General features: G+C 61.7%; 108 protein-coding genes and 1 pseudogene (2 of these 109 cut by a window edge). 53 read left to right on the top strand and 56 right to left on the bottom strand.

The annotated features are described in order from the left end of the window. The 5 genes from lptG to rsmA form a co-directional block, all read left to right on the top strand. On the top strand, positions 1 to 442 hold the 3' end of the coding sequence (gene lptG / locus NT26_RS05470; RefSeq protein ID WP_052637795.1) for an LPS export ABC transporter permease LptG. Its footprint begins 647 nt before the window's first position; only the last 442 of its 1089 coding nucleotides appear in the window; its start codon lies off the left edge, out of view; its stop codon occupies positions 440 to 442. Next, positions 442 to 2781, top strand: coding sequence for an LPS-assembly protein LptD (locus tag NT26_RS05465; RefSeq protein ID WP_052637794.1), 2340 nt, complete (start codon positions 442 to 444; stop codon positions 2779 to 2781). The genes lptG and NT26_RS05465 overlap by 1 nt, the downstream gene beginning before the upstream one ends. Before the next feature lie 116 nt (positions 2782 to 2897). Continuing rightward, positions 2898 to 3824, top strand: coding sequence for a SurA N-terminal domain-containing protein (locus NT26_RS05460; RefSeq protein ID WP_052641899.1), 927 nt, complete (start codon positions 2898 to 2900; stop codon positions 3822 to 3824). A 15-nt stretch (positions 3825 to 3839) separates the two neighbouring features. After that, on the top strand, positions 3840 to 4862 hold the full coding sequence (gene pdxA / locus NT26_RS05455; RefSeq protein WP_052637793.1) for a 4-hydroxythreonine-4-phosphate dehydrogenase PdxA: 1023 nt from the start codon (positions 3840 to 3842) through the stop codon (positions 4860 to 4862). Beyond that, on the top strand, positions 4862 to 5689 hold the full coding sequence (rsmA, locus tag NT26_RS05450) for a 16S rRNA (adenine(1518)-N(6)/adenine(1519)-N(6))-dimethyltransferase RsmA (RefSeq protein ID WP_052637792.1): 828 nt from the start codon (positions 4862 to 4864) through the stop codon (positions 5687 to 5689). The genes pdxA and rsmA overlap by 1 nt, the downstream gene beginning before the upstream one ends. A gap of 50 nt (positions 5690 to 5739) precedes the next feature. On the opposite strand, the gene gmk is transcribed toward rsmA, so the two are convergent. The 7 genes from gmk to fabD all read right to left on the bottom strand — a co-directional run bounded on the left by gmk (position 5740) and on the right by fabD (position 12216). Continuing rightward, positions 5740 to 6402 carry a guanylate kinase gene (gene gmk / locus NT26_RS05445; protein ID WP_052637791.1) on the bottom strand — a complete coding sequence of 221 codons (663 nt, stop codon included), beginning with the start codon at positions 6400 to 6402 and terminating at the stop codon, positions 5740 to 5742. A 3-nt stretch (positions 6403 to 6405) separates the two neighbouring features. Beyond that, entirely contained in the window at positions 6406 to 7296 is an 891-nt protein-coding gene (locus NT26_RS05440) for a YicC/YloC family endoribonuclease (protein WP_052637790.1), read from the bottom strand. Between the two features lie 23 nt (positions 7297 to 7319). After that, entirely contained in the window at positions 7320 to 8501 is a 1182-nt protein-coding gene (gene mltG / locus NT26_RS05435; protein WP_052637789.1) for an endolytic transglycosylase MltG, read from the bottom strand. Between the two features lie 128 nt (positions 8502 to 8629). Next, positions 8630 to 9892 (bottom strand): beta-ketoacyl-ACP synthase II, encoded by a 1263-nt coding sequence (gene fabF, locus NT26_RS05430; RefSeq protein WP_052637788.1) that lies wholly within the window; start codon positions 9890 to 9892, stop codon positions 8630 to 8632. A gap of 105 nt (positions 9893 to 9997) precedes the next feature. Continuing rightward, positions 9998 to 10234, bottom strand: a complete 237-nt coding sequence (locus NT26_RS05425; protein WP_029618457.1) for an acyl carrier protein — start codon at positions 10232 to 10234, stop codon at positions 9998 to 10000. A gap of 276 nt (positions 10235 to 10510) precedes the next feature. Continuing rightward, positions 10511 to 11248: a 3-oxoacyl-[acyl-carrier-protein] reductase gene (fabG, locus tag NT26_RS05420; protein WP_052637787.1), complete on the bottom strand. Its 738-nt coding sequence runs from the start codon at positions 11246 to 11248 to the stop codon at positions 10511 to 10513. A 23-nt stretch (positions 11249 to 11271) separates the two neighbouring features. After that, positions 11272 to 12216, bottom strand: a complete 945-nt coding sequence (fabD, locus tag NT26_RS05415; RefSeq protein ID WP_052637786.1) for an ACP S-malonyltransferase — start codon at positions 12214 to 12216, stop codon at positions 11272 to 11274. A 177-nt stretch (positions 12217 to 12393) separates the two neighbouring features. Between fabD and NT26_RS05410 the strand changes: the two genes are divergently transcribed. The 6 genes from NT26_RS05410 to rplI all read left to right on the top strand — a co-directional run bounded on the left by NT26_RS05410 (position 12394) and on the right by rplI (position 16658). Beyond that, positions 12394 to 13437: an aldo/keto reductase gene (locus NT26_RS05410; protein ID WP_052637785.1), complete on the top strand. Its 1044-nt coding sequence runs from the start codon at positions 12394 to 12396 to the stop codon at positions 13435 to 13437. 199 nt (positions 13438 to 13636) lie between these two features. Then, positions 13637 to 13906 carry a hypothetical protein gene (locus NT26_RS05405; protein ID WP_052637784.1) on the top strand — a complete coding sequence of 90 codons (270 nt, stop codon included), beginning with the start codon at positions 13637 to 13639 and terminating at the stop codon, positions 13904 to 13906. Positions 13907 to 14203: 297 nt separating this feature from the next. Further along, positions 14204 to 14665 (top strand): 30S ribosomal protein S6, encoded by a 462-nt coding sequence (gene rpsF / locus NT26_RS05400; RefSeq protein WP_052637783.1) that lies wholly within the window; start codon positions 14204 to 14206, stop codon positions 14663 to 14665. Between the two features lie 22 nt (positions 14666 to 14687). Continuing rightward, positions 14688 to 14936, top strand: coding sequence for a 30S ribosomal protein S18 (gene rpsR / locus NT26_RS05395; RefSeq protein ID WP_052637782.1), 249 nt, complete (start codon positions 14688 to 14690; stop codon positions 14934 to 14936). Between the two features lie 154 nt (positions 14937 to 15090). Next, positions 15091 to 16059: a DUF2232 domain-containing protein gene (locus tag NT26_RS05390; RefSeq protein WP_425287726.1), complete on the top strand. Its 969-nt coding sequence runs from the start codon at positions 15091 to 15093 to the stop codon at positions 16057 to 16059. A 23-nt stretch (positions 16060 to 16082) separates the two neighbouring features. After that, on the top strand, positions 16083 to 16658 hold the full coding sequence (gene rplI / locus NT26_RS05385; protein WP_052637780.1) for a 50S ribosomal protein L9: 576 nt from the start codon (positions 16083 to 16085) through the stop codon (positions 16656 to 16658). A gap of 85 nt (positions 16659 to 16743) precedes the next feature. On the opposite strand, the gene NT26_RS05380 is transcribed toward rplI, so the two are convergent. From NT26_RS05380 to ugpB, 4 genes are all read right to left on the bottom strand, one after another. Continuing rightward, the gene (locus tag NT26_RS05380; protein WP_052637779.1) at positions 16744 to 17796 is read right to left on the bottom strand and encodes a sn-glycerol-3-phosphate import ATP-binding protein UgpC; all 1053 of its coding nucleotides are present in this window, start codon (positions 17794 to 17796) and stop codon (positions 16744 to 16746) included. Further along, on the bottom strand, positions 17796 to 18644 hold the full coding sequence (gene ugpE, locus NT26_RS05375) for a sn-glycerol-3-phosphate ABC transporter permease UgpE (RefSeq protein ID WP_052637778.1): 849 nt from the start codon (positions 18642 to 18644) through the stop codon (positions 17796 to 17798). The genes NT26_RS05380 and ugpE overlap by 1 nt, the downstream gene beginning before the upstream one ends. A gap of 9 nt (positions 18645 to 18653) precedes the next feature. Continuing rightward, positions 18654 to 19535: a sn-glycerol-3-phosphate ABC transporter permease UgpA gene (gene ugpA / locus NT26_RS05370; protein WP_052637777.1), complete on the bottom strand. Its 882-nt coding sequence runs from the start codon at positions 19533 to 19535 to the stop codon at positions 18654 to 18656. Between the two features lie 68 nt (positions 19536 to 19603). Beyond that, on the bottom strand, positions 19604 to 20914 hold the full coding sequence (gene ugpB / locus NT26_RS05365; RefSeq protein ID WP_052637776.1) for a sn-glycerol-3-phosphate ABC transporter substrate-binding protein UgpB: 1311 nt from the start codon (positions 20912 to 20914) through the stop codon (positions 19604 to 19606). Positions 20915 to 21202: 288 nt separating this feature from the next. On the opposite strand from ugpB, the gene NT26_RS05360 reads away from it, so the two are divergent. The 3 genes from NT26_RS05360 to NT26_RS05350 all read left to right on the top strand — a co-directional run bounded on the left by NT26_RS05360 (position 21203) and on the right by NT26_RS05350 (position 26030). Next, on the top strand, positions 21203 to 22177 hold the full coding sequence (locus NT26_RS05360) for a TAXI family TRAP transporter solute-binding subunit (protein WP_052637775.1): 975 nt from the start codon (positions 21203 to 21205) through the stop codon (positions 22175 to 22177). An 86-nt stretch (positions 22178 to 22263) separates the two neighbouring features. Then, positions 22264 to 24312: a TRAP transporter permease gene (locus NT26_RS05355; protein WP_052637774.1), complete on the top strand. Its 2049-nt coding sequence runs from the start codon at positions 22264 to 22266 to the stop codon at positions 24310 to 24312. Between the two features lie 215 nt (positions 24313 to 24527). Then, positions 24528 to 26030 (top strand): replicative DNA helicase, encoded by a 1503-nt coding sequence (locus tag NT26_RS05350; RefSeq protein WP_052641897.1) that lies wholly within the window; start codon positions 24528 to 24530, stop codon positions 26028 to 26030. Between the two features lie 19 nt (positions 26031 to 26049). On the opposite strand, the gene NT26_RS05345 is transcribed toward NT26_RS05350, so the two are convergent. From NT26_RS05345 to NT26_RS05335, 3 genes are all read right to left on the bottom strand, one after another. After that, positions 26050 to 26352 (bottom strand): AzlD family protein, encoded by a 303-nt coding sequence (locus tag NT26_RS05345; protein WP_052637773.1) that lies wholly within the window; start codon positions 26350 to 26352, stop codon positions 26050 to 26052. Continuing rightward, complete coding sequence (locus NT26_RS05340) at positions 26349 to 27056, bottom strand: AzlC family ABC transporter permease (protein WP_052637772.1); 708 nt, start codon at positions 27054 to 27056, stop codon at positions 26349 to 26351. Before NT26_RS05340 ends, NT26_RS05345 begins: the two co-directional genes overlap by 4 nt. A 71-nt stretch (positions 27057 to 27127) precedes the next feature. After that, entirely contained in the window at positions 27128 to 27985 is an 858-nt protein-coding gene (locus tag NT26_RS05335) for an AraC family transcriptional regulator (protein ID WP_052641895.1), read from the bottom strand. A gap of 100 nt (positions 27986 to 28085) precedes the next feature. On the opposite strand from NT26_RS05335, the gene alr reads away from it, so the two are divergent. The 10 genes from alr to cimA all read left to right on the top strand — a co-directional run bounded on the left by alr (position 28086) and on the right by cimA (position 39791). Next, entirely contained in the window at positions 28086 to 29246 is a 1161-nt protein-coding gene (alr, locus tag NT26_RS05330) for an alanine racemase (RefSeq protein ID WP_052637771.1), read from the top strand. An 84-nt stretch (positions 29247 to 29330) separates the two neighbouring features. Further along, the gene (radA, locus tag NT26_RS05325) at positions 29331 to 30734 is read left to right on the top strand and encodes a DNA repair protein RadA (RefSeq protein WP_052637770.1); all 1404 of its coding nucleotides are present in this window, start codon (positions 29331 to 29333) and stop codon (positions 30732 to 30734) included. A gap of 85 nt (positions 30735 to 30819) precedes the next feature. Continuing rightward, positions 30820 to 31422 (top strand): CvpA family protein, encoded by a 603-nt coding sequence (locus NT26_RS05320; RefSeq protein ID WP_052637769.1) that lies wholly within the window; start codon positions 30820 to 30822, stop codon positions 31420 to 31422. A 135-nt stretch (positions 31423 to 31557) separates the two neighbouring features. Beyond that, entirely contained in the window at positions 31558 to 33060 is a 1503-nt protein-coding gene (purF, locus tag NT26_RS05315) for an amidophosphoribosyltransferase (protein WP_052637768.1), read from the top strand. A 98-nt stretch (positions 33061 to 33158) separates the two neighbouring features. Beyond that, a complete protein-coding gene (locus NT26_RS05310) occupies positions 33159 to 33899 on the top strand; it encodes an SDR family NAD(P)-dependent oxidoreductase (protein WP_052637767.1) in 741 nt (246 codons plus the stop codon). Positions 33900 to 34114: 215 nt separating this feature from the next. Then, the gene (gene cysS / locus NT26_RS05305; protein WP_082077642.1) at positions 34115 to 35758 is read left to right on the top strand and encodes a cysteine--tRNA ligase; all 1644 of its coding nucleotides are present in this window, start codon (positions 34115 to 34117) and stop codon (positions 35756 to 35758) included. Next, a complete protein-coding gene (locus tag NT26_RS05300) occupies positions 35755 to 36234 on the top strand; it encodes a GFA family protein (protein ID WP_052637766.1) in 480 nt (159 codons plus the stop codon). Before cysS ends, NT26_RS05300 begins: the two co-directional genes overlap by 4 nt. Before the next feature lie 236 nt (positions 36235 to 36470). Beyond that, a complete protein-coding gene (locus tag NT26_RS05295) occupies positions 36471 to 37157 on the top strand; it encodes a hypothetical protein (RefSeq protein WP_052637765.1) in 687 nt (228 codons plus the stop codon). Positions 37158 to 37163: 6 nt separating this feature from the next. Further along, positions 37164 to 38138, top strand: coding sequence for a prolyl aminopeptidase (gene pip, locus NT26_RS05290; protein WP_425287725.1), 975 nt, complete (start codon positions 37164 to 37166; stop codon positions 38136 to 38138). Positions 38139 to 38174: 36 nt separating this feature from the next. Continuing rightward, positions 38175 to 39791 (top strand): citramalate synthase, encoded by a 1617-nt coding sequence (cimA, locus tag NT26_RS05285; protein ID WP_052637764.1) that lies wholly within the window; start codon positions 38175 to 38177, stop codon positions 39789 to 39791. Here the strand turns inward: cimA and NT26_RS05280 are convergent, their stop codons facing one another. Continuing rightward, positions 39792 to 40667, bottom strand: a complete 876-nt coding sequence (locus NT26_RS05280; RefSeq protein ID WP_052637763.1) for a protein-L-isoaspartate O-methyltransferase family protein — start codon at positions 40665 to 40667, stop codon at positions 39792 to 39794. 137 nt (positions 40668 to 40804) lie between these two features. Here NT26_RS05280 and rarD point away from each other — a divergent pair, with 137 nt between their 5' ends. Further along, positions 40805 to 41716 carry an EamA family transporter RarD gene (gene rarD, locus NT26_RS05275; RefSeq protein WP_052637762.1) on the top strand — a complete coding sequence of 304 codons (912 nt, stop codon included), beginning with the start codon at positions 40805 to 40807 and terminating at the stop codon, positions 41714 to 41716. A gap of 27 nt (positions 41717 to 41743) precedes the next feature. Here the strand turns inward: rarD and NT26_RS05270 are convergent, their stop codons facing one another. After that, positions 41744 to 42349 (bottom strand): LOG family protein, encoded by a 606-nt coding sequence (locus NT26_RS05270; protein WP_172974124.1) that lies wholly within the window; start codon positions 42347 to 42349, stop codon positions 41744 to 41746. Between the two features lie 159 nt (positions 42350 to 42508). Between NT26_RS05270 and NT26_RS05265 the strand changes: the two genes are divergently transcribed. From NT26_RS05265 to NT26_RS23265, 6 genes are all read left to right on the top strand, one after another. Continuing rightward, on the top strand, positions 42509 to 44266 hold the full coding sequence (locus NT26_RS05265; RefSeq protein ID WP_052637761.1) for an Ig-like domain-containing protein: 1758 nt from the start codon (positions 42509 to 42511) through the stop codon (positions 44264 to 44266). 139 nt (positions 44267 to 44405) lie between these two features. Beyond that, the gene (locus NT26_RS05260) at positions 44406 to 46295 is read left to right on the top strand and encodes an ABCB family ABC transporter ATP-binding protein/permease (RefSeq protein ID WP_052637760.1); all 1890 of its coding nucleotides are present in this window, start codon (positions 44406 to 44408) and stop codon (positions 46293 to 46295) included. Positions 46296 to 46308: 13 nt separating this feature from the next. Next, positions 46309 to 46437: a hypothetical protein gene (locus NT26_RS23270; RefSeq protein ID WP_268877001.1), complete on the top strand. Its 129-nt coding sequence runs from the start codon at positions 46309 to 46311 to the stop codon at positions 46435 to 46437. 122 nt (positions 46438 to 46559) lie between these two features. Then, positions 46560 to 47258, top strand: coding sequence for a phosphatidylserine decarboxylase (locus NT26_RS05255; protein ID WP_052641889.1), 699 nt, complete (start codon positions 46560 to 46562; stop codon positions 47256 to 47258). Between the two features lie 16 nt (positions 47259 to 47274). Next, positions 47275 to 48096, top strand: a complete 822-nt coding sequence (gene pssA / locus NT26_RS05250) for a CDP-diacylglycerol--serine O-phosphatidyltransferase (protein WP_052637759.1) — start codon at positions 47275 to 47277, stop codon at positions 48094 to 48096. A gap of 148 nt (positions 48097 to 48244) precedes the next feature. Further along, entirely contained in the window at positions 48245 to 48373 is a 129-nt protein-coding gene (locus tag NT26_RS23265; protein ID WP_280136226.1) for a hypothetical protein, read from the top strand. Positions 48374 to 48379: 6 nt separating this feature from the next. Here the strand turns inward: NT26_RS23265 and NT26_RS05245 are convergent, their stop codons facing one another. Beyond that, positions 48380 to 48991, bottom strand: coding sequence for a LysE/ArgO family amino acid transporter (locus tag NT26_RS05245; protein WP_052637758.1), 612 nt, complete (start codon positions 48989 to 48991; stop codon positions 48380 to 48382). Between the two features lie 27 nt (positions 48992 to 49018). Then, entirely contained in the window at positions 49019 to 49774 is a 756-nt protein-coding gene (locus tag NT26_RS05240; RefSeq protein ID WP_052637757.1) for an SOS response-associated peptidase, read from the bottom strand. Between the two features lie 181 nt (positions 49775 to 49955). On the opposite strand from NT26_RS05240, the gene NT26_RS05235 reads away from it, so the two are divergent. From NT26_RS05235 to NT26_RS05200, 8 genes are all read left to right on the top strand, one after another. Then, the gene (locus NT26_RS05235) at positions 49956 to 50384 is read left to right on the top strand and encodes an NUDIX hydrolase (protein WP_052637756.1); all 429 of its coding nucleotides are present in this window, start codon (positions 49956 to 49958) and stop codon (positions 50382 to 50384) included. A gap of 23 nt (positions 50385 to 50407) precedes the next feature. Beyond that, positions 50408 to 50845, top strand: coding sequence for a TIGR02301 family protein (locus NT26_RS05230; protein WP_052637755.1), 438 nt, complete (start codon positions 50408 to 50410; stop codon positions 50843 to 50845). A gap of 101 nt (positions 50846 to 50946) precedes the next feature. Beyond that, positions 50947 to 51204, top strand: a complete 258-nt coding sequence (locus NT26_RS05225; protein WP_052637754.1) for a hypothetical protein — start codon at positions 50947 to 50949, stop codon at positions 51202 to 51204. 16 nt (positions 51205 to 51220) lie between these two features. Next, positions 51221 to 51949, top strand: coding sequence for a hypothetical protein (locus tag NT26_RS05220; protein ID WP_052637753.1), 729 nt, complete (start codon positions 51221 to 51223; stop codon positions 51947 to 51949). A 75-nt stretch (positions 51950 to 52024) separates the two neighbouring features. Next, complete coding sequence (ygfZ, locus tag NT26_RS05215; RefSeq protein ID WP_052637752.1) at positions 52025 to 52870, top strand: CAF17-like 4Fe-4S cluster assembly/insertion protein YgfZ; 846 nt, start codon at positions 52025 to 52027, stop codon at positions 52868 to 52870. A 32-nt stretch (positions 52871 to 52902) separates the two neighbouring features. Further along, the gene (locus NT26_RS05210) at positions 52903 to 53481 is read left to right on the top strand and encodes a YfbR-like 5'-deoxynucleotidase (protein WP_052637751.1); all 579 of its coding nucleotides are present in this window, start codon (positions 52903 to 52905) and stop codon (positions 53479 to 53481) included. Next, positions 53478 to 53996, top strand: coding sequence for a tyrosine phosphatase family protein (locus NT26_RS05205; protein WP_052637750.1), 519 nt, complete (start codon positions 53478 to 53480; stop codon positions 53994 to 53996). The genes NT26_RS05210 and NT26_RS05205 overlap by 4 nt, the downstream gene beginning before the upstream one ends. 84 nt (positions 53997 to 54080) lie before the next feature. Continuing rightward, a complete protein-coding gene (locus NT26_RS05200) occupies positions 54081 to 54974 on the top strand; it encodes a mechanosensitive ion channel family protein (RefSeq protein ID WP_052637749.1) in 894 nt (297 codons plus the stop codon). A 42-nt stretch (positions 54975 to 55016) separates the two neighbouring features. On the opposite strand, the gene NT26_RS05195 is transcribed toward NT26_RS05200, so the two are convergent. The 3 genes from NT26_RS05195 to NT26_RS05185 form a co-directional block, all read right to left on the bottom strand. Continuing rightward, on the bottom strand, positions 55017 to 55835 hold the full coding sequence (locus NT26_RS05195) for an ABC transporter permease (RefSeq protein ID WP_052637748.1): 819 nt from the start codon (positions 55833 to 55835) through the stop codon (positions 55017 to 55019). Next, positions 55832 to 56620, bottom strand: coding sequence for an ABC transporter ATP-binding protein (locus NT26_RS05190; protein ID WP_052637747.1), 789 nt, complete (start codon positions 56618 to 56620; stop codon positions 55832 to 55834). Before NT26_RS05190 ends, NT26_RS05195 begins: the two co-directional genes overlap by 4 nt. Positions 56621 to 56730: 110 nt before the next feature. Beyond that, positions 56731 to 57762, bottom strand: coding sequence for an ABC transporter substrate-binding protein (locus NT26_RS05185; protein WP_052637746.1), 1032 nt, complete (start codon positions 57760 to 57762; stop codon positions 56731 to 56733). Between the two features lie 251 nt (positions 57763 to 58013). Between NT26_RS05185 and NT26_RS05180 the strand changes: the two genes are divergently transcribed. From NT26_RS05180 to NT26_RS05160, 5 genes are all read left to right on the top strand, one after another. Further along, positions 58014 to 60716 (top strand): DUF2339 domain-containing protein, encoded by a 2703-nt coding sequence (locus NT26_RS05180; RefSeq protein WP_052637745.1) that lies wholly within the window; start codon positions 58014 to 58016, stop codon positions 60714 to 60716. After that, a complete protein-coding gene (locus NT26_RS05175) occupies positions 60713 to 61363 on the top strand; it encodes an HD domain-containing protein (RefSeq protein ID WP_052637744.1) in 651 nt (216 codons plus the stop codon). The genes NT26_RS05180 and NT26_RS05175 overlap by 4 nt, the downstream gene beginning before the upstream one ends. Positions 61364 to 61372: 9 nt before the next feature. Further along, entirely contained in the window at positions 61373 to 62221 is an 849-nt protein-coding gene (locus NT26_RS05170; RefSeq protein ID WP_052637743.1) for an MOSC domain-containing protein, read from the top strand. A gap of 126 nt (positions 62222 to 62347) precedes the next feature. Then, positions 62348 to 63244, top strand: a complete 897-nt coding sequence (locus tag NT26_RS05165) for a DMT family transporter (protein ID WP_152338578.1) — start codon at positions 62348 to 62350, stop codon at positions 63242 to 63244. A gap of 105 nt (positions 63245 to 63349) precedes the next feature. After that, positions 63350 to 64582, top strand: a complete 1233-nt coding sequence (locus NT26_RS05160) for an MFS transporter (RefSeq protein WP_052637742.1) — start codon at positions 63350 to 63352, stop codon at positions 64580 to 64582. Here NT26_RS05160 and recO read toward each other — a convergent pair whose 3' ends face one another. Then, complete coding sequence (gene recO / locus NT26_RS05155; RefSeq protein WP_052637741.1) at positions 64583 to 65335, bottom strand: DNA repair protein RecO; 753 nt, start codon at positions 65333 to 65335, stop codon at positions 64583 to 64585. Between the two features lie 151 nt (positions 65336 to 65486). On the opposite strand from recO, the gene NT26_RS05150 reads away from it, so the two are divergent. Beyond that, positions 65487 to 65852 (top strand): hypothetical protein, encoded by a 366-nt coding sequence (locus NT26_RS05150; protein WP_052637740.1) that lies wholly within the window; start codon positions 65487 to 65489, stop codon positions 65850 to 65852. A 6-nt stretch (positions 65853 to 65858) separates the two neighbouring features. On the opposite strand, the gene era is transcribed toward NT26_RS05150, so the two are convergent. The 7 genes from era to rpoZ all read right to left on the bottom strand — a co-directional run bounded on the left by era (position 65859) and on the right by rpoZ (position 71902). Beyond that, positions 65859 to 66797: a GTPase Era gene (gene era, locus NT26_RS05145; RefSeq protein ID WP_052637739.1), complete on the bottom strand. Its 939-nt coding sequence runs from the start codon at positions 66795 to 66797 to the stop codon at positions 65859 to 65861. 8 nt (positions 66798 to 66805) lie between these two features. Further along, positions 66806 to 67522 carry a ribonuclease III gene (rnc, locus tag NT26_RS05140; protein WP_052637738.1) on the bottom strand — a complete coding sequence of 239 codons (717 nt, stop codon included), beginning with the start codon at positions 67520 to 67522 and terminating at the stop codon, positions 66806 to 66808. Beyond that, the gene (gene lepB, locus NT26_RS05135; protein ID WP_052637737.1) at positions 67523 to 68269 is read right to left on the bottom strand and encodes a signal peptidase I; all 747 of its coding nucleotides are present in this window, start codon (positions 68267 to 68269) and stop codon (positions 67523 to 67525) included. Between the two features lie 76 nt (positions 68270 to 68345). After that, a complete protein-coding gene (acpS, locus tag NT26_RS05130) occupies positions 68346 to 68750 on the bottom strand; it encodes a holo-ACP synthase (RefSeq protein WP_052637736.1) in 405 nt (134 codons plus the stop codon). Positions 68751 to 68893: 143 nt separating this feature from the next. Then, positions 68894 to 69046, bottom strand: a complete 153-nt coding sequence (locus tag NT26_RS22145) for a DUF3563 domain-containing protein (RefSeq protein ID WP_065814515.1) — start codon at positions 69044 to 69046, stop codon at positions 68894 to 68896. A 121-nt stretch (positions 69047 to 69167) separates the two neighbouring features. Further along, positions 69168 to 71381, bottom strand: a complete 2214-nt coding sequence (locus NT26_RS05125) for a RelA/SpoT family protein (protein ID WP_052637735.1) — start codon at positions 71379 to 71381, stop codon at positions 69168 to 69170. A 107-nt stretch (positions 71382 to 71488) separates the two neighbouring features. Next, positions 71489 to 71902, bottom strand: coding sequence for a DNA-directed RNA polymerase subunit omega (gene rpoZ, locus NT26_RS05120; RefSeq protein ID WP_052637734.1), 414 nt, complete (start codon positions 71900 to 71902; stop codon positions 71489 to 71491). Positions 71903 to 72185: 283 nt separating this feature from the next. Here rpoZ and NT26_RS05115 point away from each other — a divergent pair, with 283 nt between their 5' ends. Beyond that, positions 72186 to 72761: a LabA-like NYN domain-containing protein gene (locus tag NT26_RS05115; RefSeq protein ID WP_052637733.1), complete on the top strand. Its 576-nt coding sequence runs from the start codon at positions 72186 to 72188 to the stop codon at positions 72759 to 72761. Positions 72762 to 72776: 15 nt separating this feature from the next. Here NT26_RS05115 and NT26_RS05110 read toward each other — a convergent pair whose 3' ends face one another. Next, positions 72777 to 73730, bottom strand: a complete 954-nt coding sequence (locus NT26_RS05110) for a lysylphosphatidylglycerol synthase transmembrane domain-containing protein (RefSeq protein WP_052641885.1) — start codon at positions 73728 to 73730, stop codon at positions 72777 to 72779. 397 nt (positions 73731 to 74127) lie between these two features. On the opposite strand from NT26_RS05110, the gene NT26_RS05105 reads away from it, so the two are divergent. Further along, the gene (locus NT26_RS05105; protein ID WP_052637732.1) at positions 74128 to 76230 is read left to right on the top strand and encodes a methyl-accepting chemotaxis protein; all 2103 of its coding nucleotides are present in this window, start codon (positions 74128 to 74130) and stop codon (positions 76228 to 76230) included. A gap of 240 nt (positions 76231 to 76470) precedes the next feature. Here the strand turns inward: NT26_RS05105 and smpB are convergent, their stop codons facing one another. Next, the gene (gene smpB, locus NT26_RS05100; RefSeq protein WP_052637731.1) at positions 76471 to 76947 is read right to left on the bottom strand and encodes an SsrA-binding protein SmpB; all 477 of its coding nucleotides are present in this window, start codon (positions 76945 to 76947) and stop codon (positions 76471 to 76473) included. Between the two features lie 105 nt (positions 76948 to 77052). Beyond that, positions 77053 to 77937, bottom strand: a complete 885-nt coding sequence (gene dapA / locus NT26_RS05095; protein WP_052637730.1) for a 4-hydroxy-tetrahydrodipicolinate synthase — start codon at positions 77935 to 77937, stop codon at positions 77053 to 77055. A gap of 226 nt (positions 77938 to 78163) precedes the next feature. Between dapA and NT26_RS05090 the strand changes: the two genes are divergently transcribed. Beyond that, entirely contained in the window at positions 78164 to 80269 is a 2106-nt protein-coding gene (locus NT26_RS05090) for a lytic transglycosylase domain-containing protein (protein ID WP_052637729.1), read from the top strand. Positions 80270 to 80360: 91 nt separating this feature from the next. On the opposite strand, the gene NT26_RS05085 is transcribed toward NT26_RS05090, so the two are convergent. Beyond that, complete coding sequence (locus tag NT26_RS05085) at positions 80361 to 81404, bottom strand: porin (protein ID WP_052637728.1); 1044 nt, start codon at positions 81402 to 81404, stop codon at positions 80361 to 80363. Between the two features lie 168 nt (positions 81405 to 81572). Then, the gene (locus NT26_RS05080; protein ID WP_052637727.1) at positions 81573 to 82607 is read right to left on the bottom strand and encodes a porin; all 1035 of its coding nucleotides are present in this window, start codon (positions 82605 to 82607) and stop codon (positions 81573 to 81575) included. Between the two features lie 538 nt (positions 82608 to 83145). On the opposite strand from NT26_RS05080, the gene NT26_RS05075 reads away from it, so the two are divergent. Beyond that, positions 83146 to 83601: a hypothetical protein gene (locus NT26_RS05075; protein ID WP_052637726.1), complete on the top strand. Its 456-nt coding sequence runs from the start codon at positions 83146 to 83148 to the stop codon at positions 83599 to 83601. 397 nt (positions 83602 to 83998) lie between these two features. Beyond that, positions 83999 to 85186 carry an O-antigen ligase family protein gene (locus NT26_RS05070; RefSeq protein ID WP_162197777.1) on the top strand — a complete coding sequence of 396 codons (1188 nt, stop codon included), beginning with the start codon at positions 83999 to 84001 and terminating at the stop codon, positions 85184 to 85186. A gap of 600 nt (positions 85187 to 85786) precedes the next feature. On the opposite strand, the gene murJ is transcribed toward NT26_RS05070, so the two are convergent. The 8 genes from murJ to NT26_RS05025 form a co-directional block, all read right to left on the bottom strand. Continuing rightward, positions 85787 to 87316 carry a murein biosynthesis integral membrane protein MurJ gene (murJ, locus tag NT26_RS05060; RefSeq protein WP_052637723.1) on the bottom strand — a complete coding sequence of 510 codons (1530 nt, stop codon included), beginning with the start codon at positions 87314 to 87316 and terminating at the stop codon, positions 85787 to 85789. Positions 87317 to 87447: 131 nt separating this feature from the next. After that, positions 87448 to 88539: a hypothetical protein gene (locus NT26_RS05055; RefSeq protein ID WP_052637722.1), complete on the bottom strand. Its 1092-nt coding sequence runs from the start codon at positions 88537 to 88539 to the stop codon at positions 87448 to 87450. 28 nt (positions 88540 to 88567) lie between these two features. After that, positions 88568 to 89302: a glycosyltransferase family 4 protein gene (locus tag NT26_RS05050; RefSeq protein WP_162197776.1), complete on the bottom strand. Its 735-nt coding sequence runs from the start codon at positions 89300 to 89302 to the stop codon at positions 88568 to 88570. 121 nt (positions 89303 to 89423) lie between these two features. Next, a complete protein-coding gene (locus tag NT26_RS05045) occupies positions 89424 to 90428 on the bottom strand; it encodes a dTMP kinase (protein WP_052637720.1) in 1005 nt (334 codons plus the stop codon). Between the two features lie 3 nt (positions 90429 to 90431). Further along, positions 90432 to 91400 carry a glycosyltransferase gene (locus NT26_RS05040; RefSeq protein WP_052637719.1) on the bottom strand — a complete coding sequence of 323 codons (969 nt, stop codon included), beginning with the start codon at positions 91398 to 91400 and terminating at the stop codon, positions 90432 to 90434. Positions 91401 to 91408: 8 nt separating this feature from the next. Then, a complete protein-coding gene (locus NT26_RS05035) occupies positions 91409 to 92353 on the bottom strand; it encodes an HAD family hydrolase (protein WP_052637718.1) in 945 nt (314 codons plus the stop codon). Continuing rightward, the gene (locus NT26_RS05030) at positions 92354 to 92968 is read right to left on the bottom strand and encodes a phosphoribosyltransferase family protein (RefSeq protein WP_052637717.1); all 615 of its coding nucleotides are present in this window, start codon (positions 92966 to 92968) and stop codon (positions 92354 to 92356) included. Between the two features lie 225 nt (positions 92969 to 93193). Next, complete coding sequence (locus tag NT26_RS05025) at positions 93194 to 94582, bottom strand: O-antigen polymerase (protein ID WP_152338577.1); 1389 nt, start codon at positions 94580 to 94582, stop codon at positions 93194 to 93196. Positions 94583 to 94858: 276 nt separating this feature from the next. On the opposite strand from NT26_RS05025, the gene NT26_RS05020 reads away from it, so the two are divergent. Beyond that, positions 94859 to 97162, top strand: a complete 2304-nt coding sequence (locus NT26_RS05020; RefSeq protein ID WP_082077641.1) for a tetratricopeptide repeat protein — start codon at positions 94859 to 94861, stop codon at positions 97160 to 97162. Between the two features lie 98 nt (positions 97163 to 97260). On the opposite strand, the gene NT26_RS05015 is transcribed toward NT26_RS05020, so the two are convergent. Beyond that, entirely contained in the window at positions 97261 to 98232 is a 972-nt protein-coding gene (locus NT26_RS05015) for an NAD-dependent epimerase/dehydratase family protein (protein ID WP_052637714.1), read from the bottom strand. Positions 98233 to 98734: 502 nt separating this feature from the next. Here NT26_RS05015 and NT26_RS05010 point away from each other — a divergent pair. After that, entirely contained in the window at positions 98735 to 99010 is a 276-nt protein-coding gene (locus NT26_RS05010) for a hypothetical protein (protein ID WP_052637713.1), read from the top strand. 254 nt (positions 99011 to 99264) lie between these two features. On the opposite strand, the gene NT26_RS05005 is transcribed toward NT26_RS05010, so the two are convergent. From NT26_RS05005 to NT26_RS04950, 12 genes are all read right to left on the bottom strand, one after another. Beyond that, a complete protein-coding gene (locus tag NT26_RS05005; protein WP_052637712.1) occupies positions 99265 to 99591 on the bottom strand; it encodes a DUF4387 domain-containing protein in 327 nt (108 codons plus the stop codon). Then, complete coding sequence (locus NT26_RS05000; protein WP_052637711.1) at positions 99588 to 100970, bottom strand: acyclic terpene utilization AtuA family protein; 1383 nt, start codon at positions 100968 to 100970, stop codon at positions 99588 to 99590. The genes NT26_RS05005 and NT26_RS05000 overlap by 4 nt, the downstream gene beginning before the upstream one ends. 171 nt (positions 100971 to 101141) lie before the next feature. Next, positions 101142 to 102140 (bottom strand): sigma-54 interaction domain-containing protein, encoded by a 999-nt coding sequence (locus tag NT26_RS04995; RefSeq protein ID WP_052641883.1) that lies wholly within the window; start codon positions 102138 to 102140, stop codon positions 101142 to 101144. Between the two features lie 26 nt (positions 102141 to 102166). Continuing rightward, positions 102167 to 103270, bottom strand: coding sequence for a C45 family autoproteolytic acyltransferase/hydrolase (locus tag NT26_RS04990; protein ID WP_162197775.1), 1104 nt, complete (start codon positions 103268 to 103270; stop codon positions 102167 to 102169). A gap of 5 nt (positions 103271 to 103275) precedes the next feature. After that, a complete protein-coding gene (locus tag NT26_RS04985; protein ID WP_052637709.1) occupies positions 103276 to 104292 on the bottom strand; it encodes an ABC transporter ATP-binding protein in 1017 nt (338 codons plus the stop codon). Further along, entirely contained in the window at positions 104289 to 105293 is a 1005-nt protein-coding gene (locus NT26_RS04980; protein WP_052637708.1) for an ABC transporter ATP-binding protein, read from the bottom strand. Before NT26_RS04980 ends, NT26_RS04985 begins: the two co-directional genes overlap by 4 nt. Beyond that, positions 105290 to 106183: an ABC transporter permease gene (locus NT26_RS04975; protein WP_052637707.1), complete on the bottom strand. Its 894-nt coding sequence runs from the start codon at positions 106181 to 106183 to the stop codon at positions 105290 to 105292. The genes NT26_RS04980 and NT26_RS04975 overlap by 4 nt, the downstream gene beginning before the upstream one ends. Further along, entirely contained in the window at positions 106180 to 107187 is a 1008-nt protein-coding gene (locus NT26_RS04970) for an ABC transporter permease (RefSeq protein ID WP_052637706.1), read from the bottom strand. Before NT26_RS04970 ends, NT26_RS04975 begins: the two co-directional genes overlap by 4 nt. Before the next feature lie 13 nt (positions 107188 to 107200). After that, a complete protein-coding gene (locus tag NT26_RS04965; RefSeq protein WP_052637705.1) occupies positions 107201 to 108733 on the bottom strand; it encodes an ABC transporter substrate-binding protein in 1533 nt (510 codons plus the stop codon). 301 nt (positions 108734 to 109034) lie between these two features. Continuing rightward, entirely contained in the window at positions 109035 to 110249 is a 1215-nt protein-coding gene (locus tag NT26_RS04960; protein WP_052637704.1) for an efflux RND transporter periplasmic adaptor subunit, read from the bottom strand. Between the two features lie 4 nt (positions 110250 to 110253). Beyond that, complete coding sequence (locus tag NT26_RS04955; RefSeq protein ID WP_052637703.1) at positions 110254 to 112605, bottom strand: ABC transporter permease; 2352 nt, start codon at positions 112603 to 112605, stop codon at positions 110254 to 110256. Positions 112606 to 112607: 2 nt separating this feature from the next. Continuing rightward, on the bottom strand, positions 112608 to 113324 hold the full coding sequence (locus NT26_RS04950) for an ABC transporter ATP-binding protein (protein ID WP_052637702.1): 717 nt from the start codon (positions 113322 to 113324) through the stop codon (positions 112608 to 112610). Between the two features lie 129 nt (positions 113325 to 113453). Between NT26_RS04950 and NT26_RS22305 the strand changes: the two are divergent. Next, a pseudogene (locus NT26_RS22305) lies at positions 113454 to 113925 on the top strand (3'-5' exonuclease); the annotation flags it as partial. Between the two features lie 144 nt (positions 113926 to 114069). Here NT26_RS22305 and NT26_RS04940 read toward each other — a convergent pair. Beyond that, positions 114070 to 114100, bottom strand: partial view of an FAD-dependent monooxygenase gene (locus tag NT26_RS04940; protein WP_082077639.1) — the 3' portion only. It continues 1592 nt past the right edge of the window; the window shows 31 of its 1623 coding nt (coding positions 1593-1623); its start codon lies off the right edge, out of view; the stop codon is at positions 114070 to 114072.

Here is a 114100-nt window from a genome sequence, read left to right as displayed (position 1 = left end):
TCGTCCCGGCGAAATTCCGAGCCATGTCGAAAGCACGCGACTCAGTACCAATCTGAGACAGGACTATCTGAAGGAAAGCCTTTCCCAGCCTGAAACCGTTGCATTTTATGATCTTTTGCGAAAGATCGACGTCGGTCGCTCGTTTGGCATTTCCACGAAGGCGCTCGAGACGCAGTTCCACTCGCTACTTTCTCTGCCCGTACTGCTCGTGGCGATGACGCTCATCGCGGCCACAGTATCTTTGAAATTCAGTCGCTTCGCACAATCACGCTCGGTGATTCTGGGTGGAATCGTTTCCGGCTTCGTGCTTTATGTCGTGACGGTTCTCGTAAAAGCATTCGGGAGCAGCGGCGCCGTCCCGCCTTTCGTGGCGGTTTGGGTGCCAGTAATCGTTGCGACTGCTCTCGGCGCGACGATTCTGCTCCACCAGGAGGATGGCTAGTGGCGGTAAACGACCGCGGAAATATCAGACGGCGCCTTGCGGTCCTGCTGGCGAGTGTCGCTGTGTGCGTGAATGGCGTGCATCCCCTTCCCGTGCGTGCGCAGGAAAGCAGTATGGGGCTGTCGGCCGTTGCAGACGACGACGCCAAGATGCTGCTGCGTGCCAATGAACTCGTCTATAATCGCGACGTCGAGAAGGTCACCGCCTCCGGCGGCGTTCAGATCTACTACAACCGCTATCGCATGGTGGCGCAACGGGTCGAGTACGACCAGCAATCCGGCCGTGTGATCGCACGGGGCAACATCGAGCTGATCGAGCCGGACGGCAACCGGATCTACGCGGATGAACTCGACATCACCGATGACTTCGGTGAGGGCTTCCTGAACGCTCTTCGTGTAGAAACAACCGACAATACACGCATTGCTGCGGAAAGCGCCGAGCGTCTCCCCGGAGACTTGATGGTTCTCAACAACGGCGTCTATACCGCCTGCCTTCCCTGCGCGAAGAAACCTGGTCGCGCACCCCTCTGGCAGGTCAAGGCGGAGCGGGTCATCCAGAACGGCCAGACCCATACCGTCCGACTGGAGAACGCTCGCTTCGAACTGTTCGGGATGCCGATCGGCTTCCTGCCGTTCATCGAGGTGCCCGACCACACCGTGGAACGGAAGTCAGGCTTCCTCTTCCCCACCATGAGCTTGGATGACAAGCTCGGTTTCGGACTAACGATCCCATACTATCATGTGTTCGCACCGCACATGGACGCGACACTGAGCCCGACCTACTACACCGGACAGGGTGTGCTGCTGCAGGGTGAGGTCCGCAACCGATTCGAGACCGGTGAGCACAAGTTCAGATTTGCCGGCATCGATCAGCGCGATCCGGGCGCATTCGATACGGGAACAAGTGACTACAATGCCGAGACGCGGCTGATGGCTGCGTCGGAAGGCCGCTTCGAGATCAATCCGCGCTGGGCCTTCGGCTGGGACGTCATGGTCCAGAGCGACAACAACTTCTCGAAGACTTATTCGCTTGATGGCGTCAGTGACGACGTCTTCCGCAACGAGGCCTACCTGACCGGCTTCGGCAAGCGCAACTACTTCGACGTGCGCGCCTTCTACTTCAACGTTCAGGATACGGCAGAGGACAATCTCCTCGAGCGCCGTCAGGCGATCGTATATCCGTCGTTGGACTACCAGTACATCTCGCCGGAGCCGCTGGCCGGTGGTGAGTTCTCGATCACGACCAACTTCACGAACCTCTCCCGCCGGGAAGACGACTTCTATTATGCGGGGACGACCGCCCGCTACCCGGGACTCGACGGGAACTACACCCGCTTCTCGACCGAAGCGGAATGGAAGCGCACCTTTACCACGTCGGGGGGCCTTCTGCTGACACCGATCCTCGCCGCGAGGGGTGACGCCCTGCGACACAGTTCCGGTACTCCGAACCTAACGTGGGGCAGCGATACCTATAGCTACAATGCTCTGGAGGACTCCGGTGCCTATGGCCGCTATATGGTTACCGCTGGCCTGGAGGCACGCTATCCCTTCCTGATCAGCAGCGACAGCAGCAGCCATATCATCGAGCCGATCGCCCAGGTCTTCGTTCGACCAGACGAGCCGCTGGCCGGTGGACTGCCGAATGAGGACGCGCAGAGCTTTGTCTTCGATGCGACGACACTTTTCGAACGCGACAAGTTCTCGGGCTACGACCGTATCGAAGGCGGGACGCGCGCCAATGTCGGCATTCGTTATACGGGCTCGTTCGACAATGGGGTCGGGCTTCACGGGATCTTCGGTCAAAGTTATCACCTTGCCGGCCTGAACTCCTTCGATACCGACGATCTCGTCAATGCCGGGGCAAACTCGGGGCTGGAGACCGACCGGTCAGACTATGTGGGAATGGCCGGGATCAGCCTCCCCTTCGGTGTCTCCATTGAAGCGGGGGCCAGGTTCGACCAGCAATCGTTTGACCTCGAGCGCACCGATACATCCGTTTCCTACACCTCCGCAAGGCTGAGCAGTTCGTTGATCTATACGCAGATCGAAGCCCAGCCGGAATACGGGTCGAGCGAAGATACGGATCTCCTGCAATCGTCGAGCAGCTTCCGCATCAACGAGAACTGGTCTGTAAACGGTTCAGCGATCTGGGATCTGAACGAACAGGAAGTCATCCGGCGCGGCATCGGGCTCTCCTATGCGGACGAGTGCACGATCTTCACACTTGCCTACGCGGACGAAGGCCCCAGCAGCACCAATGCGACCGACTGGACTATCAGCGCACGCATTACATTCCGGACCCTCGGCGACATTGAGCTTGGCTCGGGCAGCCTTGAATAGCGTACGGGCGTCATTGTTTCGCCGCAAGATTTGTGCAACCGGTGCCAGATAGGTAGACAGGGGAGCGCGACAGGCCGGGTGGAGCGGTCGCGCAGAAGGACGTGATCATGTTGGCAATGAATGCAACACGCAGGCTTCTCCTCGCCGTGGCGGCTCTTGCCGCCGCCGTGGTGATCGAACCAGCTCATCACCAGGCCGTTGCGGCCACCGAAGTGGTCGCCGTCGTCAATGGCCTGCCGATCACCAGCAGCGACGTCAGCCGTCGTGCCGCCTTCCTCCGGCTTCAGCGACAGAAGAGCGACGCCAAGACCGCGCGTGACCAACTCGTCGAAGAGGCCCTCAAGCGGGAAGAGATCGCACGGGTGAAGATGTCCGTCAGCACCGACGACGTCGACAAGGCATTTGCCCGCTTCGCCGCAAGCAACAAGCTGTCTCCCGAGCAACTGACGAAAATCCTCGGACAGGCAGGTGTGGGCGCCGAGCACTTCAAGGAATACATCGCCGTACAGATGAGCTGGCCGCGTCTCGTCAATGCCCGCTACGGCAGCCGGGGCCGGATGTCGTCGCAGGAACTCGTCACGCGAATGATGGAAAACAAGGAGAAGCCGGTGACCACCGAGTACTTCCTCCAGCAAATCATCTTCGTGGTGCCGGACTCCAAGCGCAATGCCATCCTCGGCAAGCGGAAGGCTGAGGCAGAAGCCTCCCGCGGCAAGTTCCCCGGGTGCGAACAGTCGAAGCGGTTTGCTGCGACGATGCTCGATGTTTCCGTCCGCAGCCTCGGACGCGTGCTTGCTCCGGAACTGCCGGAGGAATGGAAGCCGCTTATAGAAAAGGCCTCGGGTGGAACGACTGGAACGCGGGTTACCGAGCGCGGGGTGGAATTCCTTGCGATCTGCAACCAGCGGCAGGTGTCAGACGATTTCGCTGCGGAAGTGGTGTTCCGTGCGGAGGATCTGGGCAAGCAGAAGAGCGGCACGAACCCGAACGAGGAAAAGTACCTCGAAGAACTGCGCAACAAGGCGCAGATCGACCTCCGCTGACTTTTGAGGACCAGCATGCCACTTGATCGCCCGCTTGCTCTTACCCAGGGCGATCCAGCCGGCATAGGTCCGGATCTCGCACTCGCTGCGTGGTTCAATCGGCGGGAATATGGGCTGGCACCCTTCCTCTACATCGGAGACCCCGAGGTCCTCTCTGCACGCGCCCGGCTCCTTGAGCTGGATGTTCCAATCTCCCAAACCGACGCCGCCGGTGCGCTGGCATCGTTCGAAACAAGCCTGCCAATCTATCCCGTCGCTGCGGGTGCGCTCGTCGCACCGGGGGAACCCCATAGTGCGACGGCAGGAGGGACCATCGCTGCGATAGAGAAGGCCGTTGCATTTGCCCTCGAAGGTACAGTGGCCGCAGTCGTCACCAACCCGATCGCCAAGTCAGTCCTCTATGCCTCGGGCTTCGGATTTCCGGGGCACACTGAGTTCCTCGCCGAACTTGCCTACCGCGCGACGGGAGAGAAGGTGACGCCGGTGATGATGCTTGCCGGCCCTAAGCTCAGGGCAATCCCGGTCACTATCCATATCCCGCTTAAGGATGTGCCGGCGGTCCTGACGGAGGACCTGATTGTCGAGACCTGCCAGATTGCGGATCGGGACCTCAGGAGCCGCTTCGGGATCAGCCAGCCGCGCCTCGCGATCGCGGGGCTCAACCCCCACGCGGGCGAAGACGGTACGATCGGCAGGGAAGATGCAGAAATCATCCATCCGGCGATCACGCGCCTCCGCCGGGAAGGAATCAATGCCTTCGGCCCGCTGCCTGCAGACACGATGTTCCACGACGAGGCCCGCAGCCGCTACGACGTGGCTGTCTGCATGTATCACGACCAGGCGCTTATCCCGGCCAAGGCTCTCGGCTTTGACACTTCGGTAAACGTGACGCTCGGCCTGCCCTTCATTCGCACCTCCCCCGATCACGGCACCGCCTTCGGGATTGCCGGACAGGGCGTGGCCCGCGAAAGCAGTCTGGTAGAAGCGCTCAGGCTTGCGGCCGAGCTCGCGGAGAAATCCGCAAAGGTCACAGCATAATGGCGACATTGGATGGGCTGCCGCCGCTGCGAGAGGTCATCCAGCGGCACGGGCTGGATGCGAAGAAGGCGCTCGGCCAGAATTTCCTGCTCGACCTCAACCTGACACAAAAGATAGCGCGTAGCGCCGGTCCGCTGGAGGATGCCACCGTCATCGAGGTCGGACCAGGCCCCGGCGGACTGACCCGTGCAATCCTGTCTCTCGGCGCAAGAAAACTGATTGCGATCGAACGGGATTCCCGCTGCCTGCCAGCCCTTGCGGAGATTGCCGAGCATTATCCGGGACGTTTAGAGGTGATTGAGGGAGATGCGCTGAAGGTCGACTTCGATGCGCTTGCCGCAGACGGTCCGATCAAGATCATCGCGAACCTGCCCTACAATGTCGGCACGCAGTTGTTGCTCAACTGGCTTCTCCCCCGCTCCTGGCCGCCGTTTTGGGATTCGCTGACGCTGATGTTCCAGAAGGAAGTCGGGCTGCGGATCGTCGCGCGGGAAAATGATGACCATTATGGGCGCCTCGGCGTTCTTGCCGGCTGGCGGACGGAGGCACGGATGGTGTTCGACGTGCCGCCGCAGGCGTTTACGCCGCCGCCCAAGGTTACGTCAAGTGTCGTGCATCTGACGCCGCGGCAGGCGCCCCTGCCCTGTGACGTCAAGAAGCTGGAAACGGTGACGCAGGCAGCCTTCGGACAGAGGCGCAAGATGCTGCGCCAGAGCCTGAAGGCGCTGGGTGGCGAGGCGCTTTTATCGAAGGCGGGCATCGACCCGGTCCGGCGAGCCGAAACTCTGTCTGTCGAGGAATTCGTTACCCTCGCCAACGCGCTCTAGAGCAGATCGGTCAGTAAGCCAGCTTCCCCTTTTGGAGCACTTGCTTCCGGCTAGAGTGCAGGCTCTTCCGTGAGCAGTCCCTGAACGAAGTCGAAGAGACCGTGCCGACGGTCGCGGCGGATCCGTTCTGCCTTCACGATACAACTGACATAGCCGAAGGCTTCATCGAGATCATCGTTGACGATCACGTAGTCATACTCCCGCCAGTGCTCGATCTCTGCCCGCGAGTTCAGAAGGCGCGTACGGATGACTTCCTCGGTGTCCTCAGCGCGCCGGTGCAGACGTGACTGGAGCTCGGTCATCGAAGGCGGAAGGACGAAGATGGAGACGACATCCGCCTTCATCTTCTCCTGCAGTTGCAGGGCACCCTGCCAGTCGATGTCGAAGAGCATGTCGCGGCCTTCGGCCATGGCCTGCTCGACCGGCTCGCGGGGGGTGCCGTAGTAGTTGCCATGAACCTCCGCCCATTCCAGGAGGTCGCCCGCGTCCCGCATCCGCTCGAACTGCGGCACCGTGATGAAATGGTAGTGCTTTCCAGCGATCTCGCTCGGCCGCTTCTGGCGCGTCGTCACGCTGACCGAGATCTCCAGTGAGTGGTCGTCATCCAGCAGGTTGCGGGCGATCGTCGACTTACCCGCCCCGGATGGCGATGACAGCACCAGCATCAGGCCGCGGCGCGCAATCTTGGACGGGCTGGATGCTGCAGGTCTCATGTATCACTCCAGATTCTGGACCTGTTCACGGAACTGGTCGATGACGACTTTCAGTTCGACACCCGCGGCGGTGACTGCGCTCGAGTTCGATTTGGAACAGATGGTATTCGATTCGCGGTTGAATTCCTGCGCCAGAAAATCAAGCCGGCGTCCCACCGGACCACCCTTCCCCAGGAGATCACGCGTGGCGGTAACGTGAGCCTTCAACCGGTCGATCTCTTCGCGGAGATCAGCCTTGGTCGCCAGAAGCGCGACCTCCGAATGAAGACGAACCGGGTCGAGCGACTGGCTGTTATCCTGGAGGAGTGCTGCCACCTGTTGCTGAAGGCGACGGCCGATCTCCTCGGCAGACCGGGATGGATCCTTTTCCACGGCCAGGGCGAGTTCCTCGATCCTATCGATCTGGCGCGCCATCACATCGGCAAGCGCGGCACCCTCCTGCTCGCGCATCTGCCTCAGATGAGCGAGTGCGCGCACCAGGCAATCCAGGATTTCAGTGTCCCGGGCATCTGCCTCTTCAGGGCTTTCATCCGCCTCGCGAATGTCGACAATACCGCGGATGCCGAGAAGCGTGTCGAGCCGCAACGGTGCGGGATCGATAACATCGCCGAGCTCCGCGCGAAGCGACAGCACAGCATCCAGCGCCTCGCGATTGAGCACCGCTTCCAGCTTCGTCTCCGAGGCGACAAACGTCAGCGAAGCCTGGATGTTGCCTCTGGTCACCTGTTCCCCGACCAGTCGCCGGACGTCGGGCTCAAGCCTTTCGAGACCGGGAGGAAAGCGCAATCTGAGATCCAACCCTTTTCCATTGACGGAGCGCAGTTCCCAGACGATGCGGTAACGCCCAAAACTGCTTTCGTCACGAGCAAAACCGGTCATGGACTGCAAGGTCATCGGGGTCTCCAGAGGGCTGTGCGTCAGTTGCTCGGCTTTTCTGCCTCGTCGCCGCCCGGCTGTCCGTCGCCCAACTGGGCTTCGGCACTGTCGGCGCGCTCTGCCTCCAGCTTGCGCCAACGGCGGACATTGGCGTTGTGCTCTTCGAGCGTCTCGGCAAAGGCATGGCCGCCTGTGCCGTCGGCGACGAAATAGAGATCCTTCGTCCGCCACGGGTTCGCTACGGCCTCCAGCGCGGCACGGCCGGGATTGGCGATCGGGGTCGGCGGCAGGCCCTTGATGACATAGGTATTGTAAGGCGTTTCCTTCTGCAGGTCCGACTTGTAGATTGGCCGGTCGGACGGCTTGCCGTCACCGCCGAACAGCCCGTAGATGATGGTCGGATCCGACTGCAATCGCATGCCCTTCTGCAGGCGGTTGAGGAAGACGGAGGCGACGCGCGCGCGTTCATCATCGACGCCCGTCTCCTTCTCCACGATCGAGGCCAGCGTGACGAACTCCTCCTTCGTCTCGATCGGAAGGTCAGGATCCCGCTTCTCCCAGATCTGGTTGATCAGCCTTTCCTGAGCCACGCGCATCTGCTGGACGATCTCGGCACGCTTGGTGCCGCGGGAGAATTTATAGGTATCGGGGCGAAGGCTTCCTTCAGGAGGCAGTTCTGCCGGCAGCTCCCCTTCCAGGACAGGATCTTCCGCGAGCCGAAGCATCATCTGGCGGACCGTCAGGCCTTCGGGCAGCACGACGGAATAGAGGATGGACTTGCCGGACTCCAGGAGTTCCATGATCTCCTTCATCGATGCTCCGGCCTTGATGTCGTACTCGCCGGCTTTCAGCGTGCCGCCATCGCGCAGATAGGTGGCACTGACATAGCGGAAGATGCGGGCATCGGAGATGATGCCGTTGCGCTCGAGGTTGTTGGCGATCTCCGCGAGACCGTTACCCGCGCGGACCATGAAATGGGTATTGGCTTCAAGCGGGCCGGGCTTCTGGAAGCTGGAGATCATGTAGTAGAAGCCGGCGACAGCGACGACGCAGACGATCATCACCATGGTCATGACGAAGTTCAGGAAGATCACCAGCTGGCTGCGCGCCTTGCGCGACCGCCGCGGTGGCTCCGGCACGCGCTCCGGCTTCAGAGCCTCGTTGGGAGACTTCGGAATGATCGGCCCGTGACCGCCGCCGTGGTTGTGCGGCGTATCGGCCATATGACTGTCGTTGTTCACTGTGCCCCCCTAGAATGCACGGTCGTTACCGCTTATTGGCCAAGCAATACGGCAAAAACAGGTTCGTTGACAGGTGGCCGGGCATGCATGATGCCCCAGCCCGGGCAGCGTCAGGCGTCGTAGCGGCGGAGAACGAGAGATGCGTTCGTGCCACCGAACCCGAAGGAGTTCGACAGGGCAACGTTGATGTCGCGCGACCGCGCCTTGTGCGGAACGAGGTCAATGGCCGTCTCGACGTCCGGATTATCCAGGTTCAGCGTCGGCGGCGCGATGTTGTCGCGGATTGCGAGCGCAGAGAAGATCGCCTCGACCGCTCCGGCGGCTCCGAGCAGGTGGCCGATCGCGGACTTGGTCGACGACATGGAGATCTTCGAGGCGGCATTGCCCACAAGGCGCTCCACCGCACCAAGTTCGATGGTGTCAGCCATCGTCGAGGTGCCATGGGCGTTGATGTAGTCGACATCGGCAGGGGAAAGGCCGGCGCGCTTCAGCGCCATGGTCATGCAGCGGAACGCGCCGTCGCCGTCCTCGGACGGAGCGGTGATGTGGAAGGCATCGCCCGAGAGGCCGTAGCCGACAACCTCGGCATAGATCTTCGCACCGCGGGCCTTCGCGTGTTCCAGCTCTTCCAGAACCACGATGCCGGCGCCCTCGCCCATGACGAAGCCGTCACGGTCACGGTCGTAGGGGCGCGAAGCCTTCTGCGGCTCTTCATTGTGCTGCGTGGAGAGTGCCTTGCAGGCGGCAAACCCGGCAAGGGCAATGCGTGAGATCGGCGATTCTGCGCCGCCGGCGACCATCACATCGGCATCTCCGAGTGCGATCAGGCGCGCTGCGTCGCCGATCGCATGGGCGCCGGTAGAGCAGGCCGTCACCACGGAATGGTTGGGGCCGCGAAGCTTATGGCGGATGGAGACCTGGCCGGAGACCAGGTTGATGAGGCGACCGGGAATGAAGAAGGGCGAAATGCGGCGCGGCCCCTTTTCCTTCAGCGTATAGCCCGCCTCCACGATGCCTTCGAGACCCCCGATGCCGGATCCGATCAGCACGCCAGTGGCGATCTGGTCCTCATCCGTCTGCGGATGCCAGTCGGCATCGTTGAGCGCCATGTCGGCCGCAGCCATGCCGTAAACAATGAAAGGATCCACCTTGCGCTGGTCCTTCTGCTCCATCCAGTCATCCGGATTGAAGCTGCCATCGGAGCCGTCGCCGGTGGGGATGCGGCAGGCGATCTTGGCCGGAAGGTCCTCGACCTCGAACTCCGTCACCTTTCTCGCCGCGTTCTGGCCGGCCAGCAGCCTCTGCCAGCTGACATCTGTTCCGCATCCGAGAGGAGATACCATGCCGGTACCGGTGATAACGACACGTCTCATCGCCAGCGTCCCACCCTAGTCGTCTTGTTCTAGTTAATGAAACGGCCCGAACGAGCGGGCCGCCAAAGGAACCGAGAGATCAGTTCCGCAACAGTGTCGAGATGATTAGGCCTGCGCCTTCTCGATGAACTTGATGGCGTCGCCAACCGTCAGGATGGAGTCGGCCGCGTCGTCAGGGATTTCGACGCCGAATTCTTCTTCGAAGGCCATGACAAGTTCGACAGTGTCGAGCGAGTCCGCGCCGAGATCGTCGATGAAGCTTGCGCCTTCGACAACCTTGTCGGCATCAACGCCGAGGTGATCAATAACAATTTTCTTAACGCGTTCTGCGATATCGCTCATGTCGGTTTCCTCGACCTTTATCTTCTCGAATGCCGCGATGGCATCCGCACCCTGTTGAAAACCTGCGCCGGCCTCCGAAAAGCAGGCTACGCGGGCAAACCCGTTCAACCCTCTGCAGGTTCCGATCACGGCAGCGAAAGCGCAATGATCCCCTGCGTTTCGGGGCGACTGTCCACAGTCATGGCCCGCTTAACATGCTTTCCATGTTCCGCAAAGCCAGAATTTGTTCCCGCTGAAGGCACCCACAGGCGAGTGTCTTCAGCGGGAACAGCGTTCTCAGATCATCGCCATGCCACCGTTGACGTGCAGCGTCTGGCCGGTGACATAGCCAGCTTCATTGGAGGCGAGATAGAGCACTGCAGCCGCAATGTCAGCCCCTGCCCCCATGCGTTTCATGGGAATGGCACCGAGGATGGCGTCCTTCTGCTTGTCGTTCAGCTTGCCAGTCATCGCACTTTCGATAAAGCCGGGCGCCACGCAGTTGACCGTGACATTGCGGGTGGCAATCTCCTGCGCCAGCGACTTCGAAAAGCCGATCATGCCGGCCTTCGACGCGCAGTAGTTCGCCTGCCCCGGATTGCCGGTCACGGCAACGACCGAGGTAATATTGATGATGCGGCCGAAGCGGCGACGCATCATCGGATGCGTGAGTTCGCGCGTCAGGCGGAACATGGAGGTCAGGTTGACCTCCAGAACATTGTCCCAGTCCTCGTCGCTCATGCGAACAAAGAGGCCATCCTTGGTGATCCCAGCATTGTTGACGAGGATGTCCACGCCTTCGAGCTCTGCTTCGGCCTTCTCGCCCAGCGCCTTGACCTCGTTCCGATCGGAGAGGTTCGCCGGGAAGACCTTCACGCGGTCGCCCAGTTCCGACGCCAGCGCCTCGAGCTTTTCGACGCGCGTGCCGTGCAGGCCGACGGTCGCGCCCTGCTTGTGGAGAAGACGGGCGATCTCTTCGCCCAGTCCGCCGGTCGCGCCGGTCACCAGTGCCTTTCGGCCGGTCAGGTCAAACATGGTCCTATCCCCTTTGGAGTTGGTCAGCCGAGAATGGCGGCAAGTGCAGTCTCGATATCGGCGGGCGTATTTATCGCGGTGCCGGATACGGTCTTGTCGATGCGGCGAGCAAGCCCGGTCAGCACCTTGCCCGAGCCTACCTCGTAGAGATCGGTGACGCCGTTGGCGGCAAACCACTCAACCGTCTCGCGCCAGCGGACCTGGCCGGTCACCTGGCTGACCAGCAGGTCAACGATCTCGCTCGCATCGGTGACCGGTGCGGCACGGACATTGGCGATCAAGGGCACGACCGGAGCACGCTTGTCCACCTGGGCCAGCGCATGCCGCATGGCATCTGCTGCCGGTGACATGAGGGCGGAATGGAACGGAGCCGATACCGGCAGCATGATCGCGCGCTTGGCGCCCTTCTCCGTTGCCAAAGCGGCAGCTTTCTCGACCGCAGCCTTCGAACCGGAGATGACAAGCTGGCCACCGCCATTGTCGTTTGCGATCTGGCAGACACCAGCGCCAGAGGCGTCACGGCAGACTGTCTCCACGTCCCCATGCTCAAGTCCGATGATCGCGGCCATGGCACCTTCCCCGACCGGGACAGCCGATTGCATGGCATTGCCGCGGATGCGCAGGAGTCGCGCCGTGTCGACGAGCGAGAATGTGCCGGCCGCACAGAGAGCGGAGTATTCTCCGAGCGAATGACCGGCGACATAGGAAACCGTGTCGGCCAGCTTCAATCCACGTGCTTCCATGACGCGGATTGCTGCAATGGATACGGCCATCAGCGCCGGCTGGGCGTTCGCCGTCAGCGTCAGCTTCTCCTCCGGGCCATTCCACATGATCTCGGAGAGCTTCTGGTCGAGCGCATCGTCGACTTCCTGGAAGACTGCGCGGGCTTCTGGAAAGGCTTCGGCAAGGTCCTTGCCCATGCCGACCGTCTGGCTTCCCTGACCCGGGAACGTGAACGCTATGCTCATGGGATGATTTCCTTCCCTTGTCATTTTTGCCTTCCCATTCACGTTCCCGTGGCATGAGTCAAGGTAAAGAGCACAAAGGGAGAGTGTCGGGGCGGTGCACCGCCGGCCGCCATGCCGCCTTGCGAAAGCGCAAATCCTGCTTAAACTCCCGCCACCTTCCAAGACAGGACTGACTTCATGAAATTCAACAGATTGGGACGCACGGACATCTCCGTGTCGGAAATTTGCCTCGGCACGATGACCTGGGGCTCGCAAAACAGCGAGACCGAAGCACACGCACAGATGGACCATGCCATCGATGCCGGCATTAATTTCTTCGACACGGCAGAACTCTACCCGACCACGCCGGTGAGCGCGGAGACCTACGGGCGGACCGAGGAATACATCGGTAGCTGGCTCAAGAAGAGCGGCCGGCGGAATGATGTCGTGCTCGCCACGAAGGTCGCCGGAAGCGGCCGCCCGCACATCCGGGACGGCCGCGATCTGGACGGCCAGAGCGTCCGCGAGGCGCTCGAGGCAAGCCTGCGCCGCCTGCAGACGGACCACGTCGATCTCTACCAGATCCACTGGCCGAACCGTGGCAGCTATCACTTCCGCCAGTGCTGGAGCTTCGATGCGTCGAAGCAGGATCGCGCCAAGGCTGCGGAGGAGATCGACGCTGTGCTCTCCACCCTCGGGGACCTGGTGAACGAGGGCAAGGTGCGAGCCGTCGGCCTCTCGAACGAAAGCGCCTGGGGCACGCTCAAGTATCTGCGGCTTGCCGAGGACAAGAGCCTGCCGCGCGTCGCCTCCATTCAGAACGAATACAACCTCCTCTATCGCCAGTTCGACCTCGATCTCGCGGAGGTGGCGCATCACGAGGACGTCGGGCTGCTTGCCTATTCGCCACTGGCTGCCGGCCTGCTAACCGCCAAGTATCTCGACGGGGCCCGCCCCGAGGGATCCCGCGCGACGATCAACAGCGATCTCGGCGGCCGCCTGCAGCCACACCAGGAGCCTGCGGTCAAGGCGTACAAGGAAATCGCCGGAAAGCATTGCCTGGATCTGACGCAGATGTCTCTCGCCTTCTGCCTCACTCGTCCCTTCATGGCTTCTGTGATCATCGGGGCTACGAGCATGGAACAGCTCCAGACTGCGATCGGGGCAAAGGATATCAAGTTGAGCGACGACGTACTGAAGGACATCGCAAAGGCGCACCGGCAGTATCCGATGCCGATGTGACAAGAGCCTCCGTCCGGTCACCTGCTCGGGTGCCGGACGGACCGCTTTGGCGCTGCTTCTACTCCAGACCAGGTATTAACCATCCGGAGCCGGCGAATGATAGGCGACGCAAGCTGAAAACGGGGATGTTAACCTTACCCCGCAACCCTGTTTCCGGGTTTCAGTTGCCAACCCGACGGTGATGCGGCTTCCTTGTGCCATGACACAGGAAATTAACGAAAATCAGCCGCCCGCCACCATCCCGGCGGGCGATCGCGCGCTGGAATTCGACTTCAGCGTACGAGCGCCGTTGCGGGCCCACATCGCCAGGTGTGTCAATGCGGGCTGGAAACCAGAAGAAATCGTGCTGGCGCTGGCCGAGATGGCAAGCGAACTCGTGGAAGACGGCGACCTGCTTGGCAAACTTCAACACGCTGCGCGTCCCGGGCTTTTGGAGGAATGGGACGAACCATCCTCCGCCAGCGGCTGATGAAGCCGATTGGCTCGCATCACGGAAAAGACGTCTGACGACCTTGCTTTCCCGCCAGATTGCCGTATAAGCGCGCCTGTTCGAAACACCCGGTCTCTCTGGCTGGTGGCTGAACGGAGGGCAGGCCCGAGTAACCGGGCTGCATGAACCACAGGGTTCAGGCCTCCCGTGTCTCCGCTCTCGACCGTCTCGATCAAACAACTTTTCTTGCTTGGCGTAACGCCTCTCAGGAGCAGTCGTTGAGGCTTAGCCGCCGAGGTCCGGGTGAACACAACCGCAAGAAAAGGCAAAGCTTACATGGCTCTTTACGAACACGTATTCCTTGCCCGGCAGGATGTTTCCGCTCAGCAGGTTGATGCCCTCGTCGAACAGTACAAGGGCGTCATCGAAGCTAACGGCGGCAAAGTCGGGCGCATCGAGAACTGGGGCCTCAAGTCCCTTACCTACCGCATCAACAAGAACCGCAAGGCTCACTACGCCCTGATGGACATCGACGCGCCGGCTGCAGCCGTGCACGAGATGGAACGCCAGATGCGCATCAACGAAGACATTCTTCGCTACATGACGATTGCCGTCGAGAAGCACGAAGAAGGTCCGTCCGCGATGATGCAGAAGCGCGACCGCGACGACCGTCCGCGTGGCGACCGTCCCGGCTTCGGTGACCGCGATCGTGGCCCCCGTCCGGACCGTGGTCCTCGCGAAGATCGTGGCCCGCGTGAAGGCGGCTTCGAGCGTCGTCCGCGCGAAGACCGCGCGTAATCGAGCTTAAGGAGAAAACACAATGGCTGAAGCATCCTCTGCTCCCGCACGCCGCCCGTTCCACCGCCGTCGCAAGACCTGCCCCTTCTCGGGCGCCAACGCACCGCGGATCGACTACAAGGACGTCCGTCTCCTGCAGCGCTACATTTCCGAGCGCGGCAAGATCGTACCGTCCCGCATCACGGCCGTCTCCCAGAAGAAGCAGCGCGAACTGGCCAAGGCCATCAAGCGCGCCCGCTTCCTCGGCCTGCTGCCCTACGTCGTAGCCTAATTGACTTCGAGCTCCGCCGTCGCTTCGGCGGATCTCCTCCCTTCCGCGATGGGTGCGGATCGGAATAATCGAAATCCCATGTTGGGGATGAAGGACCTGAGAGATCGATTCAGGCCAGTCCCCTAACTGCTTGATGTGGCAGGACAGCGAGACCGTGAAGACTTCGAACCAGACAGTACTGCCAGTCGGCATCCTCGCCGGCGTCGTTGCTACCCTGCTTGCGCTCGGTGCGATGGCACAGCTGTCCTTTGCCGTCGTCATCTATGCCGCATCGGCCCTGCCGATCCTGATTGCCGGCCTCGGCTGGGGTAATCGCGCCGCCATCACGGCAATCATCACGGCCGGTGCCCTCGGGGCTCTTATGGTCTCCCCTCCCTTTGCGGCAACCATGGCCGTCTTCACCCTCGTTCCCGCAGGCTGGCTGTCGCACCTGGCAAATCTTGCCCGCCCTGCTTCGGAAATCGGTGGCCCCGACCGGCTGCTCGCCTGGTATCCGCTGTCGGACATCCTGCTGCATCTGTGCGGGCTGGTCACATTGGGGATGATCGCGCTCGGCGTCGTCATCGGCTACGGCCCGGATCTGACCAATGAGCTGGTCGACATGATGACCACGGCTTTCCAGGCGCAAGATCCATCCTTCGCCCCGGACCCGGAAAGTCTTGCGCAAACCAAGCAGATGTTCGTGCTGATGCTTCCCATGGTCCAGGCGGGCCTCTGGGTGCTGATGCTGTTTGCGGCCTTCTACATTGCCATTCGCGTCGTTTCTCGCTCCGCCCGCGCCCTTCGTCCACGCGAGGACATGCCGTCGGCGCTCAGGATGAACCGCAATGCGCTTTTCGTGCTCCTTGGAGGCATCCTCCTGACGTTCCTAGGCGGCGTGCCGGCCATGATCGGCGCCACCGTCTTCGGCGCATTCGCTGGCGGCTTCCTAATGGCCGGCTTCGCATCCCTGCATTTCCGGAGCAAGGGCAAGGACTGGCGCCTGCCGGTGCTGGTGCTCGCCTACATCTCCTCGCTGCTGGTCCTGCCGGCATTCCTCATCCTCGTGCTCGGCCTGGCCGATACCCGGCGGGCGGTTGCGCTCACGCCGGCACGCGACGATCAACCCGAAAATCCAAGCTAACTGAAACTCGAAAGGACAAACCCATGGATGTCATTCTCCTTGAACGGATTGCCCGGCTCGGCCAGATGGGCGAGACTGTAAAGGTCCGCGACGGCTACGCCCGCAACTACCTCCTGCCGCAGGGCAAGGCGCTGCGCGCCAACGACGCCAACAAGAAGCGCTTCGAAGCAGAACGTGCAACCCTCGAAGCCCGCAACCTCGAGCGCCGTTCGGAAGCCCAGAAGGTTGCCGACGCGCTTGAAGGCAAGACCTTCGTCATGGTCCGTTCCGCCGGCGAAACCGGTCAGCTCTACGGCTCCGTCGCTGCTCGCGACATCATCGAGGCGCTGGCTGCCGAAGGCTTCAACATCGGCCGCAACCAGGTCGACCTCAGCCTGCCGATCAAGACAATCGGCCTGCACAAGGTGACGCTCCTGCTGCACGCGGAAGTCGAGATTGAGATCGAGATCAACGTCGCCCGTACTGTCGAAGAAGCCGAGCGCCAGGCGAAGGGCGAGACCCTCACCTCTGCTGATGCCATCTACGGTGTCGACGAAGACGCACTTCGTCCGGAAGACTTCTTCGATCCGGACGCCGATCGCGAAGGCGACGAAGAATAATCTTCAGAGCGACGTAAAGAAAAAGCCCTCGGCGGAGACACCGCCGGGGGCTTTGTCATTCCAGTTCCGAAGGGCCGGGAGTTGCCTAGGCGAGGCGCTTTCCGGCTTCGTCGAACAGGTGGATGTCGGCCTGTGCCGCGGCGATGCGGATCGTCTCACCGATGCCGATCTGGGAACGACCGGCGACGCGGAACACGATGGGGCTGCCGTCGGCGAGCGAGGCATGCACGTAGCTCTCGGCGCCCACCAGCTCGACCGCATCCACCTTCACCTCGCCCACGAAATCCGAGGGCGCATTCTCGTCGGCGATGACGATGTCTTCGGGGCGGATACCCACGGTATCCACGTTCACCGCCACGCCCGAACCGCTGGAGAGCGACCAGCCACTCCCTTCAACCGCCTTGCGCTTCAGGAGGTTCATCGACGGCGAGCCGATGAAGGTCGCGACGAAGGTGGAGGCCGGGCGCTCATAGAGCTCGATTGGCGTGCCGACCTGCTCGATCTTTCCGCCGTTCAAGACAACGAGCCGATCGGCAAGCGTCATCGCCTCCATCTGGTCGTGGGTCACGTAGACGCTGGTCGTCGCGAGAGAGCGTTGGAGGCGACGGATCTCGACACGCATCTGGACGCGCAGCTTGGCGTCGAGGTTCGACAGCGGCTCGTCGAACAGGAAGGCCGCAGGCTTACGGACGATCGCCCGCCCCATGGCCACGCGCTGCCGCTGGCCACCCGACAGCTGGCGCGGCTTGCGCTCGAGGAATTGCTCGATCTCCAGCGCCTTCGCGGCCTCGGTGATGCGGCGGTCGATCTCCTCCTTCGGCGTGTTGCGGTTCTTTAGGCCGTAGGCGAGGTTTTGCCGCACCGTCATGTGCGGGTAGAGCGCGTAGTTCTGGAAGACCATTGCGATGTCGCGCTGCGACGGTTCCAACTGGTTGACGACCCTGTCACCGATAACGATCTCGCCGCCGGAGATGCTCTCCAGGCCGGCGATCATGCGCAAGAGCGTTGACTTACCACATCCGGACGGGCCGACCAGGACGATCATCTCGCCGTCCTCGATCTTCAGCGACACGCCCTTGATCGCCTCGATATTGCCGCCATAGACCTTGCGGACATCCTTCAGTTCAATTCCGGCCATTACTTTTCAGTCTCCACAAGACCCTTGACGAACCAGCGCTGCATCAGAACCACCACCAGCACAGGCGGGATGATGGCGAGCACCGCGGTTACCATGACGTAGTTCCACGGGGTGGAAGCGTCGGTGAAATCGACCATGCGCCGCAGCCCGATGATGATCGTGTTCATCTTCGCGTCGTTGGTGACGAGGAGCGGCCAGAGATACTGCGTCCAGCCGTAGATGAAGAGGATCACGAAGAGCGCTGCGATATTGGTCTTCGACAGCGGCAGCAGGATATCCTTCATGAAGCGGAAGGGCCCTGCGTTGTCGATGCGCGCCGCCTCGACCATTTCCCCCGGGATCGTCAGGAAGAACTGCCGGAACAGGAAAGTGGCCGTCGCGGATGCCATCAGCGGCAGCGTCAGGCCTGCATAAGTATCCAGCAACCCGAGATCGACGATCACCTTGTAGGTCGGCAGGATGCGAACCTCCACCGGCAGCATCAGGGTGATGAAGATCATCCAGAAGAAGCCCATCCGGAACGGAAAGCGGAAGAAGACGATCGCAAACGCTGACAGGAAGGAGATGATGATCTTGCCGATCGCGATCGCCATCGCCACCACGAAGGTGTTGAACAGCAGCCGCTCAAGGCTGACGCCGACGACCTGCTCCAGCCCTCCGGACATGGCGCCCGTATAATTCTCCACCAGATGGTCGCCTGGCAGCAGCGACATCGGCGGGCGGATGATCTCTACGGACGTCATCGTCGAGGCGACGAAGGTGTAATAGATCGGAAACGCGACGATGATGATGCCGATGACGAGCATCAGATGGGCCATCAGCCTCGCGACGGGGCGGTTCTCGATCATGCGCGGGCCTCAACCATAATGTACTTTCTTCTCGACGAAGCGGAACTGGAAGGCCGTGAGCGCGATCACGATCACCATCAGAACGACTGATTGTGCAGCCGACGAGCCGAGATTCAGGTTCACGAAGCCATCATTATAGACCTTGTAGACGAGCGTCTCGGTGGCCTTGGCGGGGCCGCCGCCCGTCACTGCATGGATGATGCCGAAGGTATCGAAGAAGGCATAGACCGTGTTGACAACCAGCAGGAAGAACGTGGTCGGGGCAAGCAGCGGAAAGATGATGGTCCAGAAGCGCCGGGTGCCGCGCGCGCCATCGATTGCCGCCGCCTCGAGCAACGACTTCGGGATCGCCTGCAGACCCGCGACGAAGAACAGGAAATTGTAGCTGATCTGCTTCCACGCCGCCGCGACGACGACGAGCAGCATTGCCTGGTTGCCGTCGAGCAGCGGATCCCACATCACGCCATTGCGGCGGAGGAGATAGGCGAAGGTGCCCATGGCCGGGTTGAACATGAAAAGCCACAGCATGCCGGCGACCGCCGGAGCGACCGCATAGGGAACGATCATGAAGGTGCGGTAGAAGCCGCGGCCCCGCACGACCAGATCGGCAGCCGTTGCCAGCAGAAGCGCGGTCCCCATCGCCAACAGGGCTGTCAGGAGGCTGAACACCACCGTGACCTGCAGCGAGTGCAGGTAGTTGGGGTCGTTGAAGATCGCCGTGAAGTTGGCAAGGCCGACGAAGGTGCTCCGCAAGCCGAAGGGATCCTCGCGCATGGCGGACTGGTAGAGTGCCTGGCTAGCGGGCCAGAAGAAGAACACGACCGTCAGGATGATCTGCGGAGCGACCAGGAAATACGGCAGTATCTTGTTGGGGAAGACGACGTTCTGCAAAAGCGCGGCCCTTCAGAAAACAGAAGTGCCGTCCGGACAGCCTGTCCGGACGGCATGTAATGGCGGGCTTAGTTGCCGAGTGCCTGCTGGATGGCGGCGTTGCCGCGCTCAACTGCCTTGTCGAGTGCTGCCTGCGCATCCTGCTGGCCCGCAAGCATTGCTTCGAACTCCTCGTTGAGGATGTCACGCACTTGCGGCAGGTTGACGAGACGAACGCCCTTGGAGTTTTCCGTCGGCTCCTTGCCCATCATCTGCTGGATCGGCGTCTCGCGGCCCGGGTTCTTTTCGTAGAAGCCCGAGTCCTTCGTGGCGTTATAGGCTTCCATCGTCACGGGGAGATAACCCGAAACCTGGTGTAGGCGGGCCTGGATATCCGGCTGCGACAGGAAGTTGAAGAATTCGGCAATGCCCTTGTACTCTTCATCCGTCTTGCCGCCGAAGACCCAGAGGCTCGCACCGCCCGGGATCGTGTTCTGCGGACGGCCTTCGCCCTCGTAATAGGGAAGCTGGCCGATGCCGTAGTTCATGCCGCTCTTGACGATGTCGCCGAGACCGCCCGAGGATTCCGTCAGGATCGCGCATTCACCTGACAGGAAGAGCTGCTTTGCTTCTGATGTGCGTCCGCCATAGCGGAAGACGCCTTCCTTGGCGAGGTCGGCAATCGACTGGAAATGCTCGACGAAGACCGGCTCATTGATCTTCAACTCGACGTCTGTCGCTGCGAGACCGTTCTCTTCCGTAGCATAAGGTACATTGTTCCAGGCAGCGAAGTTCTCTGTCTGGATCCAGGTGAGCCATGTCGAGGTATAGCCGCATTCTGCAGCGCCGCTGGTCTTGATCTTTCGGGCGGCCTCCCAGACTTCAGGCCAGGTCTTCGGCGGGTTATCGACGTCGAGGCCGGCTTTCTCGAAGATGTCCTTGTTGTAGTAGAGGATCGGCGAGGACGAGTTGTAGGGGAAGGACAGCATCGTGCCATCAGGCTTCGAATAGTAAGCGACGATGCCCGGCAGGTACTTCGACTTATCGAAGGTATAGCCACCCTTTTCGAGGACCTCAGCAACCGGAACAACGGCGCCTTCAGCGCCCATCATGACGCCCGTACCGACGTCGAAGACCTGGATGATTGCCGGCGCGTTCTTGGCCCGGAAAGCGGCGATGCCGGCGTTCAGCGTTTCCGGATAGGTGCCCTTGAACACGGGAACGATCTTGTAGTCGCTCTGCTTCTCGTTGAATTCCTTCGCGAGCGTATCAACCACTTCGTTGTTGGCGCCCGTCATGGCATGCCACCATTGCAGTTCCGTCACGGCCAGCGCGCTGGATGCCCAAAGCAGCGCAAGGCTCGCAGTAGCTGCCGAGGCAGCGATCTTCGTGGTTTTCATTGTCTTCCTCCCTTTCGATGACTGACTAGCTTCTCCCGGCACGGCCCGTTTTCACCTCTTGCCACGCCGCAATCGTTCAAACCTAAATCAGCTAACTCAAAAACGCGCGCTTTGACAATGGGATAATCGCCCGGGACTTTCGATTCCCTTTCGTTTCTTTTTCGAACGGGCTCGTGTTTACCCTCTTCGCACCTATAAAGCTGGACAAGAACGGCAGTCAGGCCCTGGCAGTTGACATCCGGGCGTGACCTTATCCATGGTGGCGGAAACAGGAGAAAGGGAACCCCAATGAGACTGAAGAAGAGTTTTCTCGCCATCGCCGGCCTAGTCGCCATCGGCGCCAGTGTCGCGCTCGCGCAATCGCCCGCCTTCTTCCGCATCGGCACCGGCGGCACTGCGGGAACCTACTATCCGATCGGCGGCCTGATCGCCAACGCGATCTCCGGCGCCGAGGGCAAGGGCGTCGAAGGGCTGGTCGCAACGGCGGTCGCTTCGAACGGCTCCGTCGCCAACATCAACGCCATCCAGGGCGGCTCGATGGAGTCCGGCTTTACCCAGTCCGACGTCGCCTACTGGGCCCACACGGGAACGGGCCTCTACGAAGGCAAGGGCAAGGTCGAGGATCTTCGTCTAATCGCGACGCTCTATCCGGAGACGATCCATGTGGTCGCCCGCAAGGATGCCGGCATCAACTCGATCGCTGACCTGAAGGGCAAGCGCGTGTCGATCGACGAACCCGGCTCCGGCACGATCGTCGACGCCCGCATTGTTCTCGGCGCCTACGGTCTCACCGAAGACGACATCCAGGCCGAGCACCTGAAGCCTGGCCCCGCCGGCGACCTGCTGCGCGACGGCGGCCTCGACGCCTACTTCTTCGTCGGCGGCTATCCGACCGGCGCGGTTTCCGAACTCGCCACCTCGGCAGGCATCTCGCTGGTGCCGATCAGCGGCCCCGAAGTCGACAAGCTGCTGGAAGAGTACAGCTTCTTCTCGAAGGACACAGTACCGGCCGAAACCTACAGCGGCGTCGGCGAAACGCAGACGATCTCGGTTGCCGCGCAGTGGGTAACCAGCGCCAAGCAGTCGGACGATCTCGTTTACAACATCACCAAGACGCTGTGGAACGAGAACTCCCGCAAGGAACTCGATGCCGGTCATGCCAAGGGCAAGATGATCACCCTGGAAAATGCCACGACCAGCCTCGGCATCCCGCTGCATCCGGGTGCAGAGCGCTTCTACAAGGAAGCGGGCGTCCTGAAGTAAGCGCATCGCGCTTGACAGAAACAGCGGCGGTCTGCCCAGAGCTGACCGCCGCTTTCCGTTGAAAGACAAGAACCGGGGGAAGACCGATGGCCGACGGCGACAAGATCGCTCCGATGGAGCTGGACGAAGCGAAAGCGCGCGAGCTGGAAGAACAGTTCGATTCGGAGATCCGCTTCCGGCCGCTTGCTCCCCTCGCCGCACGGCTCGTCGGCGCGCTGCTCGTCGCCCTTTCCATCTTCCATTACTATACCGCCGGCTTCGGCCTGCTGTCGGAGGTCTTCCACCGAGGGATACACCTCTCCTTCGTCCTCGGCCTGATCTTCCTCGTCTTCCCCTTCGCGAAGAAGGGCTACCACGAACCTGCGAGATCGACCCTCGTTCGTCCCCTCGGCATACCGATCTTCGACTGGGCGCTTGCCGTCGGCGCCGTCGTGGCCGTGCTGCATGTGCCGTTCATCCCGCTGGACGATCTCGCCTTCCGGGTCGGCAACCCGACGACCACGGACGTGGTTCTCGGTGGAATCCTTATCCTGGTTCTTCTGGAGGCGACCCGCCGGTCCGTCGGCTGGCCGCTGCCGATCATCGCGGTCCTGTTCATGGCCTACTCGCTGTACGGGCCATCCATGCCGGGTATCCTCGTTCACCCGGGAGCAAGCTTCTCGCAGCTCGTCAACCATCTCTACCTGACGAGCCAGGGCATTTACGGAATCGCGCTCGGCGTCGTCGCAACCTACGTCTTCCACTTCGTGCTGTTCGGCGTATTCGCGACCCGGATCGGTCTCGGGCAGCTGTTCCTGGACTGCGCGGCCTGGGTCGCGGGACGCTTTGCCGGTGGACCGGCGAAGGTGTCGATCTTCGGTTCGGCGCTGTTCGGCATGATTTCCGGCTCGTCCGTCGCCAACACCGTGACCGTCGGCTCCCTCACCATTCCTGCAATGATCCGGCTTGGCTACAAGCGGCAGTTCGCGGCAGCGGTCGAGGCAGCCTCCTCGACCGGCGGACAGATCACGCCACCGATCATGGGCGCTGCCGCCTTCCTGATGATCGAATTCCTCAACCTGCCCTATACGACGATCATCCTGGCGGCCATCATACCCGCCTTCATGCATTTCTTCGGCGTGCTGATCCAAGTTCACTTCGAGGCCAAGCGTACCGGCCTTCGCGGGATGACCAGGGAAGAGATGCCGGACCTCACCGAAGCCTTCAAGCGTGACTGGCCGACCGTCATCCCGCTGGTCGTGCTGATCGGGGTCCTGCTGTCGGGCTATACACCCTATCTCGCCGCCTTCTGGGGAATCACGCTCTGCGTGCTCGTCGGGCTCATCAATCCGCGCCGGCGGATGTCGCTGAAGGAAGTCTACGAAGGCCTGCGCGACGGGGCAAAATATGCGCTCGCCGTGGGCGCGGCTGCGGCAACGGTCGGCATCATCGTCGGTGTCGTCACCCTGACCGGCGTCGGCTTCAAGATTTCCTACATCGTCACGACGACGGCCGCGCAGATGGCCGCATTCGTCGGCACGATCCTGCCCGTCGACCTGTTCGGGCCGCAGGCGCTGACGTTGCTGTTCACCCTGATCATGACGGGGATCGTCTGCATCCTGATGGGCTGCGGAATTCCGACGACGGCGAATTACATCATCATGGCGACCATCGCGGCCCCGACCCTCGGGATGCTGGGCGTCGAGCCTATCGTCGCGCATTTCTTCGTCTTCTATTACGGAGTGCTGGCCGACATTACCCCGCCGGTCGCACTGGCGGCCTATGCGGCGGCCGGCATGGCCGGTGCCGATCCCTTCAGAACGGGCAACACGGCCTTCCGCCTCGGTCTCGGCAAGGTCCTTGTGCCGTTCGTGTTCGTCTTTTCGCCCTCGCTGCTGCTGGTGACCGCGGACTTCACCTGGGGCAATTTCCTGGTGGCCTTCATCGGCTGCACGCTCGGCATAACCTGCCTCGGCGCCGCCCTCTCCGGCTTCATGCTGGTCCGAACAAAGGCCTGGGAGAACGTGCTGCTGATCGTTGCCGCCATCCTCCTCGTCGCGCCGGAACTGACGTCTTCGCTCATTGGGGTGGCGCTGATCATGCCGGTGCTGCTCCGGCAAATCTCCGGTTATCGAACCGGAGCAGTCGCCTTGTAGCAGATCAACCAGCGACGTATCATCTGTAGCGCGTGGTAGACGTCGACCGATCTGCCACGGTCAAATCATCTTGTTAGGTTCGGCGCGTTATTTTTCCACAGGCGGACGCAGGCTGTGGAGATCGGCTATGGCGTTGATTAGTTCGCCGGCCGCCCCTTGCTCCGCCGCAATCTTCTGTATGATCGCGCCGAACCCGAAGACATTGAATGGATGCCATGCAGGACGCAGCACGCAAGCTGACGGCGCTCAGCAACAAGGACGCCGAGCCCCACTACCGGGAAGCTCCCAACAATATCGAGGCGGAGCAGGCGCTGCTTGGCGCCATCCTCGTCAACAACGATGCCTATTACCGGGTGTCCGACTTCCTGAAGCCGGTGCATCTCTATGAGCCGCTGCACCGGAAGATCTTCGAGGTTGCCGGCGACATCATCCGCATGGGCAAGACGGCGAACCCCGTCACCATCAAGACCTTCCTGCCGGCCGACGAGCGGGTCGGCGACCTGACGGTGGCTCAGTACCTCGCCCGTCTGGCGGCCGAGGCCGTATCGATCATCAACGCCGAGGATTATGGCCGCGCGATCTACGATCTGGCGCTTCGCCGCGCGCTGATCACCATCGGCGAGGACATGGTCAACATCGCCTATGACGCGCCGCTCGACATGCCGCCGCAGACACAGATCGAGGATACGGAGCGGCGGCTGTTCGAATTGGCCGAAACGGGCCGCTACGACGGCGGTTTCCAGTCCTTCAACGACGCCGTCGCCCAGGCGATCGACATGGCAGGCGCCGCCTTCGAACGCGACGGGCATCTTTCGGGTATCTCGACCGGCATCATGTCGCTGGACGGGAAGATGGGCGGCCTGCAGCGGTCCGACTTGATCGTGCTTGCCGGACGTCCGGGCATGGGCAAGACCTCGCTAGCCACCAATATCGCCTACAACATCGCCGCCGCCTACGAGCCGGAGGTGCAGGCCGACGGCAGCTTCAAGGCGAGGAATGGCGGCGTCGTCGGCTTCTATTCGCTCGAAATGTCCGCCGAACAGCTGGCGACCCGTATCATCTCGGAGCAGACGGAAGTCTCCTCCTCCAAGATCCGCCGCGGCGACATCACCGAAGCTGACTTCGAGAAGCTCGTTGCCTGCAGCCAGATGATGCAAAAGGTCCCCCTCTTCATCGACCAGACGGGTGGTATCTCGATCGCCCAGCTTTCCGCTCGTGCGCGTCGCCTGAAGCGGCAGCGCGGCCTCGACTGCCTGGTGGTCGACTATATCCAGCTCATGACCGGCTCCGGCAAGGGCGGCGACAACCGCGTGCAGGAGATCACCCAGATCACCACGGGCCTCAAGGCACTCGGCAAGGAATTGAACGTGCCGATCATCGCGCTCTCGCAGCTGTCTCGTCAGGTGGAAAGCCGCGAGGACAAGCGCCCGCAGCTCTCGGACCTTCGCGAATCGGGCTCGATCGAGCAGGACGCCGACGTGGTGCTCTTCGTGTTCCGCGAGGAATACTACGTCAAGAACATGGAGCCGCGGGATCCGCACGATCCCAAATATCCGGAATGGGAAGCGCATATGGACAAGGTGAAGGGCACGGCTGACGTGATCATCGCCAAGCAGCGCCATGGTCCCACCGGCACCGTCAAGCTCGCCTTCCAGTCGGAATATACGCGCTTCGCGGATCTCGCCGACCCGAGCTTCACCCAGTACGAAGAGCACTGACGTCTTGCTTGCGGCGGGATCAGAGCCCCGCCGCACGCAAGACCGCCACGCCGGCCATCCCGATCAGGACGCTCGGCAGCAGCGACAGGCGAAGTGCCGCCAGAATGGTCACGGCGCAACCGGCTGTTTCGGCAATGCCGGTCGCGAGAGCGGTCGGGACGACCACCGCGGTCAGCACAGCTGGCGGGATCGCCTCCAGCATCCGCTTCGCCCTGCCCTGCGGCGTTACGAACCGGACAAGAACGAGGCCGCCGTACCTCGTCAGGAGTGTCGCAACAGCCATTGCGACGATGACCGCGAAGGTGGGGGCCGCGATGGTCATTCAGGGACCCTCTCCTTGGCACCGGCAAATGCCGCGCAGAGAAGTCCGGCTGTGGCGCCGGCCAGGATGTACCAGACACCTTCGGTCGCTTGTCTTGTGAGAAGTGCCGCTATGGCGCTTGCTATGATGACGGCAGCGGTGCTGGGGCCCTTCCAGAATCCAAGAATGAGAACGAGAAAGACGGCAGGAAACGCGAAATCCAGACCCACGACGGCGGGATCCCCCACAACGCTGCCAAGAACGGCGCCTGCGAGCGTCGAGACGATCCAGGCCGCGTAAAAGGGCGCGACGATCCCCGCGTACCACGCCGGCGTCAGGCCTTCCGACGTTGTGGCCCGCATCTCCGAGATCGCCCAGAGCTCGTCCGCAAGAAAGGGCATTGCCGCTGCGGTCTGGAGACGGGTGAACCGCCGCATCTTGCCTGCGAGGGACGCCCCCATCAGCACGTGACGGAGATTGACCAGGAGGGCTGCAGAACTGATTCCGGTCCAGCTCGCTGGATGGGTCCAGATGTCCATGGCGACGAACTGCGACCCACCGGCGAAGACCATGGCGCTCATCAGGACCGCCTCGGCGACGGTCAATCCCTTGGTTACCGCCGCCGCGCCGAACACGGCACCGACCGGGACAACGGCGACCAGGAGGGGAAGGATGGCGCGCGCCCCGGCAAAGAACTCTGCCCGCCTGCCCGTGACGGTTTCCATTTCAGACCTCGCGACATTTCATGTCCGGACATCCTAAGGATCATGTCGAGACTGGTCTTGAAGGAAAGTGATCAGGCGGCCCGATACTGGCCGGGTGTCACGCCGGTGCGCGCCTTGAAGTGGCGCGTGAAGTGCGCTTGGTCGGCGAAGCCGCACTCCATTGCGATTGTCGCAGGCGGTGCACCGGCACGCAGCAGGCGCCGCGCCTGGCGGATGCGTACATCGGTCAGGAAGGCATGCGGCGTGATGTGGAATTCCTTGCGAAAGGCCCGGATAAGATGCGCCCGGCTCAGCCCCGCAATCCGCGCCAGTTCCTCGAGCCCGATATCGCATTCGTAGTTCTCGGCGAGGTAGTCGCGCGCATGCCGAACCGCGCTCTGCTCGCGGGTCTCGGGCGGCAGGACAATCGTCTCACCGTGGCGGCGAAAAAGGCCGACCAACACCGAGAACATGGTTTCGTCCGCCTCCAGCAGCCCCACATTCGCCTCAAGGCGGCGGTGGGCGATCTGGAAGGTCCGCGCCATCTCCGGGTCCACCGGCAAGTGCGTGCGGAATGCAGGGGTGCCGTTGACGGCACGACCGGTGACATCCTCCAGAACACTGCGCATCAGGGTAGCGTCGGGATAGATCATCCGGTAGCGATAGCCGCTGCCGGCGGGCGCCCCGTCGTGCACTTCACCGGGGTTGATAAGGTAGAGGCTGCCCGGCCCGGTGCTTTCCCGTGATCCCTTGATGGTCGAGATCTGTGCGCCATGCTCGATCGCGCCGATGCTGTAGGTGTCATGAGCGTGCGGCGCATATTCATGGGTCAGGAAGGTTGCGCTCAGGCATTCCATCCCGCCAAAGCGCTCTTCACGCCAGAACCGCGTGGATTCGGCTTCGGCGATCGGCATGGCATTCAGGGCATGTTCCTGCGAAACGCTGTGCATAGCGCCATAATAGCCTGGGGAAGCGTTCCGGTATTGAACAAAAGTGATAGGTTCGCCCTCGCGTAAGATGCGCAGCCGATATGTGAATTGCAGGAATGCCATGATTGACCAAAACGAGTTTCCGAGTGACGCCGACCCGTTCGATATCGCCCCGGTGCGGCTGACGGTTGATCTTGGCGCCCTTGCCGAAAACTGGCGGGACATGGCGCGGCGGTCGGGTAGTGCGCGCACTGCCGCCGTGGTCAAGGCAGATGCCTATGGCCTGGGGCTGGAGGACTGCGGGGAGACGCTTTACGAGGCGGGCGCTCGCGATTTCTTCGTCGCGGTCGTGCAGGAAGGCGTAACGCTGCGCGCATACGCACCCGAGGCCCGCATCTTCGTGCTCTCGGGCATATGGCCCGGGCAGGAGCGGATGTTCTTCGAGAACGACCTGGTCCCGGTGATTGCGTCGGAAGAGCAGCTCGCCTTCTGGATGAGTGTGCTTGTCGAGTTTGGCGACTATCCGTGCGCGCTGCAGGTGGACACCGGTTTCAATCGTCTCGGCCTGCCGATGCAGGACGCGCTGGCGCTGGCGGAAGATGTGTCGCGTCCAGCCAGCTTCTCGCCCGTGCTGGTCCTGTCGCACCTTCACAGCGGCGATACGCCATCGGCCGCCAGCAGCAAGGCACAGCTTGAATCTTTCCGGCAGGTTAGCGCCGCATTCGAAGGTATCGAATCAAGCCTTTCGGCGTCGGCCGGGATCTTCCTCGGCCCCGAATACCATTTCGACTTGACCCGGCCCGGCATCGCGCTCTACGGCGGCGAGGCCGTGAACGGCATGAAGCCGTTGCGGCCGGTGGCGACAGCGGAAGCGAGGATCGTACAGATCCGAGAGGCAGCAGTCGGAAGTACCGTCAGCTACGGCGCCACCCATCAGTTGGAACGCGCCAGCCGGCTCGCGATCGCGTCCGTGGGCTATGCGGACGGCTATCTCCGCTCGTTGTCCGGATCCGGCATCCCCCTTCGCACCGGCGGGACAGGAGGCGGCTTCGGCTTCATTGGTGGTTATCGCGTGCCGGTCATCGGACGCATCACCATGGACCTGACGATCTTCGACGTGACCGATGTCCCAGACGGCGCTGTGCGCAGTGGCGACTATATCGAATTGTTCGGCCCGAACATGCCGGTCGATGAGGTCGCCCGCGCCGCGGGAACAATTGGCTACGAAATGCTGACGAGCCTCGGCCTGCGCCACGAGCGCCGTTACCTCGAAGCGGAATGACGGCGGTCTTGCCAAGGCCAGCCTGCTACGCTACAGCCTTTGTTCCTTTTTTGTTCCTTTCGTAAGCTGAGCGGCGACAGATCCATGGCCAAGCCCAAGACCCAATTCGTGTGCCAGAACTGCGGCACCGTCCACTCGCGCTGGGCCGGGAAATGCGACGGCTGCGGCGAATGGAACACCATCGTCGAGGAAGACCCGATGGGGGGGATCGGCGGCGGCCCATCGCGGGCACCCAAGAAGGGCCGACCTGTTGCGCTCACCACGCTTTCCGGCGAGACGGAGGAAGCTCCTCGCATCCATTCCGGCATATCCGAACTCGACCGCGTCACCGGTAGCGGCTTCGTCCGTGGCTCGGCGGTGCTGGTCGGCGGCGATCCCGGAATCGGCAAGTCGACGCTGCTGATGCAGGCCGCGGCTGCCCTGTCGCGACGAGGCCATCGCGTCATCTATGTCTCGGGTGAAGAAGCCGTTGCACAGGTGCGGCTGCGGGCACAGCGGCTCGGTGCAGCCGACACGGAGGTACTGCTCGCGGCGGAGACCAACGTGGAGGACATCCTCGCGACGCTCGCCGAGGGCAAACGTCCCGACCTCGTCATCATCGATTCTATCCAGACGCTGTGGAGCGACACAGCCGATTCCGCTCCCGGCACCGTCACGCAGGTTCGCACCGGCGTGCAGGCGATGATCCGCTTCGCCAAGCAGACGGGTGCTGCCATGGTGCTCGTCGGCCATGTCACCAAGGAAGGCCAGATCGCTGGCCCCCGCGTTGTCGAGCATATGGTCGATGCCGTCCTCTACTTCGAGGGTGACCGTGGCCACCACTACCGCATCCTGCGCACCGTCAAGAACCGCTTCGGCCCTACGGACGAGATCGGCGTATTCGAAATGTCGGACATCGGGCTTCGCGAGGTCACCAACCCGTCCGAACTCTTCCTCGGGGAGCGGAACGCAAAGTCTCCGGGTGCTGCCGTCTTCGCCGGGATGGAGGGAACGCGTCCGGTGCTGGTCGAGGTTCAGGCGCTGGTGGCGCCCACATCGCTCGGAACGCCACGACGCGCGGTCGTGGGCTGGGATTCGTCGCGGCTGGCGATGATTCTCGCCGTGCTCGAGGCACATTGCGGCGTGCGGCTCGGCCAGCATGACGTCTACCTCAATGTCGCTGGCGGGTACCGGATCACCGAGCCGGCAGCAGACATTGCAGTGGCATCAGCACTGGTTTCGTCGCTCGCCGGGACCGCCCTCCCCTCCGACTGCGTCTATTTCGGCGAGATCAGCCTCTCAGGAGCCGTCCGGCCGGTCTCCCAGACCGCGCAGCGCCTGAAGGAGGCGGAGAAACTCGGCTTCGCAGGTGCCCTATTGCCGGCAAGCTCTGCCGAACTTCCGAAGTCCTCTGCCAGCCGCTGGACGGAAATCGAGGACCTGCCCGACCTCGTAAGCCGCATTGCCGGCTCCGCAGCCCGGCTTGCGAAAACGCAAGAAGATGATTGATCTTCCGTTACCCGCACCACTGTTGTAAGAGACAGCCGGAACGCGGGGGGCCGTGGCCACGGCCAAGTCTTGGAGTACATCTTATATGCCCATCACGATCTTTGACGGCATCGTCATCGGCGTCACGCTGTTTTCTGCCGTGCTTGCCATGGTTCGCGGCTTTTCCCGCGAGGTGCTGTCGATCGCAAGCTGGGTCGGCTCCGTGGCGGCCGCCTACTACCTCTATCCATTGCTCGTGCCCTACGCGCAGAACTACACGACGGATGATCGTATCGCCATCGCCGGGTCTGCCGGCATCATCTTCCTCGTCGCGCTGATCATCATCTCCTTCATCACGTCCCGGATTGCCGACTTCATCATCGACAGCCGCATCGGCGCGCTGGATCGTACCCTGGGCTTCCTGTTCGGTGCCGCGCGCGGCATCCTGCTGCTGGTCGTCGCCGTCGCCTTCTGGAACTGGCTGGTCGATGTCCGCTCACAGCCGGAATGGGTGAGCCAGTCGAAGTCGAAGCCCTTCCTCGACACGCTGGTTGGGCGGCTGCAGGCCGTTCTGCCGGAAGATATCGAGCCGCAGATCCGTGCCCGCATCACCGGTCAGGAGGAGGTACCGACCGATGGCGCACCTGCCCAGGGCCAACCGCCGGCGGAGACCGCTCCGGCCGAAGACGCCCCTGCGACAAATAATTGACGTTTTCTCGCGCTTGATGCGCGGCCAGGCATCACCACTTGTGCTAGTATTGATGAATACACTGGACCGAGCTGGCATCGGGGGGCCTCCTCCCCGGCCGGCTCTTCCGTTTTTCCGAGAGGCAAGGGCCAGCAGATGAACGAGCCGGTTTCGCAGACGACCGCAGATGACCTTCGTGGTGATCTCGACGGTGACACGCTTCACGAGGAATGCGGCGTCTTCGGCATTCTCGGCCATCCCGAAGCAGCGACACTGACGGCACTTGGCCTGCACGCCCTGCAGCACCGCGGCCAGGAAGCAGCCGGCATCGTCTCCTTCGACGGCCAGCGCTTTCACTCGGAACGCCGCATGGGCCTCGTCGGCGACCACTACACCGACCCGGTGACCCTCGCGAAACTGCCCGGCACCATCGCCATCGGCCATGTCCGCTATTCGACCACCGGCGAAGTGGCGCTGCGCAATGTCCAGCCGCTGTTCGCCGAACTCGAGGTGGGCGGCATTGCGATTGCCCATAACGGCAACTTCACCAACGGCCTGACGCTACGTCGCCAGTTGATTGCCGGCGGCGCCATCTGCCAGTCGACCTCCGACACGGAGGTGGTCCTGCACCTGATCGCCCGCTCGCGATACACCTCGACGGCCGACCGCTTCATCGACGCGATCCGGCAGATGGAGGGCGGCTATTCGATGGTCGCGATGACCCGGACCAAGCTGATCGCCGCCCGCGACCCGACCGGTATCCGGCCGCTCGTCATGGGCGAGCTGGACGGCAAACCGATCTTCTGCTCCGAGACCTGTGCGCTCGACATCATCGGCGCGAAGTACATCCGGGACGTGGAAAACGGCGAGGTCATCATCTGCGAAGTCCAGCCGGACGGCTCGATCGAGATCGACGCGCGCAAGGCGGGCAACCAGCAGCCGGAACGACTCTGCCTGTTCGAATATGTCTACTTCGCACGGCCGGACTCAGTGGTCGGCGGACGCAGCGTCTATGTGGCGCGCAAGAACATGGGGATGAACCTCGCCAAGGAAGCACCGGTGGAGGCCGATGTCGTCGTCCCCGTGCCCGATGGCGGCACGCCGGCGGCGCTGGGTTTTGCCCAGGAGAGCGGCATCCCGTTCGAATACGGCATCATCCGCAACCACTATGTCGGCCGCACCTTCATCGAACCGACGCAGCAGATTCGCGCCTTCGGAGTGAAACTAAAGCACTCCGCCAACCGGGCGATGATCGAGGGCAAGCGTGTCGTGCTGGTGGACGATTCGATCGTGCGGGGAACCACCTCGCTGAAGATCGTCCAGATGATCCGAGATGCCGGTGCGAAGGAAGTGCATATCCGGGTTGCCAGCCCGATGATCTACTATCCCGACTTCTACGGCATCGACACGCCGGATGCCGACAAGCTGCTCGCCAACCAGTACGATAGCCTGCAGGCGATGTGCGAATACATCCGCGCAGATTCGCTGCAGTTCCTGTCGATCGACGGCCTTTACCGCGCAGTCGGCGGCGAGCCGCGCAATCCGGCCCGTCCGCAGTTCACCGACCACTACTTTACCGGGGACTACCCCACCCGGCTCCTCGACAAGAACGGCGAAGCCATGGGCAACAAGGTCTCCATGCTCGCCAGCAACGGCTGAACCGCGGCAACTCGCCTGTTTCCATCAGGGCCCAAAGGCACTAGAAGGCTGCGGCAACGCGGCCTTTTTCTTTGCCGCTGCAGGAAACGGGACAGCACATGACGATCAACCTGAAGGACAGGATCGCTCTGGTGACCGGCGCTTCGCGCGGCATCGGCTATTTCACCGCACTAGAACTGGCAAAGGCGGGTGCGCATGTCATTGCCTGCGCCCGCAGCGTCGGCGGACTGGAAGAGTTGGACGATGCGATCAAGGCCGAAGGCGGATCCGCCACGCTCGTACCGTTCGACCTGACCGACATGCAGGCCATCGACCAGCTCGGCGGGTCGATCTTCGAACGCTGGGGCAAGCTCGACATCCTCGTCGCCAATGCCGGCATCCTGGGCGTGATCTCGCCGATCGGGCACATCGAAGCGAAAGTGTTCGAGAAGGTGATGCTGACCAATGTCACCGCCACCTGGCGGCTGATCCGCTCCGTCGAGCCGCTGCTCCTGAAATCGGACGCCGGACGGGCGCTGATCCTCTCCTCCGGCGCGGCCCACAAGTGCCGTCCCTTCTGGGGCGCCTATTCCGCGTCCAAGGCGGCTGTCGAGGCACTGGCCCGCACCTGGGCTGCCGAACAGCAGCGCACGGCGCTGCGCGTCAATTTGATCGACCCCGGCGCGACGCGGACCGCCATGCGCGCCCAGGCCATGCCCGGCGAGGACCCGAACACGCTGCCGCATCCGGCCGAGGTTGCCGCGGCCATCCTGCCGCTCGCCTCTCCCGAGATGAAGGATACGGGACGTCTTTTCGTCGTGCGCGAAAACAAGTTCGTCGACTACCGCATGCCGGAGTGATCATTGCGGCCGAGACCGGTCAAGCGCAATAGTTGTTCCCGTCCCGCTTGACCACGGCCCGGCCCCGCGCCATAACAGCCGCATGAAAACGGCGATTTCCATTTGCGGGATCATTATTCGCTAGTGCACTGCGCTGGCCCGGCCGTTTTCGTCTCTCGAAAAGCCTGAAGACAAACGACCCGGTCCCGCCGGTGGCTTGCTGTCAGGAGAATTCGATGAGCGTTGAGCTCAAGCTCTACAATACGCTGACTCGCGAGAAGGCTGAGTTCCGGCCGATCGATCCGAACAACGTGCGTATGTATGTCTGCGGTCCGACGGTCTACGACTATGCCCATATCGGCAATGCGCGGCCGGTGATCGTCTTCGACGTGCTCTACCGCTTGCTGCGTCATGTCTATGGTGCCGATCATGTCACCTATGCCCGCAACATCACAGACGTGGACGACAAGATCAACGCACGGGCGCTGCGCGACCATCCCGGCCTGCCGCTGAACGAGGCGATCCGGCTCGTGACGGAAAAGACCGAGACGCAATTTCACGAGGACGTAAAGGCGCTGGGCTGCCTGGAGCCGAATGTCGAGCCGCGGGCAACCGACAACATTCCACAGATGATAGAGATCATCGAGCGGCTGGTCGCAAAGGGTCATGCCTATGTGGCGGCCGGCGAGGTTCTGTTCGACACGAAGTCGATGAGCGATTACGGCCAGCTTTCGAAACGCCCTCTCGACGAGCAGCAGGCCGGTGCCCGTATCACCGTCGATGCGCACAAGAAGAACCCGGGCGACTTCGTGCTCTGGAAGCTCTCTTCGCACAATGAGCCGGGCTGGGAGAGCCCCTGGGGCCGCGGTCGGCCCGGTTGGCATATCGAGTGCTCCGCCATGAGCGGCCGCTATCTCGGCGAGGTCTTCGACATCCATGGCGGCGGGCTGGACCTGATCTTTCCGCACCACGAGAACGAGATCGCCCAGTCGCGCTGCGCCCATGGCACGCATGCGATGGCGAATGTCTGGATGCACAATGGCTTCGTGCAGGTCGAAGGCCGCAAGATGTCGAAGTCAGAGGGCAACTTCGTCACAATCCACGATCTCCTGCACACGGACAAGTTCGGCGGTCGGCCTTGGCATGGCGGTGTGCTTCGCCTGGCAATGCTTAAAACCCACTACCGTCAGCCGATCGACTGGACGGTAGAAAAACTTCACCAGGCACGCGACGAAGTCTTCGGCTTCTTGGCAAGTTGTGATGCAGAGATCGTGGCCGGCCGTATCGCAGCGAAGAGGCTTCGCGGAAGACCAGTCCTGCAGGATTCTAACTTTCTCGCTGCGCTAGCCGACGACCTAAACACACCCAAAGCTCTCTCGACCCTGTTCTCGCTCCGCGAGAAAGCATCATCGGATGAGGGGGCCGCTGAAAAACTGCTCCTTGGACTCGAATTCCTTGGGATTGTTCCACTGAGGAAATGGTCACTCTACGACAAAGTGCACGTTTTCGATCTCCGTGTTCGCGATCAACTACTCGGCCATGACGAATCCGATCGCTTGGAGCGTCTGCGCGTCGCAATGGCGAATGGAAACAAGGAGCGCGAAGAGCAGCTAATCAAGGAGGTTGAGTCATGGGGGGTAAGGGTCGCAATCGATCGTAAGCGCGGCAGAATTGCCCTCGAAGTCAAAGCTGACAGTCAAAATCCCTTGGCCTCCGCCGTCGATGCCCTCGTCGAGATGCGACTCGAAATGCTGAAGGCGAAGAACTTTGCGGAGGCGGACAAGATCCGCGATGATCTCTCGTCCAAGGGCATCCAGCTCAAGGACGGGAAGGACCCGGCCACCGGCGAGCGGGTGACGACCTGGGAGGTGAAGAGATGACGCAGATCCATACCGGCGGCTGCCAGTGCGGCGCGGTCCGTTTCCGCGTGAGCGGCGACCTGAAGGATAGTTCCATTTGCCATTGCCGCATGTGCCAGAAGGCCTTCGGCGCATTCTATGCGCCCTTGGTTTCCACCCGGGATGCGGAGCTGCAGTGGACCCGCGGTAGCGTCAAGCACTTCCGCTCGTCTAACCACGTCCTGCGCGGGTTTTGCGAGAATTGCGGCACGCCCCTCACCTACGAGGCTGCAGACGGGATCGCCATCGCAACCGGCGCTTTCGACGATCCGGCGGCGGTGCCCCCGATCATCCAGTTCGGTGTTGAGCGCAAGCTCCCCTTCGTAGACCACCTCCACGAACTGCCCGTCCGGCAGACCATGGACGATGTGGAGGCAGCGCCCTTCCTCGCCGACATCATCTCCTACCAGCATCCCGACCACGATACCGAGGCCTGGCCCGAAGGCGACAGGCCATGACCGACAACCCGAACAAGATGCCGAAATGGCTTCTCTACAGCCTGATCGGAAAAGGCCTGCTGGTGACGCTGATCACTGCTGCCATCATTGCTTACGCCTTTCTCGCATGACGAACTTCACACGCATCCAGATTTGCAGATAGGGATTTTTCTTATGAATGAACCACTTTCCGTTGCAGTCGGTAGCACCGGTCCGACTCGGGCAACCGTTCCGGCCGGGATGTTGGTGGTCAATCCATGACCGATGACAGACGCGACCACGCCTCAAGCGCCGGCCACCCCTGGCACCTGATCATCTGGGCTCTGGCAGGTGCCAGCTTCCTGATTGCAGTGGATATCTGGACCACGGGGTTCGGGCCTGGCCTTGTCCGCGAGACAGGCGGCATCGAGATCGCCTCGGCGTTGCTTTATGCCTATGCAGCTATTGCATGGCTGTGGACGCGCTCCGGTGATAACTGGAAGACCTCATGGCAGGTGCCGGCCGTCATGCTCCTGATGATGGGGCGGGAATTCGATCTCGACAAGAAGCTCACGAGCATAGGTGTGCTTCGGAGCGACCTCTACCTGACGGACATGGCGCCGGTCTTGGATCGGATTCTTGGTCTGATCGCCCTCGCCTTCGTTGCCACCGTTGCGATCCGTCTCGTCAAAATGGGTGCAAAGGAGTTTGTCACCGGGTTGCGGATGAGGACGCTCTGGGCTTGGAGCATCGTCGGCGCCCTAGCCTTCGCCATCCTTTCCAAATCGGTTGATGGCATCGGGCGTAAGCTTGCGCCCTTCGGGATTACACTGGAGTCGAGTACAAGCCTGCAAATGGTGATCCTGGAGGAATTGCTCGAGCTCGGCATTCCGCTGATGCTCCTCGTGGCGGTGATCTCATCGACGACCCGCGCTACCAGATCCTCGCGAACATCCTTGAAGTGAGAGTTGATGATGTCCTCCTCCACTGAAATCCTTCGCACCCTTTACCCGGAAATCGAGCCCTACGAGACAGGCCATCTCGATGTCGGCGATGGCCATTCGATCTACTGGGAGCGCGTCGGCACGCGAGGCGCCAAGCCTGCCGTATTTGTGCATGGCGGCCCCGGTGGCGGCTTCGGGCCGGGCAACCGGCGTCTCTTCGATCCGGCACTCTACGACGTCCTGCTGTTCGACCAGCGCGGCTGCGGAAAATCGACGCCCTATGCTTCGCTGGAGGCCAATACGACCTGGCACCTCGTCGCCGACATGGAGAAGCTGCGCGAGATGATGGGCGTGGAGCGCTGGCAGGTCTTCGGCGGCTCGTGGGGTTCCACCCTTTCTCTTGCCTATGCCGAGACCCACCCGGAACGGGTAACGGAAATCGTACTTCGCGGCATCTACACGCTCACCCGCGCCGAACTCCTCTGGTACTACCAGTTCGGCGTTTCGGAGATGTTTCCCGACAAGTGGGAGCGCTTCATCGCGCCGATCCCAGAAGCCGAGCGCGGCGACCTGATGGCCGCCTACCGCAAGTATCTGACGGGGGATGACGAGGCGAAGAAGCGCGAATGCGCGCTTGCCTGGAGCACCTGGGAAGGCGAGACGATCACCCTCCTGCCGAATCCAGACTATTCCGCGCAGTTTCACGACCCCGACTACGCGATCGCCTTCGCCCGCATCGAAAACCACTATTTCGTGCATGCGGGCTGGCTGGAGGAAGGTCAGCTCGTGCGCGACGCGCACAAGCTCAAGGCTATCCCGGGCGTCATCATTCACGGGCGCTACGACATGCCCTGCCCGCTGAAATATGCTTGGCAGTTGCACAACGCCTGGCCCCAGGCTGATTTCCACATCGTAGAAGGTGCGGGCCATGCCTATCTCGAACCGGGCATCACCGACCAGCTGATCAGGGCGACGGACCGGTTCGCCGGAAAGACGGCATAGGGTTCAATGGCCGCAACAGGCGGCGGAGGACGGCACATGACGCGGGAACGCATCTATCTCTTCGACACGACGCTCCGGGACGGGCAGCAGACACCGGGGGTCGATTTTTCTGTCGAGGACAAGATTGCGATTTCGGCCATGCTCGACAATTTCGGTCTCGATTATGTCGAAGGCGGGTATCCCGGGGCCAATCCGACGGATACCGCCTTCTTCTCGGAGAAGCGGACACAGAAGGCCAGCTTTGTCGCATTCGGCATGACGAAGCGGGCCGGCGTTTCCGCCTCCAATGACCCTGGACTTGCAACGCTGCTGCAGGCTCGCAGCGACGCCATCTGCTTCGTCGCAAAAAGCTGGGACTACCATGTCCGCGTCGCCCTCGGCTGCTCCAACGAGGAGAACCTTCGGTCGATCCGGGAGAGCGTCGAGGCGGCTCGTGCCGTCGGTAGGGAAGCCCTGGTCGACTGCGAGCATTTCTTCGACGGCTACAAGGCAAATCCCGATTATGCGCTTTCCTGCGCAAGGACGGCTTACGAGGCGGGGGCGCGCTGGGTCGTGCTTTGCGACACCAATGGCGGCACCCAGCCGGCAGAGATCCGGGAGATCGTCGGCGCGGTCATCGCCGCAGGCATTCCGGGGTCAGCGCTCGGCATCCACGCCCATGACGATACCGGCCAGGCGGTCGCCAACTCGCTCGCCGCCGTCGAGGCGGGCTGTCGGCAAATCCAGGGGACGCTGAACGGCATCGGCGAACGCTGCGGCAACGCCAATCTGGTGACTCTGATCGCCACCCTGTCGCTGAAGGAGAGCTATTCCAGCCGCTTCGAGACCGGGATCGACGCGGTGCGGCTTGAGGGGCTCACCAATCTCAGCCATGCCTTCGACGAGTTGCTGAACCGGTCGCCGAACCATCAGGCGCCCTATGTCGGCGCCTCCGCCTTTGCGACCAAGGCCGGCATCCATGCCTCCGCACTGCTTAAGGACCCAAGAACCTACGAACACGTGGCGCCTGAAACCGTCGGCAACTTCCGCAAGGTGATGGTCTCCGACCAGGGCGGCAAGTCGAACTTCATCAATGCCCTGAAGCGACGCGGCATCGACGTTGGCAAGGACGACCCGAAGCTCGACCTGCTGATTTCCATCGTCAAGGAGCGAGAGGCAACCGGCTATGCCTATGAGGGTGCCGACGCCAGCTTCGAGCTTCTCGCCCACCGGACGCTGGGTACCATTCCGGAATTCTTCACCGTCGACAGCTTCAGGGTGATGGTGGAGCGACGCTTCGACGCCAATGGCCGCATCAAGACAGTGTCGGAAGCGGTCGTGAAGCTCGATGTCGATGGCGAGCAGGTCATGTCCGTCGCTGAGGGTGACGGCCCGGTGAACGCGCTCGACCTGGCATTGCGCAAGGATCTCGGCAAATACCAGGCGGAAATCGCCGACCTCGTACTGGCCGACTTCAAGGTGCGCATCCTCAACGGCGGCACTGCCGCCATCACGCGCGTGCTGATCGAATCGACCGATGGCGACGGAACGCGCTGGTGGACGGTCGGGGTGTCGGAAAACATCATTGACGCCTCATTCCAGGCGCTGACCGATTCGATCGTCTACAAGCTGATGAAGAACCGCCACATGGCGGGGCGGATCGCAGCGGAATAGCTACAGCTCGCGCTTCGAGAGGCCCCAACCCTCTTCCGAATACCACTCGTCGTCCTCCGGCGGACGGCGCCAGCGCAACTGTCGCACCTGGTCGGCGATGCGGCGCCGGAAGGCCGCCTCCAGGCCCTCCCGACGGCTGGCCGGCGGCGGCTCTTGCCCTTCGGCAAACACGAAGGACACCGGCTGCAGGAAGCGGGCACCGTAGCCTGCCGGGCGCCGGTCGATCAGGAGAAACCCGGCGATGCTCGTAAACGGCAACTGCTCCCCGTTGGCGCTCCGGGCCGGGATCCCCAGCGGGAACAGGAGGCGACCGCCAGGCGCAAGTTGATCGACCCAGGCCGCAGCCGGATGGTCCAGCGCGAAGTTGACATAGACGACGTCGACAGCCGCTTGCGGAAATACTAAGGCATCACCGTGAATGACCGTGACATTGCTTCGGTTCTGGAGGGCCGCTGCTGCCTTGCCGGCCAACTCCCCGTCGTACTCAACGGCGGTGACATGACCTGACGGCCCGACCAGTTCAGCGAGTATCGCAGTGTAGTAACCGGTCCCGGCGCCAAGATGGGCGACCCGTTCCCCCGGCACGATCCCTAGCTGGTTCAGCGCACCGGCATGGAGGGAGGGGACCCCGTTGTTGACGTGGCGCGCCGGATCCAGCGCCACGAGCATGTCCTGGTAGAGGACGACCGGGTCGTGTGAGGCCAGTTCGCGGTAGGTCGAGAAATCACTGTAGAACCACGGCGGAGGTCCGAAGAACGGCTCCCGTTCGACGGATACCAGAGCATCGAGCAGGCGAGGGTCGTTGGCCACCCCGGCCTTGGCGAGCACCTGCCGCGCAAACAGCTGGCGATGAGGAGGCTGCTCTTCAAATTTCATGAGGCCTCCGGTTTCGCTGGCATGGCGACTGCATGGAATTCATCACCGCGATCAACTCTTCACGCAAATGAATTGGTTCCTTCTTGGCGTGAGGAGTAGATGGCAACCATACGCGGAAAAGACGATCGGAAACATCCATGGCCACCACAGACGCGCCCGCCCCGGCCAAGAATGAGGATTCCGCCCGCGGCTTCGCCTTCGCGCTGACGGCCTATTTGCTGTGGGGTTTCCTGCCGATCTACATGAAGGCCGTCGCACACATGTCGCCTTTCGAAGTCCTGGCGCACCGGGTGGTCTGGTCAGTTCCGGTCGCGGGGATCGTGCTGCTGATCCTGCGCCGGACATCGGAGCTGAAGGCTGCTTTCCGTTCTCCGCGGACGCTGATGATGGCTGGGATGACCGCGGCGCTGATCACCGTCAACTGGGGCGTTTATGTCTGGGCGATCTCGGTCGATCGTGCGCTGGACACCGCGCTCGGCTATTTCATCAACCCGCTGTTCAGCATCTTCCTGGCGGCCGTACTCCTCAAGGAGCGCCTGCAGCCCGTACAGCTCATCGCGATCGCCTTGGTAGTCGTCGCTGTTGCGATCCTGACCTACGACGCCGGGGGGCTTCCCTGGGCTTCGCTGGTCCTGACGGTCAGTTGGGGGTTCTATGCCTTCTTCCGCAAGACGCTTCCCGTGGGGCCGAACCAGGGCTTCTTCCTCGAGGTGCTGATCCTCACGCCGTTCGCCCTCGCCTACATCGTCTATGCAGAAATGTCCGGCAGCGGCCATCTCATCCACTCCAGCACGTCGGACACCCTCCTGCTTGCGGCGACCGGCGTTATCACCGCTGGACCGCTGATGATCTACGCCAATGGCGCAAAGCTGCTCCGGCTCTCGACCATCGGCATCATGCAGTATATCGCGCCGACCATGATCTTCCTGATTGCTGTATTCGTGTTCCACGAGCCGCTCAGCATGGTGAAGCTCGGCGCCTTCGTTCTGATCTGGTCGGCTCTTGCCATCTACAGCTGGTCGATGCTGATGCAGGCCCGCGGCAACTGAGGACCGAACCTGGGGGCCAACACTTCGCTAGAGCCTTGAAATAACCGCTTCCTCGCCGGGTGTCGGGGTGATGTCGCTGGCCCGGTCCAGAATCGCGGGTACGATGTCCTCGACATCGTTGATGACCAGGGGCTGGACGAGGTGTGCGCGGTGGATGAACCCCTGCTCCCGCATGTGGTCGACGAGATCGAGCATCGGATTCCAGAAGCCGCCGATATTGGCGAAGACCATCGGCTTCTCGTGCCGGCCGAGCTGCGCCCAGGTCATGATCTCGACGATCTCCTCGAGCGTGCCGATGCCGCCCGGAAGGGTAACGAACGCATCCGAACGTTCGAACATGGCGTGCTTGCGAGCATGCATGTCCTCCGTGACGATCAGTTCGTCGAGCTGGCTAAGAGAATGACGGGTGGCCTCCATATCCACGAGAAACTCTGGTATAATACCTGTCACCTGCCCGCCATTGGCTAGCACGCCTGCGGCGACTGCGCCCATGATACCCTTGGTACCGCCGCCATATACGAGGCGCAGGCCGTGGGCGGCGATCGATTTTCCGAGCGCATGGCCGGCCGCGATGTAGGCAGGGTCGCGGCCAGGCTGGGAACCGCAATAGACGCAGATTGACTGAATGGACACATTCGACTCCAGAAACGAACATGAGAGCGAGCCGCGAATGCGGTCATCTGCAAAAGTGGCGGGAAACGGCCGGAACGGCAAGCCCGCGAAGAGCGAAAAGCTTGTTAAGCCAGTAGGAAACGGGTAATCCGAACTGGTGGCACATCCGCCCGGAGACGAATGAACATGAGAAACCGCGCCGGCTGGCTGGCTCTTTCCGTACTCGCAGTCGCGACGCTGCTGATGGTCTTCTTCGTGCTGCCCAGGATCTCCGACCAAGGCCAGCAACTCACCGACAAGATCAACGAAGCCGGCGAGACGGTCAAGGAGGCGGTGACCCAGAAACAGGAGACGGAGACCGGAGCCGCTGCACCGGCGACGGGCGCCTCGACCGACGTCGCCTCGGCGCCGCCGATTGCCAGCCCTCCCGACGCCCCACAGCCGCCTGCCTCTACTCCCGTCCCCGAGGCGGCATCTCAGGCACCCGCAACTTCCGCCGCACCCGCATTCGATGTCCTGCGTGTCGAGCCGAACGGGTCCACCGTCATTGCCGGGCGTGCCGAACCCGATGCGACGGTCGAGGTCGCAGCCGGCGACAAGATCATTGCCGCCATCAAGGCAGGCCCAAGCGGAGATTTCGCGATCGTGCTCGACCAGCCCTTGCCGGCCGGCGACCATCAACTGGTCCTGCGCGCGACCGGCAAGAATGGCGAGACGGTACTCTCCGATGAAACAGCGACCGTCTCGGTACCGGAAACCAAGGATGGCAAGCTGCTCGCTATGGTCACCAAGCCGGGCAAGGCCAGCCGCCTGATAAACGTTCCGGCAGCGGGCAACACGGATGCGGATGTAGCGTCCCTCGACACCGGCAACGCGTCGCCTGAATTTCCCGAACTGCCCGGTGCCGCCTCCGATCTCGTCGCCACGGCACCACCGATCTCACCGCCCCTTCCGGCCGCCGCGCCCGAACGGACCCATGCTCAGAATCCAGTGGCCGATATCCAGATCAGCGCCGTCGAGATCGAAGGCAGCCGCCTGTTCATCGCCGGTCGCGCCCCCTCCGGCGCTTCCCTTCTCGGTTTTGCCAACGACCAGACAGTCGGGCGGGCCAAGGCCACGAATGACGGCAATTTCGTCATCGAGGGTGTCATCGATCTGCCGGTCGGCAACCACACGATTGCAGTCGAACTGATGGACGGCGCAGGCAAGACCGCGCTTCGCGTCGAGGTTCCGTTCAACCGGCCGGCTGGTGCCCAGGTCGCGGCCGTAGCCGGGCAGAATGGCCCAAGCTCGGTCTCGGCGATCGATGGCGGCGCTTTCGACAAACTTCGCGACGAGGCAGCACGGGCATTCGCCCTGCTGAAGGGACTCTATGGAAATGGGAGGCAACCCTCTGCGGAGGAACTCGCCGCGGCACGGTCGGGCACAGTTATCGCGCTCAAGTCGCTATCCGAGTATCGGCTGCCGGCCGGGGCAAGCGCGGATGCGCGCGACATAGTAGACCGGGCGGCAAGACAGGCTGGCGAAGCGCTCGCGGCGATCGATGGCCTTCCGGCTCAGCCCGAGGCTGTCGGAACCGCGCTTCCCGAACTTGCTTCAACAATCGAAGCGGCCGTAGGACCGGTGATAGCCGAGAGTGGTGACACCGGTAACGGAGCCTCCGAACAGGCGGCGGCGACAGGCCCTAAGACCATTGAGCAGGCACCGCTGACGCAGGCGCGCAATTCCGTCATCATCCGCCGCGGCGACACGCTGTGGCAGATTTCACGGCGCGTCTACGGCCAGGGCGTCCGCTACACCACGATCTACCTTGCCAACCAGGACCAGATCAACAATCCGGACCTGATCGAGCCCGGCCAGATCTTCGGCGTGCCGGACGAGGCGCTCCCGGATGCGGAAGAACTGCACCGCAAGCGCCTGCAGAAGCAGCAGCGCTAACCCTCGACTCCGATATTTTCAAGGTCGGGACATTTCCTTTCCGGCCTTGCACCGACCCGCTCCCGGTCGCGTCCTCTTGCATCGCCTGTGCCCACACCTTAAGTCCGCAACAGGCGGAAGCCGCCCTCCGGAGACTTAGATGGCAGTAGCAAAGAAGACCGTTTCGGCGGATTCCAGCAATCCGCTCGGGACGCTGGTGAACCTGTGGCCCTATATGTGGCCACACGGGCGCGGCGACCTGAAACGCCGCGTGATCTGGGCCACCGTCTTCCTGTTTCTCGCCAAGCTCGTCCTGCTCGGCGTCCCCTACTTCTTCAAGTGGGCCACCGATGCACTGAATGGCAGACTGGACATGGCCGGTATACTGCCGGCCTTCCTTCTCGGCGCCGTCGTGCTGGTGATCGCCTACAACCTCACCCGCATATTCCAGGTCGGCCTCAACCAGTTGCGCGATGCGCTGTTCGCCAGCGTCGGGCAACATGCCGTGCGGCAGCTCGCCTACAAGACCTTCGTGCACATGCACAAGCTGTCGCTGCGCTTCCACCTGGAACGCAAGACCGGCGGCCTGTCGCGCATCATCGAGCGCGGCACGAAGGGCATCGAGACCATCGTCCGCTTCACCATTCTCAATTCAGTGCCCACCTTCATCGAGTTCCTGCTGACCGCGGTGATCTTCTGGCTGAGCTACGGCTTCTCCTACGTCGCCATCACCGCCGTGACAGTGTGGGCCTATGTCTGGTTCACGGTGCGGGCGAGCGATTGGCGCATCGCCATCCGCCGGTCGATGAACGACAGCGACACGGACGCCAACACCAAGGCAATCGATTCGCTCCTCAACTTCGAGACCGTGAAGTATTTCGGCAACGAGGAGATGGAAGCACGGCGCTTCGATGCCTCCATGGCGCGCTACGAGAAATCGGCAACACAGGTCTGGACCTCGCTTGGCTGGCTCAACTTCGGCCAGGGCGTCATCTTCGGCCTCGGCATGACGGTGATGATGGTGATGTCTGCCATGGCCGTCCAGCGGGGCGAGCAGACCATCGGCGATTTCGTCTTCGTCAATGCGCTGCTGCTGCAGCTTTCCGTGCCGCTCAACTTCATCGGCTTCGTCTACCGCGAAATCCGCCAGGGGCTGACAGATATCGAGCAGATGTTCGACCTCCTGGAGGTCGAGGCGGAAGTGGTCGACAAGCCGGACGCCCAGCCGTTGCAGATCCGCCAGGGTGCCCTCGCCTTCCGCGACGTCCACTTTTCCTATGATCCGGAACGGCCGATCCTCAAGGGCATTTCCTTCGAGGTGCCGGCCGGAAAGACGGTCGCGATCGTCGGGCCCTCGGGTGCCGGCAAGTCGACGATCTCGCGTCTGCTCTACCGCTTCTACGACGTCCAGGAGGGCGCCATCACCATCGATGGTCAGGACATCCGCGGAGTGACCCAAAAGTCGCTTCGGGCTGTGATCGGGATGGTGCCGCAGGATACCGTCCTCTTCAACGACACCATCGCTTACAACATCCGCTACGGCCGCCCGGGGGCAACCGAGGATGAGGTCACCGCCGCTGCCGAGGTGGCGCAAATCGGGACGTTCATCGAGAGCCTGCCGCATGGGTACGACACGATGGTCGGCGAACGGGGGCTGAAGCTTTCGGGCGGCGAGAAGCAGCGCGTGGCAATTGCCCGGACGATCCTCAAGGCTCCGCCGATCCTCATCCTCGACGAGGCGACTTCCGCGCTGGATACCACGACGGAGCATGAGATCCAGGCGGCGCTGGACGTCGTGTCGAAGAACCGGACGACGCTGGTGATCGCCCACAGGCTGTCCACGGTCATCAATGCCGATGAGATCATCGTGCTACGCGACGGCGGCATAGCCGAACGCGGCACCCATGCAGACCTGCTCGCCCAGGACGGTCTCTATGCCTCCATGTGGAACCGCCAGCGTGAGGCAACGCAGGCCGAGGAACACCTTAGGAAGGTACGGGAGAGTGACGACATGGGCGTCATCGCTCGCGGCGCACCCGCGGCAGAATGAAGGGCCGGATAGGATGAGATATTCGACCAAGCGGATGATGATTGCCGGCGCCGTCGCGCTGGCCTATGCGCTCGTGCTGATCTTCTACGGCTCGCCGCTGCTGGCGCTCACGACTTGGCTTGGATGGGTTGATCCACAATGAGGACTATGCGGGCGTAGCGATGCGCAAATCCGTACCCCTGATGGATGCAGCGGAACCGCATTGCCCCCCAAACTGTTTGCCTGTAGTCAGCGGAAGCTGACATCTTGAGGAGACCCGGGTTGATCAATCTGTTCGACACCATTCGCAATACGCTCGTGCCGATCCACAAGGAAGGCTACGTTTTCGTTGCGGCTTTCTTCATCGCATCGCTGATCCTCGGTTGGATTGCCGAGCCGCTGTTCTGGATCGGCCTCGTGCTGACGCTCTGGTGCGCGTATTTCTTCCGCGATCCCGAACGCGTCGTGCCGCAGGATGACGATCTCGTTCTGAGCCCCGCGGATGGCCGCGTCTCGTCCGTCCAGATGGTGGTGCCGCCGGCTGAACTCAATCTCGGCAGCGAGCCGATGCTGCGCATTTCCGTGTTCATGAACGTGTTCGACTGCCACATCAACCGCTCTCCGATGCGCGGACAGGTGACGGAGATCCAGTATCGGGCCGGCCAGTTCATCAATGCCGAACTGGACAAGGCGAGCGAAGACAACGAGCGCAACGGCATGGTGATCGAGACGCATCACGGCAGGATCGGCGTCGTGCAGATCGCCGGCCTCGTCGCACGCCGCATCGTCTGCTGGGTGAAGCCAACCGAGCCGCTCAACGCCGGCGAACGCTTCGGGCTCATCCGCTTCGGCTCCCGTCTCGACGTCCTGCTGCCGGCGACGGCGCAGCCGCGCGTTTCCGTCGGCCAGATGACCTATGGTGGCGAGACCGTCATTGCCGAATTCGGCTCGATCAAGGGTCCGACCATCAGCCGCCGCAGCTAAAGCAAGAGGAGAGCGTATGGAGAGCCCCGTTTCCCCGCCAGAGACACCGCGGTCCGACACGAGCGGACGGGGCCCCCGGCTGCGGGAAATACCCGTGCGGCTGATGGTGCCGAACCTCATCACGGTTCTTGCCATCTGCGCTGGGCTGACGGGCATCCGGCTTGGCTTCGAGGGGCGCTACGAACTTGCGGTGGCGATGGTGCTGCTCGCCGCCTTCCTCGACGGCATAGACGGACGGATCGCGCGGCTTCTAAAGGCCACCTCCCGCTTCGGCGTGCAGATGGACTCACTCGCCGACATCATCAACTTCGGCGTCGCACCGGCGTTGGTCTCCTATGCCTTCCTCCTCGACCATGCCCGCTCCTTCGGATGGATCGCAGCCCTCCTCTACGCGATTGCCGCGGGGCTTCGGCTCGCACGGTTCAACGTCATGGAAGAGCGTCAGGAAAAGGCGGCCTGGCAGTCGGAATTCTTCGTCGGAGTGCCCGCCCCGCTGGGTGCGGTACTGGTGCTGCTGCCGGTCTACCTGGGTTTCCTCGGTGTGGATCCCTCCCCGGTATTCGTCTACGCCAGCGTCGCCTACACGATCCTGATCGGCTACCTGCTTGTCAGCCGCCTGCCGGTCTGGTCGGGCAAGTCCCAGACGAAGGTGCGCCGAGACCTGATGTTTCCCATCCTTCTGGTGGTCGTCCTCTATGTGGCGCTGCTGATGAGCTACACATGGCAGGTGCTCGTCGTCAGCGTCCTCGCCTACCTCGCCTTCCTGCCGTTCAGCGCGCGGCTTTGGCAGCGACGGTACGGAACGTTGACGATCGAGGACGACAACGCATCGGTCTGAGGCACTGCGGCAGGTTTGCATCAGTTTCGCTTGAAGGTGCGACCAAAGCGAGCAGGCGAAAGGTCGCCTGCGGTTACGCCACTATTCCGCCGAGTTTGAAGACAAGATCCTCTGCCGCAAGACCAGATCGCATGGCGAGGAGACCATCATGAGCAAAGAGCCCGTTACCGCCCCTAAACCTGAGCAGACGCCTCCTTTTCGGCCGCTGGCCCTGAAGGCGGTCGTCGCCGCAGCGCTGATGCTGAAGCCGAAGAAGGTCCTGAAGCCTGCCGGCTGATCAGGCCTATTTGACCAGGCTGACCATCAGCCCGATCGACAACAAACTCATCACGAGTCCGATCAGGACATCCAGGATCCGCCAAGCGGCGGGTCTGGCAAACAGCGGCGCAAGAAGGCGGGCGCCGTAGCCCAGGGCGAAGAACCAGACGAAGGAAGAGACGACGGCTCCCGCGCCATAGGCAGCACGTTCGGATCCTTCGAAAGCGGCAGACAGGCTTCCCAGCAGAACCACAGTATCGAGATAAACGTGCGGGTTGAGGAAGGTGAAGGCCAGGCAGGTCGCCACCGCTGTCTTCAGCGGCAGTCCTTCCGGCGTACCCGCCGCCATGGCCGTAGGCCGCCAGACCCGGCGGAATGCCATGAAGGCATAAGTGGCAAGGAATACCGCACCGCCAACCGTGACGAACCTGATCAGCGTTGGCGATTGCGCCACGATCGTCCCCACCCCGGCAACGCCCGCGGCGATGAGCAAGGCGTCAGACAGCGCGCAGATCAGGCACAGGATGAAGACGTGGCTGTGGATCAGGCCCTGCCGGAGGATGAAGGCATTCTGCGCGCCTATGGCGATGATGAGCGAGGCGCCGAGCGCGAAGCCCGAGAGTGCTGCGGAGAGCATGGAAGACGTCCAGGTTTCAGGATTGAATCAGAAGAGCGACATCTGGGCGGTAGCCTTGGGAGGCGGGTCCTGGGGTTCCGCCAGGATGATCGGCTTCTGGAGTTCCGGACCCATGTTGGCGACCTTGTTGACAAGATCGGAGACCGGAAGGGCTTCGAAGAAGTCGTCCGGCGCAGGCTGCATCAGGTCGGCCACTTCCCTCGGCTCCTGCGTCTTGCAGTCGAGCCAGCGCGAGAAATCGTCCGGCTGAATGACGACCGGCATGCGATCATGAATGCCCGCGATAGCTAGGTTGGCCTTCGTCGTCAGGATGGCCGCCGTGTCCAGCTCGGAACCGTCCGCCGATGCATAGGTCTCCATCAGCCCACCGAACGCCACAAGTCCACCCTTGCGCGGGCGTATCCAATAGGGCTGTGCCGGCAGACCCGTTTCCTTGGCCGGCCGACGCCATTCATAAAATCCCGAGGCAGGAACGAGGATGCGCCGGTGGCGCATGGCGCCGCGGAAGGATGCCTTTTCCTGGGCGGTTTCTGCGCGGGCGTTGATCAGCAGGGGAAAGCTGCGGACATCCTTGACCCAGCCAGGAATGAAACCCCAGCGCGCCAGGAGCGCACGTCGCGTCGGCAGGTTCCTACCCAGCTGGTGATGGTCCTCCGCGGCAACAATGAGAATCGGCTGCGTCGGCGCAATGTTGAAGCGTGCCGGGAAGTCTTCAATGTCGATGACGCTCAGGAAGTGCAGAATATCGTCCGGCGTCGCGGTCAGCGCATAGCGTCCACACATGCAGTTGTCATCGCACCACCTTAGGAAACGGTCAAGGAAGGCTCAGGCGCTGGGTCCGAACGGGATGAGGGTTGCACCGGCAAGGCACAACAGAAGATATGCCTCCATTGATGTCTGGTTGGCTCCGTTTCCGTTTCCCGCGATTCGTTCTACCCTACGGAAGATCAGGGAAAAACTTCGCATGACAGCATCTCCGGCGCAGCCCGCCCTTGCCTCCTCCGCCATCCTGGAACGACATGGCCGCTTCCTGCTGATCCGCCGGCGCAATCCGCCCGCGGCCGACATGTTTGCCTTTCCAGGTGGTCGCGCCGAACAGGGCGAAAGCCCGGAGCAGACTGCGCTTCGAGAATTTTTCGAGGAGACCGGCATCGAAGCACGCGACCCCGTGCTCTTCGCCACCTACGACCTCAAAACCGAGAAAGCGAATGGCATGATCGAGACGCATTTCCTGCTGTCGGTCTTCCGAGTGAGTGCTGACGCATCATCGGAAGCCATTGCCGGGGATGATGCCGTCGACCAGGGCTGGTATACGCTGGAGGAGATTCGGGCGCTCCCGGTCCCGGCAAGCGTGCTCGATTGCGTCGAGAAGCTAACCGCAGGACCGGGCTGAGCCGAGCCACAGCGAGAGAAACCATGCGTTCAAGACTGCTAGCCGGCGCGACACTCCTGAGCCTGATTGCGTTCGCCGTTCCGCCGCTGGCGGCGCAGGAGGCCGCGCCTCCCGCAGCCACGACCGGGCCCGCGATCGCGCCCGCTCAGGAAGACAAGCCAGCACCTTACGACCAGCAGCTTTCGCGGCTCGCCGAGATCCTCGGTTCCCTGCACTACCTTCGGACACTTTGCGGAGAGACTTCGAATGACTGGCGGACAGCGATGCAGGATCTGCTGAACGCAGATACCGCAAGCGAGCCGAAACGACGCGAACGCCTTACGGCCGCCTTCAATCGCGGCTACCGTTCCTTCGCCGCCGTTCATACCACATGCACGGACGCGGCACGGACGGCAGAAGAACGCCACCGTAACGAAGGAGCAACACTCGCCGGAGAAATTGCCGCCAGATTCGGAAATTAGGGTATTATTTACCTCCTTCGCCAGCAGACCGTGTCGTTTTGGTAAAAGGCTGCTAGAGTCCTTAACGACGAAGTAACCCACGGGTCACCGAGGAAGACATGATGCAGACAGGCCGCAACGAAATCGACGACATGATTGTCCATGAGAAGATGCAGGTTGCGCTGGAATACCAGAACGAGGCCTGGGCGGACGGAATGGCGGACGGCATCGAACCGGAGATCATTGCCGATGCCGCTTTTGCGCTCGCCATGCGCGAAACGATTCGCATCCACGGCGAAATGGGCGCCGAAGCCATGCTGGAGACCCTTCGCGAGCGGATGCTGGCGGGCGAATTCTCACCGGAACGCAGTCTTCAATAACGCGCAGGGCGTTCCGATGCAGCAGGCACCGGGAAGCTTCGAGAAAGGCTTTGCCGCCGGCAGAATTGCGCTCGGCGCGCTTCTGTTTGTTGCTCTTTTCCCCGTCTCCACGGCCGCACTTTCCGAATTCGGTTCCAATCGCGGGCAGGATAGCCGGGACCAAGCGGTTGAAGGGAGCGAGGATGTGGCTCCGGGCCTGCCTCTTCCCGAGCCCCTCATCAACCGGTCTGTACCGCGCAACGACGACGCACAGGAAGTCGTGCCGCCGGAGGCAGGCGACCCCGTCGCCGCCGAGATCATCCTTGATCCTACACTCCTGCCGCAACCGGTTCGCCGAATGCGCGAACTGCTGGTCGAGGCTGCGGCTTCCGGAGACATCGAGCGGCTGCGGCCGCTGACGACGGGTCCTCGGCAGACGATCATCAACGGCGATAACAGCGACCCCATCGACGCGTTGCGGAGTTATTCCGGCGATCCGGAAGGCTTGGAGATCCTCGCAATTCTCCTCGACATCCTGTCGAGCGGAGCGGTCCGGATGGACGCCGGCACGGAGGAGGAAGCCTATGTGTGGCCATACTTTGCCGGAAAGCCGCTGGCATCCCTAACGCCGCCGGAGCGGGTGGAATTGCTGCGGATTGTGACTGCCGGCGACCTGATGGGAATGGAGGAAGGCGGCAACTACAACTTCTACCGCCTGGCGATCACGCCCGACGGAGAATGGAAGTCCCTCACCGGCGGCGACTGATAGAGCCGTCCTGCGGTCTTGCCCCATCGGGGCTGAATGCCTAACTCTTGGGTCTGACAATCCGAGATTCCCGACATGCCAGCGGCCCATCTTTCCGAGCGACGCTTCCTCCGCATTTCCGGCCAGGAGGCAGAGCACTTCCTGCAGAACCTCATCACGACCGACATCGTCTCGATGCCGGACGGGGTCGCGAGACCCGGCGCGCTGCTGACGCCACAGGGCAAGATCCTGTTCGACTTCATCATCTGGCGGGATGACGACGGTTTCGTGATCGAGGCGGATGCCGAGCAACAGGACCCGCTCGTGCGTCGGCTGACCATGTACAAGCTGCGGGCCGCCGTCGAGATCGCAGTCCTAGAGCAGCAAGGCGCGACCGTCCTCTGGGGAGAGGATGAAGTGGCGAGCGGCGTTGTCGATTCGCGCTTCGATGGCGCCGGCATCGCGCTCACGCGTATGCCCGGGCTGGTCGACACGGGTTTCGCCGACGGGGACTACGAGGCACTGAGGGTGGAGGCCGGTGTCGCCGCTTCGGGCGTGGACTATGCACTCCAGGATGCGTTTCCGCACGATATCCTGATGGACCTCAATGGCGGGCTTTCTTTCCGCAAGGGCTGCTATGTCGGCCAGGAGGTCGTGTCCCGCATGCAGCATCGCGGCACGGCGCGACGCCGCCTCGTCCAGATTGCGGCGGACGAGCCGCTTCCGCCGACAGGAGTCGAGATCATCGCCGGAGGAAAGCCTGCCGGCACGCTCGGCACGGTATGCGGGCGCGCTGGCCTTGCCATCCTTCGAACAGATCGCGTCGGCGCGGCGATCGCCGCCGGCACGCCCGTGCTTGCGGGGGGAAAGCCCGTGACCGTGCAGCTTCCCGCATGGAGCGGCCTGGCCTTCCCCTCCGATGAGCAAGAGGCCGGCTCGTGAGCGGCACCAGATCGCCCCGCGCGTGGCAGCGCATGCTGTCCGGCCGACGCCTCGACCTGCTCGACCCCTCGCCGCTCGATGTGGAGATTTCCGATATCGCCCACGGGCTTGCCCGCGTCGCCCGATGGAACGGCCAGACCCGCGGAGACCACGCCTTTTCCGTCGCTCAGCACTGCCTGGTCGTGGAGGAGGTGTTCCGGCGATGCACGGAAACTGACTGCCAGAGCCTGATGATGGCTTTGCTGCACGACGCACCGGAGTATGTGATCGGCGACATGATCTCGCCGTTCAAATCGGTGGTCGGGGGCGGCTACAAGAGCGTCGAGCACCGGCTCGAGGCAGCAATCCACCTTCGGTTCGGCCTACCGGCGCATCCCGGCCAGGAGTTGAAGACGCAGATCAAGAAGGCCGATACCGTCGCGGCCTTCTTCGAAGCGACGGAACTTGCAGGTTTCTCGGTCGAGGAAGCACGGAAATTCTTTGGCCAGCCACGCGGCATTACGCGGGACATGCTGATGCTGGAGCCCATGCCGGCCCTGGAAGCACAGTCACGCTTCCTCAAGCGCTTTGCAGAACTGGATGCCGAGCGCGCATCGGAGGTCCGCGCTTGAGCGGGATCGTCGTCTGCCCGCTCGCCAGCATAGCCGAGCTCGCAACACGCCACAGGTCAACGCATCTGGTCAGCCTGATGGCGGAGAAGCACGATTTCCACCGCCCCGGTCTCATTTCTGCGGAACGTCACCTCGTTCTCCGGATGAACGACATCGCCTTCGCCGGCACGGGCGACCTGGTGGCGCCGGCCGAGGAGCATGTTGCGCAGTTGATCGACTTCGCACGGCAGTGGGACCGGGCATCGCCCATGGTGATCCACTGCTGGATGGGCGTTTCCCGCTCACCCGCCGCCGCGGTGATCGCCTCGCTCGCCGTTGATCCGGACGAGGACGACGTCGAACTGGCAGCTCGGCTCCGGCAGGTCGCGCCGCACGCGACGCCAAACCCGCGTCTGATCGAATTCGGTGACCGGCTCCTCGGACGTAATGGCCGGCTGATCGCGGCGATCAAGAGGATCGGCCGCGGCGCCGAGACCGACGGGCGAGCATCCTTCCTCCTGCCGTTGCGAAGCTAGACTGCCTCCCTAGCCACACGCTTCCTTGACCTCCCCGGCACCCGCACCAATTAGGGCCGGGGCCGTGAAAGGAGCATTCAACCCATGGACCAAGCATCCGACTTCGTCGTAGCGACCCGGGCTGCGCTGGCGCAACTCTCGGCGCTGGCGGTGCAGTATTCCTTTTCAATCCTCGGCGCGATCATTCTGCTCGCGATCGGATGGATCGCTTCGGGCGTTCTCAGCCGCTGGGCCTATCGCGGGTTATCCAGCATTCACGGCATCGACGCCACTCTTGCGCAGTTCTTCTCCAACGTCATTCGCTATGCGATTCTGGTTATCGTCTTCGTGATGGTGCTCGGCCAGTTCGGCGTCCAGACGGCATCCATTCTGGCCGCACTCGGCGCGATCGGTCTGGCGATCGGATTGGCCCTGCAAGGCACACTGCAGAACATTGCCGCGGGTATCATGCTACTTGTGCTGCGGCCTTTCCGGGTCGGGGAATATATCGATACGGGAAGCATCAACGGTATCGTGCAGGACATCGGGCTGTTTGCCACCGAGCTGAAGACCTATGACGGGCTCTACCGCCTCGCGCCCAACTCGCTGCTCTGGAACGTGCCGGTAACGAACTACAGCCGCCTTTCCACCCGCATGCATGATTTCAAGGTGGGGATCGCCTACGAGGACGACATCGACAAAGCGATCGGCATCATGCTGCAGGTTGCAAAAGGCGACGAGCGCGTCCTCGACAATCCTGCGCCGACCGCCTTTGTCATGGACCTCGGCGACAGTGCCGTCGTGCTGGCCATGCGCTACTGGGCCAATAGCTCCGTCTGGTGGGCGACCAGCCGCGACATCACGAAAGCGGTCAAGGAAGCCTTCGACCAGCAAGGAATCACCATTCCTTATCCGCAGGTCACCTACCGTGCCCCGGCCGACGAAGAGCAGCCGCCGCTGCTGCAGCTATCGGAACAGGCCCCTCAGACGCGCAACTGATAGGACAGGGCCCGGAGGAGACATTCCGGGCCTCCTCACGTCTCAGTGCGACATGGTGGAGCGGTGCGCCCAACCGGTCATCCGCTTCTCGATCCAGGCCATCAGCGCGTACATGGCGATGCCTTCGACCGCGAGCGCTAGGAGCCCCGCGAATACGAGGGGCACGTTGAACTGGCTCTGCGCAGAGCTCATCATGTTGCCGAGGCCATAATTGGCGGCAACCGTCTCGCTCAGCACCGATCCGACGAAGGCGAGCGTAATGGCGATCTTCAGCGAACCGAAGAAGTAGGGCATGGATCGAGGTATGCCGACCTTCAGCATGATGTCCATCTTGCGAGCGCCGAGCGCACGCAGCACGTCTTCCGTCTCTGGTTCGATGGTGGCCAGCCCGGTTGCGACGTTGACGACGATGGGGAAGAAGGAGATCAGGAAGGCGGTGATGATCGCCGGGATCGTGCCGATTCCGAACCAGATGACGAGAATCGGGACGACCGCGACCTTCGGGATGGCATTAAAGCCGATCATCAGCGGGTAGAGACCGGCGTAGATCGTCTTCGACCAGCCGATGAAAAGGCCGAGCGCCAGCCCGCCGACGACGGCGAGGCCAAAGCCGAGCGTGGTGGTGAACAGCGTCTGCAGCGAGTTCTTCCAGATTGCCGACCAGTACTGCACGACGGCCTGAAAAACGCGGCTTGGCGCGGGCAGCACCGTCACCGGCGTATCGAGGAGGATCACCAGCAGTTCCCAGCCCAGGAAGAGGCCGAGCGTGTAGAGCCAGGGGGCGGCACGCACCCAGTTGATGCGCATGGGCCTCACCTTTGGGCCGGTCGACGGAGGGATGGTTTCAGTCACGATCGTCATACTGCGACCCTCGCATTGGCGATCTCGCCGTGCAGCTCATGCACGAGATCGGTGAAGCATGCCTCGTACATGACCTCGAGGTCGCGGGGGCGCTCAAAGGGGACCTGGTGCTCCCGAAGGATGCGGCCTGGGCGCGCGCTCATCACGAAGATCTTGTCGGCGAGGAAGGCCGCTTCGCGCAGGTCATGGGTGACGAGCACGATGGTGACACCCTGGGCCGCGTGAAGGTCGCGGATCACGCACCAGAGCTCCTCGCGGGTGAAGGCGTCGAGCGCTCCGAAGGGCTCGTCGAGCATCAGGAGTTCAGGCTCGTGGATCAGCGCACGACAGAGGTTGGCGCGTTGCTGCATGCCGCCGGACAACTGCCAAGGAAACTTGGAGCCGAAGCCCTTGAGGCCGACGAGTTCCAGGAGATGCTCCGCCTTGGCGACATATTCCTTCTTGTTCGCCCGCAGGCGATGGCGGTGCTTCTCGACGATCTCCAGCGGCAGCAGAATGTTCTCGAGCGTGGTGCGCCAGGGGAGCATGGTCGGGTTCTGGAAGGCCATTCCGACGATCGAGACCGGCTTGGTCACCTGCTGACCTGCGACGATCACCGTGCCCTTCTGCGGAATATGCAGGCCTGTGACGAGCTTCATCAGGGTCGACTTGCCGCAGCCGGAGGGACCGACGACGGCGGCGAACTCACCCTTGGCGACGCGCATGGTGAGGCCGGACACGGCGAGAGTGCCGTCCGCCCCGCCATAGCGCATGTCGACGTCGTCGATGGATACGAGATGGGACATTGTCATCTTCTTTTTCGTCAGGGCGCTTGGGCGCCTCTTGCCCGCCGTAGTTAGACACTTCCCCCGCGAGAGCGGGGGAAGGTCACGGTGATCGATCCGGAGCGCCTCTCTTACGGCAGCATCCGCTCTTCCTTGGCAGGCAGGAAGCTTGGGTCGAAGACCTGGTCCGCCTTTACATCGCCCTTCAGACCCATCGAGACCTTGAGGGTCTCGATCGAGGCTCCGAGACGTTCCATGTCGACATCGCCGAAGCCGTTTTCGACGACATAAGGTGTCTTGATGTTCATGGCGTTCGCCATGTTGAGGCGCTCGACCTCGATATCGGTATTGAGCGTCTCGTTGCGCTTGAGGACTGCGGCTACCCCTTCCTCGGGGTTGGCGACGGCATCGGCAAATCCTTTGGCCAGCGCCCTCAGGAAGCCCTTCACCGCCTCGGGGTTTTCCGCGGCGAAGTCGGTGTTCACCAGTACGGCGTTGCCATAGAGGTTTAGGCCATTTTCGGCCATCAGGATGGTGGCGATGTCGTCGTCGCCGATCCCCTGCGCCTTGAGGTTGAGGATCACCGAGAAGGCAAAGCCGAAGACCGCATCTACGTCGCCCTTGGCGAGCATTGGCTCGCGGACCGGGAAGCCGATCGACTCGATGGTGATCTTGCTGTCATCGATGCCGGCAGCTTCCTTGAAAGCCTTCCACTGGGCAAAGGCGCCATCCGGCGGCGGGGCGCCCAGCGTCTTTCCTTCAAGCGACTTAGGATCTTCTGTGACGCCGAGCGACTTGCGGCCAACGACCGCAAACGTTGGACGCTCATAGACCATCATGACGGCCTTGACCTTCTGGGGCGGGTCCTCGTCGAGGAACTTGATCAGCGAATTGATGTCGCCGAAACCCATCTGGTAGGTGCCGGTGGCGACGCGCGGGATTGCTTCGACCGAGCCGTTGCCAGTGTCGATGGTGACGTCGAGTCCTTCCTCCTTGAAATATCCCTTATCGGCTGCAAGCAGGAAGCCTGCAGCCGGCCCCTCGAACTTCCAGTCGAGCGTGAACTTGATGGCCGTCTCTGCCAGAGCGCCTGAGGGCAATCCGATGCCGACGGCAACGGCTGCGGCGGCTGTGAGCTTGATGAAGTATCGACGCGTGAACATTGTTTTTATCGTTCCCCTGCTGGTTTTTGATGCCCCATTCAAACCAGCAAGAGGGACGGTGCGCAAGCGATATCTGCCTAGAAATTCACCAAATTTTGCGATGCACAATAACTAGCCCAGCAGAGGCCGTGGCGAAGGCAGCTTGCCCAGAAAGGGAGCATGGCAACGCCACGCTGCCAACGACGCTCCCCGGTTTCGGTTTTCGCTGGTGGCATGTATAAGCGGAGCATTCTCGGGACCGGGCGACCTTCATGGAACTTCTGCTGCTCATCGCCATCGTGCTGGCAATCGCTTGGCAAAGAAAGACCTCGCACAGGCTGGCCAGGGTCGAAGACGAACTCCTCGCCATTAGGCAGCGGATCGACACCCTTACCTCCACGGCCCCGCCGGACGCTGCGATCGCCGAGACGGAGGCCGAAACCTTGGCGCCGCCAGCGGAGGACACGGCAGAAGCCGCAGCAGACGCTGCCGTTGCGATTGCAGCGCGAGAGGACGCTGTCCATGACCTGAAGCCTCTCCACGACAAGGAAGAGACCAGCGACACGCTGGAGAGCAATCTCGGTGCGCGCTGGGCCGTGTGGGTTGGCGGTGTGGCGTTGGCGCTCGGCGGTATCTTCCTCATCCGGTATTCAATCGAAAGTGGCCTGATCGGGCCCGAGACGCGTCTTGTGCTGGCAGGGGTATTCGGCCTCCTCCTGATCGGCACTGGTGAGGCCATTCGACGCCGGATGATCGAGCCGATCGCTGACCGCTACGGCAATGCCATGATCCCTGGCGCCCTGACTGCCGCCGGTGCGATAACGCTGCTCGGCGCTACCTACGCCGCGCATGGCTATTATGGCTTCATCGGCGCGACCCCGGCCTTCGTGCTGCTCGGCGTGATCTCCCTTGGCACCGTTGCCCTGTCGCTGCTGCACGGACAGGCGCTCGCCGGCCTCGGACTTGCGGGATCGCTGGTGACGCCCGCTCTGGTTTCCTCCACCGCGCCTAGCCCCTGGGTCCTCTTCACCTTCCTTGCCGTGACCTGGCTTGCGTCCGCGGCAGCCGCGCGGCTGCGCCGCTGGACCCTGGTGCCGGTATTGGCCAATCTAGGTCTGGGCGGATGGGTGCTGGCCTATCTCTTCGAGGCCTTCACCCCCGACATCACTCCACCGACGCTGGCCCTGCTCGTCGTCATCGCTGGTACCGGCTTCGTCTGGCCGGGGCACCGCGCAGAAGAGCCATCCTCCTCCACCGAGACCTGGTGGCGGTTCCTGCGACGCCCTCCCCTCGGCATTACTCTTTCGCTGTCGCTCGTGGTTCTGCTTGCCGCATTGGCGATGCTTGCCGTGGACGAGGGATATTCCATCCTGCCGGCCTTTGCCGCCGCATCACTCGTCGCCGCGCTCGCGGCCTTGGGCGCTGGACGATCCTACGCTGTCTGGCCTGCCCTCCTTTCGGCCGTCGGTGCGGTCGCCTGCATCGGTTTGATGGCGCTCATCCTTCTCGATCAGGCTCCTCTGCCGGTCACCGAAGGAGGAACCGCGCCACCGCTATCCTTCGGGCTCGAGATCGCAATCAGCCTGGGGCTCGGCGGCGTCTTCACCTTCCTCGGCTTCGCCTTCCTTCGTAGAACGGGCACCCTGGAGCCGAAGCTCGGAGCCCTCTGGGCGCTGTCCATGTCAGCCGTGCCGGTCGCCCTTGCGACGATCAGCTTCCTGAACTTCGGCACGCTCGCCGCAGACTGGATCCATGGGCTCTACGGGCTGGCACTGGGTGCCATTCTGATTGGGATCGCCCAGTGGCGCATCCTCCGGAGCGAGGCGGGCGAAGCGGACCGGGCGGCCAATCTCGTTGCTCTCGGCTCGTTTGCCGGCCTTGCCTTCGCGCTTCACGCGCTGACCACAGGCATCACGACGACAATCCTGATCGCGGTCATTGGCTTTGCCTATGTCCTTGCCACACGCTGGCGGCCATGGCCGGCATTCCCCTGGGCGATGGGCGCGGCAATTGTCGTCGTCTTCGCCCGCATCGCCTGGGAGCCGACGCTGGTCGGCCCCAACCAGCTCAGCACAACGCCCTTCTGGAACGCCCTGCTGCCGGGCTACGGAATTCCTGCACTGCTCGCCGTGCTCGCGGCCTATCAGCTGCGCAACTGGCAGGACCACCGGGCCCGAAACTTCCTCCAGGCGGTCGCCGCTTTGATGGGGATGATGGCCCTCGTCGTCCTCGTGCGCCATGCGATGAACGGCGGCGTCCTTGACGACAGCGTGGCAACGCTGGGCGAGCAGTCGATCTACACGCTGCTGACGATCGGGTTTTCGGCGACGCTGATGACGCTGGACACGCGGGCTCCGAGCCCGGTCTTCCGCTATGGCTCCATGATTGCCGGTGTTCTCGCCACCGCAAACGTCCTCTCATTGCATGTCTTCGTGCTCAACCCTTATCTCAGCGGAGAAAGCACGGGAGCATGGCCATTCGTGAACCTGCTGCTGATCGGATATCTCCTGCCCGCCCTCTCTTATGCCGGCCTTGCCTACTACGCCCGCGACAAGCGTCCCCGGCTTTATGTCATGATGCTGGCGCTTGCGGGTGCGCTGCTCGGCTTCCTGTGGGCGACCCTCTCGGTCCGCCGCTTCTGGCATGGCGAGAACATCGCCGACTGGAAAGGCTTCCTGCCGAACGAAACCTATAACTACTCCGTCGTCTGGCTCCTGATCGGCGTTGCGCTGCTGGTGCTCGGCTCGCGTCTCGATGCCAGGAGCCTTCGGTTGGCCTCGGCAGGCCTGGTCATCATCACGGTGTTGAAGGTCTTCCTGGTCGACATGTCCAACCTGGAAGGCATTTTGCGTGCCCTGTCCTTCATCGGACTGGGCATCGTGCTGATGGGTATCGGGCTGTTCTACCAGAGGATCCTCGCCCGCCGTCCCTCGTCGTCGCCTGAACTGCCTCCCGTTCCCGAGGCAAAGGCGTGACCGGAGATCTCGCGACGGCCTTCTCGCCCCATGAGACCCTGGCGGAAGCCCTTCTGCCGCAGGCGACGGAAGGGGACGATGGCTCCCACGATACCGCTCACATTCTGCGGGTCTTCCGCAATGCCATGCGTATTCATGCGCACGAGGGCGGCGACGAGCGGGTACTGGCGGCAGCGGTGCTGCTGCATGATTGCGTTGCCGTCGAGAAGAATTCGCCACTGCGCGCCGAGGCCTCCCGCATGGCCGCCACGAAGGCATCAACAGTACTCAGAGAACTGGGATGGGAGGCAGCTGACATTGCCGCCGTGGCTCACGCCATCACCGCCCACAGCTTCTCCGCCAAGGTCCAGCCGGAGACGATCGAGGCAAAGATCCTGCAGGATGCCGACCGTCTGGATGCGATCGGCATGATCGGCGCGGCACGCTGCTTCTATATCGCCGGCCGCATGGGTTCCGGCCTCTACGATCCCGCGGACCCGCTTGCCGAAGCGCGGCCGCTGGACGACAAGAGCTTCGCCATCGACCACTTCGAGACGAAGCTGTTTCGGCTCGCCGAGGGCTTCCAGACCGCGACCGGGCGTCATCTGGCGCAGGAGCGGCACGAGCGGCTGAAGCATGTGCTCCATCTCTTTCTCGACGAAATCTGAAGGTTTTCCATGAAGGTCAGCGAACTTCACGTCTACCCCCTGAAGAGCGGCCGCGGGATCGCGCTGACGGAGGCGGAGATCGGCCCTGCAGGGATACCGGGCGACCGGCAGATGATGGTGACGGATCCGGAAGGCATGTTCATCACCCAGCGTGACCTGCCGGCTCTAGCGCGGATCGGCGTCACGCCGCAGCCCTCGTCGGTGGAAATCAGCATGGAGAGTTTGGGAAGCCTTACGTTGGACCGTCCCGATGCGGGGCAGCGTATGGATGTGGTGGTCTGGAAGTCGGCGCTTTCCGCCGCCGTCGCCGGCGACGAGGTGAACGGGACACTTTCCGAATGGCTCGGCCGGGACGTCCGGCTCGTTTTCTTCGATGATCTATCCCACCGGACCGCCAGCAGCGAATGGGCCGGCGAGGATACGCCGGTCACCTTTGCGGACGGATACCAGGTGTTGATCACGACGACGGCATCCCTCGCGGCCATCAATGCCGACATGCGCGCGCACGGCGAAGGCGAGATCGGGATGGAGCGCTTCAGGCCGAACATCGTCGTCGAGACCGATGAAGCCTGGGTGGAGGACAGCTGGGAATCCGTCGAGATCGGCGACATCACCTTCGGCCTGGTGAAGCCCTGTGCCCGCTGTATCATGACGACACAGGACCAAAAGACCGGTTCGCGCGACGTTGCCAGCCCAATGCCGGCGATGGGACGAATCCGGATGTCAGCGGACCGCCGGGTGCCCGGGCCGATTTTCGGCTGGAACGCTGTCCCACGCCAGACCGGCCGTATTCATCTTGGCGACGAGATGCGCGTGAGGTCGCGACGGGAAATGCCCTGGCCGATCAAAAGACGCTGATTCTGCCCTTGCCAGTGAGTTGATGATCGCTATTTTCGACGCGGGAGTTGTCAGACAACCTGCCGGCTCCGCTCATGGCTGCTGCGGGGTGTGTCCCTGGACAGCTCTTCAGGGACTGCATTCCACATGACATCTCGGGCGACCGGCCTCGTCTTCGCGCTGATGGCGGTAACGATCTTCTCCATCCAGGACGGTGTTTCCAAGCATCTTGCCGACAATTACCCGGCGGTCTTCATCGCCATGATGCGCTACTGGGCCTTCGCCGCCTTCGCAGTCGCCCTTGCCAGCCGATCGCAGGCGGGCGTCAGCGGCACGGCGGCGACACCGCGGCCATGGCTCCAGGCCTTCCGGGGCGTTCTCCTCGCCCTGCAGATCGTCGTCGCGATCACTTCGTTTGCGGTGGTTGGTCTGGCGCAGAGCCAGGCGATCCTGCAGTCCGCGCCGCTGATCGTCGCGCTGCTCTCGATGCCTCTCCTTGGCGAGCGCGTCGGATGGCGACGTTGGACGGCGATCGCTGTCGGCTTCGTTGGGGTCCTGTTGATCCTGAAGCCGGAAGCAGGCGGCTTCGACCTCGGCCTGCTGCTGCCGGTCGCCTGCGCCTTCCTCTACAGCCTCTATTCCATCACCACCCGGCTGGCGAGCCGTACAGACAGCGCCAATACCAGCTTCTTCTATACCGGCGTTGCCGGCGCCGTCGCGATTTCCCTCGTCGGTCCCTTCTACTGGACGAGCTTCGAGGGCAATGACGGCTGGTGGATGCTGCTGCTCTGTGTTCTCGGCATTTCCGGACACTACCTGCTCATCCGCGCCTTCGATCATATCGATGCCGTCATCGTGCAGTCGATGTCCTACCTGCAACTGGTGCTCGTCACGCTGATCGGCGTGTTCATCTACGGCGAGACGCTCGGCTTCAACATGATCGTCGGCTCGCTGATCGTCGTGGCTGCCGGATTGTTCACCATCTACCGCGAGGCACGCTCGGGACGGAAGCTCCTGCCAATGGATCCGTCGGGCGAGTTGTAGCCCTTCTATCAATTCCGATGATCATTGGCTGGTGAAAAACTGATTTTCGGAATGCCGACAGCGGCGATATGGTGCCAGGCTTGAGTGACTGAGGAGGCATCATCGATGACCCAGGCTGCCGCTACCCGTAACCCGATGCCCTGGCTGATCATCATCGCCGGCTCGCTGATCGCCGTCCTGACCTTTGGGCCACGCTCGGCGATGGGCTTCTTCCAGCTTCCGATGCTGGCCGACACCGGCTGGGACCGCTCCACCTTCGGGCTTGCCATGGCGATCCAGAACCTGAGCTGGGGTCTCGGCCAGCCGATCTTCGGGGCGCTCGCCGACAAGTACGGGACGGGCCGCATGCTTGCCCTGTCCGGCCTCCTCTACGCCGCAGGCTTGATCCTGATGTCCACCGGGGCGTCGGTGACGGCACTTCATGTCGGCGGTGGTGTTCTGGTGGGGCTTGCGGTTGCAGCCGGCTCCTTCGGCGTCATCCTGTCCGCATTCGCCCGCAACGTCACGCCTGAGCAGCGATCGTTCGCCTTCGGGATCGGAACGGCGGCAGGTTCCGCCGGCATGTTCCTGTTTGCGCCGTTGAGCCAGGGCCTCATCTCGGCCTATGGCTGGTCAGACAGCCTCGTGATCATGGCAGTCCTGATGCTCATCGTGCCGCTGCTCGCCTATCCGTTGCGCGGCAATGCCTCCTCCGGCACCCAGTCGCAGGCGGAGTTCAAGCAGACCGTCGGCGAGGCGCTGCGGGAAGCCTTCGCACACAGGAGCTACCTCCTGCTCGTCAGCGGCTTCTTCGTCTGCGGCTTCCAGGTCGCGTTCATCACGGCCCATTTCCCCGCCTATCTCGGCGACATCGGCATCGACGCCAGCTACGCCGTGATCGCCATGGCGCTGATCGGTTTCTTCAACATCATCGGGTCACTGGCCGCCGGGGTGATCGGCCAGCGGTACTCGAAGCCCTATTTCCTCGCCTATATCTACATCGCCCGGTCGATCGCGGTGACGGCCTTCCTTCTCCTGCCGCAGTCGCCGCTTTCGGTGATCGTGTTTGCGATCGTCATGGGCCTGCTGTGGCTGTCCACAGTCCCGCCGACGAACGCACTCGTCGCGATCATGTTCGGCACGCGCCATCTCGGCATGCTGGGCGGAGTCGTGTTCCTTTCCCACCAGGTCGGGTCGTTCCTCGGCGTGTGGATGGGCGGCTTCCTCTATGACCGCTTCGGATCCTATGATCCGGTCTGGTGGCTGGGCGTCGCTCTCGGCATCTTCGCCGCCATCGTCCACTGGCCGATCCGGGAGAAGCCCGTCGAGCGTCCGCTGGTGGCCCCGCAGCCCGCCTGATCAACCGGCCCTTCGCTCCTCCTCAAGCGCCAAGGCCTTGAGCGCGGCCTGGACGAAGCCATCGCGCGCGGCGTTTTCCGAGATGCCGCGCGGTTCGTAGATGTGTCGATGGAGGAAGAAGCCGGTGAGCCGAAAGGCCGCCGCCATGCCTGCGGCGTCGGCCGCAGCCGTTGCTCCATCGCGGAGGAAGGCCGGCAGGGCAAGAAGGCGATCCGCATAGGGAGCGCCAGCCTCGGCACAGACGGCGCGCCCGGACCTGGGCGAGACATATTGCAGATCCTGCTGCGAGCCGGTCGCCGCGCACTCCGTGAGGTCAAGGCCATATCCGAGGTCGTTCAGGATCGCGAGCTCGAAGCGGATGAACAATTCACCGGCATCTGTCGGGTCGTCCATCGTTTCCAGGATCACGTCGAGCGCCTCGTAGAGATGTGGATGCGGGTCGCGCTCCGGAAGCAGGCGCAGGAGAGCGCCCATCGCCTGGACAGCATAGACGGACGTCGCCTTTTCCATCAGCCGGGCGGCCCTGAGGCGAAGCGGCTCCAGCTTGAACTCGCCGAGATGCTCGTCAAGACGCGCCCGCCAGACAGCCTCCACCCTGTTGCCGGGCTGGAGGACGGGCTGCATGCTCCGCGATCGGCCGGAACGGACGAGGCCCAGATGGCGCCCGCGTGAACGCGTCATGACTTCGGCGACGACGCTGGTTTCGCCGTGACGCTTCACCCCGATGATGATCGCCTCATCCTGCCATTGCATCGATGTCTCAACCACTTTCCGTATGGCATCAAGTCTAGCCGATAAGTCCTCGCCGCTGAATCACTTTTCAGCGCCACATTATCGAGGATCTCCGGGAACAAATTGCCCGTCCACGGAATTGCCCCCGCGACGTTCTACCTCAGGAGCTTCCATGCGATATCTTCCGCTCGTCCTTGTTCTCGCCGCCTCTCCCGCCATTGCCCAATCTCCAGAACTGGAGGAGGCCTGCGTTGCAGTGGCCCAGAACTTCCTCCTCGTTCCGGCGATCAAGACCGGCGTAGTGCAGTCGTTCCCTGAACTGGAGCCGCCCGGCGCACGGCTGACCTATACAACCCGCGACGACCCGAAACCGAGCGACTTCACGAACGAGATCGAGTGCGAGTTCATGAATGCGACGCCTCCCCTCACCCTCACCCGCTTCTGCATCACCGAAACATGCTATTCGGAAAACGAGCAGGAGCCCGAGAACCGCCGCCGGTACCTGGAGGTGAAGGCCCTGATGGACCGGCAGAAATAGCCGACGTCAACCCTTCGGGAATTCCAGCCCCATTTCGCGGAATCGAGCCGGGTCGTCACCCCAGTTCTCGCGCACCTTGACGAACAGGAAGAGGTGGACGGGCTGCTCGAGGATTTCCGAGAGTTCCTTGCGCGCGGCCGTCGAGATTGCCTTGATGGCCTCGCCCCCCTTGCCGAGAGCGATCTTCTTCTGGCTCTCGCGTTCCACATAGATCACCTGCTCGATGCGGACAGAACCGTCCTTGCGCTCTTCCCACTTCTCCGTCTCCACGTGGGAGGCATAGGGAAGTTCCTGGTGAAGGCGCAGGAAGAGCTTTTCCCGGGTGATCTCGGCTGCGAGCTGGCGCATCGGCAGGTCGGAGATCTGGTCCTCGGGATAGTACCACGGCCCTTCGGGAAGACGCATCTCGAGAAAGTCCATCAGGTCCTTGCAACCCGAACCCGTGGTCGCAGAGATCATGAAGGTCTGCTCGAACTCGACAGCCTCATTGGCCGATGCCGCGAGCTTCAGGAGGTCCTCCGGCTTCACCCGGTCGATCTTGTTCAGCACCAGGATCTTCGGCTGCTTGACCTCCTTCAGGCCTTCCAGGATCGCCTCCGCATCGCCCCGCAGCCCACGCTCGCTGTCAATGAGGAGCATGATGACATCGGCATCCTTCGCGCCGCCCCATGCGGATGTGACCATGGCACGGTCTAGCCGCCGGCGCGGCTTGAAGATGCCCGGCGTATCCATGAAGACGATCTGGGCGTTGCCGTGGATCGCGATGCCGCGGACAATGGCGCGCGTCGTCTGGACCTTGTGGCTGACGATCGATACTTTCGCGCCGACGAGGCGATTGAGCAGCGTCGACTTGCCCGCATTCGTTGGCCCGATCAGCGCCACGAATCCGGATCGCGTCTGGACTGCCTCGGTTTCGGCAGTGGGGGTGTTCTCGTTGTCTGTCATGGTTCCAATCAACCTTCGGCAGAATTCTTCTGCCATACGCCTTCGCGTTCAAGCATTTTCGTGGCGGCCACCTGTTCGGCAGCACGCTTGGACCGGTCGACGCCGGTCTCCGGTGCCACGCCCTTCACTTCCACAGTGACGGTGAAGCGGGGATCGTGATCCGGTCCGCTGCGGTCCTCGACTCGGTAGGAGGGCGTGGTGGCGAAATTCGCATGGGCCCATTCCTGCAATTCGGTCTTGGCGTCCCGCCTGGCACCGTCTGCACGTGTCGCCCGCTCCGTCCAGTTGCGCAGGATGAACTGCCGCGCAGCCTCCAGCCCGCCATCGAGATAAAGCGCGGCGATCAGGCTTTCCACCACGTCGGCCCGAACATTCAGCATCCGCTTGCCGGTCAGCTTCTTCACGTCGGCGCCGGTGCGGATGTAGCGGTGGAGCTCGAGTTCATCGGCCACCTGCGCGCAGCTTTCGGCACTGACGAGCTGGTTGAGCCTGACGGACAGCTCTCCTTCGGCCGCCGCCGGGAAGGACTGGAACAGCAGCTCTGCAACACACAGGCCGAGCACCCGGTCGCCCAGGAATTCGAGCCGCTCGTAGTTCGATACCTTGGCCGAACCGGTGCTTGCATGCGTCAGCGCCCGGTCCAGCCGCTGCTTGTCGGCGAAGTGATGGCCGATCAGTTCCTCGAGCTTCGACCTGTCCTCAGCCGACAGCGCCTTCGCCTTCATTCACTCGACACCCTTGAAGAGGCGATCCCAGCGCATGTTGGCCGGCCACTTCCAGAACTCTCGGAAAGAGGTGTCATTGCCGACGGAGAAGAAGATGACGCTGGCTCGGCCGATCAGGTTCTCGGCCGGCACGAAACCGACGTCGAAGCGGCTGTCCAGCGAGTTGTCGCGATTGTCGCCCATGAAGAAGTAGTGGCCTTCAGGGACAATGAACTCCCGGGTGTCGTCACCGCGCGAGTTCGGCACCTGGTCCAGCGTGTCGTAACTTACACCATTATCCAGGGTCTCGCGGAATATTGGGACGTCGGAACCAGGATCGAGCCGGTAGTCGGAGGTGAAGCCACCGTTCGGCTGGCGCGGAACCGCCTCTCCATTGATGTGGAGAACCCCGTTCGTCACCTGGATACGGTCGCCCGGCAGGCCGACGACGCGCTTGATGTAGTCCACATCCGTGTCCGTCGGCAGGCGGAAGACGATCACGTCGCCACGGTCAGGCTCGCTACCGAAGATGCGGCCGTCGAAGAGGTCCGGCGAAAACGGCAGCGAATACTTGGAATAGCCGTAGGCGAACTTATTGACGAAGATGTAGTCACCGACGAGCAGTGTCGGCATCATCGACCCCGACGGAATGGTGAAGGGCTGAAAGAAGACGGTCCGGATGACCATCGCCAGCAAAAGCGCCTGGATGATGACTTTGATGTTTTCCCAGAGGGCGCTTTGTTGCTTCTTGTCGGCTCTGTCGGACACTGGCGGTCTTTCTCTTCAGTCACTTGGTGCGGGTGTGCGGCATTCTCTAGCCCCTTCGTCAAGCGGCGGCAATGGTTCAATCGGTCGCCGGCCGGGCTTCGATGACGACAAAGGCCTGCGCATAGGGATATTCATCCGTGATGGTGACGTGAACAAAGGCGTCGTGGCCGGGCGGTGTCAGGCCTGCGAGGATGGCGGCAGCACCTCCCGTCAGGGCCATGATCGGCTTTCCGCCCGGCAGGTTCACGACGCCCATGTCCTTCCAGAATACGCCCTGCGCCAGACCGGTGCCGAGAGCCTTCGAACAGGCTTCCTTTGCGGCAAACCGCTTTGCATAGGACGCCGCGCGATTGCGTCGCCGGTCGGATTTAGTTCGTTCGATTTCGGTAAAGCAGCGCTGGGTGAAGCGCTCGCCGAAGCGTTCCAGCGACTTCTCGATGCGACGGATGTCGATCAGGTCACTGCCCATACCTATGATCACGGCCCCTCCTTCCGGGAGGGTCCCGGCGTCTTCGGATGCTTCACGCTCATGAATTGAGCATTGAGGAAGGCCGCGTCAAGCGCGTCCTCACATTCGGATTGCCTCCGGGGCAAAACGACCGCAACGATGACCTAGAGGCGTCCCTAGAAGCTCTTGCGGAAAAGGCCACGCTCGACCTGGCGCTGGCGATATTCCAGTTCCACGCGATCGATCGAGTCATTCAGGTAGGCAAGTTCCCGCTCTTCGATTGTCGGGCCGCGCAGTGCGCGAGCCATCTTCCGGACTGAACCAAACATCTGCTTCTCTCTTTCCACTTATGCTGCACCGCAATAATATAGGAGCCAGAGCCTGTTTCCACCAATGCAGACATGGCGCGCCTGCCCTGCTCGCCCGGCATGCCGGAAGAACTGCAGGCGATCAGTCGTAGAGACGCTTGACGGTCGAGATGCAATCCAGGTCCTTCAGCTGCGTCAGCAACTGGTTGAGCTGGCGAAGATCCCAGACCTCGACATCAAGAACGATCTCGGAGAAGTCGGCGGCAACCCGTCCCATGTCGAGGTTGCGGATATTGATGTCGAGCCCGGCGATGGTTTGTGCGACCGTGGCTAGAGTGCCGGGCTCATTCAGCGCGTTCATGAAGATCCGGGCTGCAAAGCGCGACTTGTTGCTGTCATCGAGGTCCCAGCGCACATCGATCCAGCGCTCCGGCTGATCGTCGAAGTGCTGCAGTGCCGGCGCCTGGATGGGATAGATTGTTATCCCGCTTCCCTCTTCCATAATGCCGACGATGCGGTCGCCCGGCACCGCTCCGCTCGGCGCAAACTTAACGTGCATGCTGCTGGAGAGCCCGCGGATGGGAACCGGCGAGCGGTCTTGACCTTCGGCTCCGGCTTCCTCCGCCGAGCGGCCGGGAACACGGAACATCATTCCGGAGACGCTGCGGACATTGAACCAGCCTTCGTCGGTCGAAGGCTTCACGGTGACGCGTTCGTCCTTGTAATCCGGATAAACCGCGCGCATCACGTCGAGCGACGAAAGCTCGCCGCGGCCGACTGCCGCAATGGCGTCCTCCACGTCCTTCTGGCCAAGGCGATGAAGCGCGGGTTTCAGGCTCTCGCGCGAGAAGATTTTGCCGGCGCGTTCGAAGGTGCGTTCGAGGATCCGATAGCCAAGGCCGGCATACTGCTTGCGGATGGCCATGCGGGTCGCACGGCGGATGGCTGCGCGGGCCTTTCCGGTGACGACGATCTCCTCCCAAGCCGCCGGCGGCACCTGTACGCCGGAGCGGATGATCTCCACCTCGTCGCCATTGTTCAACCGGGTGACGAGCGGCATGATCCGTCCGTTGATCTTGGCCCCAACCGTGGTATCGCCGATGTTCGTATGCACGGCATAGGCGAAATCGATCGGGGTCGCGCCGCGCGGCAGGGCGATCAGCTTGCCCTTCGGCGTGAAGCAGAAGACCTGGTCCTGGAACAGCTCGAGCTTCGTGTGCTCGAGGAATTCCTCCGGATTGTCGCCCTCCGACAGCGCCTCGATCGTGTGTCTCAGCCAGGAATAGGCGTTGGATTCCTTGGAGAGGAGTTCATTGGCGCCACCGTCCTTGTAGAGAGCGTGCGCCGCAATACCGTATTCGGCGATCTCGTGCATGCGCCTGGTGCGGATCTGCAGCTCGATGCGCTGTCGTGAGGGACCGACGATGGTGGTGTGGATCGAACGGTAGTCGTTCTGCTTCGGGGTCGAAATATAGTCCTTGAAGCGGCCCGGAACGACGCGCCAGCGGGTATGGACGATACCGAGCGCCCGATAGCAGGCGGGGATGTCACTGACGAGGATGCGAAAGCCGTAGACGTCGGAGAGCTGCTCGAACGACAGCGACTTCGACTGCATCTTTCGGAAGACCGAGTACGGCTTCTTCTGGCGTCCCTTCACGACGGCATCCGTCAGACCGTTCGCGACCAAGAGATCCCGAAGCTCATCCTCGATCTTGCTGATCAGTCCTTCGTTGCGCGTCGAAAGCTCCGCGAGGCGGTTCGTGACCGTCTCGTAGGCTTCGGGGTTGAGATAGCGGAAGGAGAGGTCCTCCAGCTCGTCGCGGACATCCTGCATGCCCATGCGCCCGGCAAGCGGCGCATAGATGTCCATGGTCTCTTCGGAGATCCTCGCCCGCTTCTCCGGGTTCATGTGCTCCAGCGTACGCATGTTGTGGAGCCGGTCGGCCAGTTTGACGAGCAGGACGCGCACGTCGTCTGAGATGGCAAGCAGCAGCTTGCGAAGGTTCTCCGCCTGCTTGGCCTTCTTCGTGACGAGATCGAGCCGCTTGAGCTTGGTCAGCCCCTCGACCAGCCGGCCGATATCCTCGCCAAAAAGCTCGTCGATCTCGGCGCGGGTTGCCGTCGTGTCCTCGATCGTGTCGTGCAGGAGCGCGACCGCGATGGTCGACTCATCGAGATGCATGTCCGTCAGGATCGCCGCGACTTCCAGCGGGTGGGAGATATAGGGGTCGCCGCTGGCCCGCCTCTGCTGACCATGCTTCTGCATGGCGTAGACATAGGCCTTGTTGAGCAGAGCTTCGTTGGCATCGGGCTTGTACTTCTGAACCCGCTCAACAAGCTCATATTGCCGCATCATGCCGGAAACGATCCTAGACTAGAAAAACGAAAAAGGCGCGCCGGGGGTTGAAGCCGGCGCGGCCATCTTAATGCAGATAGTCTTCTTTGAGGCCAGAAGATGAACGATTAGTAATCGTCGCTCTTTTCCGGCGGAACAAGCCCCTCGATGCCGGCAAGAAGTTCCTCCTCCGACATCTGGTCGAAGGTTACGGCTTCGGGCAGGTCTTCCTCTTCCTCGCCGCGATCAGCTGCCGTCACTGCGCCTGCATTGGTGGCGAGCAGCGATGACGGATCGGGCTCGGGCTCGTCCACCTCGACATGCTTCTGCAGGGAGTGGATGAGATCTTCCTTGAGATCATCCGGCGACAGGGTCTCGTCGGCGATCTCGCGCAACGCAACGACAGGGTTCTTGTCGTTGTCGCGGTCCACCGTGATCGACGCACCCTGGGAGATCTGACGTGCACGATGGCTGGCCAGAAGCACGAGCTCAAAGCGGTTGTCGACTTTATCGATGCAATCTTCTACGGTGACACGGGCCATTGCCTGTCCTTTGCGGTCGTTATCTCGGGAATTCAGACGCCCGATACAGGGATTGACGGTCGAATTCAAGTTTTTCCTGATCAGCAAGCCGTCACGTCGCCTCCATCGAGCCGCAGTGCAGGGTTTTACCCCTTAAAGTTCTTGGAGAAATGCGAATCGTGACATAAATGCGCATACATCAACGATTGGTAATTTACCGGGATGTTGATCCATCGCACGGTCGAGCGAGGCGGAGCGATGTAACCTGCATAAGCAGGCAATAATAAAACGGGATGGAGGAAAAATGTTTGACCCCAGAGAGAAGATTGCACTCTTCATTGATGGTGCAAATCTCTACGCTGCTTCCAAGAGCCTCGGCTTCGACATCGACTATCGCAAGCTGCTGAAAGCCTTCCAGAAGCGCGGATATCTCCTGCGGGCCTATTATTACACCGCCCTCATCGAGGACCAGGAATACTCCTCCATCCGGCCGCTGATCGATTGGCTCGACTACAACGGCTACAAGGTCATCACCAAGCCGGCAAAGGAATTCACCGACTCCATGGGCCGCCGGAAGATCAAGGGCAACATGGACATAGAGCTTGCCATCGATGCCATGGAGCAATCGGAGACGGTCGACCATCTCGTGATCTTCTCCGGTGACGGCGACTTCACGACGCTGGTGGAGGCCCTGCAGCGCAGGGGTCGCAAGGTCTCCGTCGTGTCGACGATGGCGACGCAACCGCCGATGATCGCAGACGACCTGCGCCGCCAGTCCGACCATTTCATCGATCTCGCGTCGCTGAGATCCGAGATCGGCCGCGATCCTTCGGAGCGCCCCCAGAGGGCCGTGGAGCCCGCCGAGCCGCAAGCAGACTAGGAAATTCGGCGGCGGTCAGGCTGCCTTGCCGGCCTTCGGCAGGGAGGCCGCCGATGCCTTGCGGGCACGAAAGATCGCTTCGGTGACCAGCGCGACGGGGATGCCGATCGCCAGCGGTATGAAGAAGTAGATCACCCTGAAGGCCACAAGCGATCCGATCGACGCCTGATCCCCCATGACATGGCGGACTGTCGCCTCAAGCACGCCGAGGCCCCCCGGAGCGTGGGTCACGATGATTGCGACATTCGCCAGCACGTAGGCAGTCGCCGCCTTCAGATAGCTGACGTCGGACGCGGCAGCCATCACCTCTCGCAGCGCTGCGGCAACCAGCGCGAAATTAACCGTTCCGATCACCACCTGGGCAAGAGCCAGACGCAGCGGCGGCATCTGGAACGTCCACTTGCGGATGCGGACTGGTGCCCTCACGAACTTCGCAAGAGCGAGATAGCCGGCGACTGTCGCAAGACATGCGACGCCGATCGCAAGAACGGTCGCCTCGTTAACCCGCAGGACTTCCGCGCCATCCGCCGGATTGATGATCATGACGATGCCCGTAAGCATGGCAAGGCCGATGCCGACGGTGACGCCGGAAAGCAGCACGATCTTCGCAACATCCTCGGTGTTCATTCCCCAGTGGGCATAGTAGCGATACCGAAGGCCGCCGCTGCTCAAGCCAGCAAGTCCGACGCTCTGGCCAATGGAGAGGCTGACGAAGGAGGCAAGCGCGATCTTTGGATAGGCAAGATCGTTCTTGACGTATCGCACGCCGGCCCAGTCGAAGCCGGTAAGGCAGACATAGGATGCGGCACAGTAGCCGAGTGCGGCAAGAAGATTGGCCGTCGGGATCTCCGACACGGACTGGACGATATCCGACCAGGTGTATTCGCTGAAGATGTTCCAGAGGAGATAACCTGCGAGGCCGAGACCCAGGACGAGGGTACCGTAGGTCAGTATCGTTTTGCGCTTCATGAACCGGCTCACGTGAGGATGTCGCCGACAACGGCAGGAGCAGGCTTTTGTTCCGACTGCGCAGCAGCCACGGCTTTATGCAGGGGCTTGACGCTCGAAAGTCTGGCGATCGACACTCCCTCCCGCTTCCACGAGGCATATGAGGTGGCAGGCCGCCGCGGAGCAGAGAAATGCCCGGCGCCGGTTCCCTCCCAATCCTTAGGGGCACCCCAACACATAGGGCTTTTTGAATATCTTTACCATTATTCCTGCAACCTATGATTTGTCTCCGGTCGGTCGCAGTTGGCGTGCCCGGGATAATGCGCTCGACCGCGATCATCACTCATCGAGAGCGAGCTCATGGGTCTTTATCTTCACAAATGCTGCCATCGGGGGTCGAGGCAGAAGGAGACATATTTTGAGACTGCTTATCAGCACCAAGTTCAACGGGCTTCTCTTTGGTGGAGCCTTGATATCGGCGGTCGCGGTTGCCGGCACCGTTTACACCCTATGTACCAACTTTGTTTCGCAGGCGATGGAGGACAAGCTTGCCGCCGTGGAGAATGAGTTCCGCTCTGAACTCGCCGCCTCCCAACAGTCTGCGACCATGCTCGCCGTCTTGGTTGCCGAGCAGCAGGTAAGCAAGGACGCCATGGCCAGCGGGAACAGAGATATCCTTGAAAAGGAGTTCTCTGGTGCGTTCAAAGCTCTGAAGGAAGGTTACGACGTTCGCCAGTTTCAGTACCATACGCCTCCCGCCATCTCCTTCTTCCGAGTTCACGACCCCGAAGCCTTTGGCGATGATCTTGCCAGCTTCCGGAAGACCGTCGTTCAGGTCAACACGTCCGTGCAGAAGCTCGGTGGCCTCGAAGGCGGCAAGGCCGGGATCGGCGTGCGAGGTCTCGCTCCCATCGTCAAGGACGGTTCTCACCTCGGATCCGTGGAGTTCGGACTCAGCCTGCACAAGGGTTTCGTAGAGAAGTTCACAAGGCGGACCGGCCATCCTGCTGCGATCTTTGCTGGAAGCGGCACCGAGCTTCAGGCAATCGGCACGACCTTCCAGGCGGATCTCGATCCGGCCAAGGTCCTGGATCTCCAAGACCTGGCTGGCCAGCGGACCGTTTTCGAGACCATGCCGGAAACAGGCGGAGCCTTCGCAAGCCTTGTCTTCCCTGTTGAGGATTTCTCAGGCGAAACGATAGGTCTTGCCGTCGTGGCGGTTGACCGCACAAACTATAACGCCATCGCTGCTACCGGACAGTGGGCCGCGGCAGCCGTGTTTCTTCTTATGCTCGCGATTGCCGCGGTGATTGCGTTCATCAGCCGGCCGCTCGTCTACCGGCCGCTGGCGCGCATGACCGACTACATGGCACTACTCTCGAGGGGTGACCTTCAACGGGAGGTTCCCTACCTCGGCCGCGCCGACGAGGTCGGTTCGATGGCGCAGGCTGTCGAGGTCTTCCGTACGTCGGCGCTGCGCAACATCGAACTCGAACAGCAGGCAGAGGAAACGCGGGAAAGTTCAGAGCAGGAGCGCGCCCGCACCGACGCCGAGAAAGCTGAACAGGCGCGCCATCTGCAGGCCGCGGTCGACGCGCTGGGCAAGGCACTCAAGCATCTGGCGGACGGTGATCTTTCGGTTCGCATCAGCCAGGACATGCCGGGGTCGCTTGCGATCCTGCGGGAGGACTTTAACACGTCTGTAGAGAGCCTTGCCTCCGCGCTCAGCTCCATTGCGGGAAGTTCACAGACGATCGCACAAGGGACCGCGGAGCTGCGCCATTCTACGGAAGACCTTTCCAAGCGAACTGAGCAGCAGGCCGCGGCGCTTGAAGAGACTGCGGCAGCACTCGACCAGATCACAGCCACCGTCAGGGCAGGTCACGAGAGGGCAGAAGACATCAGCCGCATGGTCGGAGAAGCTTCCACGGTTGCTGAACAATCAGGACAGATCCTCGACGAGGCGGCCAGGGCGATGGGCGAGATCGAAACCTCCTCGAACCAGGTCACCCAGATCATCAGCGTCATCGACGAGATCGCCTTCCAAACCAACCTGCTTGCGCTAAACGCTGGTGTTGAGGCCGCCCGGGCCGGTGAGGCGGGCAAGGGCTTCGCCGTCGTGGCACAAGAGGTGCGCGAGCTTGCTCAACGCTCCGCGAGTGCAGCGACCGAGATCAAGTCTTTGCTGGATCGCTCCGGCGGGCACGTCCGCTCCGGCGTCACCCTCGTCTCCCGCACCGGCGAGGCGCTGCAGAAGATCGGGCAGCATGTCATGAAGATCAATGACAACATCAAGGCGATGGTTTCTTCCTCGCAGGAGCAGTCGGTCGGCCTGCAGCAGATCAACTCGGCGGTCAATCAGATGGACCAGGTGACCCAGCAAAATGCCGCGATGGTCGAGGAAGCCAGCGCGGCGGTGCACACGGTCTTCAGTGAGACTGACGCGCTCAATGCCGCTGTGGGTCATTTCAGGATCGAGCCCACGGCATTGGCGAGCTCGGCCCGGAACAAGGCGGCGTAAGGATCACCTTGGCCCCAGCAACTCTTGACCGGAAATCGGTTGGGGCCGCTGCCATTTCCTGACGGCACTACGGCCTGGATCGCCAGCGATCCAGGCCGTTCCAATGAAGCGAACCTCTAAGACCGTTCCTTACGGCAAACCTGGAAAAGCGCTAGGTTGCCTCTGGACGGAACGGCAGGGTTGCTGCAGACCGCAAGCGCACTGTGTCACCGACCCCAGCCGCGCGACCGGCCTGCAATCTCAATTGTCCTTCAGAAGCCGGCTCTTCTGACGGTTCCAGTCGCGTTCCTTGACTGTCTCGCGCTTGTCGTGGAGCTTCTTGCCCTTGGCAAGCGCCAGTTCCAGTTTGGCCCTTCCGCGATCGTTGAAGTAGATCTTCAGCGGCACGAGGGTCATCCCTTCGCGGTTGATGCCTGAACGCAGCCGGTTGATCTCCCGTTTGCTGAGGAGCAGCTTGCGACGACGCCGGGGCTCGTGGTTGAAGCGGTTTGCCTGCAGATATTCCGGCAGATGGGAGTTGATCAGCCAGATCTCGTCGCCCTCGTCGGACGCGTAGGATTCGGCAATGTTCGCCTTGCCCTCGCGTAGCGACTTGACCTCGGTCCCGGTGAGGACGAGGCCGGCTTCGTAGGTGTCGATGATCTCATAGTTGAAGCGGGCCTTGCGGTTCTCCGCGACAATCTTGCTCACCGTCCGCTGGCTGCCTTTGGGGGCCATCTGTCTCCACCACGCCCTTCGATACCGGAATGTCGCCGCGGGAGGGCGTTCCCGCGGACCATGCGTCATGTAATGCGGGCGGCGGGGAAAGTGAAGCAGTACGGACTAGTTGAGCAGGCCCGCGTGCCGAAGGGCTGCATCGATAGCAGCCTCAGTCGATGCTTCCAGCGAAGACATGAGAGGCGAACGCACGGCCCGGCTCAGGCCTCGCGTCCGCCACAATCCGTACTTGGCGCCGCAAACACCGGGCTCGAGGAAGATCGCCTTGTGCAACGGCATCAGCCTGTCCTGGTAATCCAGCGCCTTGGCATAGTCACCCGCAAGGGTCGCCGCCTGGAAGTCGGCACAGAGGCGCGGCGCGACGTTTGCCGTCACCGAAATGCATCCGACGCCGCCATGGGCGTTGAAGCCGAGCGCCGTCGCATCCTCGCCAGACAGCTGGATGAAGTCCTTGCCACAGGTGATCCGCTGTTCGGAAACACGCTCCAGCTTGCCGGTCGCGTCCTTCACACCGGCGATGTTCTTGTGGGCCCTAGCCAGTGCCCCCATCGTCTCCGGCGTCATGTCGATCACCGAGCGTCCGGGGATGTTGTAGATGATGATCGGCAGCTTCACAGCCTCGGCGACGGCCGAAAAATGGGCGAAGAGGCCCTTCTGGGTGGGCTTGTTGTAATAGGGTGTCACCACCAGAAGCGCATCCGCCCCTGCCTGTTCCGCATGGGTTGCAAGCTCGATCGCTTCGCGGGTGTTGTTCGATCCCGCGCCTGCAATGACGGGTACGCGGCCGGCCGCAACCTCGATGCAAAGTTCGACGACCCGCTTGTGCTCAGCATGGGAAAGGGTCGGAGATTCGCCGGTCGTGCCGACCGGCACCAGGCCGCTGCTGCCCTCGGCGATCTGCCATTCGACATGATCGGCAAAGGCGGCTTCATCCACCGCACCCTCTGCCGTGAAAGGCGTGACGAGTGCGGGCATCGATCCCTTGAACATGCATAAGCTCCCACCGGCCGGCAGTTCACGCTTCGGCCGCATTCCGTGACTAAGGTGGCGCACAATAGAGCGGTGGGAATGCGACGACAAGCGGATGCTGACGCGATTTCTGATGGTGAACCGCGGCGCCAAACCGGCGCAGTTTCAATGATGCTGGTAAGCTTTCGTTAATCTACGAAGCAGCTAATGTAATAAGAGGAATCGCTTTCTTGTCGCGAGTCGCCGCATGAAGAAGCCTGCCCTGTTGCTGACCGTCATCGGTCTCGGTCTTTCGGGACCCGGCGCCATGGCCGATCCCCTTCCCAAGGGTCCGGCACCCCTTCCCTATGCCAAACCGGCCAGCGCTACCGCAGCCTTTCCGATGGCGCTGGATGTCATGACACCGTCACGAGGCAGCAGGCTTGCCCCGGCGCCAGTCCTGAAAGCCGGCCTCGATGCTTTATCCGACGATGATGCGAAGCGTGCGTTCGTCGTGCGTGACAGCCTGCCGGAGGGTTCGGTGGAACGACAGGCGCTCACCTGGGCGCTCGCCATGTCCGGCCTTGCCTCCGTCTCGTCGCTGCAAATCGAAGCAGCACGTCAGGAACTGAAGGATTGGCCGGGACTGGACGATCTCCGCCTGCGCTACGAGCGCGCTCTTTTTCGCGAGAACCCAGGCGCTGACAAGGTATTGGCAGCATTCAGCGATGCCGAACCGAAGACCGCCGAAGGGCTCTACCTGCTGGCAAAGGCGCAGAAGGATCTGGGGAAGGATGAGGCAGCTGCCACGCTCCGTCGTCTCTGGACCTCCGAGGCCCTGTACACGCCCCTCGAGAACCGCATCCTCAAGGAATTCGCCTCCACCCTGACGGTTCGCGACCACAAGGCGCGGATGGATTATCTCATGTATCGGGGCCGCGTCGGCCAGGCGAAGCGTTTCGCGCAGCTCGGCGAGGCGCAATCGCTCTACAAGGCCTGGGCTGCCCGGATCAACGGGGCGCGAAACGCCGAGGCACTGCTGAAGGCCGTGGACCCTTCTTGGAAAGACGATCCGGCCTTCCTGTTCCTTCAGATCGAGGCGCTCCGGCGCAAGGACAAGTATCGCGAGGCGGCTGCGCTTCTTGCAAAGGCGCCGCGGGATTCGTCTCTGCTGATCAATACGTCCGAGTGGTGGGACGAGCAGCGCATCGTCGCACGCGGGCTCGCGGATCTCGGAGACTACAAGGCCGCCTATGCCATCGTTTCCGCCCATGCTGCCACGCAGCCGACGGACATTGCCGATGCCGAATTCCATGCGGGATGGTATGCGCTTCGCAACCTGAACGATCCGCAGAAGGCCGCCGGTCATTTCCGGCGCATCCTCGAGGCCTCCAGCAGGCCGATCTCGGCCTCGCGCGCCTTCTACTGGCTGGGTCGCGCCGCCGAGGCAGCGCAATCCGCGGAGGCCGAAGCGCATTTCCGCAGCGCGGCAGCCCATACCGGGAGCTTTTACGGCCAACTCGCCGCCGCACGCCTGAACATGTCAGCCCTTTCCGTTCAACCGCCCTCACCCACCGAGGATGACCGCAGGAATTTCACGCAGCGGCCGCCGGTAGCGGCCCTCGACCGGCTGGAGGCTGCCGGCCATGAAAAGCGTACGGCTGCACTGCTGCAAGCGCTCGCCAAACAGATCGAAAGCCCGGGTGAGCTTGCCATGCTCGCCGAACGGGCCGAACGCAGGAAAGACCACAACCTGGCGCTCCAGATCGGCAAATCCGCCTACTACGAGGGGCGGGATGTCGCGGCGCTTGCCTTTCCGACCGGCGCCATTCCCCCCGGCGCCAATATTTCCGGTTCCGGCAAGGCGCTTGCCTATTCGATTGCAAGGCAGGAAAGTGCCTTCAATCCGACAGCCGTGTCGCCCGCCAATGCACGGGGTCTGCTGCAGTTGCTACCGAGCACTGCGAAGGCCGTGGCCAAGCGACACGGACTGGCCTATGCACCCGAAAAGCTAACAAGCGACCCCGGCTTCAATGCCACCCTGGGCGCCCACTATCTCGGCGAACAGATCGACTCCTTCCGCGGATCCTATATCCTTACCTTCATCGCCTATAATGCCGGACCGCGGCGCGTCGGCGAATGGATCGCGCGCTACGGGGACCCGCGCGGGAAGCCGATCGATGAGGTGATCGACTGGATCGAGCGCATCCCCTTCCCGGAGACCCGCAACTACGTCCAGCGGATCATGGAGAACTATCAGGTCTACAAGGCGCGGCTGGGACAGACGGCGGACATTGTCGCGGACCTGCGCGATGGACGGCAGCATCCGGATGCGACCGTGCAGATCACCGATGTCAGCCTGGCGGAGAACTGATCTTCGAAGCCGCACATGATCGCTGCCCTTTGATACGCAAAAAAGCCCGGCAACTGCCGGGCTTTCTCTTTTGCGACGGTCAGTGCCGCGATCAGAAGTTACGCTGCAGGCGGACGATGCCGCCCCATGCTTCCGACGAGTCGTCATAGGCAACAGAAACCTTCGACGCCAGGCCATCGGTGATGGCATAATTCACCGTTGCACCAGCCGTCCAGTAATCGGGGCCACTGAAGTCGCCTTCAGCATCAATAGCCGTATTCCAGAAGTACTGGAACTCCGGGATGATCTGGAGCTTTTCGGTCGCATTGAACGCATAGGCCGTGGCGAGGGTCAACTCGGCGCCGCCATAGTAGAAGTTATAACCGGAGGAGTAGACGCCGGCCAGGTAGAAGGTGCCGGGGCCGAGGTTCGCCGATGTGATCACACGGACTGCACCATCGTCGTTGGCGAAGTCATAGGAACCGAGCAACTCCGCCGAAACCGGACCGAACGTTCCCTGGACGACGGCTTCCAGACCGACGCTCTGACCGCCACCCAGATCGGGATCGTCGCCGGTGAAGGTGCCGAGGTACTCTTCGCCCGTCAGTTCATCGAGCTGAATACCAGCGGTCCAGGCGTCACCCTCATAGATATAGGCAATCGCCGTCACGCGGTTGGAGCCGAGAGCGTCCAACTCGCCCGGTAGGTCATTGGCATCCCACCAGTTGAGGTAGGTACCAGCCTTGAAGCCGCCGAGCTGCAGATAGACTTCATCGAAGTAGAAGGCGTCGTCGGTTGCGCCGGTAGCGGCCGGGTACTCCGAGGTCTCCGCCTGCATAGCGATGTAGCTGGTCAGCTCGCCGAGCTCCGTGTCGCTCTTGGCAGTGACTTCAATGCGACCGCGGGTGTAGGCATCCCAGTTGTCGTCGCCGTAGGTGTCTTCACTGTTCCAGCTCACCTCGAAGCGGACATAGCCGCCGATCTTGAGGCAGGTTTCGGTCCCTGGGATGTAGAAGTAGCCGGTGCCGAATGCGTCGCAAACGCGAACATATTCCATGGGTTCGGGTTCGGCAGCGATGATAGCGTCGGCGGCCTGTGCGCCGGAGACTGCTGCGAGGGCAGCAGCGGAGCCGAGGAGAAGGCTCTTGATCGTCATGTTGACTCCAGTCAGGAAAGAATCGGACCCCCGTGGACCATCCACGGAAACCAAAAAAGCCGCACGACGGCGACTTCACTCCCAGAGCATCTCCCAACCGAATGACCTTCTTTGGGCCACCCTCTTATTGAAGAGAGCTCCCCCGAATGTCGGGGGAGCTCCTTGATATTAGAACGAGCGCTGAAGACGGACGAAGCCATCCCAGTAGTCTTCGTCGCCAGCACCGCGACGGTTGCCGTCGTTCCACTGCGCCGATACCTTCATGGCCAGGCCAGAAGTGATCGCGTAGTCGACAGTCAGACCAGCGCGCCATGCATCGTCACCGTCGAAGTCGTCGCCATCAAGATCGACGTTCGAGAAGTACTGAACACCGGGGGTGATCGTGAACTTGTCGGTTGCCTTGAAGGAGTACGAAGCAGCGATCGTCCACTCAGAAGCGTTGTAGTAGACGTTGTAGCCCGATGCCCAGACACCTGCGAGCTGCAGGGTGCCCGGACCGATGCCAGCGGAAACGAGAGCGCGGACTGCGCCGTCTTCGTTTGCAAAGTCGTAGGAACCAAGCAGGTCGACCGAAGCCGCGCCGAGCGAAGCGGTTACGATAGCTTCAAGACCGAAGTCCTGACCGCCGCCGCCGCCGAGTTCAACGTTGGTCAGCTCGTCGAGCTGAAGGCCAGCCGTGAACGCGTCGCCCGTGTAGATGTAGGCGATCGAGGTCATGCGGGTCGTTGCGCCCAGCGAGTCGGTTTCGCCGTTGATGCCCTTATCCCACCAGTTGAGGTAGGTACCAGCCTTGAAGCCGCCGAGCTGCAGGTAGACTTCGTCGAAGTAGAAGTCACCCGTGGAACCGGTAGCAGCCGGATAGTCCGAAGCCTCAGCCTGGATGGCAATGAAGCCGGTCAGCTCACCGAGTTCGGTGTCGCTCTTGGCAGTGAAGTCTACACGACCGCGGGTCCATGCATCCCAGTTATCGTCGGCGTAGGCGCCATCGCGGCTGTCGAAATCAACCTGGAAACGGACGTAGCCGCCGATCTTGAGGCAGGTTTCGGTGCCCGGGATGTAGAAGTAGCCGGTGCCGAATGCGTCGCAAACGCGAACGTATTCCATGGGCTCGGGCTCGGCAGCGATGATAGCATCGGCAGCCTGTGCGCCGGAGACTGCTGCGAGGGCAGCAGCGGAGCCGAGAAGAAGGCTCTTGATGTTCATTTTTGACCTCCAGTCAAAGTTTCGTATGGGTCTGGGTTCTTTTGCTGAAGGACAGCGTTCCCTGCCCCATCCCCGTCGATTGCCAGAAGACGGACGATCCACCGCCTCGCTTCCGAGAGTGAAAATACAAGAGGCGGTCCGCCATGCAATCCGGAACTTCAGCCATTCCACATTCCTGCACCCGCTTACGGCAGTCCTGTTGCTGAAAGGACACAAATGTGGCGGGCGGAGCGCTGAAAGGTTTACACTCTCTTAAGAAATGGCAGATGTCACAGGCACTTAAGTTGCTGTGATGCGATGCGCTCAGGGCAGGTTCTGCAGATTCCAGCCCGATTCGCGCCATAAAGGGACGGTGGCGCTCAGGTACATGACGCGCATGCTCGTCATGGCGCGTCGTCGACAGACACCGCTCAGCGTGACTCGATTCGCGATCCGTCAGCGATTCTCTGCGCGGAGATGCAGTGCGTCCGATTCTGCCGGAACAAGGGTGCCGAGCGGGGCGTTTTTGGAGAACAATACAAGACGGAAAGGTCGGACCATGTCCAACGCAAGGAATGACGGCATCGGCAACGAACCGTTCAACACCGGTACAAGCTCCACGAACTTCGGCCGCTCTGTGGAGAGCCAGGCGCAGATTGCCGACGCCGAGGCGGCGGCCACAGCGACAAACGAGGGCGAACTTCTCAACATCTATCGGCTCGTCCCTGTCGCGCCGGCCAATGACGCACGTTGGGACAATGGGCCGGAACCCCAAGAGATCACCGTTGCCGCCCGAACGGCCGGAGACGCCCGAATCGTAGCGGCCGGCAGCGAGCTGGATTACATGGAGGTCGAGGCTTTACCCGGCGAAGATGTCACGACCCGGCATGCGAGCCTGTTCCGCGACGAGAAGGCCTATACGGTCATGGAAGTGGAAAAGGGGCGACGTGATCTCAAGAGGGGGCTGATCGAAGGGCGCACCCGAGTGGACACCATCACTCCACTTCAAACCTAATCGATCTTCGTCACCTGCCGAAGCCTTTAGCAGCCGGGATAGGCTCGAGATCCAATAAGATCACGCAGCGCCCCAATCGTAGGTAACTGTCACGTGCAGTCGCTTGGCCGAATGACTCTGAGGCCGACCAGTTGCAGATGTTGCAACATCCCCTTAATGCTTTGGCTCGATCAAACGGCCCTTCGGCTTTAGAGGCGAACGCAGGATGCAGGCGAGAAGCAGCTCCCAGACAAGGTACCGTCTCAACAACTGGACCGCGGGCGTAGTTGCCACCACCGTATTTGTGGCGCCGTTGGCCCTCGGTGGCAATCGGCCTGCCATATGGGCCCTTTCAGCCGCTCTGCTCTTTGCCTGGGCCGCCGTGTACTTCGCTCGGCTCGGGTTTGCGGATGTATCCTTGCGGGCCACTACAGGTCGCTACCGTACGATCAGCGGCCTTTTCTGGCTTCACGCTGCGTTCATCGTGCTGCAACTCCTGCCGATCGCGGATCTGCTGCCACGGTCATGGCTGACCCTGCCGGGGGATGTCGACCCAGGTCGATCCATCTCGATTACGCCAGGCGACACGGCGCTCGCCCTCCTCCGGTGGCTGAGCTACGGGCTCCTCTTCTATCTTTGCCTGCAGGTAGGAGCGAACCGCCCGCGTTCCTCACTGTTTCTAAAGGTGCTGTTTGGCATCGTCGTCGCCCACGCCGTTTACGGGCTGCTGCTGTATTTCGAGTTCGAGGATACGATCCTGTTCACCGAGAAATGGGCGTACCAGGGCTTTGTGACCGGAGGTTTCGTCAACCGGAACTCCTATGCCACCTTCCTCGCGATCGGCGCTACGATAGGTTCCGCGGTGATTGGCACTATCATTGGCGGGGCTACCCGCTGGCTCGACCTGTTCGAAGGGAGAAGAGGCCAATTCATCTTCATCCTCGTCGGCCTGCTTCTCATCGCGGCTGCACTGGTGCTCACCGCGTCCCGCATGGGTTTTTTTTCGGCCATATGCGGCGCCGTCTCGGCATTCGCGATCAGCGTCCTCCGCCTGAACAGACGCGTGAACATGGCGGCTATAGCCACAAGTATCCTGCTGGGTCTTCTTATCTTCTCCGCTCTGCTCTTTCTTTACGGCAACATCCTTGTCGAGCGCCTGGGCTCCGTCGAAAGCGCGGCAAATGTCCGGGCTGATCTCTACCGTCAGGTGCTGACAATGATTGCCGATCGACCGTTGCTCGGCTTCGGAGGCAGCAGCTTTGAGTATGCCTATCCCCTCTATCACATGGCGCCCGTCAGCTTCGATGCGGTATGGGAGAAAACCCACAACTCCTATCTTGCGCTGTGGGTCAGCTATGGTGTCGTCTTCGGCACGATTCCGCTGGCCATTCTGACGTTATGCTTCGTTGGGCTCCTGAGGCTGGTGCGATTGGAAGGGAGAGACGACGCTGCAGTGGTCGCGGCCATCGGAACACTGATCGTCGGCGCCCTCCATTCCACCGTCGATTTCAGTCTCGAAATCCAGGGCGTCGCCCTCCTCTTCGTCGCAGTGGTTGCAAATGGGCTGGGAGGTCTGGCCCGCCAGTCATCCTCGGGGCGCAACTAGGACCGTTGCTACCGCGGCTGGCGGCCTCTGCCCGCTCCTGGGGATCGGGCCCCCTATCCTGCTCAAATCTTCCAATATCAGGCGAAAGCCGTGCTACCTCGCTTAACGGAGTTGCATCGCGCTCGCCACGAGACGACTGGGCTTCACGCAACCGTCACGTGGCGGTGGTAAGCACGGCTCAGAGAAACAAAAGGAATGGTTATCCCAGCAGCCATGGCGCCGACGGACGTTGGGCGGCTCGCAATGAGCGAGTCGGACTCACATCACGGCGCCAGAGCCTTTGGAGGACAGTTCGTGACCGAGCGATTGAAGATACTGCTGATCGGGTCCGTCTTCTCGACCTGCGTCTGGATCCTCGTCATCCGCGCCGCCGTCGGTGTGGTCGTGGGGCATCCGTAGAGGCAACGGGGGGCCGGAACTTCGTTGCCGTCACGGCGTCGGGCCGCTGGTCGAAACCACGGCCGGCGACCCTCTTTGGCGGGGTTTGGCGGTGACTATCGCAAGGACGGCGGCGACACGATTCCCGATGTGCTTGCAGAGCAAACCGCGTCGGGCGTTTCCTTGTTCCAGAGCAGACGCTTCGGCTATCGGAACATTGAATCACGCGTTGAGCTTGTGCCTCCGGAGGTTCTTGATGAAGAAAAACTCCTCCCGGAGGATGAGCGCACCCAGCGCGAGGTAGAAGACCCCACCGGCGATCGACAGGCCGATAAACTCGATCCAGACTGACCATTCAGGCTCCAGGCTCGATAGGAGCATCCGGCACAAGACAATGCCTGCACCCGTTAAACCACTGACAGCGAGAATTCGGAGGCACCGCACCACGAATGCCGAACCGAACGGACGGTCCAGCCGCCTGTTCAGCACCACGATCATGATCATGATGTTGAGATAAGAGGCGATGATCGTGGAATAGGACAATGCGTCGACACCGTGTGCGTCGACGAGATAGATGGCCATCACCAGTTTGGTTGCGAAAGATATCGCGCACGCCCCGAGCGGGATCATCCACATCCTCATCGCGTAGGAGATGCGCAGGAGGATCACATGCAGAGCAAGGGCCGGCAGGGCCGCGACCATGACCCTGAAGATCCTCGAGGTCTCGCTCACAGCTTCGTCCGAGAATGTTCCGCGACCAAAGACCAGTGAAACGATCTGGTCCCCGAGGACTACCGCGATCACCGTGGCGGGAACTGCGGCAACCAAGATGCTCGCGGAAAGCCGCGCCGTAAGCAGTGTCGCATTCTCGATCTTGCCGTCGCCGATAAGCCTGCTGATCAAGGGAAACGTCGCGGTCGTTAGCCCCATCGCGATTACTCCCTGGGGCAGTTGGATGAGTTTGGCCGCGATCGTGACTGCCGTCACGGTACCCACTCCCAAGCGCGCGCCGACGGCCATGTCGACGAAGGCATAGGCATATAGAAGAAGGGCGACAGCCACTGCGGGGAACGCCGCCTGGGCAAAACGCCATATCGTCTCGTCATGGAAGGAAATGGTCCAATGATGACGGTATCCCACTTTGTAGAAAGCAGGGATTTGCAGAAGGAAGAATACCACCGACCCGGCAAGCGTGCCGAGAATGGCCGCCATGACGCCCAGCCTTTGGGAGAACGCGAGGATGAAGAGGACGACGATGGCGTTTAGGACGGATGGTGCGGCGGCTGATGGCGTGAAGATGCTGTTTGCATTGAGTATTCCCGTCAGCACGCCGGCAGAGCCCAACAGGATGATGGTCGGGAAGATCAGCAGCATGAAGTACTCGCTTCTCGCCAGCAGATCTGCGCTTGCATCGCCCGCCAGTAACCGGGAAATCTCTGCCGAATTCAGCAAAGCGGCCCCCACCACGATGCAGAGGGCGATGATCGTGATGTTCAGGATACTGCTGATGGAGCGGTGATCCGCGCTCACGCCAGCGCTCTTCTCGTTGACAATCAGAGGTATGGTCGCGCTCGCAAGAGCAGCGGCAACCACGACATAGGCCGCATTGCTGAAGCTAGAGGCGATGTAGAAGGCATCCGTATCCACACTGGCCCCGAATGACCAGGTGACAGCCAGGTCACGTCCCAAGCCCAGAGCCCGCGACAGCAAGGCGAGGAGCGTGACGGTCAGCGAGGCTCGCAGGATATTCACATCAGGTCCTCAATTGTGCGTCGTGGACTCCTGCCGCACAGCAAGGAGTTGCATTCTCTATGGTGACAGGCATGAGCGTTCTGCCGACCGGCCAAGCCGTTGTCCTCACGAACGGAGACGTAGCCTGAGCCTCAATTCTGCTCGTAGACCCCTCCCCTGACACAGCGACGCCACAGTATCTGCACGACATCCACGAAGAAGACCGGGTTTAGCATGTGGGCAAACTGGACGAGGGAGGAGCGGAACGAGGTAGGATCTCGTTGTTTCGAGAGGAAGGTCCGCCAAAATGCACCATTGGTGAAGGCGTAGGGAAACGCTCCCAAAGGATCGAAATCGGGGATCGTCATCTCCTTGTGGCCAAGCCCTGCGAGGAGGTAGTCGATGCGACTATCGACCAGATTGAACTGCTTGGCATCGATCTGGCGGACGACGGCCAGGTTGCAGGCGCAAGCATATTCGACCTTCTGCTCTCGGCAAACGTCGACGAATTCGTCGATCAGACCATCTCTCTCCATCGCGTCGAGGTAGCATTTGATGAGATAGTAGCTCTCGATCGTGAATACCTTTTCCGGAAAGAGATTGTGGAACATGATCGCGGTCAGTTCCGCGTGAGGCTTCAGTATTGGAATGGTGTACCCATTGATGGTCGTATGGGTGACATGCCCACGCATCCGGGCTGGGTCGAGATAGACGAAATAGTCTGTCGATGGCGCCACATAGCAATCGATGTAGTACACGCCGCCCTTTTTCGTCGTATCCGTGAGCCCTACCCCCTCCTGTTCCACCAGGGTTGTCTGCCGCGGCGCGGTTTCCAGCAGCTTGAAGGACCCGTCCGCTTGCAGATGATCGCACAGTTCGCCGTGACGGCTGCTGTCCAGGGGGAACCAATCCGTGTCATTGGGGGTCGAGGCGAACGGCTTGATGGACTTGAAGAGGACCCATTCTCCCTTTGCAACCTCATCCAGTTTCTTCGCCAGCTTGACCACCACCTTATCGGTGGCCAGCCGTCTTTCGGTAAGCGAATCATAGAGCTCTTGGGCCTTTGGTCCGAGCGGCACGCCTTTCTTCAAGCATTGCTCGAGAAAAAGCAGGCCAACGCGGCTCTTGAATGCGAACTGCGTGATGTCCTCGAGCTTCTCGGGATCGGGGACCGCGTTGCCACTGCCGATCGGCGACCCGATCGTCTGGAATATCAGAGTAGAGATTTCGGATTTCGATGTCATGGGGAAGTCCCTCTACCTGCAGCTTGCCTCAAGCTGCAGGTCTTTCGATCAGGTTTCTGTAGATGGCAGCAATCTTGGTATCCACCACATCCGGGTCTACGAGAGACAGTGCCCGATTGCGGCCGATCTCACCGTATTTCTTCCTCGGAGGGGTGACATCGGAAAGAAGATCCGACAGAGCGTCCGCGAGTGCCTTCGGATCGTTTGGCGGAACGAGAGTGCCGATGCTGGGGTCCGTGATCATCTCGAGCACGCCGCCCATGCTAGTCGCGACCGTGGCGGCGCCCGCCAACAGGCTTTCGATCACAACGCCGGGAAAAGGATCGGGTTCGACGGAACAATGCACGCTGATGTCCGCCGCTCGCAGCAGGGCGGGAACATCATCGCGGGTGCCCAGCATCAGTATTCCCGCAGCGGATGCTGCCCGCTTGATGTCGAGATGATAATCCTCCTTGCCGTCCACTCCGCCGCCGACAATCGCGAAAGATGCACTTTCGCGCAGTGCCGCAGGGAGGAGCCTCACAGCTTCGACGAAGACGTGCTGCCCCTTCCAGGGTTCGATCCGGCCGACCATCAAGACCAGGCGCCTGCCTTGGGGCAGCGATGGCGGACGTGGAGTCGGTTCCGTCGGATCCCTTTGATCCCGAACCAGTTCCTCGTTGCCAAGATCATGCACGACCTCGGGCTTGGAACGCAGACCTTCAGGCGGGTGGAAGTAGTGATCGCGCACTGCAGCGGACACTGAAATGGACGCATCGGCCAACCGGTCGATGCTCCTGGAAAAGAACGTCTGAAGGAATTTGCCGCTCTTGATCATCCGGATGTGGTAGACAACGGGGATTCCGCGAAGTCTCGCGGCAAGCGCGGGGATGCAGTCATACAGGTCATTGACGTGGACAAGGTCCGGACGCTCTACCGAACAGCCTCAAGAAAAACCACAGCGATCGTGGTGCCGCAAGCACTGATCCGACTATGCCGATCACGCCTCGACTCACCTGCGGGCGCAGAAACCTGTACAGGATGACCGGTATCCCATTCTGCTTGTAGCTCGAGAGAATCGGCGTCGGGAGACGCAGCGCGACCGACGCCCTGAAACCGGGCGTCCCGCCGAGATCTGCGGAATAATGCTGCATATGGTTCGCCATCAGGGCGAGAACCTTGTCCGCTCCGCCCACGTCCGTGTTGTTCGCATGGACGTAGATGACGTAGCTCTTCCTGGACTGTTCTTCGGCGATCCGCAGAAGCCGGTCCGTATTGTCGCTGATCGGCTTTGTGCCATCGAGTTCGGTGAAACCGAATGCCTTGGCGATCGCCTCGTAATAGGCAAACCTCATATGAAGGTATTCGGCGTCAGGAATGTCGTCCTTTCGGGTAAGCGATACCTCCGGCGAAACGCGTAGGAAGATCCGAACCTGCGGGAGCGGCATTGCCGAGAGCCTGCTCATGACGAATTCGACGACCTGCTCGGGGCTCCAGCCGAGCGTAAGGCCCAGGTTCACGGCCACGTCGAAGAGATATCTATCGGCAATGATCGTCTGCGTTCCGCGATGCGTGAACAACTTCCAGGCGACCTGAAGCCTGTAGTCGAACCATGTCATGGCCACATATAGCCCGATAGCCCAAGGGTACCTTTCAACCAGATTATTCTTGAGCTTGACCTCTTCCGAAGAACGGCGCTTTTCTGCCGGTGGCGCGGAGGCGGGTGACTTCCTCTGCTTTCCCCACAGACGGCGGAGAACATACCGGGCGGGCGCCATCAGGACGCTTTCGGACCCGAGCCACACCCGCGACGCCTCTATCCCGTTTTGCTCAAGTTTCTCTGCGACGGAATTGCTGAGAGTGGTCTTGCCGCTCCCGTCCGTCCCGATCACACAGATCATCTGCTGCACATGTCACCTCATCAGGTCGCGGAGAATGTCGGTAATTCGGTGAACATCCAGATGTTCGGGCAAGCCGATAGGCCTCACCAGCGGCATACGAAGGATCGCATCGCTCACTGTCTTGGCGAAATCGGCACTGTTCACGATAGTGACGCCAGCCACGCCATCGAATGCTTCGGGGATCGCGCCAAAATCGGTCGAGATGACAGGGCAGCCGCAGGCAGTTGCCTCCAAGACGCTCAATGGCAGATCGATAGCCCCCCTGTCTTCGGGCTTGACGGGGAAAAGATAGAGATCCGCGGACCTGTAGATCCTTGAAATCTCGGAGACGTGGCCATTCATAACGTGAACCCCGCCCGATCTAAGCTCCTCGGTTATGCCCGGATCTGGTGGAAAGTTGGGGCTGCCCTGCACGACGATTTCGCCGCGGTCGCCGATCATCTTCTTCGCCTCAATGAGCAGATCCAGACCGCGGCTGCGCCGGAGATGCCCGACATGCACCGCGATCGGCACCTGCCGCTGGCGCAGCTCAGGCCACATCGGGGTGGCGTTATCCGAGACCTGCAGCCGCTCGGGAGCTATACCGATGAACTGACGCACGAACGATGCGTCCGGCGCCACGGCCGAAAGCTCTGGCCTAGGTCTGTTGCCAATCACGATATGCGCAGTCTTCCGCCCCTTCAGCCACTCGGGGGGCGTGGCGACGTCAGGGCGCGTTGCAAGCCAGATTATCTTTGCTCCCGAAAACAGCCGCAGTATCCAGCTTGTAAAAACGGTACGGACCCCGGGTCCATGCGTAAAAATGATCCGACGCGGCTGCTTGAGGAGCAGTCGCGGGATGCTTTTCAGCATCTCGGATGGCGGCATGACGTCCAAATCATATCCGCCATTGCGAAGATCATCGATGATCGTCTTCGAGATGACATTGATCCCTTCCGACGGCGCGTGCGTGTAGTCAGCGACAATGATCGTTTCTGCCATGGTGGACCCTAGTGGAAAATACCCAGCCAATCGCGCAAAACACGCCGCTTGGCATTGATGGTGACGCGTTGTCGGACCGGAGGCGGAGGTGGGATGTCAACCGACTTCCCGAAAGCCGCGAGATCCATCCCGGGGACGATCCGCTGCCAGAGCCCGTTTCCGACGTGACCGAGGCAGTAGCGGTGCTTGGAAAGAACAGTTTTTACTTCATACCAGTCAATCGGACCGACCGCACGGTCGTCGAACCACAGCCAGTATCCACCCCGTTCGTCGACTCGGCCAGGTTCAATCAGCTGAAACGCCTGTGTTCCTGTGGCGGCACCGGAGATCTTCTCGAAAATCTCTTGCCGAGCCTGGATCACGATCGTCTCGGCGATCTCTATCAGAGGCAGGTCATCCGGGTGATCCGTTATGACCGTGACCGCGGGGGGGCATGGGCCGAATGTTCGGGAGAGCCACTGCCTGCATGCCTGCGCTTTTCGTTCGCCGACCAGTTCGAACCATACCGCATTGGTCTCCGTTCCAAGCGTGCCCAAGCACTCATCGAAGCCGAAGCTCGATGCGAATGGAATGGCATAGATAGTCGGGGCAGCAGTTGCGAGCACGACAACATGCCCCTCTGCACGCAGGTCCTTCAGCATGTTCGACACCGGCTGGGAAACCATCGAGCGCATTTCGCTGAGCGTGCGCTCTACGATCTCCGCCTTCTCGCGCTCTTGCAACCCTGAAAACCATCTCAGGACCCTGCGCTTCATGCCGGCATGACCGCCTCCTCTCGACCCGAAGGCACGGAGGGCAAGCTGGTGCGCCAGCTGCGCCCGCTGCAATGCGCCCGCTGTCCGCCAACTGGCAAGGAGAAAGGAATGGAAGGAATTCCCCAGCACGAGGGTTCCGTCCAGATCACAGAACACCACGCCCGTGACCGCTTGATGATCCTGCTTCGCTTCCATCATCTATCCGCGATAATCGAACGACCAGGGAAACCGGCATAAGGTGCGCTGAAAGAACGAGTAATCCGGCCGCTCAACGCAGCTTTCCCTGGTCGTCGTGACCACGGCCGTTCTGACTTCGCAGCCATCGCCCATGGCTGCGGCAAGCCGGGATTTCACCGCGTGGAGGGTGTGGCCACTATCGACTGCATCATCCACGATGAGGACGCGGCTCATGCCCTGGCTTCTCATGTCCGAGGCGATCCGTTCACAGTGCGTATCGAGGACACTTCTGTCCGAAGCGGCCAGCTTGACGCCATTGTTCGTGCTCCGCTCGAGACGCCGATCTTCTATCACCCGCAAGATGTCAGTGATGAAGTAGGGAACGTACCGAAGAAACCGTGTCACCGGAATCTTCTGTTTTGTTGCCGTACTGGGGCGTCTCAGCACGCATTCGTAGATCTTGATATCCACTTTCGAGGCCAGCAATGACGTGCATTTCGTACCGCCACTCGCAATGCCGACGACCGCTTCAGGATAGAAGCCACTTTCCTGAACCTGCTCCCAAAGCACTAGCAATGCATTAGTCAGCTCTTCGGGAGTAAACGTCTTGACCTTCTTCGATGAAGATGTCCTCATTATTCGCTCTTGATGTACTCTTGACTGACGCACCTTTTATTACTCGTCCGAAGTTACCTGAAAAAGCAAGGGTGCAGTGCGAAAAACTTTCGTTCAAAACGAAAATGGGTTAACTCGCGGGCCCCTCCCTGTCTGAAGATCGGGCTGCTGTTTTCCAGCGCAGTATCACAAACGAGCGTTGCGGCGCCCGCTCCTGCAAGTCCATATCGGCAAGCCGAGCCTGCCTCAGGCGCGAACCCGCAACATGTATTTCCACAAGATAAGTGGCAGATAGACAAGAGCCATCATCAAGATGCTTTCGGAAAGCCCAGTGTAAATGCACATCTTGAAGACGAAGAAATAGAGCGTCACTACAAAGAATATCGTGTTCCAGAAAGCATAGTTCGACTTGTGTAGGTTCACGTACATTCGCGCCAGGACAAAGCCGAAGATCGGGAAAAGCAGAAAGCCGGCAAGGCCGAAATTCATGTACAGTTCTCCGGCGAGGGGCGAGCCAGGATTGCCCGCATTCAGGTCGCCCAAGAAGATGAAACGGTGCAGAAGGGCGGATGTGTTGTATATCGGCTCGAACTCAAAGAGCTTTACCATGAACTGATTGGGATAAGCGAGCAAAGGCAGGCCGAACAAGAGGTCATTGCCAGCCGTAAAGTAATCGACGAACATGACGGCTGTCACGTCGAGCCGGTTGAAGTCGCTGAGAATGTCGGTGATGTCGAAGGTTCCGTCTGAGCCTGATCTGAGGAATGACTGCGCGACAAACGCAGACACGAGTATGAACATGACGATAATTGCCGCGATGTACATCCCATAGGACGACCGACCGTCCTTCCTACGGAAAACGAACAAGGCCACAGCGAACAGGATCAGCGGGAAGATCGCCTTCTCCCTGGAAGCCTGGGTGATGATCAGTATGGCAGACGCGAAAATCATCAAGGCAGCCGTGGCGACGATATGTGTCAGGCTCTTCTTCTGGTAGATCGCCGCCAGCGCAAGTACGGCAGGTGCGGTCATGAGAACCATGCCGGCATAGTACCATCTGCTGGAGATCTCGCGCCAAGCTATGCGGTTGGAGATGCTTTGCATCTCGGAGATCACGACGCCTATTCCCCCGATGCTTCCTGCGTATATTACCATCCCTACGAACCCAATGGCGATGACCAGGAGTACGAGAAAAAAGCCGAGGCCGGTGGTGCGAAAGACCTCTGTCTCGTGTGCTCGGGATCTTGTCGCGGCGCTTTGCTCCCCGATACCGTACCCGATCACGAAGAGCGGCAAAGATATGACCGTGTAGAACGTCGCAACCGCGAGGTTCTTCTCGAAGTCGGTGCTTGAATAGTAACGAAGGTACCACTTCCCCAGGTCGGGGGTGGAGATGTACGCCAGGGAGAATATCGGGAAAAAGACCAGCAACAGTATCGCGAGATTGCGAGGCGGCGAGAGCGGTCCTGGAACGTATGAGGGATAAAGCGCCGCCACTATGCAGACGAGGGCGGAGAAGAGGAGCGATTCCACGTAAGGAGAGGAGAAGTACTCCCAATTGCTGAACGCCAGCATATGGTAGACGAGATAGAAGACTGTCACCGCAACGACGGACAGGAAGTACAATGATCGCAAGCCGCTGGTTCCGTAAGCTGGGCGATTGGCAAAAAGACAGTCGAGGCACAGATAGTGGAATTCGATGCTAATGGCTTGAATATGGCGGGTCAATGACTCTCGGATCCCGCGGGAGCGACGCCGCCTCGGCGAGGCCCCCCTCCCGCATTTGTCCACGTGAAGTCACCCCGGCAATCAGCGCTTCACACAATGGTGAGCGGCCATGACGGGGTTGACACCCTGACTTCAGGTTGATCAGGTATAGCTCAATCATCAGAAGATCTCAGGAGGCCTTTCATGGTAGACGGACGAAGTGTACTGCTGCTTCGCGCTTCATTACTGTCCTTGGGAGTGGGTTTCCTGGGAGCTGCGCCATCTTTTGCCACCGACACTCCTGCCTCTGCAGTTGAAGCCACCACCAAAGACGTGGTGGGCGAGGTCAGGAAGCTGAGGGAGAACCCTCAACTCGGTTCGTTGCCGCCCGACATGCTGAGAGATCTGGAGAAGGTCGCAGGGAGCGGAGACACGTCGGCATTGGTTCTGCTCGGCGAGCTCTACGGGGATGGCAAACTCGTGCCGGCAGACCCGGCCAAGTCTTTCGCTGCATTTGAGCAGGCCGCGCAACTCGACAGCATATGGGGAAAGATACACCTAGGGAGGAGCTATATCAGCGGCCTGGGGGTTGATGCCGATGTCGACCGTGGGCTGGCACTGATCCAGGAGGTGGCCGAGACGGGGAATGGCAGTGCGCTTCAGGCACTCGGGGAACTCTATTCCCGCGGCGGACCTGTTCCCGTCGTTGGTGACAAGGCCCTCGACTATTATCAGAAAGCGGCGGCGGCCGGCAGTGACAGCGCCTACGTCCGGATCGGCGAGCTCTACCGCGATGGCGGGGCTGTGTCGCCGGATCCGAGCAAGGCTTTCGCAGCCTTTGAGCAGGCGGCGCAACTCGGCAATACCTGGGGGAAGATCAATCTCGGAAGGGCCTATGTCAGCGGCCTGGGTGTGGAGGCGGATGTCGGTCGGGGTGTGGCCCTGATCGAAGAGGTGGCTGCAACTGGAAACGGCAGCGCCTTGCAGGCGCTAGGAGAACTCTATTCCCGCGGTGGACCTGTTGCCGTCGATGGCGGCAAGGCCCTCGATTACTACGAAAAAGCGGCGGCGGCCGGCAGTGACAGCGCCTATGTCCGCATTGGTGAGCTCTACCGCGATGGCGGGGTCGTCCTGGCAGATCCGGCCAAGGCTTTTGCCGCGTTCGAGCAGGCGGCGCAGCTCGAAAATGCCTGGGGGAAGATCAACCTGGGCAGGGCCTATATCAGTGGCCTGGGCGTAACTTCGGACGTGGAACGTGGCGTCGCACTGATCGAGGAGGTGGCCGCCACCGGCAATGCTGGCGCATTGCAGACGCTGGGGGAGCTATATTCCAGTGGTGGCGCCATCCCGGTCGATGGTGCAAAGGCGCTCGATTATTATGAGAGAGCCGCAGCGGCCGGCAGTGACAGCGCCTATGTCCGGATCGGCGAACTCTACCGGGATGGCGGCGTTGTGCCGGCAGACCCGCGCAAAGCCTTTGCTGCATTCGAAAGGGCGGCGCAACTCGGCAATGCCTGGGGGAAGATTCATCTGGGCAGGGCCTATATCGGCGGCTTGGGGGTACAGCCAGATGTCGAGCGCGGTCTGTCATTGATCAAAGAGGCTGACATCGCGGCTGGCTGGGTCATGATTGGCGGCTATCGCTCTCAAGGGATTGTCGTTGAGGCCGACCGCGATGCCGCGCTCGAAGCTTACCAGAAAGCAGCCGACAAAGGCGACGTGTACGCTCTGGTCAGGCTTGCGGAGGCGTACCGGGATGGTGGCTTGACGGATCGCGATCCTGAGAGATCCATTGGCTTGTTCCAAAGAGCTATCGACGCGGGCCATGTCTCTGCTCGACGCATCCTTGGAGAGAGTCATTTGCGTGGCCGATTTGGCGCTCGTTCGTCACGGGACGAAGGACTGACGTTGCTGCGCCAGGCCCAATCTCTCGGAGACCAGAGCGCACCCGTTACCTTGGCCAACCTTTATCTTTATGGCACCGGAGTGCCGAAAGACGTGAATCGTGCTCTGGAACTGCTTGCCGAGGCGGCCAGCGGCGGAAACTCGAGTGCAGCCAAGACGCTGATATCCTTCTACAGGGATGGGCGGGGACGCGACGTGCCGAAAAACCTTAGCAAGGCGAGTGCTGCGCTCTCATCGTCGGAAGGTGCCTTCTCGCCTCTTGATCTGATGCGGGAGAAGCTCCTCCTATCGGTTGCTTCCGCCCAGTCGTCAGGCAGGATCTCTGCCGTTTTGGACGAAATACGCGCGGCGCCACCCGTCATTGCATCGCCGATCATTGCCTCCCTGCGCCACGTCAACGCCAATGCTTACGTCTATTTCCTGCAGCAGGAACTGAGGGATCGCGGGATGTACAATGGTCCTATCAACGGCCTGCTGACGCGCCAGACAATACGGGCTGTCGGCACCCTGTGCTCGACAAGCAAGACGCCCGGACAATGCTCGTACGGCCCCCTGCATTCACGCAGTGCCAATGCCGTTCTCAAGCTCCTGGACGGGATCTAGAAAAGCACTAGACCGCTTCCGATCACGCCGCCCGCGTCCTGACACATCCCGCAGCTCTCGCCGCAACTAGGATGTGGCCAAGTGAAACTGTCCTTGACCTAGACGAACTTGCCTTGGGAATCCTGTCGCCACTCTCCCAGGGCGGATTCCAGGTCCGTCTGGAATTCGAACCCGTTGCTCATGAGCCATTCGGGGACTATATGAGTACTCTCATATAGCTTGGCCAGTCGATCGCGATCGACTGGATTACGGAAGCCGATCTTGTTCAGAACCTCGAAGGGTATCGCAGCCAAATTTGCCAGCCATATGGGCAAGGTCATCCCGGGTCGCTTGAAGCTCCCTACGCTGCAGAACTTTTCCACGATGTCCCCGATACTGTCTGCATTCGGATAGGCGAAGTTATATACAACGTAGTTCTGCGGGTGGTTTCCAGCAAAGGTGAACGAACGGACGAGATCGCCGACATAGCCCGCGCTTTTGATCGTGTCTTTCCGGCCGATATAGACGAACCGGCCTTTTCTCAGCGCTCCGGCCAGTCGTGTGTAATTTCCCCTGTCGTAAAGCCCGAATATTACCGCGGGCCGGCAGATGACGAGCTTTCTATCTTGATTTCGGTGAAGCCAGCCCTCGTGCAAAAGCTCGGCAACTCGCTTTGAATTTCCATAAGGATTCACAGGAGCAAGAGGGCTTTCCTCCGTCTTTGGCTCCTCGCCCGGTCCATAGATCGACATCGTGCTCGTGAAAATGATGGTCCTCGCACCCGTGGCCTCGGCAAAATCGATGATGCGCTGCGTGCTGACGACGTTCACATCGTAATACTCCCTCTCAGGATGACCCGGGAAGTCTCTTATCGCCACCAGGTTGTAGAGAGTTGAGCCTTCCTCGCCCAGCAACACCGGGACGGGCTGGCGCAGATCATGCTGAACGTACTCCACGCCGTCGATGCGAGCTTGCGGTGCACAAATGTCTACCGAGATGATCTTGTCGTGCGCTCGGCTTGCGGCAAGATGCTTCAGTAGATGGAAGCCGATGAACCCGCTCCCACCAAATACAATCCCGCGGGTTCCCATCTCACTCTCCAGTTCTTCTTTTGGCAGGTTCGTCCATTTCTTCCATACAGAAGACTTGGATGAAAAAGCAAAGGCATTATGCGTGGAATGGTGCAGTTTGGCTGAAGACGTGAGGCTCCCGGGCGCACTTAGAGCGGGGACACAGTGTACTTGATACGTTGCCGTTTCGGAGCGTTAGGCAGCTGCGCTGCTTCCGTCCATGCGGACCACCTCGCAGGCCCCGATAGTCCAAGTCCCTCCGTATGTGCGGGACGATCAGTTCGGACGGGGGAATCGGTCACTCAGATGAAGTGGTCCCCAAAGGCGATATGGGCGGATTGCGCTACCTGTAATCGGCAGGACCGGCGCGTGCGGCTCCTAGTGCTTGCAATGGTCCACGACCACCCCTATCTGCCGGGTGTCATCCATTTCAGACCATCATATTTCCCAGGCCCCGGCTGGGCGAAATTGCGCGTTCGGCAGGCCGAACTCTCCCCAAAGAACAATAAGAAGGAGACGTAGCATGGAAGCCGCCAAGACCCTTCACGAGATGACGGCACGTGAGCGCCTCGACCTGATCGAGACAGTCGCAGATGCGCTCGAATACAAGGCAGAGGAAGCTCTCGATGCCGGCCGGCAGAAAATCGCCGCGAACAACTTCAACCTGGCAGCCGCAATTCGTGGCCTGGCGACCCTGGACGCGAGTGACGATCTGGCCTCTGCCGAACTCCTCCTGCAGATCGGCATCAACTATTGTGTCGCCCCGGAGCCTGACCTTCAGAGGCACACCTACCACTAAGCCAAGTGGAGTACCCGCCGAGAAAATGGTAGCGAGATCGCGGTCTGGGTAGACCGCCGCGCGATTTTCCGAGGCGGAAGGGCGACAGCACCCGCAAGGCGTCGCGGAGCGGCCAGCCCACTGGTCACGACAGTGGGCGCGCCATGCGAGGTACGTGGACTTGATCCGTAATGCCTCCCTTTGATCGGGAGTGCGTCAGCGACGTCACCACAGGCATACCAGCTACACCGATCTGCTGCAGCGCAGTCCCGCAGTCACTGCGGCATAGGGATGTCCAGGTCCAGGAACGGCGCGTACTGCTGAGCGCCAAAGATGTCACCGTCGCCCGCGCTGCCACTCGGCGACAGACGCAGGATCGTGAACTTGATGGCATAGGCGGGATCATATTCGACGAAGTCGGTCAGGCGACTTTGATCAATGCCGAGGATCTGGCGCACGGTCTGCGGGGTCAGCGCCTTCGACTGCTTCACCATCTCGTAGGTCTCCCGCTCGCGGAAGATGATGTCGAAGGTGATCTTGTCGGTCCCGGCATTCTTGCTGCGGATGGTTTTGGCGAGATCCGAGAGCTTCTTCGTGGTCATTGAGCGGCCTCCAGCTTTGCGCTGTCGATAATGTCGGTATGGGTCGGAAAGAGTTCGAGCGGATCGCTGACCGCCATGGTGTGGTTGAGCGTCCAGCGGTAGGCGGGGCTTGCAGGCATGACCTCGTCGAGAACAAAGGAAACGCCACCGGCGGTGCCCTTGACGTCCGGCAGCCGAGCGTAGAAGAGCTGGCGCGTCCCGGTGATGGCAACTTCCTCGGCCATTTCCTTGGTCGGCGCCACGCCCTGCACCACGATCATCAATTCATGCGCCGGCTTGTCCTTGAGCGGCTCCATTTCCCCCATGATGCCGTTGCGTCCGAAGACATTGTAGTGCAGTTCCCAGCCATCCGGCCCAAACCGCTCGCGCACCTGCGTACGGGCCCACTCGATCACCTCGTCCACATGGGCGATCGTGTAGGGATCGCGGATACCCGCCATGCCTACATATCGTTCACCGATCTTGCCGGATCCTTCGAGCTTCACGCGGAAGTCGGTCGCAGGCACGAATTCCATGCCGGTGACACGCGTCGTCTTTTCCGAAACCTGCTCGTAGGCGCAATTGGTCATGTCGAGCATGCCACCCGCCACATATTCGAAGAAGGGGTTCGATCGTTCATACATGGCGTGCCCGGCGACCGAGGCCACCGTACAGCGCTGCTCCGGCGCCATGGCGGTCACCTCCACCCAATCGTCGGTTATCTCGCCAAGGACCGTCTCCTTGGCACCATAGGGCTCGGCGCAGAAGGATGCACACTCCAGCACCTTCCCGAGATAGTAGGACTGTGCTTCCGGAAAGCCCCGCGCCAGTGCCGCAGACGCAAAAACGGCACTGTCGGAGGAACGGCCGCCAATGATCACATCGCATCCCTGATCCAGAAGAGCGCGGAAGGGATGGACACCTGCCATCGCAACGATGCGGTCGGTGGCGTCCAGCTCTTCCTCGGTCAGGTTGAGGCGCGCATCCAGACCCTGGATGGGTGAGCCGCCCCGGATCTTGGAGCGGACGAACTCCTTGTCCACTTCCGAATAGAACCAACCGATCTTGAAGGCCGGCAGCCTGTGGCGGGCGGCGATCTCGCGGATCATTTCGACATACATGTCGACCCGGCTGTTCGTGCCGGTATCCCCGGCGGACCCGATGATCATCGGTACTCCCAGCCGGCGCGAAGCGAGCAGCATTTCCTCAAGATCGTGCTCCTGCCATGCCTTCGGACTGGCGCAGGTGTCATGGCCAAGCGGCCCCGGGCCGATATCGTCACTCCCGCTGTCGGCCGCAATGAAGTCCGGCTGGCGCTCTACCCCCAGATGAAAACTGGCCGGTTTCAGGGGCGCGAAGCCGAGGTGCCCGTTGGGGCAGATTATCGTCATGGACCGCATATGCTATTCTCCGTGCACTGGCTGATCATTCGCACTGGAGAATGCATGCCTCGTGCCAGATGAAATGGCCGCCCTAACGACTTGATCTTACATGAATTTTTTGGAAGGCTCTGGAGCTCCTGCTGCCATTGCGCGAAGTGCACGCAGCCGCTCGCGTGCTGCGCGCCTGCCTCACTCCGACAGCAATCCGAGCTTGATCATCTGATGGCGCATCGCGTGACGGCTGATCTTCAGCGAGGTCGCCGCGCGCTGGAGGTTGTCATCGGCAGCCTTCAGAGCCTGCTCGATAAGCCGCTTCTGGAAGTGGGCCGTCGCCTCATGGAAGCCCAATGTGAGATCCACCTCCGCATCCTCGCGCGGACCTGATGAAGGGCCCTGCCCCTGCCCCCTTGCCTTGACGCTACGCAGGATCCGGTCTGGAAGGTGGTGGGTGTGGATGACATCCTCGTCTTCGAGGATGAAGATGCGTTCGATCAGGTTCTCCAATTCCCGGACATTGCCCGGCCATGGATACTTCAGGAAGATCTCCTGCACGTCCGGGCTCAACCCGACGATCTGGCGATTGTACAACCGGTTGAATTTGTCGATGAAATGCCGCGAGAGGATGAGCACGTCGCTTGCCCGCTCACGCAGGGCAGGAAGATTGATGGCAACGACCTGGAGCCGGTAATAGAGGTCCTCGCGAAAGCGGCCCGATGTCACCTCGCCGAGCAGAATCTTGTTCGTCGCCGCGACCAACCGGACATCCACTGAGGTGGTTGTCACGGCACCCACCCGCCTGAAGCTCTGGGTGTCCAGAAAGCTCAGGAGCTTCGCCTGCAGGACAAGATCCATCTCGCGAATCTCGTCCAGGAAAACAGTCCCCTTGTGAGCGGCCTCAACGAGACCTGTCTTCTTGACCTGGGCACCGGTGAAGGCCCCGCGCTCATGACCGAACAGTTCCGATTCCAGCAGGCTGTCGGGAATGGCCGCACAATTGATATCTACGAACTCTCCCGTGGCGCGTGCCGATTGCTGGTGCAGCATTCTTGCGACGAGCCCCTTGCCGGTGCCGGTTTCACCATAGATCAGGACGGTTCTGGCAGGGCTCCTGGCGACGCGGGCGATAAGCAGCCGCAAGGCATCGATGCTCGGATGTTCACCGATGAGATCGCGCTGATAATCTGCCATGGTCCGCCCTGTCTGAGACATGGCGACTATACCGCGATTTCAAATGACTGCCATTGCCTCAGGCAGGGGTTGCCCTCGTGGAAATAGAGGCGGCCTTCCGTGCAGCAGAAGATTGCGGAAGAGATCGTCTGGGAGCCGCCGTCCCCGGAATGCTGGCAAAGCGGCCCGCAATCGAGACCATCCTCCGCATGCGTTGCCATCAAGGCGGCGGCAGCGGCGACATCCCAGTCCCGGGCAGGAATTTCGCGCGACAGGAATTCGAGCCGGGCGATCGAGTTGGCGTCGATCCGGTCCCCTTCTTCCATCAGGTTGAATTCGCGCATGGTTGGTGTCGTGAAATGATTGGTCCGCCAGGAGAGGGTTCCCTTCTCGACCCCGACCCGGTCCGTCCCCAGTTCGATTGCCGCCGTATTCCCGGCACGATCTCCCAAGACAATATTGCCGCCGCCTGCATGCGTCCGGTCGGCGATGAACGAGATAGCCTCCTCGACGGTCGCGCAAGTTGCAAGGATGCGTGTCATGAGGAAGTAGCGCAGCCAGCCGATCCCATGGCGGCGGGAGCCGACATGGTTGTCGACGAGCGCAAGCCCGGCATCATTCATCCCGCTGGAATAGGCGCCCGGACTGCCGGCACTGCCGACGCAGATCATTCGCCCGCTCGCGATGTCTGGACCCTCGTGAAGAAAGACCCGCTGTATCCCGAGATGGGTCCCAGAGAAATCCCTGTTCTTGACGACAAGCGGCCCGTCGGCTCCCGCGCCGACCGCAAAGGTGCTGCATCCATCGACGTCGGGTGCGGGATCTGCGGCCGGCACAAGATCCCGAAGGATCGTGATGTGCTGGTGTAGGAAGAGATCACTCTCCGAAAGGCCGAAGCCGTCCGCGATTCCCCGCAGTTCCGCCATGGAATGTGGATCATGTTCGGTCAGGAAGGCGCGTTGCGCCTCGATGTAACGCAGGTTCTCCGCATTTATCAGCCCGGACATGCGGGCCTGCTCGACCCGCGCGTAGATGGCGGCACCTACTTGCTCTGTGGCAATCCCGGCTTTGGCGGCTTGCGAAACACCACGTTCGTAGGGCGAACCGGAAAGCAAAACGGGACGGCCTTGAACGGGATCGAAGTTCTTCACCTGTGTTACCCCAGTATGGAGACGTTGTCTTGAAGGAGATGACATGCGGCACTGTGTCCACCGCCGAGATCCTGCCGGATCGGCACCTCCCGTCGGCACCGGTCCACCGCCAGCGGACAACGGGTGTGGAACTTGCAGCCCCGCGGCGGGGATTGCGGCGAAGGCAGGTCCCCCGTCAGCCGCACCCGGTTTCGTTTCCCAGGATGATCGACATCCGGAACGGCCGACATCAGGCTCTGGGTGTAGGGATGGCGGGGCTTCGACAGAACGCGTTCAACCGGTCCCATCTCGACGATCTCGCCGAGATACATCACGGCGACACGGTCGCTCAGATAGCCGATGACCGATATGTCGTGGGACACGAAGAGGTAGGTGAGGCCCATCTCCTCCTTGAGGTCCGTCAAGAGCTTGATGATCTGCGCCTGGATCGAGACGTCCAGCGCCGAGACAGGCTCGTCGCAGACGATGAACTTGGGGTGGCTGATCAGGGCACGGGCGATGCCGATCCGCTGTCGCTGACCGCCCGAGAACTGGTGTGGGTAGCGGTCGAGATGACCAGTCTTCAAGCCTACCTTCTCCATGATGGCCGCCACCCGGTCGCGCAGGTCGCCCCGACCGGAGGCCAGCCCATGAAGCTTGAGCGGCAGGCCGATGATGTCTCCCACGGTCCGGCGCGGGTTGAGGGAGGCATAGGGGTCCTGGAAGATGATCTGCATATGTCGCCTCATCGCCTTCAGGGCGTCGGGCTTCAGACTGGTGATGTCCTCATCATCGAAGATCACCTTCCCTGACGTCGGCTCGTGAAGCCGCAGCAGGGTCCGCCCGAGCGTCGACTTACCGCAACCGCTCTCGCCGATCAGGCCGAGCGTTTCTCCTCGTCGAACATCGAAGGAGACGCCGTTCAGGGCACGGATGTTGATGGCCGGTTTGCCTGTCAGCAAGGCAAGAGGCCCACGCTGTCCGCCGTAGTGCTTCGTCAGATTGTCCACCCTCAAGAGTGGCTGCGTATCTGTCTCGTTCATGCCTCGACCTCCGGCAGGCGGATACAGCGAGCCCGGCGAGCGGCGCCGACCTCGCGCATCTCGATGACGTCCAGGCAGGCATCGAGCCGCTCGCTGCATCGGGAGTAGAAGCGACATTGCGGTGGCAGTCCAATCAGGTCCGGAACCTGGCCTTCGATCGGGGTGATTGGATGGCCACGCATGGACAGTCGCGGGATCGAGCCGAGGAGCCCCTTGGTATACGGATGCCTGGGATCGCCTATGACTGCCTCCGTCGGACCCTGCTCGACCACCTGCCCGGCATACATGACCATGACCCGATCACAATATTCCGAGACCACGCCGAGATCGTGCGTGATGAGGACGACGCTCATGCCGAGCTTGACGCGCATGTCGGCGATCAGCTCGAGGACCTGCGCCTGGATCGTCACGTCGAGCGCCGTCGTCGGTTCGTCGGCGATCAGCAGCTTTGGCCGGCAGGCAAGCGCGATGGCGATCATGATGCGTTGGCGCATGCCGCCGGAGAACTCGTGCGGATAGTTCCTCAGCCGGTCGGCCGCCGAAGCTATGCCGACCAGTTCGAGCATTTCCACGGCCTTTGCGATTGCCGCCTTGCGCCGAGCGTTCCGTTCCGGCGGAAGCGTCTCATCGTGCGCGTAGAGGACTTCGAGTATCTGCTCACCGACCGTGAGAGCCGGGTTGAGAGCCGTCAATGCATCCTGCATCGTCATGGCGATATGGCGGCCACGGACCTTGCGCATCTCCTGCGGAGAGAGTGCCCGCAGGTCGACGCCGTTAAACCGGATGGAACCCGCTTCGATATGTCCAGGCGACCGGACGATTCCCATGACCGACGAGAAGGTCACGCTCTTGCCGGACCCGCTTTCACCAACCACGCCGAGGCACTCGCCCGGTCGGACGGCAATGTCGACCCCATCGACGGCGAAAGCCCGGCCGGCGCGCGTATCGAAGACAGTCCGAAGACCTTCGACTTCGAGAAGTGGAGACGGATGGGCTGTCATTCGTGGAACCTCGGATCGAAGGCATCGCGCAGGCCCTGGCTCGCGACGTTGATCACAAGCACCAGGAGAAGGATTGCCAGGCCGGGGAAGGTCGATACCCACCAGGCCTCCAGGATGAAGGCACGGCCGTCGGCGACCATCGAGCCCCAGGATGCCGTTGGCGGCTGGACACCAAGACCAAGGAAGCTGAGGCTGGCTTCCAGGATGATCACGTCCGCCATGCGGATGGTTGCCACCACAAGGACGGCGGAAAGCACGTTCGGCATGATCTCACGGATCATGATGTGGAAACGGGAGGCACCAAGCGCGCGAGCGGCTTCCACATATTCCAGTTCCCGGACCGCCAGCGTTTCGCCGCGGACGACGCGGCAGGGAATGACCCATTCCTTGTAGACCAGCGCCAGCACGATGTTGAACAGGCCGGGCCCCATCATCGCCATCAGGCCGATCGCGAAGATGAGGTAGGGAAAGCCGAGCAGAATATCGACCAGCCGTGAAATGACGACGTCGACCCATCCGCGCAGATACCCGGCAGCCAGACCGGCCATGATCCCGATCATCGTTGCCGCGATCACGACGACGGTGCCGATGAAGATCGAAATCCGGGCGCCGTAGATGATGCGCGAAAGGATGTCGCGCCCCAGCGCGTCGCAGCCAAGCAGGTAGCCCCACTCGCCCCCTTCCATCCAGGCGGGCGGCTGGAGCCGCCGGAAGAGGTCCGTTTCGTAAGGATCCTGCGGCGCGATCCATGGCGCGAATACGGCCATGATGACGAACACAAGCAGCACCAGCGCGCTCCCGAGCGCCAGACGGTTCTCCTTGAAAGAAGAGAGATTTCGCCGGAACGGAGAGACTGCGGCGGCGGGGACCGGATCGGAGACCGCACTCATAGCTTCACCCGCGGATTGAGGACGGTGTAGAGAATGTCGGCGACGAAGTTCATCAGAACATAGGTCACGGCGTAAAGCAGGACCGCCGCCTGGACGAGCGGATAGTTGCGCACAAAGATGCTCTCCACAACCAACCGGCCAAGCCCAGGCCAGCCGAAGACGGTTTCAACGATCATATTGCCCCCGAGCAGCGAGCCCGTTTCGATGGCCGCGACCGAAACGGTCGGGATGAGCGCGTTCTTCAGCGCGTGGCGGTAGAGGATCCTGTGCCGGCTGATGCCTTTGGCTTCGGCGAACGCCACATAATCCTGTCGCATGACCTCCAGCATGGCTGTTCGGGTAACGCGCGTCAGGATCGCAGTCATCGGCAGGCCGAGCGTGATCGCCGGCAGAACGATATGCCTCAGGGCATCCCAGAAGGCGTAGAAGCGCCCATGCACGAGCGTGTCGATCAGCAGGAAACCCGTCACCATCGGGACCTCGCTGTCGAAGCCGATCCGACCGGAGACCGGCAGGAGGCGAAGATGCACCGCGAAGAGCATGAGAAGCAGGATGCCGAACCAGAAACCCGGCAAGGAGACCCCGAAGAGGGAGCCGACCGTCGCTATGCGGTCGATGATGGTGTTCTTGTGGATGGCCGCCGCCACACCGAGGGGAATGGCGGTGGCAAGGGCGATGACCATCGCCACAAGACTGAGTTCGATGGTCGCGGGCAGCCGCTCCACGATTACGTCGAGCACCGGGCGCCTGTGAAAGAAGCTGGTCCCGAACTCGCCCTGCAAGGCGTTACCGACAAAGCTCAGGAACCGCTCCGGTAGTGGACGGTCCAGCCCCAGATCACTGCGAAGCAGGGCTTCCTGCTCCGCCGTCATGTTCTGGTCGCCGATCATGATCTCAACGGGGTCGCCCGGTGTGAGCGCCAGCATCAGGAAGACGATGAGGCTCACACCAAGCAGGACCGGGATCAGTTGCAGCAGACGTTCGACGAGCGTACCCAACCGCATCGACCGCGTTCCGCTATTCGACGCAGGCGTCGTGGAGATTGATGCGGCTGTCGGCACTCGGCTTCCAGCCTTTCACCCGCTTCGAAACCCCGTAGATATCCTTGGGCACCCAAAGATAGACATAGGGCTGGTCGGCGTTGATGATCGTCTCCGCCTCCTTGTAGAGAGCCGCCCGCTTGTCGGCGTCGAGTTCGACAGAAGCCTTGTCCAGCAGTTCGTCGAGCTTCGGGTTCGCGTAATAGGCGGTGTTGCCGCGGTCGCCGCTACGATGCGTCGGGACGAAGATGTCGTAAGGGTCGAGCGAACCGTTACCCCAGGAGGTGAAGTACATGTGCCCTTGCGGAGCCTCGCTCTTCGGGTCCCATTTTGCCTTCAGCAAGGCACCTTCGCTCACCTCGACCTTGGCGCGTATCCCGCTCTTGGCGAGAACGGAGGCGATTGCTTCCACCGTATCCTTGTGGGCACCTTCCGTGTCGATCACGACATCGATGCCATCCGGATAGCCGGCTTCGGCGAGCAGCGCCTTGGCCTTGTCCGGATCATAGCCGGCCGCGGGAAGCTCCGAAGCGCCGAATGCAGCGGGGCTGAGGATGCCTTCGATCGAGACGGCATTCCCTCCGAGGATGCGGTCGACGATCAGCGACTTGTCGAGTGCATGGGCCACAGCCTGGCGGACCTTGATGTCGTCGAAGATCTCGCCCTTGTTGTTAAGCGCGATGAAGAAGCTGCGCGTCCCGTTGACGGTCATGACTCCCGTGTTCGGATTTGACTCGACCTGCGAGATGGAAAAGGGCGGAAGCTCGTTGATGATGTCGACGTCGCCGGACAGGAGGGCGGCCACGCGCGAGGCGGTCTCCGGAATGATCTTGAAGATGACACGATCGACGCACGCCTTGCCCGCGGGCGCGATATCAGGCGAACCGCCGTAGTAGTCGTCAAAGCGCTCCATGATCACGGAATCGCCCTTGCGCCACTCGACCAGCTTGAAAGGGCCGGCACCGTTGACCTCGGTTGCCAGTCCCGCAGAGCCGACCTTCTCCACGAAGGACTTCGACACCACCTCCTGCACCGGCAACATAGCCGGAAGGATAGGCCAAGGCTCGCTCAGCGTGACAATGACCTTGTTGCCATCAACGGCAACCGAGTCCACCGGCCCAAGCAAGCTCTTGCGCGGACTGGTCTGGCCGTCCCCCATCGCGCCTTCGACCGTCAGGCGGTCCAGCGTGAACTTGACGTCCTCCGCCGTCAGATCAGTTCCGTCGTGGAACTTGATCCCCTGGCGGATGACGAATTCGAAACTGGTAGGTGATGTCTGCGTCCAGGATTCAGCAATCTCCGGCACGATCTCCATGTCTCCATCGCGCGTGAGTATCCCGTCGTAGAGATTGCGGATGATGGTTTCCGTCTCGCGGTTGCGATGGTTGGCGGGATCGAGCGTAAGGGCGTCAGTGGTGAAGCCCACCCGGATCTCGGATGCCTGCAGCGGCGTCAAGGGCAGCATTGCGAGGGCTGCCGAAGCCAGAAAGATGCGTCTGAAGTTCCCCATTGGATTCTCCTTCTTGCGGTTAGCGCTGCGGCCTTCTTTGCGTGCCGGCAGTCTCTCCAATTCCTGCAATCGCCATGCCAGCCAGGGTGGCCAACAGGATGCATCCGGAAATTTTCAATCGGTCCAGCGGGTTACTCCCAGAGGTTAGAATTCCTTCTAACGTCAGCAAGGCCTGCGCGTGTGATATGCGCCGCTTGATGCGTGAGTATCGCGCGCCTGATCTACACCACCCTCAAACTGAGAGGCGTGTGCGTTCAAGACGACAGACAATCTCTCCTGAAGTCCGCGCCGACCCGTCGGTTCAGCGGCTCGCCGTCTGCCTGGCCTCGACCGCAGTATCATTCTCGATCTGGCTGCTGGGATAGAGCACGACCTCCTCTCCTTCATCGAGGCCCTCGAGAACCTGGACTGCTAGCGCATTGCGCTGGCCGATGATCACCTTGCGGAGGATGGCACGACCCTCTTCGACGACAAAGACCGACCAGTCGTCGCCGGTGCGGAAGAAGGCGCCGAGCGGTAGCTGGGGAACGCTCTCCTCGAACATGATGACGTCGACATCCACACGGAAGCCATGGCCGAGGCTGCTCCACAGCGCAGGTGGCGAGACGATGTCCAGAACCACCTTCACACGCTGTTCCTCGATTCCGAGCGCCGACACCTTGGTTTCACCGAAAGGCTCTATCCGCTTCACCCGCGCCTCGAGTTCGTCTCCGCCCCAGTTTCGCACGACCGCCCGCTGACCCGCCTCGACCGTGACGGCATCCTCCGAAAGAAGATCCACAACCACCTCGATGTCCTTTGGATCACCTATGTCGAGCAGTGGTGCTCCCGCCTCAACGACCCCTTCGCTTCGCCTCAGCACTTGCAGCACAAGGCCGTTCACCGGCGCCATCACGCTGACGCATTCGCAGGCATCGCTACGGCTGTCGATCTCCTGACGGGTGAGAAGTTGCGAACGCGCCCGCGCGAGCTCGAATTCACGGACCTCCAAAGAGGCCTTCGCGGTAGCAAGACTTGTCTCTGCCACCCGAAAGGCGCGCTCTGCCTCGTCGAGCGTCCGTTGCGAAATCGCCTGATGCTCGCTCTGTATCCGGGCGCGTGCAAGTTCCGTCGTCGCATATTCGAGATTGACCTGCGCCCCCTCAACTTCGGCAACCGCAAGCTCGCGGGCTGCGACAGCTGCGTCGACGGCGGCGCGTTGGGCGGCCTCCGTTCGAACATCGAGAAACTCGGGAGGGGCCGGCTCGATCCTCGCCAGCTCCGTCTCGTTCGCCGCCACCGTGTCGCCTGGCTCCACAGTCAGCCGCTGGAGGTGTCCCCGCAGCGGCGCGTGAAGAGTATAGACATGGCGTACCCTGGTTTCGCCTTCCTCGCGGATCGCAACCCGGAGCGGCGCCGTGGTTACATGCGCAATATCCACCTGCACGGGCTGCGGACGAAGGGAATAGGCCACGCCGCCGGCCAGTACTGCAAGCAGGCCTCCCCAGATAATGATCCGTCTGCCGATTACGCGCACTGTACTACTCCCTCGTTTTCAGGACGCCAATCAGGTCCAGGCGGTCAAGGCGCCGCCGCACGAACGCTGCACAGGCGACCACGGTGGCGACGGCAATCAGCGAGGCCTCGCCATAGGTTTGAGGCTCGATCACCAGCGGTACCCGGTATAGCTCTGTCTGGAAGGCGGCTGACATGTACCAGGACAGAAGGAAGCCGATGCCGCAGCCAAGCGGGATTGCGGCAATTGCAAGCACGCCGATCTCGCCGAGCAGGATGTAGGAAATCTCCCACCTACTGAACCCGAGAACGGCAAGTGTCGCCAGTTCGCGCGCGCGTTCCGAGAGCGCGATCCGAATAGCATTGTAACTCACGCCAAAGGAGAGGATCACCGAAAAGGCGACGAAGAATCCGATGAAGATGAGGATGGTTTCGCCCATGGTCTCGAAGAATTTGTCCAGTGCGGCCTGCCGGAAGAGGATAGCGGTTATGCCCGGTAGTTCCTTGAGCTTCATCAAGAGCGTCTCGCGTACGGACGAGTCCAACTTCACGTGCAAACCGGAGACGACTTGACCGTCGTTCATCAGCCGGTTGAGTGCATTGATCTCCATGTAGACCGGCGTGCCGATATAGGTCTCAAAAGTTTCGACCACAGGGAGATCGAAGCTCGGTCGGGTTCCCTCCAGAACACGCACCTGGACCGTATCGCCCACGCCGACATGAAGAAGTTCGGCAAGCATCGTCGACATCACGAGCCCCTCGCGCCTAGGAGGCACGACCACGCCGGCATTGTCGTATATCGGGCTGAGGCCGGCGTCGGCAGGGAGCCCGATGAGCCCCTGCCGCTCGGTCCGGTGGCTGCTCGAGATTTCTGCCGCGACGTTGCGAAACGGCTCCGTGGCGAGTACCGCGGGAAGATGCCCGAAGTCGATTTCCGCACGGCGCGGCTCGATCTCGCTGAATATGATGGTGGCGTCCTGATGCTGCGATCTCTCGAAGACCGTCCGGGCCAGGACGTTGATGGCGTCCATCCACTGCAGCGCCAAGATCAGGACGGCGACCGACATGGCAAGACCGAGTGTCGTAAGAGACGCGCGCAACGGCCAGCGCATGATACGCCTGAGAATGATCCGCGTGGGCTCGTCCAGCATGCCGAGCTGCGCCCATGTCCGGCCGTAACTCGGCGGATTGGGCGGCACCATGGCCGCGGCCGGTGGCAGACGCACGGCACGCGCGACCATGCCAAGCGAGCCAGCCAGCGCGGCAGCCAAGCTGACGGCGCCGGCAATCAGGAAACCCTGCGGGCTTGGCCGGTAGAGCAGGAAAGGAAAGCGATAGAAGTTGGCGTAGAGGCGCGTATTCCAGTGCCCGAGCCAGGCGCCGAGTGCCCAGCCGACGAGGACGCCGATGGAGGAAATGGTCAGCACCATCTTCGCGTAATGCCAGCCGATCGCCCAGTTGTCGTAGCCGAAGGCCTTGAGCAGGCCGATCTCCCGCCTTTCCGTCTGGATCAGCCGCGCCATCACCATGTTGGTCAGAAATGCCGCCACTGCGAGGAAGATCGTAGGCATGATGCGCGACATGTTGATCTGCTGGCGGATCTCGCTCTGCAGGAACCAATTGGAGATCTGGTCCTCGCGTCCATAGGCCCCGTGGCCGCCATAGGGCTCGAGGAGGACGTCGAGGCGCGCGATCACGCCGTTCGGGTCCGCACCGCGCAGCAGTGTGAGCGTCACGCTGTTGAAGGCCTGGTCCATGTCGAAGGCCGCAGCAAGACTGTCGCGATCCATCCACAGAACGCCGAAGCGCCGATCGTCCGGCATCATGCCACCTGGCGCGATCGCATAAACGAACTCCGGGCTGAGCGCGGTACCGACCACCCGCAGCGTGCGCTTCTGCGAACCCAGCACCGCCTCGAACGTGTCGCCGGCGGCGAGGTCATGCGCCTCCGCAAAAGGCTCGTTCACAACGACAGCGTCCGGCTCTCCCTGTTCCGGCAGGCCTCCGGAGCGGATGACGAGAACATTGTGCAACTGCGGGCCGCGGGTTGGCAGCGAGATGACCTGGCCGATCGCCGGCTCGTTGAAGTCAGGCATGTCAAGAATGGCGCCGCGGACGATCCGGCTTTCGGCGACGGCAACTCCCGGAATGCCGGAAACTTCCCGCAGCAGCCGTTCCGGCGCGCGCTTGGCCTGGGCGAAGATCTCGGCAAAACGCGACCTTTGGTAATAGGCGTCCGTCGTCTCTTGCAGCGCCTGAATCGTGGTGAGCGCCATGACGAGCAGGGCAGCGCCGGAGGCCACCACCAATGCAATAGCCAGGACCTGCATCTTCAGACGCCACAGGTCTCGGAGGAGTTTGTGGTCGAGGCTCCGCATGGTCACCACGTAAGTTCGGCAGTGGTGCGTCGCGTCTCGTTGACGCGGGTTTCGACGATCCGGCCATCAGCAAAATAAACGACGCGGTCGGCGACATCGGCAATGCCGGCATTGTGCGTGATGAGGGCAGTCGTGGTGCCAAGTTCCTTGTTGATCCTCAAGATGGCGTCGAGCACCAGGATGCCGGTCTTGCTGTCCAGGGCACCAGTCGGCTCGTCGCACAAGAGCAGGTCCGGCCTCTTGGCGATCGCGCGGGCAATGGCGACCCGCTGCTGCTCGCCGCCGGAAAGCTGCGCGGGAAAGTGATCCTGACGCTCACTAAGTCCGACCAGTGCCAGCGCTTCCTCGGGCTTCATGGGATGACGTGCGATCTCGGTGACGAGCGCGACGTTTTCCCGTGCCGTCAGACTGGGGATCAGGTTGTAGAACTGGAAGACGAAGCCGACGTGGTCGCGGCGATAGGACGTCAGCGCCCGATCGCTCGCCTTCGTCAGATCGTGTTCCCGAAACCGGACATCACCGGTCGTCGGCTGGTCCAAACCTCCCAGGATATTGAGCAGGGTCGATTTGCCGCTCCCGGACGGCCCGAGAAGGACAACGAGCTCGCCCTGGTAGAGATCTAGGTCCACATGGTTGAGTGCGGTCACCTCGACCGCACCCATCTTGTACACCTTGGTCAGATCGCGAGCCTTGAGGGCCACGGGTTTAACATCGGCCATTGCCGCTGCCTTTCACACCCCGGTAGCAGTTCACCGGGGCAGTCCAGTTCAATCACAGCGGTAAACTACCCCAATGCGCAGCCGAGGAATTGCGCTATGTCAAAGGTGGCTGCAGCGCTTTCTTGGCGAGGAGTGGTCAACCGCGAACGCTTCCTCACCGAACTGACGCTCGATCCTCCGGATGCCACCAGCGATCAGGCGGGCGTGCCGCTCCTGGACGAGGACTACCTGATCCTTTCGACCATCCATTCCGGCAAGGGGCAGGAATGGCGCTCCGTCTTCATGCTGAACTGCGTCGATGGCTGTATACCTTCCGATCTCGCCACCGGAACCACCGCAGAGATCGAGGAGGAGCGGCGCCTTCTCTATGTGGGCATGACAAGGGCACGCGACAGCCTCACGCTGATCACCCCACAGCGTCTCTTCACCGGCGGCCAGAACAGCCAGGGCGACCGCCACGTGTATGCGTCCCGGACCCGATTCATCCCCGCGACACTCCTGCAGTTCTTCGAGACGGCAACCTGGCCGCAGGTGAGTACTGCCGCGGGAGAGCGAAGCGCAAGACAAGTGCGGTGCCCGGATGCGCTCGATGTGGAAGTGATGGCCGGCGCCGAACGCCCTGCATTGACCCCACGCAACACGGCAGGGGTCGGAAATTCATCTCAGCGCCGCCGGTCTAATGTGGTGGAGTTGACGATCTCGACGCCTCAGATGTCGCGCCTGCTTCCAATCCTGGAACTCTCCCCTACCCGCCTTGCTGATTGGCGTCGCATCTC

The organism is Pseudorhizobium banfieldiae, assembly GCF_000967425.1.
Lineage (GTDB): Bacteria > Pseudomonadota > Alphaproteobacteria > Rhizobiales > Rhizobiaceae > Neorhizobium > Neorhizobium banfieldiae.
The sequence above is the reverse complement of the archived record's forward strand: the minus strand, read 5'-3'. Positions and strand labels throughout refer to the sequence as shown.

What these genes read in the sequence shown, in the direction of transcription:
- rplI (WP_052637780.1), top strand. Translation starts at nt 16,083, where the DNA reads ATGGATGTCATTCTCCTTGAACGGATTGCCCGGCTCGGCCAGATGGGC.
- pssA (WP_052637759.1), top strand. Translation starts at nt 47,275, where the DNA reads ATGGAGAGCCCCGTTTCCCCGCCAGAGACACCGCGGTCCGACACGAGC.
- NT26_RS05460 (WP_052641899.1), top strand. Translation starts at nt 2,898, where the DNA reads ATGAATGCAACACGCAGGCTTCTCCTCGCCGTGGCGGCTCTTGCCGCC.
- NT26_RS05055 (WP_052637722.1), bottom strand. Translation starts at nt 88,539, where the DNA reads ATGACATCGAAATCCGAAATCTCTACTCTGATATTCCAGACGATCGGG.
- NT26_RS05030 (WP_052637717.1), bottom strand. Translation starts at nt 92,968, where the DNA reads ATGAGGACATCTTCATCGAAGAAGGTCAAGACGTTTACTCCCGAAGAG.
- NT26_RS23265 (WP_280136226.1), top strand. Translation starts at nt 48,245, where the DNA reads ATGAGCAAAGAGCCCGTTACCGCCCCTAAACCTGAGCAGACGCCTCCT.
- fabG (WP_052637787.1), bottom strand. Translation starts at nt 11,248, where the DNA reads ATGTTTGACCTGACCGGCCGAAAGGCACTGGTGACCGGCGCGACCGGC.
- NT26_RS04950 (WP_052637702.1), bottom strand. Translation starts at nt 113,324, where the DNA reads ATGGCCGATGTTAAACCCGTGGCCCTCAAGGCTCGCGATCTGACCAAG.
- NT26_RS05165 (WP_152338578.1), top strand. Translation starts at nt 62,348, where the DNA reads ATGACATCTCGGGCGACCGGCCTCGTCTTCGCGCTGATGGCGGTAACG.
- pip (WP_425287725.1), top strand. Translation starts at nt 37,164, where the DNA reads ATGATGTCCTCCTCCACTGAAATCCTTCGCACCCTTTACCCGGAAATC.
- NT26_RS05000 (WP_052637711.1), bottom strand. Translation starts at nt 100,970, where the DNA reads ATGCGGTCCATGACGATAATCTGCCCCAACGGGCACCTCGGCTTCGCG.
- NT26_RS05440 (WP_052637790.1), bottom strand. Translation starts at nt 7,296, where the DNA reads ATGACCTTGCAGTCCATGACCGGTTTTGCTCGTGACGAAAGCAGTTTT.
- NT26_RS05080 (WP_052637727.1), bottom strand. Translation starts at nt 82,607, where the DNA reads ATGAACATCAAGAGCCTTCTTCTCGGCTCCGCTGCTGCCCTCGCAGCA.
- NT26_RS05345 (WP_052637773.1), bottom strand. Translation starts at nt 26,352, where the DNA reads ATGACCATCGCGGCCCCCACCTTCGCGGTCATCGTCGCAATGGCTGTT.
- NT26_RS05125 (WP_052637735.1), bottom strand. Translation starts at nt 71,381, where the DNA reads ATGATGCGGCAATATGAGCTTGTTGAGCGGGTTCAGAAGTACAAGCCC.
- NT26_RS05410 (WP_052637785.1), top strand. Translation starts at nt 12,394, where the DNA reads ATGAAATTCAACAGATTGGGACGCACGGACATCTCCGTGTCGGAAATT.
- NT26_RS05190 (WP_052637747.1), bottom strand. Translation starts at nt 56,620, where the DNA reads ATGTCCCATCTCGTATCCATCGACGACGTCGACATGCGCTATGGCGGG.
- gmk (WP_052637791.1), bottom strand. Translation starts at nt 6,402, where the DNA reads ATGAGACCTGCAGCATCCAGCCCGTCCAAGATTGCGCGCCGCGGCCTG.
- NT26_RS05110 (WP_052641885.1), bottom strand. Translation starts at nt 73,730, where the DNA reads ATGAAGCGCAAAACGATACTGACCTACGGTACCCTCGTCCTGGGTCTC.
- ygfZ (WP_052637752.1), top strand. Translation starts at nt 52,025, where the DNA reads ATGCCAGCGGCCCATCTTTCCGAGCGACGCTTCCTCCGCATTTCCGGC.
- rpoZ (WP_052637734.1), bottom strand. Translation starts at nt 71,902, where the DNA reads ATGGCCCGTGTCACCGTAGAAGATTGCATCGATAAAGTCGACAACCGC.
- NT26_RS05085 (WP_052637728.1), bottom strand. Translation starts at nt 81,404, where the DNA reads ATGACGATCAAGAGCCTTCTCCTCGGCTCCGCTGCTGCCCTCGCAGCA.
- rpsR (WP_052637782.1), top strand. Translation starts at nt 14,688, where the DNA reads ATGGCTGAAGCATCCTCTGCTCCCGCACGCCGCCCGTTCCACCGCCGT.
- NT26_RS05195 (WP_052637748.1), bottom strand. Translation starts at nt 55,835, where the DNA reads ATGACGATCGTGACTGAAACCATCCCTCCGTCGACCGGCCCAAAGGTG.
- smpB (WP_052637731.1), bottom strand. Translation starts at nt 76,947, where the DNA reads ATGGCCCCCAAAGGCAGCCAGCGGACGGTGAGCAAGATTGTCGCGGAG.
- NT26_RS05010 (WP_052637713.1), top strand. Translation starts at nt 98,735, where the DNA reads ATGGAAGCCGCCAAGACCCTTCACGAGATGACGGCACGTGAGCGCCTC.
- NT26_RS05260 (WP_052637760.1), top strand. Translation starts at nt 44,406, where the DNA reads ATGGCAGTAGCAAAGAAGACCGTTTCGGCGGATTCCAGCAATCCGCTC.
- era (WP_052637739.1), bottom strand. Translation starts at nt 66,797, where the DNA reads ATGACAGACAACGAGAACACCCCCACTGCCGAAACCGAGGCAGTCCAG.
- ugpE (WP_052637778.1), bottom strand. Translation starts at nt 18,644, where the DNA reads ATGATCGAGAACCGCCCCGTCGCGAGGCTGATGGCCCATCTGATGCTC.
- mltG (WP_052637789.1), bottom strand. Translation starts at nt 8,501, where the DNA reads ATGGCCGATACGCCGCACAACCACGGCGGCGGTCACGGGCCGATCATT.
- NT26_RS22145 (WP_065814515.1), bottom strand. Translation starts at nt 69,046, where the DNA reads ATGTTTGGTTCAGTCCGGAAGATGGCTCGCGCACTGCGCGGCCCGACA.
- NT26_RS05090 (WP_052637729.1), top strand. Translation starts at nt 78,164, where the DNA reads ATGAAGAAGCCTGCCCTGTTGCTGACCGTCATCGGTCTCGGTCTTTCG.
- NT26_RS04975 (WP_052637707.1), bottom strand. Translation starts at nt 106,183, where the DNA reads ATGAGTGCGGTCTCCGATCCGGTCCCCGCCGCCGCAGTCTCTCCGTTC.
- NT26_RS04965 (WP_052637705.1), bottom strand. Translation starts at nt 108,733, where the DNA reads ATGGGGAACTTCAGACGCATCTTTCTGGCTTCGGCAGCCCTCGCAATG.
- NT26_RS05040 (WP_052637719.1), bottom strand. Translation starts at nt 91,400, where the DNA reads ATGGCAGAAACGATCATTGTCGCTGACTACACGCACGCGCCGTCGGAA.
- fabD (WP_052637786.1), bottom strand. Translation starts at nt 12,216, where the DNA reads ATGAGCATAGCGTTCACGTTCCCGGGTCAGGGAAGCCAGACGGTCGGC.
- rarD (WP_052637762.1), top strand. Translation starts at nt 40,805, where the DNA reads ATGGCCACCACAGACGCGCCCGCCCCGGCCAAGAATGAGGATTCCGCC.
- NT26_RS05350 (WP_052641897.1), top strand. Translation starts at nt 24,528, where the DNA reads ATGCAGGACGCAGCACGCAAGCTGACGGCGCTCAGCAACAAGGACGCC.
- rpsF (WP_052637783.1), top strand. Translation starts at nt 14,204, where the DNA reads ATGGCTCTTTACGAACACGTATTCCTTGCCCGGCAGGATGTTTCCGCT.
- NT26_RS05320 (WP_052637769.1), top strand. Translation starts at nt 30,820, where the DNA reads ATGCCCATCACGATCTTTGACGGCATCGTCATCGGCGTCACGCTGTTT.
- fabF (WP_052637788.1), bottom strand. Translation starts at nt 9,892, where the DNA reads ATGAGACGTGTCGTTATCACCGGTACCGGCATGGTATCTCCTCTCGGA.
- NT26_RS05005 (WP_052637712.1), bottom strand. Translation starts at nt 99,591, where the DNA reads ATGACCACGAAGAAGCTCTCGGATCTCGCCAAAACCATCCGCAGCAAG.
- NT26_RS05075 (WP_052637726.1), top strand. Translation starts at nt 83,146, where the DNA reads ATGTCCAACGCAAGGAATGACGGCATCGGCAACGAACCGTTCAACACC.
- cysS (WP_082077642.1), top strand. Translation starts at nt 34,115, where the DNA reads ATGAGCGTTGAGCTCAAGCTCTACAATACGCTGACTCGCGAGAAGGCT.
- NT26_RS05295 (WP_052637765.1), top strand. Translation starts at nt 36,471, where the DNA reads ATGACCGATGACAGACGCGACCACGCCTCAAGCGCCGGCCACCCCTGG.
- NT26_RS05020 (WP_082077641.1), top strand. Translation starts at nt 94,859, where the DNA reads ATGGTAGACGGACGAAGTGTACTGCTGCTTCGCGCTTCATTACTGTCC.
- rnc (WP_052637738.1), bottom strand. Translation starts at nt 67,522, where the DNA reads ATGAAGGCGAAGGCGCTGTCGGCTGAGGACAGGTCGAAGCTCGAGGAA.
- cimA (WP_052637764.1), top strand. Translation starts at nt 38,175, where the DNA reads ATGACGCGGGAACGCATCTATCTCTTCGACACGACGCTCCGGGACGGG.
- NT26_RS05220 (WP_052637753.1), top strand. Translation starts at nt 51,221, where the DNA reads ATGCAGCAGGCACCGGGAAGCTTCGAGAAAGGCTTTGCCGCCGGCAGA.
- NT26_RS05035 (WP_052637718.1), bottom strand. Translation starts at nt 92,353, where the DNA reads ATGATGGAAGCGAAGCAGGATCATCAAGCGGTCACGGGCGTGGTGTTC.
- NT26_RS23270 (WP_268877001.1), top strand. Translation starts at nt 46,309, where the DNA reads ATGAGATATTCGACCAAGCGGATGATGATTGCCGGCGCCGTCGCGCTG.
- alr (WP_052637771.1), top strand. Translation starts at nt 28,086, where the DNA reads ATGATTGACCAAAACGAGTTTCCGAGTGACGCCGACCCGTTCGATATC.
- NT26_RS04985 (WP_052637709.1), bottom strand. Translation starts at nt 104,292, where the DNA reads ATGAACGAGACAGATACGCAGCCACTCTTGAGGGTGGACAATCTGACG.
- NT26_RS05245 (WP_052637758.1), bottom strand. Translation starts at nt 48,991, where the DNA reads ATGCTCTCCGCAGCACTCTCGGGCTTCGCGCTCGGCGCCTCGCTCATC.
- NT26_RS05340 (WP_052637772.1), bottom strand. Translation starts at nt 27,056, where the DNA reads ATGGAAACCGTCACGGGCAGGCGGGCAGAGTTCTTTGCCGGGGCGCGC.
- NT26_RS05115 (WP_052637733.1), top strand. Translation starts at nt 72,186, where the DNA reads ATGTTTGACCCCAGAGAGAAGATTGCACTCTTCATTGATGGTGCAAAT.
- NT26_RS05210 (WP_052637751.1), top strand. Translation starts at nt 52,903, where the DNA reads ATGCTGTCCGGCCGACGCCTCGACCTGCTCGACCCCTCGCCGCTCGAT.
- NT26_RS05230 (WP_052637755.1), top strand. Translation starts at nt 50,408, where the DNA reads ATGCGTTCAAGACTGCTAGCCGGCGCGACACTCCTGAGCCTGATTGCG.
- NT26_RS05170 (WP_052637743.1), top strand. Translation starts at nt 61,373, where the DNA reads ATGAAGGTCAGCGAACTTCACGTCTACCCCCTGAAGAGCGGCCGCGGG.
- NT26_RS05225 (WP_052637754.1), top strand. Translation starts at nt 50,947, where the DNA reads ATGCAGACAGGCCGCAACGAAATCGACGACATGATTGTCCATGAGAAG.
- NT26_RS05235 (WP_052637756.1), top strand. Translation starts at nt 49,956, where the DNA reads ATGACAGCATCTCCGGCGCAGCCCGCCCTTGCCTCCTCCGCCATCCTG.
- NT26_RS05180 (WP_052637745.1), top strand. Translation starts at nt 58,014, where the DNA reads ATGGAACTTCTGCTGCTCATCGCCATCGTGCTGGCAATCGCTTGGCAA.
- NT26_RS05265 (WP_052637761.1), top strand. Translation starts at nt 42,509, where the DNA reads ATGAACATGAGAAACCGCGCCGGCTGGCTGGCTCTTTCCGTACTCGCA.
- NT26_RS05355 (WP_052637774.1), top strand. Translation starts at nt 22,264, where the DNA reads ATGGCCGACGGCGACAAGATCGCTCCGATGGAGCTGGACGAAGCGAAA.
- NT26_RS05310 (WP_052637767.1), top strand. Translation starts at nt 33,159, where the DNA reads ATGACGATCAACCTGAAGGACAGGATCGCTCTGGTGACCGGCGCTTCG.
- NT26_RS05380 (WP_052637779.1), bottom strand. Translation starts at nt 17,796, where the DNA reads ATGGCCGGAATTGAACTGAAGGATGTCCGCAAGGTCTATGGCGGCAAT.
- NT26_RS05185 (WP_052637746.1), bottom strand. Translation starts at nt 57,762, where the DNA reads ATGTTCACGCGTCGATACTTCATCAAGCTCACAGCCGCCGCAGCCGTT.
- NT26_RS05240 (WP_052637757.1), bottom strand. Translation starts at nt 49,774, where the DNA reads ATGTGTGGACGCTATGCGCTGACCGCGACGCCGGACGATATTCTGCAC.
- NT26_RS05160 (WP_052637742.1), top strand. Translation starts at nt 63,350, where the DNA reads ATGACCCAGGCTGCCGCTACCCGTAACCCGATGCCCTGGCTGATCATC.
- NT26_RS04980 (WP_052637708.1), bottom strand. Translation starts at nt 105,293, where the DNA reads ATGACAGCCCATCCGTCTCCACTTCTCGAAGTCGAAGGTCTTCGGACT.
- NT26_RS05425 (WP_029618457.1), bottom strand. Translation starts at nt 10,234, where the DNA reads ATGAGCGATATCGCAGAACGCGTTAAGAAAATTGTTATTGATCACCTC.
- purF (WP_052637768.1), top strand. Translation starts at nt 31,558, where the DNA reads ATGAACGAGCCGGTTTCGCAGACGACCGCAGATGACCTTCGTGGTGAT.
- rsmA (WP_052637792.1), top strand. Translation starts at nt 4,862, where the DNA reads ATGGCGACATTGGATGGGCTGCCGCCGCTGCGAGAGGTCATCCAGCGG.
- NT26_RS05405 (WP_052637784.1), top strand. Translation starts at nt 13,637, where the DNA reads ATGACACAGGAAATTAACGAAAATCAGCCGCCCGCCACCATCCCGGCG.
- dapA (WP_052637730.1), bottom strand. Translation starts at nt 77,937, where the DNA reads ATGTTCAAGGGATCGATGCCCGCACTCGTCACGCCTTTCACGGCAGAG.
- NT26_RS05300 (WP_052637766.1), top strand. Translation starts at nt 35,755, where the DNA reads ATGACGCAGATCCATACCGGCGGCTGCCAGTGCGGCGCGGTCCGTTTC.
- pdxA (WP_052637793.1), top strand. Translation starts at nt 3,840, where the DNA reads ATGCCACTTGATCGCCCGCTTGCTCTTACCCAGGGCGATCCAGCCGGC.
- ugpB (WP_052637776.1), bottom strand. Translation starts at nt 20,914, where the DNA reads ATGAAAACCACGAAGATCGCTGCCTCGGCAGCTACTGCGAGCCTTGCG.
- NT26_RS04970 (WP_052637706.1), bottom strand. Translation starts at nt 107,187, where the DNA reads ATGCGGTTGGGTACGCTCGTCGAACGTCTGCTGCAACTGATCCCGGTC.
- NT26_RS05200 (WP_052637749.1), top strand. Translation starts at nt 54,081, where the DNA reads ATGGACCAAGCATCCGACTTCGTCGTAGCGACCCGGGCTGCGCTGGCG.
- NT26_RS05150 (WP_052637740.1), top strand. Translation starts at nt 65,487, where the DNA reads ATGCGATATCTTCCGCTCGTCCTTGTTCTCGCCGCCTCTCCCGCCATT.
- radA (WP_052637770.1), top strand. Translation starts at nt 29,331, where the DNA reads ATGGCCAAGCCCAAGACCCAATTCGTGTGCCAGAACTGCGGCACCGTC.
- NT26_RS04955 (WP_052637703.1), bottom strand. Translation starts at nt 112,605, where the DNA reads ATGCGGAGCCTCGACCACAAACTCCTCCGAGACCTGTGGCGTCTGAAG.
- NT26_RS04995 (WP_052641883.1), bottom strand. Translation starts at nt 102,140, where the DNA reads ATGGCAGATTATCAGCGCGATCTCATCGGTGAACATCCGAGCATCGAT.
- NT26_RS05015 (WP_052637714.1), bottom strand. Translation starts at nt 98,232, where the DNA reads ATGGGAACCCGCGGGATTGTATTTGGTGGGAGCGGGTTCATCGGCTTC.
- NT26_RS05335 (WP_052641895.1), bottom strand. Translation starts at nt 27,985, where the DNA reads ATGCACAGCGTTTCGCAGGAACATGCCCTGAATGCCATGCCGATCGCC.
- NT26_RS05360 (WP_052637775.1), top strand. Translation starts at nt 21,203, where the DNA reads ATGAGACTGAAGAAGAGTTTTCTCGCCATCGCCGGCCTAGTCGCCATC.
- recO (WP_052637741.1), bottom strand. Translation starts at nt 65,335, where the DNA reads ATGCAATGGCAGGATGAGGCGATCATCATCGGGGTGAAGCGTCACGGC.
- NT26_RS05280 (WP_052637763.1), bottom strand. Translation starts at nt 40,667, where the DNA reads ATGAAATTTGAAGAGCAGCCTCCTCATCGCCAGCTGTTTGCGCGGCAG.